Origin of the sequence: Elusimicrobium sp. An273 (assembly GCF_002159705.1) — a bacterium.
In the GTDB taxonomy this organism is placed as follows: domain Bacteria; phylum Elusimicrobiota; class Elusimicrobia; order Elusimicrobiales; family Elusimicrobiaceae; genus Avelusimicrobium; species Avelusimicrobium gallicola.
Map to the genome: position 1 here is coordinate 115,344 of NZ_NFJD01000003.1, position 113,514 is coordinate 228,857.

The 113,514-nt window shown below is 51.0% G+C and carries 108 protein-coding genes and 6 tRNA genes (2 of these 114 running past the window's edge); 45 read left to right on the plus strand and 69 right to left on the minus strand.

The features are described from left to right. The 3 genes in view from B5F75_RS04780 to B5F75_RS07720 are tightly spaced (at most 50 nt apart) and all read right to left on the minus strand, a layout consistent with a single transcriptional unit that may run on beyond the window. Positions 1-326: the 5' portion of an OsmC family protein gene (locus tag B5F75_RS04780; protein WP_087288503.1), read on the minus strand. 58 nt of this gene lie to the left of the window's left edge; only the first 326 of its 384 coding nucleotides appear in the window; its start codon is at positions 324-326; the stop codon falls past the left edge of the window. 43 nt (positions 327-369) lie between these two features. After that, positions 370-768 carry an OsmC family protein gene (locus tag B5F75_RS04785; RefSeq protein WP_087288505.1) on the minus strand — a complete coding sequence of 133 codons (399 nt, stop codon included), beginning with the start codon at positions 766-768 and terminating at the stop codon, positions 370-372. Positions 769-818: 50 nt separating this feature from the next. After that, complete coding sequence (locus tag B5F75_RS07720; RefSeq protein WP_087288507.1) at positions 819-1,799, minus strand: DnaJ C-terminal domain-containing protein; 981 nt, start codon at positions 1,797-1,799, stop codon at positions 819-821. A gap of 50 nt (positions 1,800-1,849) precedes the next feature. Here B5F75_RS07720 and B5F75_RS04795 point away from each other — a divergent pair, with 50 nt between their 5' ends. From B5F75_RS04795 to B5F75_RS04815, 5 genes are all read left to right on the plus strand, one after another. Further along, entirely contained in the window at positions 1,850-3,106 is a 1,257-nt protein-coding gene (locus tag B5F75_RS04795; RefSeq protein ID WP_087288511.1) for an MFS transporter, read from the plus strand. 40 nt (positions 3,107-3,146) lie between these two features. After that, positions 3,147-3,218, plus strand: a tRNA-Asn gene (locus tag B5F75_RS04800). 894 nt (positions 3,219-4,112) lie between these two features. Next, positions 4,113-5,501, plus strand: coding sequence for a TrkH family potassium uptake protein (locus tag B5F75_RS04805; RefSeq protein ID WP_158093779.1), 1,389 nt, complete (start codon positions 4,113-4,115; stop codon positions 5,499-5,501). An 18-nt stretch (positions 5,502-5,519) separates the two neighbouring features. After that, the gene (gene rimO, locus B5F75_RS04810) at positions 5,520-6,803 is read left to right on the plus strand and encodes a 30S ribosomal protein S12 methylthiotransferase RimO (protein ID WP_087288516.1); all 1,284 of its coding nucleotides are present in this window, start codon (positions 5,520-5,522) and stop codon (positions 6,801-6,803) included. Positions 6,804-6,983: 180 nt separating this feature from the next. Next, positions 6,984-7,337 (plus strand): hypothetical protein, encoded by a 354-nt coding sequence (locus tag B5F75_RS04815; protein ID WP_204201207.1) that lies wholly within the window; start codon positions 6,984-6,986, stop codon positions 7,335-7,337. A gap of 191 nt (positions 7,338-7,528) precedes the next feature. Here the strand turns inward: B5F75_RS04815 and B5F75_RS04820 are convergent, their stop codons facing one another. Beyond that, a complete protein-coding gene (locus B5F75_RS04820; protein ID WP_087288518.1) occupies positions 7,529-9,547 on the minus strand; it encodes a phospholipase D-like domain-containing protein in 2,019 nt (672 codons plus the stop codon). Between the two features lie 25 nt (positions 9,548-9,572). After that, positions 9,573-10,172 carry a GDSL-type esterase/lipase family protein gene (locus tag B5F75_RS04825; protein ID WP_087288521.1) on the minus strand — a complete coding sequence of 200 codons (600 nt, stop codon included), beginning with the start codon at positions 10,170-10,172 and terminating at the stop codon, positions 9,573-9,575. A gap of 98 nt (positions 10,173-10,270) precedes the next feature. Between B5F75_RS04825 and cdd the strand changes: the two genes are divergently transcribed. The 6 genes from cdd (at position 10,271) to B5F75_RS04855 (ending at position 16,258) form a co-directional block, all read left to right on the plus strand. Next, entirely contained in the window at positions 10,271-10,705 is a 435-nt protein-coding gene (gene cdd, locus B5F75_RS04830) for a cytidine deaminase (protein WP_087288523.1), read from the plus strand. Positions 10,706-10,741: 36 nt separating this feature from the next. Beyond that, positions 10,742-11,680 (plus strand): aldose epimerase family protein, encoded by a 939-nt coding sequence (locus tag B5F75_RS04835; RefSeq protein ID WP_087288525.1) that lies wholly within the window; start codon positions 10,742-10,744, stop codon positions 11,678-11,680. 44 nt (positions 11,681-11,724) lie between these two features. After that, positions 11,725-12,897 carry a galactokinase gene (locus B5F75_RS04840; RefSeq protein WP_087288527.1) on the plus strand — a complete coding sequence of 391 codons (1,173 nt, stop codon included), beginning with the start codon at positions 11,725-11,727 and terminating at the stop codon, positions 12,895-12,897. A gap of 24 nt (positions 12,898-12,921) precedes the next feature. Further along, positions 12,922-13,896: a UDP-glucose 4-epimerase GalE gene (gene galE, locus B5F75_RS04845; RefSeq protein WP_087288529.1), complete on the plus strand. Its 975-nt coding sequence runs from the start codon at positions 12,922-12,924 to the stop codon at positions 13,894-13,896. A gap of 8 nt (positions 13,897-13,904) precedes the next feature. Next, positions 13,905-15,410, plus strand: a complete 1,506-nt coding sequence (gene galT / locus B5F75_RS04850) for a UDP-glucose--hexose-1-phosphate uridylyltransferase (protein ID WP_087288531.1) — start codon at positions 13,905-13,907, stop codon at positions 15,408-15,410. Between the two features lie 239 nt (positions 15,411-15,649). After that, positions 15,650-16,258, plus strand: a complete 609-nt coding sequence (locus tag B5F75_RS04855; RefSeq protein ID WP_087288533.1) for a LexA family protein — start codon at positions 15,650-15,652, stop codon at positions 16,256-16,258. A gap of 211 nt (positions 16,259-16,469) precedes the next feature. Here B5F75_RS04855 and B5F75_RS04860 read toward each other — a convergent pair whose 3' ends face one another. The 9 genes from B5F75_RS04860 to B5F75_RS04900 all read right to left on the minus strand — a co-directional run bounded on the left by B5F75_RS04860 (position 16,470) and on the right by B5F75_RS04900 (position 25,448). Further along, the gene (locus tag B5F75_RS04860; RefSeq protein ID WP_087288534.1) at positions 16,470-17,093 is read right to left on the minus strand and encodes a hypothetical protein; all 624 of its coding nucleotides are present in this window, start codon (positions 17,091-17,093) and stop codon (positions 16,470-16,472) included. 19 nt (positions 17,094-17,112) lie between these two features. Further along, positions 17,113-17,183 (minus strand) — tRNA-Gly (locus B5F75_RS04865). Between the two features lie 66 nt (positions 17,184-17,249). Continuing rightward, positions 17,250-18,749 carry a tRNA nucleotidyltransferase/poly(A) polymerase-related protein gene (locus B5F75_RS04870; protein WP_087288536.1) on the minus strand — a complete coding sequence of 500 codons (1,500 nt, stop codon included), beginning with the start codon at positions 18,747-18,749 and terminating at the stop codon, positions 17,250-17,252. Then, positions 18,742-20,364, minus strand: coding sequence for a class I adenylate-forming enzyme family protein (locus B5F75_RS04875; protein WP_087288539.1), 1,623 nt, complete (start codon positions 20,362-20,364; stop codon positions 18,742-18,744). The genes B5F75_RS04870 and B5F75_RS04875 overlap by 8 nt, the downstream gene beginning before the upstream one ends. Before the next feature lie 45 nt (positions 20,365-20,409). Next, complete coding sequence (locus B5F75_RS04880) at positions 20,410-21,285, minus strand: ABC transporter permease (protein ID WP_087288542.1); 876 nt, start codon at positions 21,283-21,285, stop codon at positions 20,410-20,412. Between the two features lie 2 nt (positions 21,286-21,287). After that, positions 21,288-22,313 carry an ABC transporter permease gene (locus tag B5F75_RS04885; protein ID WP_087288545.1) on the minus strand — a complete coding sequence of 342 codons (1,026 nt, stop codon included), beginning with the start codon at positions 22,311-22,313 and terminating at the stop codon, positions 21,288-21,290. An 18-nt stretch (positions 22,314-22,331) separates the two neighbouring features. Then, complete coding sequence (locus tag B5F75_RS04890; protein ID WP_087288547.1) at positions 22,332-23,483, minus strand: M20/M25/M40 family metallo-hydrolase; 1,152 nt, start codon at positions 23,481-23,483, stop codon at positions 22,332-22,334. Between the two features lie 10 nt (positions 23,484-23,493). Further along, positions 23,494-24,471: an oligopeptide/dipeptide ABC transporter ATP-binding protein gene (locus B5F75_RS04895; RefSeq protein WP_087288550.1), complete on the minus strand. Its 978-nt coding sequence runs from the start codon at positions 24,469-24,471 to the stop codon at positions 23,494-23,496. Further along, on the minus strand, positions 24,468-25,448 hold the full coding sequence (locus B5F75_RS04900) for an ABC transporter ATP-binding protein (protein ID WP_087288551.1): 981 nt from the start codon (positions 25,446-25,448) through the stop codon (positions 24,468-24,470). Before B5F75_RS04900 ends, B5F75_RS04895 begins: the two co-directional genes overlap by 4 nt. 112 nt (positions 25,449-25,560) lie before the next feature. On the opposite strand from B5F75_RS04900, the gene B5F75_RS04905 reads away from it, so the two are divergent. Genes B5F75_RS04905 through B5F75_RS04915 form a run of 3 tightly spaced genes read left to right on the plus strand, consistent with a single transcriptional unit; the run spans position 25,561 to position 28,383 of the window. Continuing rightward, entirely contained in the window at positions 25,561-26,001 is a 441-nt protein-coding gene (locus tag B5F75_RS04905) for a DUF192 domain-containing protein (RefSeq protein WP_087288552.1), read from the plus strand. Beyond that, entirely contained in the window at positions 25,998-27,470 is a 1,473-nt protein-coding gene (locus B5F75_RS04910; protein WP_087288554.1) for a M20/M25/M40 family metallo-hydrolase, read from the plus strand. The genes B5F75_RS04905 and B5F75_RS04910 overlap by 4 nt, the downstream gene beginning before the upstream one ends. A gap of 46 nt (positions 27,471-27,516) precedes the next feature. Next, a complete protein-coding gene (locus B5F75_RS04915; RefSeq protein ID WP_087288556.1) occupies positions 27,517-28,383 on the plus strand; it encodes a VIT1/CCC1 transporter family protein in 867 nt (288 codons plus the stop codon). Positions 28,384-28,611: 228 nt separating this feature from the next. On the opposite strand, the gene B5F75_RS07725 is transcribed toward B5F75_RS04915, so the two are convergent. Together B5F75_RS07725 and B5F75_RS04925 are read right to left on the minus strand one after the other, a co-directional pair. After that, positions 28,612-29,214, minus strand: a complete 603-nt coding sequence (locus B5F75_RS07725) for a type IV pilin protein (RefSeq protein WP_087288557.1) — start codon at positions 29,212-29,214, stop codon at positions 28,612-28,614. Between the two features lie 145 nt (positions 29,215-29,359). Further along, positions 29,360-30,130 carry an exodeoxyribonuclease III gene (locus B5F75_RS04925; RefSeq protein WP_087288560.1) on the minus strand — a complete coding sequence of 257 codons (771 nt, stop codon included), beginning with the start codon at positions 30,128-30,130 and terminating at the stop codon, positions 29,360-29,362. Positions 30,131-30,213: 83 nt separating this feature from the next. Between B5F75_RS04925 and metK the strand changes: the two genes are divergently transcribed. The 3 genes from metK to B5F75_RS04940 are packed head-to-tail and all read left to right on the plus strand — an operon-like array spanning position 30,214 to position 32,414. Further along, the gene (gene metK, locus B5F75_RS04930; RefSeq protein ID WP_087288562.1) at positions 30,214-31,374 is read left to right on the plus strand and encodes a methionine adenosyltransferase; all 1,161 of its coding nucleotides are present in this window, start codon (positions 30,214-30,216) and stop codon (positions 31,372-31,374) included. A 39-nt stretch (positions 31,375-31,413) separates the two neighbouring features. Beyond that, positions 31,414-31,869 carry a C-GCAxxG-C-C family protein gene (locus tag B5F75_RS04935; RefSeq protein WP_087288564.1) on the plus strand — a complete coding sequence of 152 codons (456 nt, stop codon included), beginning with the start codon at positions 31,414-31,416 and terminating at the stop codon, positions 31,867-31,869. Continuing rightward, positions 31,869-32,414 (plus strand): DJ-1/PfpI family protein, encoded by a 546-nt coding sequence (locus tag B5F75_RS04940; RefSeq protein WP_087288566.1) that lies wholly within the window; start codon positions 31,869-31,871, stop codon positions 32,412-32,414. The genes B5F75_RS04935 and B5F75_RS04940 overlap by 1 nt, the downstream gene beginning before the upstream one ends. A gap of 250 nt (positions 32,415-32,664) precedes the next feature. Here B5F75_RS04940 and B5F75_RS04945 read toward each other — a convergent pair whose 3' ends face one another. From B5F75_RS04945 to B5F75_RS04970, 6 genes are read right to left on the minus strand one after another with little or no spacing between them, the layout of a single operon-like run. After that, positions 32,665-33,432, minus strand: a complete 768-nt coding sequence (locus B5F75_RS04945) for a hypothetical protein (RefSeq protein WP_087288568.1) — start codon at positions 33,430-33,432, stop codon at positions 32,665-32,667. 37 nt (positions 33,433-33,469) lie between these two features. Beyond that, the gene (locus B5F75_RS04950) at positions 33,470-33,808 is read right to left on the minus strand and encodes a DUF192 domain-containing protein (RefSeq protein WP_087288572.1); all 339 of its coding nucleotides are present in this window, start codon (positions 33,806-33,808) and stop codon (positions 33,470-33,472) included. After that, the gene (locus B5F75_RS04955; RefSeq protein ID WP_087288574.1) at positions 33,805-34,275 is read right to left on the minus strand and encodes a hypothetical protein; all 471 of its coding nucleotides are present in this window, start codon (positions 34,273-34,275) and stop codon (positions 33,805-33,807) included. The genes B5F75_RS04950 and B5F75_RS04955 overlap by 4 nt, the downstream gene beginning before the upstream one ends. Then, complete coding sequence (efp, locus tag B5F75_RS04960; RefSeq protein WP_087288576.1) at positions 34,275-34,841, minus strand: elongation factor P; 567 nt, start codon at positions 34,839-34,841, stop codon at positions 34,275-34,277. Before efp ends, B5F75_RS04955 begins: the two co-directional genes overlap by 1 nt. A gap of 31 nt (positions 34,842-34,872) precedes the next feature. Then, positions 34,873-35,937 (minus strand): M24 family metallopeptidase, encoded by a 1,065-nt coding sequence (locus tag B5F75_RS04965; protein WP_087288577.1) that lies wholly within the window; start codon positions 35,935-35,937, stop codon positions 34,873-34,875. 4 nt (positions 35,938-35,941) lie between these two features. Beyond that, positions 35,942-37,000, minus strand: coding sequence for a M24 family metallopeptidase (locus B5F75_RS04970; protein ID WP_087288581.1), 1,059 nt, complete (start codon positions 36,998-37,000; stop codon positions 35,942-35,944). 133 nt (positions 37,001-37,133) lie between these two features. Between B5F75_RS04970 and B5F75_RS04975 the strand changes: the two genes are divergently transcribed. Together B5F75_RS04975 and dacB are read left to right on the plus strand one after the other, a co-directional pair. Next, a complete protein-coding gene (locus B5F75_RS04975) occupies positions 37,134-38,732 on the plus strand; it encodes a hypothetical protein (RefSeq protein WP_143351257.1) in 1,599 nt (532 codons plus the stop codon). Positions 38,733-38,840: 108 nt separating this feature from the next. Beyond that, on the plus strand, positions 38,841-40,307 hold the full coding sequence (dacB, locus tag B5F75_RS04980; protein WP_158093780.1) for a D-alanyl-D-alanine carboxypeptidase/D-alanyl-D-alanine endopeptidase: 1,467 nt from the start codon (positions 38,841-38,843) through the stop codon (positions 40,305-40,307). Positions 40,308-40,333: 26 nt separating this feature from the next. Here dacB and B5F75_RS04985 read toward each other — a convergent pair whose 3' ends face one another. Together B5F75_RS04985 and B5F75_RS04990 are read right to left on the minus strand one after the other, a co-directional pair. Continuing rightward, positions 40,334-40,648: a hypothetical protein gene (locus B5F75_RS04985; RefSeq protein WP_087288586.1), complete on the minus strand. Its 315-nt coding sequence runs from the start codon at positions 40,646-40,648 to the stop codon at positions 40,334-40,336. A gap of 89 nt (positions 40,649-40,737) precedes the next feature. Beyond that, entirely contained in the window at positions 40,738-42,126 is a 1,389-nt protein-coding gene (locus tag B5F75_RS04990; RefSeq protein ID WP_087288588.1) for a YfcC family protein, read from the minus strand. Positions 42,127-42,644: 518 nt separating this feature from the next. On the opposite strand from B5F75_RS04990, the gene B5F75_RS05000 reads away from it, so the two are divergent. Then, on the plus strand, positions 42,645-43,337 hold the full coding sequence (locus B5F75_RS05000) for a helix-turn-helix transcriptional regulator (protein WP_087288592.1): 693 nt from the start codon (positions 42,645-42,647) through the stop codon (positions 43,335-43,337). A gap of 501 nt (positions 43,338-43,838) precedes the next feature. Here B5F75_RS05000 and B5F75_RS05005 read toward each other — a convergent pair. After that, complete coding sequence (locus B5F75_RS05005; protein ID WP_204201208.1) at positions 43,839-45,626, minus strand: ABC transporter ATP-binding protein; 1,788 nt, start codon at positions 45,624-45,626, stop codon at positions 43,839-43,841. A gap of 284 nt (positions 45,627-45,910) precedes the next feature. On the opposite strand from B5F75_RS05005, the gene B5F75_RS07365 reads away from it, so the two are divergent. Beyond that, the gene (locus B5F75_RS07365; protein WP_158093781.1) at positions 45,911-46,288 is read left to right on the plus strand and encodes a TraR/DksA family transcriptional regulator; all 378 of its coding nucleotides are present in this window, start codon (positions 45,911-45,913) and stop codon (positions 46,286-46,288) included. A gap of 143 nt (positions 46,289-46,431) precedes the next feature. Here the strand turns inward: B5F75_RS07365 and B5F75_RS05015 are convergent, their stop codons facing one another. The 10 genes from B5F75_RS05015 to B5F75_RS05060 form a co-directional block, all read right to left on the minus strand. Then, positions 46,432-47,625 (minus strand): S1 RNA-binding domain-containing protein, encoded by a 1,194-nt coding sequence (locus B5F75_RS05015; protein ID WP_087288597.1) that lies wholly within the window; start codon positions 47,623-47,625, stop codon positions 46,432-46,434. 48 nt (positions 47,626-47,673) lie between these two features. Next, on the minus strand, positions 47,674-48,267 hold the full coding sequence (locus B5F75_RS05020; RefSeq protein WP_087288599.1) for a lysophospholipid acyltransferase family protein: 594 nt from the start codon (positions 48,265-48,267) through the stop codon (positions 47,674-47,676). Then, entirely contained in the window at positions 48,257-48,937 is a 681-nt protein-coding gene (gene cmk, locus B5F75_RS05025; protein WP_087288601.1) for a (d)CMP kinase, read from the minus strand. The genes B5F75_RS05020 and cmk overlap by 11 nt, the downstream gene beginning before the upstream one ends. A gap of 1 nt (position 48,938) precedes the next feature. Then, positions 48,939-50,030, minus strand: coding sequence for a type IV pilus twitching motility protein PilT (locus B5F75_RS05030; protein WP_087288604.1), 1,092 nt, complete (start codon positions 50,028-50,030; stop codon positions 48,939-48,941). 12 nt (positions 50,031-50,042) lie between these two features. Next, the gene (ftsZ, locus tag B5F75_RS05035) at positions 50,043-51,197 is read right to left on the minus strand and encodes a cell division protein FtsZ (protein WP_087288606.1); all 1,155 of its coding nucleotides are present in this window, start codon (positions 51,195-51,197) and stop codon (positions 50,043-50,045) included. Between the two features lie 8 nt (positions 51,198-51,205). After that, a complete protein-coding gene (ftsA, locus tag B5F75_RS05040) occupies positions 51,206-52,456 on the minus strand; it encodes a cell division protein FtsA (RefSeq protein WP_087288607.1) in 1,251 nt (416 codons plus the stop codon). A gap of 41 nt (positions 52,457-52,497) precedes the next feature. Continuing rightward, positions 52,498-53,319 (minus strand): hypothetical protein, encoded by an 822-nt coding sequence (locus tag B5F75_RS05045; RefSeq protein WP_087288609.1) that lies wholly within the window; start codon positions 53,317-53,319, stop codon positions 52,498-52,500. Positions 53,320-53,341: 22 nt separating this feature from the next. Continuing rightward, a tRNA-Leu gene (locus B5F75_RS05050) sits at positions 53,342-53,425 on the minus strand. Between the two features lie 112 nt (positions 53,426-53,537). Continuing rightward, complete coding sequence (smpB, locus tag B5F75_RS05055; protein WP_087288612.1) at positions 53,538-54,008, minus strand: SsrA-binding protein SmpB; 471 nt, start codon at positions 54,006-54,008, stop codon at positions 53,538-53,540. A gap of 77 nt (positions 54,009-54,085) precedes the next feature. Continuing rightward, entirely contained in the window at positions 54,086-55,099 is a 1,014-nt protein-coding gene (locus tag B5F75_RS05060; RefSeq protein WP_087288614.1) for a hypothetical protein, read from the minus strand. A gap of 226 nt (positions 55,100-55,325) precedes the next feature. Between B5F75_RS05060 and hydG the strand changes: the two genes are divergently transcribed. Continuing rightward, positions 55,326-56,708 (plus strand): [FeFe] hydrogenase H-cluster radical SAM maturase HydG, encoded by a 1,383-nt coding sequence (gene hydG, locus B5F75_RS05065; RefSeq protein WP_087288616.1) that lies wholly within the window; start codon positions 55,326-55,328, stop codon positions 56,706-56,708. Between the two features lie 236 nt (positions 56,709-56,944). On the opposite strand, the gene B5F75_RS05070 is transcribed toward hydG, so the two are convergent. The 4 genes from B5F75_RS05070 to B5F75_RS05085 all read right to left on the minus strand — a co-directional run bounded on the left by B5F75_RS05070 (position 56,945) and on the right by B5F75_RS05085 (position 62,249). Beyond that, positions 56,945-58,102, minus strand: coding sequence for a hypothetical protein (locus B5F75_RS05070; RefSeq protein WP_087288617.1), 1,158 nt, complete (start codon positions 58,100-58,102; stop codon positions 56,945-56,947). 283 nt (positions 58,103-58,385) lie between these two features. Next, positions 58,386-58,814, minus strand: a complete 429-nt coding sequence (locus tag B5F75_RS05075) for a PPC domain-containing DNA-binding protein (RefSeq protein WP_087288619.1) — start codon at positions 58,812-58,814, stop codon at positions 58,386-58,388. Between the two features lie 18 nt (positions 58,815-58,832). Then, complete coding sequence (locus B5F75_RS05080) at positions 58,833-61,184, minus strand: transketolase family protein (protein ID WP_087288621.1); 2,352 nt, start codon at positions 61,182-61,184, stop codon at positions 58,833-58,835. A gap of 15 nt (positions 61,185-61,199) precedes the next feature. After that, complete coding sequence (locus B5F75_RS05085; protein WP_087288623.1) at positions 61,200-62,249, minus strand: M42 family metallopeptidase; 1,050 nt, start codon at positions 62,247-62,249, stop codon at positions 61,200-61,202. A gap of 252 nt (positions 62,250-62,501) precedes the next feature. Here B5F75_RS05085 and B5F75_RS05090 point away from each other — a divergent pair, with 252 nt between their 5' ends. Continuing rightward, on the plus strand, positions 62,502-63,479 hold the full coding sequence (locus B5F75_RS05090; protein WP_087288625.1) for a class II fructose-bisphosphate aldolase: 978 nt from the start codon (positions 62,502-62,504) through the stop codon (positions 63,477-63,479). Between the two features lie 135 nt (positions 63,480-63,614). On the opposite strand, the gene hydF is transcribed toward B5F75_RS05090, so the two are convergent. Then, complete coding sequence (gene hydF, locus B5F75_RS05095; protein ID WP_087288627.1) at positions 63,615-64,793, minus strand: [FeFe] hydrogenase H-cluster maturation GTPase HydF; 1,179 nt, start codon at positions 64,791-64,793, stop codon at positions 63,615-63,617. A gap of 119 nt (positions 64,794-64,912) precedes the next feature. Between hydF and B5F75_RS05100 the strand changes: the two genes are divergently transcribed. From B5F75_RS05100 to B5F75_RS05110, 3 genes are read left to right on the plus strand one after another with little or no spacing between them, the layout of a single operon-like run. Next, entirely contained in the window at positions 64,913-65,923 is a 1,011-nt protein-coding gene (locus B5F75_RS05100; RefSeq protein WP_087288629.1) for a polyprenyl synthetase family protein, read from the plus strand. Positions 65,924-65,935: 12 nt separating this feature from the next. Then, positions 65,936-67,792: a 1-deoxy-D-xylulose-5-phosphate synthase gene (gene dxs, locus B5F75_RS05105; protein ID WP_087288631.1), complete on the plus strand. Its 1,857-nt coding sequence runs from the start codon at positions 65,936-65,938 to the stop codon at positions 67,790-67,792. A 6-nt stretch (positions 67,793-67,798) separates the two neighbouring features. Further along, a complete protein-coding gene (locus tag B5F75_RS05110) occupies positions 67,799-68,614 on the plus strand; it encodes an LOG family protein (RefSeq protein ID WP_087288633.1) in 816 nt (271 codons plus the stop codon). Positions 68,615-68,705: 91 nt separating this feature from the next. On the opposite strand, the gene B5F75_RS05115 is transcribed toward B5F75_RS05110, so the two are convergent. From B5F75_RS05115 to B5F75_RS05125, 3 genes are all read right to left on the minus strand, one after another. Beyond that, a complete protein-coding gene (locus tag B5F75_RS05115) occupies positions 68,706-68,960 on the minus strand; it encodes a histone H1 (protein ID WP_087288634.1) in 255 nt (84 codons plus the stop codon). Between the two features lie 138 nt (positions 68,961-69,098). Beyond that, positions 69,099-69,515: a hypothetical protein gene (locus B5F75_RS05120; protein ID WP_087288636.1), complete on the minus strand. Its 417-nt coding sequence runs from the start codon at positions 69,513-69,515 to the stop codon at positions 69,099-69,101. Beyond that, positions 69,512-70,144, minus strand: a complete 633-nt coding sequence (locus B5F75_RS05125) for a CYTH domain-containing protein (protein ID WP_087288637.1) — start codon at positions 70,142-70,144, stop codon at positions 69,512-69,514. The genes B5F75_RS05120 and B5F75_RS05125 overlap by 4 nt, the downstream gene beginning before the upstream one ends. A gap of 44 nt (positions 70,145-70,188) precedes the next feature. Here B5F75_RS05125 and B5F75_RS05130 point away from each other — a divergent pair, with 44 nt between their 5' ends. The 3 genes from B5F75_RS05130 (at position 70,189) to B5F75_RS05140 (ending at position 72,311) form a co-directional block, all read left to right on the plus strand. Continuing rightward, a complete protein-coding gene (locus tag B5F75_RS05130) occupies positions 70,189-70,674 on the plus strand; it encodes a PaaI family thioesterase (RefSeq protein ID WP_087288640.1) in 486 nt (161 codons plus the stop codon). A gap of 61 nt (positions 70,675-70,735) precedes the next feature. After that, positions 70,736-70,811 (plus strand) — tRNA-Val (locus B5F75_RS05135). Positions 70,812-70,946: 135 nt separating this feature from the next. Next, positions 70,947-72,311: an aldehyde dehydrogenase gene (locus tag B5F75_RS05140; RefSeq protein WP_087288642.1), complete on the plus strand. Its 1,365-nt coding sequence runs from the start codon at positions 70,947-70,949 to the stop codon at positions 72,309-72,311. Between the two features lie 136 nt (positions 72,312-72,447). Here B5F75_RS05140 and B5F75_RS05145 read toward each other — a convergent pair whose 3' ends face one another. Then, positions 72,448-72,957: a methylated-DNA--[protein]-cysteine S-methyltransferase gene (locus B5F75_RS05145; RefSeq protein WP_087288643.1), complete on the minus strand. Its 510-nt coding sequence runs from the start codon at positions 72,955-72,957 to the stop codon at positions 72,448-72,450. Positions 72,958-73,059: 102 nt separating this feature from the next. On the opposite strand from B5F75_RS05145, the gene B5F75_RS05150 reads away from it, so the two are divergent. From B5F75_RS05150 to B5F75_RS05175, 6 genes are all read left to right on the plus strand, one after another. Continuing rightward, the gene (locus tag B5F75_RS05150; protein WP_087288645.1) at positions 73,060-74,001 is read left to right on the plus strand and encodes a hypothetical protein; all 942 of its coding nucleotides are present in this window, start codon (positions 73,060-73,062) and stop codon (positions 73,999-74,001) included. A 72-nt stretch (positions 74,002-74,073) separates the two neighbouring features. Next, positions 74,074-74,985 carry a hypothetical protein gene (locus B5F75_RS05155; protein ID WP_087288647.1) on the plus strand — a complete coding sequence of 304 codons (912 nt, stop codon included), beginning with the start codon at positions 74,074-74,076 and terminating at the stop codon, positions 74,983-74,985. 26 nt (positions 74,986-75,011) lie between these two features. Next, entirely contained in the window at positions 75,012-75,473 is a 462-nt protein-coding gene (locus B5F75_RS05160) for a C-GCAxxG-C-C family protein (protein WP_087288649.1), read from the plus strand. Positions 75,474-75,479: 6 nt separating this feature from the next. Then, complete coding sequence (locus B5F75_RS05165) at positions 75,480-75,992, plus strand: DNA-deoxyinosine glycosylase (RefSeq protein ID WP_087288651.1); 513 nt, start codon at positions 75,480-75,482, stop codon at positions 75,990-75,992. After that, positions 75,989-76,423, plus strand: a complete 435-nt coding sequence (locus tag B5F75_RS05170) for a YqaA family protein (RefSeq protein WP_087288653.1) — start codon at positions 75,989-75,991, stop codon at positions 76,421-76,423. Before B5F75_RS05165 ends, B5F75_RS05170 begins: the two co-directional genes overlap by 4 nt. A gap of 82 nt (positions 76,424-76,505) precedes the next feature. Then, positions 76,506-76,943, plus strand: coding sequence for a YqaA family protein (locus B5F75_RS05175; protein WP_087288654.1), 438 nt, complete (start codon positions 76,506-76,508; stop codon positions 76,941-76,943). A gap of 50 nt (positions 76,944-76,993) precedes the next feature. Here the strand turns inward: B5F75_RS05175 and B5F75_RS05180 are convergent, their stop codons facing one another. Genes B5F75_RS05180 through B5F75_RS07370 form a run of 3 tightly spaced genes read right to left on the minus strand, consistent with a single transcriptional unit; the run spans position 76,994 to position 79,015 of the window. Then, complete coding sequence (locus B5F75_RS05180; protein WP_087288656.1) at positions 76,994-78,157, minus strand: tetratricopeptide repeat protein; 1,164 nt, start codon at positions 78,155-78,157, stop codon at positions 76,994-76,996. A gap of 20 nt (positions 78,158-78,177) precedes the next feature. Next, entirely contained in the window at positions 78,178-78,879 is a 702-nt protein-coding gene (locus tag B5F75_RS05185; RefSeq protein ID WP_143351259.1) for a hypothetical protein, read from the minus strand. After that, the gene (locus B5F75_RS07370; RefSeq protein WP_158093782.1) at positions 78,869-79,015 is read right to left on the minus strand and encodes a hypothetical protein; all 147 of its coding nucleotides are present in this window, start codon (positions 79,013-79,015) and stop codon (positions 78,869-78,871) included. The genes B5F75_RS05185 and B5F75_RS07370 overlap by 11 nt, the downstream gene beginning before the upstream one ends. A gap of 164 nt (positions 79,016-79,179) precedes the next feature. Between B5F75_RS07370 and B5F75_RS05190 the strand changes: the two genes are divergently transcribed. Together B5F75_RS05190 and B5F75_RS05195 are read left to right on the plus strand one after the other, a co-directional pair. After that, a tRNA-Arg gene (locus tag B5F75_RS05190) sits at positions 79,180-79,254 on the plus strand. A 408-nt stretch (positions 79,255-79,662) separates the two neighbouring features. Then, complete coding sequence (locus B5F75_RS05195) at positions 79,663-81,168, plus strand: aryl-sulfate sulfotransferase (RefSeq protein ID WP_158093783.1); 1,506 nt, start codon at positions 79,663-79,665, stop codon at positions 81,166-81,168. 83 nt (positions 81,169-81,251) lie between these two features. Here B5F75_RS05195 and B5F75_RS05200 read toward each other — a convergent pair whose 3' ends face one another. From B5F75_RS05200 to B5F75_RS05295, 20 genes are all read right to left on the minus strand, one after another. Further along, positions 81,252-82,871, minus strand: a complete 1,620-nt coding sequence (locus tag B5F75_RS05200) for a glycosyltransferase family 39 protein (protein WP_143351260.1) — start codon at positions 82,869-82,871, stop codon at positions 81,252-81,254. 4 nt (positions 82,872-82,875) lie between these two features. After that, entirely contained in the window at positions 82,876-83,601 is a 726-nt protein-coding gene (locus B5F75_RS05205; RefSeq protein ID WP_087288663.1) for a glycosyltransferase family 2 protein, read from the minus strand. Between the two features lie 259 nt (positions 83,602-83,860). Next, positions 83,861-84,361, minus strand: a complete 501-nt coding sequence (locus tag B5F75_RS05210) for a type IV pilin protein (RefSeq protein ID WP_087288665.1) — start codon at positions 84,359-84,361, stop codon at positions 83,861-83,863. A gap of 161 nt (positions 84,362-84,522) precedes the next feature. After that, on the minus strand, positions 84,523-85,479 hold the full coding sequence (locus B5F75_RS05215) for a glycosyltransferase family 2 protein (protein ID WP_087288667.1): 957 nt from the start codon (positions 85,477-85,479) through the stop codon (positions 84,523-84,525). Between the two features lie 2 nt (positions 85,480-85,481). Beyond that, positions 85,482-87,266 (minus strand): ABC transporter ATP-binding protein, encoded by a 1,785-nt coding sequence (locus tag B5F75_RS05220; protein ID WP_204201209.1) that lies wholly within the window; start codon positions 87,264-87,266, stop codon positions 85,482-85,484. 168 nt (positions 87,267-87,434) lie between these two features. After that, on the minus strand, positions 87,435-88,742 hold the full coding sequence (locus tag B5F75_RS05225) for a UDP-glucose dehydrogenase family protein (protein WP_087288669.1): 1,308 nt from the start codon (positions 88,740-88,742) through the stop codon (positions 87,435-87,437). A 69-nt stretch (positions 88,743-88,811) separates the two neighbouring features. Then, positions 88,812-93,860: a glycosyltransferase gene (locus B5F75_RS05230; protein ID WP_087288671.1), complete on the minus strand. Its 5,049-nt coding sequence runs from the start codon at positions 93,858-93,860 to the stop codon at positions 88,812-88,814. Between the two features lie 5 nt (positions 93,861-93,865). Beyond that, entirely contained in the window at positions 93,866-94,990 is a 1,125-nt protein-coding gene (glf, locus tag B5F75_RS05235) for a UDP-galactopyranose mutase (protein ID WP_087288673.1), read from the minus strand. Then, positions 94,987-95,898, minus strand: coding sequence for an NAD-dependent epimerase/dehydratase family protein (locus B5F75_RS05240; protein ID WP_087288675.1), 912 nt, complete (start codon positions 95,896-95,898; stop codon positions 94,987-94,989). The genes glf and B5F75_RS05240 overlap by 4 nt, the downstream gene beginning before the upstream one ends. Further along, positions 95,895-96,806, minus strand: coding sequence for a glycosyltransferase family 2 protein (locus B5F75_RS05245; protein ID WP_087288677.1), 912 nt, complete (start codon positions 96,804-96,806; stop codon positions 95,895-95,897). Before B5F75_RS05245 ends, B5F75_RS05240 begins: the two co-directional genes overlap by 4 nt. A gap of 1 nt (position 96,807) precedes the next feature. Continuing rightward, positions 96,808-97,311 (minus strand): hypothetical protein, encoded by a 504-nt coding sequence (locus B5F75_RS05250; RefSeq protein ID WP_087288679.1) that lies wholly within the window; start codon positions 97,309-97,311, stop codon positions 96,808-96,810. Beyond that, positions 97,312-98,181 (minus strand): rhamnan synthesis F family protein, encoded by an 870-nt coding sequence (locus B5F75_RS05255; RefSeq protein ID WP_158093784.1) that lies wholly within the window; start codon positions 98,179-98,181, stop codon positions 97,312-97,314. Next, positions 98,178-99,191: a dTDP-glucose 4,6-dehydratase gene (rfbB, locus tag B5F75_RS05260; protein ID WP_087288683.1), complete on the minus strand. Its 1,014-nt coding sequence runs from the start codon at positions 99,189-99,191 to the stop codon at positions 98,178-98,180. Before rfbB ends, B5F75_RS05255 begins: the two co-directional genes overlap by 4 nt. Next, positions 99,167-100,012 carry a dTDP-4-dehydrorhamnose reductase gene (rfbD, locus tag B5F75_RS05265; protein WP_087288685.1) on the minus strand — a complete coding sequence of 282 codons (846 nt, stop codon included), beginning with the start codon at positions 100,010-100,012 and terminating at the stop codon, positions 99,167-99,169. The genes rfbB and rfbD overlap by 25 nt, the downstream gene beginning before the upstream one ends. Then, entirely contained in the window at positions 100,003-100,557 is a 555-nt protein-coding gene (rfbC, locus tag B5F75_RS05270; protein ID WP_087288687.1) for a dTDP-4-dehydrorhamnose 3,5-epimerase, read from the minus strand. Before rfbC ends, rfbD begins: the two co-directional genes overlap by 10 nt. Then, a complete protein-coding gene (gene rfbA / locus B5F75_RS05275; protein WP_087288689.1) occupies positions 100,544-101,428 on the minus strand; it encodes a glucose-1-phosphate thymidylyltransferase RfbA in 885 nt (294 codons plus the stop codon). The genes rfbC and rfbA overlap by 14 nt, the downstream gene beginning before the upstream one ends. A gap of 24 nt (positions 101,429-101,452) precedes the next feature. Further along, positions 101,453-102,445, minus strand: a complete 993-nt coding sequence (locus tag B5F75_RS05280; RefSeq protein WP_087288692.1) for a glycosyltransferase family 2 protein — start codon at positions 102,443-102,445, stop codon at positions 101,453-101,455. A 166-nt stretch (positions 102,446-102,611) separates the two neighbouring features. Beyond that, a complete protein-coding gene (locus B5F75_RS05285; RefSeq protein WP_087288694.1) occupies positions 102,612-103,415 on the minus strand; it encodes a hypothetical protein in 804 nt (267 codons plus the stop codon). 443 nt (positions 103,416-103,858) lie between these two features. Next, entirely contained in the window at positions 103,859-104,971 is a 1,113-nt protein-coding gene (locus tag B5F75_RS05290; protein ID WP_087288696.1) for a CCA tRNA nucleotidyltransferase, read from the minus strand. Continuing rightward, positions 104,968-105,609 carry a CpXC domain-containing protein gene (locus tag B5F75_RS05295; RefSeq protein ID WP_087288697.1) on the minus strand — a complete coding sequence of 214 codons (642 nt, stop codon included), beginning with the start codon at positions 105,607-105,609 and terminating at the stop codon, positions 104,968-104,970. The genes B5F75_RS05290 and B5F75_RS05295 overlap by 4 nt, the downstream gene beginning before the upstream one ends. A 64-nt stretch (positions 105,610-105,673) precedes the next feature. Here B5F75_RS05295 and B5F75_RS05300 point away from each other — a divergent pair, with 64 nt between their 5' ends. The 4 genes from B5F75_RS05300 (at position 105,674) to ruvC (ending at position 108,258) form a co-directional block, all read left to right on the plus strand. Further along, positions 105,674-106,582 carry a cation diffusion facilitator family transporter gene (locus tag B5F75_RS05300; protein WP_087288699.1) on the plus strand — a complete coding sequence of 303 codons (909 nt, stop codon included), beginning with the start codon at positions 105,674-105,676 and terminating at the stop codon, positions 106,580-106,582. Between the two features lie 23 nt (positions 106,583-106,605). Beyond that, positions 106,606-106,678 (plus strand) — tRNA-Arg (locus tag B5F75_RS05305). A 242-nt stretch (positions 106,679-106,920) separates the two neighbouring features. Further along, entirely contained in the window at positions 106,921-107,679 is a 759-nt protein-coding gene (locus B5F75_RS05310; RefSeq protein WP_087288701.1) for a YebC/PmpR family DNA-binding transcriptional regulator, read from the plus strand. Between the two features lie 12 nt (positions 107,680-107,691). Then, complete coding sequence (gene ruvC / locus B5F75_RS05315; RefSeq protein WP_087288706.1) at positions 107,692-108,258, plus strand: crossover junction endodeoxyribonuclease RuvC; 567 nt, start codon at positions 107,692-107,694, stop codon at positions 108,256-108,258. On the opposite strand, the gene B5F75_RS07730 is transcribed toward ruvC, so the two are convergent. Together B5F75_RS07730 and B5F75_RS07735 are read right to left on the minus strand one after the other, a co-directional pair. Further along, positions 108,255-108,785: a type IV pilin protein gene (locus tag B5F75_RS07730; protein ID WP_087288708.1), complete on the minus strand. Its 531-nt coding sequence runs from the start codon at positions 108,783-108,785 to the stop codon at positions 108,255-108,257. The genes ruvC and B5F75_RS07730 overlap by 4 nt on opposite strands. A 212-nt stretch (positions 108,786-108,997) precedes the next feature. Beyond that, entirely contained in the window at positions 108,998-109,543 is a 546-nt protein-coding gene (locus B5F75_RS07735) for a type IV pilin protein (RefSeq protein WP_275531908.1), read from the minus strand. A 253-nt stretch (positions 109,544-109,796) separates the two neighbouring features. Here B5F75_RS07735 and ruvA point away from each other — a divergent pair, with 253 nt between their 5' ends. The 4 genes in view from ruvA to queA are tightly spaced (at most 12 nt apart) and all read left to right on the plus strand, a layout consistent with a single transcriptional unit that may run on beyond the window. After that, positions 109,797-110,408 (plus strand): Holliday junction branch migration protein RuvA, encoded by a 612-nt coding sequence (gene ruvA / locus B5F75_RS05330; RefSeq protein WP_087288709.1) that lies wholly within the window; start codon positions 109,797-109,799, stop codon positions 110,406-110,408. Next, positions 110,405-111,427 carry a Holliday junction branch migration DNA helicase RuvB gene (ruvB, locus tag B5F75_RS05335; protein ID WP_087288711.1) on the plus strand — a complete coding sequence of 341 codons (1,023 nt, stop codon included), beginning with the start codon at positions 110,405-110,407 and terminating at the stop codon, positions 111,425-111,427. Before ruvA ends, ruvB begins: the two co-directional genes overlap by 4 nt. A gap of 12 nt (positions 111,428-111,439) precedes the next feature. Next, a complete protein-coding gene (locus tag B5F75_RS05340) occupies positions 111,440-112,693 on the plus strand; it encodes a SpoIID/LytB domain-containing protein (protein WP_087288712.1) in 1,254 nt (417 codons plus the stop codon). After that, positions 112,683-113,514: the 5' portion of a tRNA preQ1(34) S-adenosylmethionine ribosyltransferase-isomerase QueA gene (gene queA / locus B5F75_RS05345; RefSeq protein WP_087288713.1), read on the plus strand. It continues 206 nt past the right edge of the window; 832 of the gene's 1,038 nt are visible here — the first part of the coding sequence; it begins with the start codon at positions 112,683-112,685; the stop codon falls past the right edge of the window. Before B5F75_RS05340 ends, queA begins: the two co-directional genes overlap by 11 nt.

The following is a 113,514-nucleotide window of genomic DNA, read 5'->3' on the forward strand; positions in this document are numbered from 1 at the left end:
CTTTGGGCGGCGCGGGCATAGAACTTTTTCTGCTCGTCCGTTAACGAGGCCGGAAATACAAACGACAGCGCCATGCTGGTTACGCGGCTGTGTTTTTCGTCAAACCCCGGGGTTACATGCAGTTCCGTTCCGGTTACGTTTTCCCCCCGTTTGGACGCCATAAACCCCACCATCGTCAGCATGCAGGCGCCCAGCGCGGCCGCCAGCAATTCGCCGGGCTGCATATCTTCCCGCGGGTCTAAATAAGCGGAGCGAACTTCGCCCGTTTTTCCTTCCAATACGCTTTTGGTTTGTAAATTATCCCCCAATACTGTTTTAATTGCCATAATCTTCTCCTGTGTAATAATTTGCGGGAAATTCCCGCTTGAACTAACGCACTTCAACCGTTATTTTTACGTCTTCCCGCAGCGTTTGATGCACCGGGCAGGCGTTTACGGCCGTCTGGTAAAACTTCTTTTGTTCCGGCGTAAAATGCGCCGGGAACGTAATTTTCAGTACAAATTCTCCCACGCGGCGCGGATTTTGCGCCATTCTTTTTTCTATCTCCACGCGCGCGCCTTCAAATTGCTCCTTGCGGGTCGCGGCCATTTTGCCCATAATCGTCAGCACGCAGGACGCAAACGCCGCCGCCAGCAAATCCGTGGGCGAAAAACGGCGGCCTTTGCCCCCGTTGTCCGGCGGCAAATCCGTCTGAATGGTGCTCCCCGTCGGGCCGTGTACCAGCTCGGTTTCGCCGTCGCCGGTATAAGTGCAAGTAATTGCGGTCATACAAATCTCCTGTAAAAAACGCCCGCCGGACAGCGGCGGACGCTTTTATATTAACTAATCTGAGCCAGCTTCGTAAACAGATCTTTCTGTTCTTTGCTTAGCGTACGCGGCACGTCTATCGTCAGCGTGACATACAGGCTTCCTCTGGCGCTTAAACCTTTGCCGCTTAATTTCAATTTTTTGCCGTTATGCGTTCCGGCCGGCACTTTGACCTTTACCGGGCCGTCCAGCGTGGGCACGAAAATCGTTCCGCCCAAGGCGGCCGTCCACGGCATAATGATGACCGGCACGTGCAAATCTTCCCCTTCCAGGCGGAACATTGCATGCGGGCGGATTTTAACGATTAAATACAAATCGCCGTTTCCCCGCCGCGTGGGGTTGCCCATTCCTTTTAATTTGATTTTTTTGCCTTCGCTCACGCCCGCCGGCAATTTGACGGTAACCGTGCGGCCGTTGGGAAGCGTCATCTGCATATTGCCGCCGCGGTGAGCGTCTTCCATATTCAAGGCCAGTTCGGCTTCCACGTCGCCTGCGGCTTGGCCCGAAGCGGCCGTGCGGCCGAAATTTTGGCCGAATCCGCCAAAACCGCCGCCGCCCATTCCGCCAAAAATGCTTTGAAAGAAATCGCTGAAATCTCCGCCGGAAAAGGCTTCCGCGCCGCTGTTGCCGGCAAATCCGGAAAAACCGCCGCCGTTGCCTCCGTAGGAGTATTGTTGGTATTGCTGGTAGGGATTGCCCCCGCCGTACGAAGAAGAAGAACGCGCACGGGACGAAGCACCCCCGCCGCGGGTATAGTCTTGATAGCCTTGCTCGCCCACCTGGTCGTAAATGGTGCGTTTTTGTTTGTCGGACAAAACGGTGTAGGCCTCGTTGATATCTTTAAATTTTTCGGTCATTTTGGCCTTTTCCGATTCCGGATGCAAGTCCGGGTGATATTTGCGGGCCATGGTCTTAAACGCTTTTTTGATTTCAGCGTCCGTGGCGTTTTTGTTCACGCCGAGAATTTTGTAATAATCCTTATATTCAGCCATAACTCCCCCTTTCCAGTTACCATTTTATATAATTTTTATAGGTTCGTACTATGTTGCTTACATCCCAATCCCACAAAACGCCGCTTCAATTACTGCTCACGACGGAGGCCTTCTCGTCTCTGACGAATCAGTTTATGCAAATTTTACTGCCGTGGTATATTCTCTCCACCACCGGCAGCGTTTTGTGGACGGGTGTGGTGGGGTTCTGTGCGCTGCTGCCCAACATCTTTTCTTCCCTGTTTGGCGCACCGGTAATAGACAAACTCGGCCGCTCCAAAACCATGCTTTCCTGCGAAGTCATTCAATTGGTACTGCTGGGGATGATTCCCGTGTTAATCGCCTGCGGAAGGGACTGGCCATGGCTGATCGGGATGATCATTTTTTTAAGCTCGTTTTTTGACGCGCCCGGCCAGTTGGCGCGCACGGCGCTCTCGCCCACGTTTTCGCGCTATGCGGACGTGCCGTTATCCAAAACCTCCGGCATTATTGAAGCGTTTGACGGCATTATGTCCGTGGTGGGGCCGTTGCTGGGCGGCGCCATTATCGCCTTATACGGTCTGTTGGCGGCGTGGATAGTATGTGCGGCATTTTGTATGGTTATTGTAACGCTGTGCATCGTGGTTTTTACAAACCGCCGCCCGCGCCAGCTGCATCCCGTGGCTTCGTACCGGGAAGTAACGGCCCACCTGCGGGCAGACCGCAGCCTGTGGGAGCCCATTTTGTTTACCATTCCCACTTTTATTTTGGGCCAATCCTGGGAGCTGATTCTGCTGCCTACTTATATTTATGAACACGGGTTTAATTCCGTTTATTTGGGCTTTCTGGGGGCGGCGTTTGGCTTGGGTGCGTTTGCCGGCGCCCTGTGTTTTGCGGCTCTGTCTAAAAAATTTACGTTTTTTAAGTTACTAACGCTTAATTATTTGGGATATTTGGTTTCGGTGTTAGTGCTTTATTTTCATTTGCCCACCCCCATTGTGCTGGCGGCCACGGCCGCGTGCGGCATTCCGTTCGGCGCGTTTGGGGCGATGATTATCAGCATTATCCTGCTGCGCACCCCGCCGCCCTACCGCAGTAAAATGCTGGGCCTGTATGCCACGGCTACCTACACGGTGGAAAGTTTGTGCGTGCTGGGGCTGGCGGCCCTGATCCAAGCGGCTGGCTTGCAAAATACCTTGCTGTGCGTGAGCGGAGTATTTTTCGGCTTGGTAATAATTAGCATATGGGCCCGCAGAAAAGATGATTTTTGGACTGTTTTATCGTCGGTAAATAAAAAGTATTTACAAAACAAAACAGATTTACTACAATAATTAGGTAGTAAGAATAATCCGTTTTAAGAAAACAGATTTTTCCCCGATAGCTCAATGGTGGAGCGACCGGCTGTTAACCGGTAGGTTGTAGGTTCGAGCCCTACTCGGGGAGCATTTAGAAGAGCGCCTAACGGCGCTCTTTTTTTCGTCTAGAAGCCCTCTTTTTGTCATTTTCTCCATCGGAGAATTAAACACGCGGCTCGCGCGGAAAAAGCGGACACACGCAGAACGTGTGCCAGCAACATGTCAGCCGGGAGAACAAGTGCAATAATCTTTGCACTCCGGGGGTTATAATAAGAACAGGAGCCGCTTATGAAAAAAACAATTTTTATCGTTTTTTGTGTTGTACTCCCCTGTCTTGCGTTCTGCACGGAAAGCTATACAACGTCCTGCTCTTACAGAATGTCAAACCAAAACAACACCTGCCTCTCCTGGAAAACTGCTAAAAACGAGGAAGGTTCCTATACTACTTCTTGCATAGAGAGAACCTCCAACGAATATAAACCCTGCTTCTCATACAAAACCATCCAAAATACGGACGGTTCTTACACGACATCCTGTGTGTACAGGACTTCTAATGAATTTCTCCCGTGCTTTACCTGGAGCACCACTAAAAATAATGACGGGTCTTACACAACCACCTGTTCCTTCAGATCTTCTAGCGAATCGCGTACGTGTTTCGCCTGGAAAACCACCAAAAACGACGACGGTTCTTACAGAACCTCTTGCTCGTACAGGACTTCAAACGATTTCCAAATGTGCTCCTCTTGGGAAACGACTATTAACTAGCCGACATATTTGTTTCGTTTTTGCCCGGCCTTATACGCCCATTTTTACCCATGCCGGGGTCATGCAGCCGAAATGCCTGTAGTACGGGCCGGCAACTTCACCGTTTTTCACATTCATCTACTGCCTGTGGCGGCGGCAGATCTTTCCGTACGGGGCCCGCTTACAAAGGGCAGAAATGCTTTTTTATTTCCAAAAGCTTATTTACTATAATAAAAGTATGGAACCCATTAATTGGCGGGAAGTATACGCCCGCACAAAAGAGTTTATCAAAACCTCGCTCAAAAAATATTCCGTTTTCCTGCTGCGGCTTACGCCCCACCAAAACATTGCTCAAGCCGTGCTTTCCTACACTTTGCTGGGGTGGATTTTGCTTTCGCTGCCGTTTATGAATACGACGGACGTGTCGTTTATTGACAATTTATTCACTTCCGCCTCGGCGGTATCCACCACGGGGCTCAGCAGCGTCAATTTTGCAGAATCGTACACGTTCTTAGGTAAATTGGTGGTTTTACTGCTTATTCAAATCGGCGGGGTGGGGTATATGACTTTTTCGTCGTTTTTATTTTTATCCTTTTCTCAACACCACCGCCTGCGCAAAAGCCAGCAAGAAGCTTTAGCGGCCGAGGTTTCCCTGCCCAATACGTTAAAATTGTCCGACTTCCTTTGGGCGGCCATCGTTTTTACGGTTATTGCCGAAAGTATTGGCGCGGTGTTCTTATTTAACTACTTCCGCCACCACAGCTACGGCCTGTTTGACGCCGCTTGGTACAGCATTTTTCACAGTGTATCGGCTTTTTGTACGGCAGGGTTTTCCTTATGGAGCAACGGCCTGGAAAATTTTGCGGACAGCAAAACCGTCAATATCGTCATTTCCGCTCTCTCGCTGGCCGGCGCCATCGGGTTTATTGTAGTAACGGATGTGTTTAACTTTATCCGCCGCAAAACCAAAGAAATTACCTACACCACCAAAATTATTATCGTCATTACCGCTTGTTTAGTACTCTTTGGCACGGCAACTTTGTTTATTACTACCCCGGGCATTACCCTGTTGGAAGCGTTCTTCCAAGCCGTTACCGCCATGACCACCGCCGGGTACAATACGGTCAACATTGGCGGATTATCGGCCTGTTCCCTGTTAATTTTAATTTTTCTAATGAGCATCGGCGGTTCCCCTTCCGGCACGGCAGGCGGTATCAAAACCACCGCTTTTGCCAGCGTGCTGGCCATTACCTACAACCGCCTGCGCCTCAATACCCGCGTAGAATTTTTGGGCCGCCGCATTCCGCTGGTGCGCCTGTATGCGGCCACGTCTACTTTAATGATCTATATCGTATCGTTGTTTACCAGTATTTTCTTACTTACCTGGACGGAAGACCTGCCCTTTCTAAGCCTGGCTTTTGAATCGGCCTCCGCCTTGGGCACCGCCGGGCTTTCTACTGGCGTTACCATGGAGCTTTCCGTACTGGGCAAGCTGATTATCATCTTTACCATGCTGGTGGGCCGCATTGGCGTAGTAACCTTCGGCATGGCCCTGTTGGGAACGGATGAGGACGACAACGACGAACAAGACGAAAAACCGGCCGAACGGGAAGACGTGGCCATTTAACCCCAAGGAGAACCCTCTATGAAATTTTATTTAATCAGTTTAGGCTGCCCCAAAAATTTAACCAACAGCGAAGAATTTTCCGCCCGCCTGCTGGCCAAGGGGCATAAAATGGTCTTCTCGCCCGAAAAAGCGGACGAAATTATCATCAACACCTGCGGCTTTATTGCTTCCGCCGTCAAAGAAGCCAAAGAAGAAATCTGCTACGCACTGGATTTAAAGCAAAAAGGAATCGTCAAAAAAGTAGCGGTAACGGGCTGCTTGGTAGAGCGGTTTAAAGAGCAGGTGGAAAAAGAATTCCCGCAGCTGGACACGATTTTTTCCATTGCGGCCCAAGAAAAAGTGGAAGACGCCCTCAAACACCGGGGCACCCTGCTGGCGCCGCTGCCCAAAAAGCTTTGGCTTCCCGAATACAAAATGAGCCTTACAGCCCCCCATACGGCCTACTTAAAAGTGGCCGACGGCTGCAACAACCGCTGCGCCTACTGCACCATTCCGTTTATCCGCGGCAATTACCGCTCCAAACCGATGAACGAAGTACTGCAGGAAGCCAAACTGATGATTGAAAACGGCGTAAAAGAAATTTCGTTAATTGCGCAAGACACCACGTCCTACGGCATAGACCTCTACGGCAAGCCCCGCCTGCTGGAACTGCTGGAAAAATTATTGAAATTAAAAGGCTTAGGCCGCCTGCGCATTATGTACGGCTACCCGCACCGCGTAACCAAAGAAATTGCCAGGCTGATTGCGTCTACCGACAAAATTTTTCACTATATAGACATTCCCCTCCAGCACATTGCCGACCCGGTGCTTACCCGCATGAACCGCCATTGCGACGCGGCGCAAATCCGCCGCACGCTGGATATGCTAAAGACGGAAGTGCCCGATATTTCTCTGCGCACCAATTTTATTGTAGGCTTCCCCGGCGAAACGAAAAAAGACTTCAACGAACTTAAAAAATTCGTCAAAGAATACGAATTTGACAATATGGGCGTATTTGAATTTTTCCGCGAGAAAGGAACAGCCGCCTATGGGATGGAGCAAATTCCCGCCCGCGTCAAACACGAGCGCGCCCACGAACTGGAAGAAGTGCAAAGCCGCGTGATAGACAAAATCAATAAACGCTTGGTAGGCACGGTGCTGGAAGCCATTGCCGACGGGCCCGATTTTGGCCGCACGTATAAGGACGCCCCGGATATAGACGGCAAAGTAACTTTTACCCGTCCGGTGGAAACGGGCAGCATCTTTAAAGCGCGCGTGGTAGCCGCCCAAGGATACGAACGCGAGCTGGAACCGATTGAATAAACAAATCTAAAAACAAAACCCCGCTCCTAAGCGGGGTTTTGTTTTGCTATCTTGACTTAAAAATTCAGACTGTCGCTTGGAACATTCTCTTTTTGAAAAGTGTAACAACTCGCCGTTTCTAACCCATTATTCCCCGGATTAAACGCTGTTTTTTCAGTAAGATACAAGGAAGGAGCTTTTATGCCGCATACCTTAAAGTGGTTCCGTCCGGGGCGGATAATCGTCGTAAACGACAAAATGCAGCAAGAGTATTGCTACCGGCTGACGGCATTGCCGGGGCAAAGGACAGAGCCCCGCTTTACGCCGCAAGTATCGCCCGCGCAAATGCTGGCCTGGGGAGTGTTTGAAGGGCATTACCTAAACGATTGCCAAGAAGAATTTTCGGCGGAATGGTTTGCCCGGGCCCGCCAAAAGCTCTCTCCGCTCCGGCCCGATGAAACCAAAAACTGCTTTGGCGTAAAATCCCGCCTGCCGCGCGGGGAATGGCTAAAGCACGGCTGGATTTTGCCGTTTGACCCCGACCCAAGGGGCTAGTTTCAATGGTATTGCCGGTATTGGCTGGGAAGGCGTCTGGCCAACGTGGACGACAGGCAAATCAGGCGTTGGGCCGCCTTTGCCCGCCACTGCGCGCAAGTGGTAAAAAATTGCCGCCCCGGAGATTTAACCTGCCGCAAGCGCCAGCGGCAGGCTTTGTTGCAATGGGCGTATAATCCATTTATTGAACGTTACATCTGGTTGGTAAGCGCCGTTACAATAACGGAAGTCCAGGCGATATCCAGCGGTTCGGTCAGTTCTTTGGAATTTTGAAAATCTTTTTCAAACAGCCGTTCCGTCAACTCCGCCACAAAGGCAGGGTCGGAAATTCCGAGGCTCATTTCTTTATTGATGTAGAGGCTCATTTTGTCAAAATTCGCCGTTCCGATAACGGCCCATCCGTCGTACACCGCAGCTTTGACGTGGCTCATCCCGTTATAAAAATACACCCGCACGCCGTTTTTGAGCAGTTTGTTGGCCATGGCCCGGTTGTTCACGTCCATAATACCCACATCGTTTTCGCCGGGCAAAATTACGCGCACGTCCACCCCCCTTCCGCGGGCGTCAATTAGTTCCTTGATAATGCGGTCGTCGGAAAAATACGCGTTTTGAATATAGATGCGTTTTTTGGCGCGGCGGATGGCTTCGCGCTGGGCGTCAAAAATTTCGGAATCGTTGGGTTTGGTGTACATCAGCCGCACGTCTATCATTCCCGGCGCTTCGCGGTTTGCTTCCCGCTGGCGCTTGCTAAAGAGCTTGCGGTACGCCGCCGCATAATCGCCCCCCCAGCCCGTAAAAGACCAGTTTTCATAAAATGTTTTTACCAGCCTTCCCACCACCGGCCCCTGCAGGGCCACCATCATATCGTGCCACGTATAGCGGTATTCCTGCCCGATATTCATCCCACCCGTATAGGCCAGTTTGCGGTCTATAATATACACTTTGCTGTGGTCAAACGTTCCCCACGGGTTTAGGTGGGTGCGGGCCTTGGCTTTGGAATCTTTGCGCAGATACGACGTAATATACTTGGGCATAATAAATGTTTCCGAAGTTTTAAGCTCCGGATTCTTGCCCGAATTTAATACCGTATTCAGTTCGTCTACAATCACGCGCACGTCTATCCCTTCGTTGGCGCGGGCTTTCATCACGTCGGCAATGGAAAGGCCGTAGGGATCGGCCATAAAAATATATACGTTGGTAAAAATGCTTTCTTGTGCCCGCTGCATGGCCAGCATAAAATGCGGAAAGAATTCTTCCCCGTCTATCAACAGCGTTACAAACGCTTTATAATTTTGCCTGCTGATTTTTTTGTCCAGCCAGCGGTTAAAATCCGCCAAATCCATTTCTTCGCCGGAGGCGTTCAGCGGCGGCACTTCTTTTAAATCCCACGCATGCGGCGGCAAGGCCGCGTATACGGTGGATGTGCCAAACGCCGCCAGACGGTGCACAGTGGTAAAGGGCGCTTTTAAAGTGCTGAACAAATGGCTTTTTACAAAAAAGGAATATACAAACGCCGTGGAAAAGCCGAGGGAGGTCATTTCCTTTTTTACTTCGTAATAATCCGGCAGCTGGAGTTGGACATTAGCGTTTTTGGCAGTATCCAAATAAATAAACGGCGAGGCGGGCACCCCGTCCAACCGCAGCAGAAACCGGGTGTACGGCTCCCCGGTGGCCGCCACCATTTTTTTGAGCTGTTCGCTGACCAGCACGTCAAACTGGCGGGCCTCAATATGGCCTACAATTTCAATGTCGCCCGGAGCGTCTTTCAGCTGCACCAAGTCCGGCGTACCGTCCGCCCGGCGAAGCAGTACCGTTTCGTAATTTTGAATAAAAAGCAACACGCCCTGCCCCTGCTTGGGCGGAATGAGCGGCTCAATGGTGCGCCTAAGCACATCCGTCCATTCTCTTCCTACAATAACCACGCGGCGGCTGTGGTCTAACTTCTCCGGATTTCGAACCAGCCGCGGCAAAAGCGGCACAATGTCCACATTTCCTTCGGACTTGGCGGCCGTTAAATCGGCGGTAAAGAAAAAACTTTCCCCTTGGTAGTCGTATTGAATATACAGCGTATGCCCGCTTAAAAAAGCGTCCGCCGGCTCCACTTCGTGTGCCGCCACCCGGCGCAGGGCCTCCTGCTTGCGGGCATTGTGCACGCACGCACCTAAAGAAAAGCACAAAAAAACACACACCAACAAACGCAGCTTACGCATCCGGCGGCTCCTTACGAAAAAAAATTTATTTTAAATAGGGTTTAATTTCCTGATACACCCGCTCGGCCACAATTTCATAGCCGGCACCGTTGGGGTGCACCATGTCGGACTTATACTGCCGCTTATTAAAAATGCCTTTCAATATCTCCGGCACAAATACCGCTTCTTTCTGCCGGGCCATCTCTTTATACGCTTGGGTATAGCGGCCCATGCCCGGGCCGCCGGTGTCTATAATCACGGCAATGGCGCCCGCTTGCTGCACGGCGTCCACAATCTGCCCCACTGCCGCCACGGCCGTTTCCATACTGCGCCCCTGCATATAATCGTTGGCGCCGAACTCAATCAGCACCATATAGGGGTTTTGCTCCAGCACATGCGCCAGGCGGGAAGGCGCGTGGGCGGCCGTCTCGCCGGAGAGGCCCAAGTTCACCACTTCTCTTCCTATTTTTTTAGACAGAAAATCCGGATACGCCTCTCCCTTCGGCGCACCATAGCCGGCGGTCAGGCTGTCGCCAAACGCCACCACCGTACTTCCGGCATTATTTACATTTTTTACAGCAGGCGTATCTTTCATAAAATAATATACCGCCCCCGCCGCCAACAGCAGCACAATCCATTTTTTCATCAAAATCCCCCTCGTTTTATTATAACACACCCGCCGTTTTCCCGTACGCGCGTATGAAAAAGGGTTGACTTTTGTTCCCTTTATTATAGAATAAGAGTATGAGAAAACCACTAACCAAAGCCGAAGAAACCGCCTTATTGGATGCTGCCCAGGCAGCACGTGAAAATTCTTATTCCCCCTACTCCAAATTTAAAGTGGGGGCTGCCGTCTTGACGGAAGACGGACGGATTTTTACCGGCACCAACATTGAAAACGCTTCCTACGGGCTGACCGTCTGCGCGGAGCGCAATGCCATGTTTGCCGCGGTAGGCGCGGGCCAGCGCCGCATGCGGGCCTTGGCGCTGATTACCCAAAAACTGCCGGGCATGGCGTTCAACTCGCCCTGCGGGGCCTGCCGGCAGGTGATGAGCGAGTTTATGCCGCCCAACACGCCTATTTTGATTGCCGTGCTGGACAATAATAAACGCACGGTGTACCGCAAACAACTGCGGGAGTTGATGCCTTTTCCGTTTGACAAATTTTCAGCAAAATAACTGCGCGGCGTATGCCGCGTATTTTTTGGGGGATTTATGACACAAACCACCTACAAAGGTTTGCCCGCTTGGACGTTGGAAAACAACGCCCTGCGCGTAACGTTCCTGCCCGGCTACGCCTGCAAAATGGCTAGTTTGATCAGCCGCAAAACGGGCCGCGAGTTTTTATTTCAATCCGCGCAAGACACCCTGCGCGTGCCCGCATACGGCGCTTCGTTTGCCGACTACGACTCCAGCGGCTTTGACGAGGTTTTCCCTTCCATAGACGCCTGCCCCTACCCGGACGGTTCTTTCCGGGGCACGCCCATTCCCGACCACGGCGATATTTGGGCCCTGCCGTGGGAAAGCGTCTGCTCGCCGGACGGCAAGGCCGCCAAAGCCTTTGTAAAAGGCCCGAAACTGCCGTATATTTTCTCTAAAACCATTACGCTAAAAGACAATGCAGTTCAGTTGGAATACTGCGTGGAAAATACTGCCGAGGAAGATTTTAAATTTATCTGGACGCCCCACTGCCTGCTGGCCTGTTCGCCCGCGACGCGCCTTTTGGTGCCGGAAAATTTAAAACAAGTCATGTCGGTGGAACACTCCACCAAGCGCTTGGGCCCGTGGGGCACGCTGCACTCCTACCCGCTGACGGTAGACGTGCGCGGCCTGAAATTGGATCTGGCCGCCACGGAACCGCGCACCGTGCGCAACTGCGAAAAATTTTACTTTACCGAGAAAAACACCGCCGGCTGGTGCGGCATCGAACATACCGACACCGGCGAAAAACTCATCTACAACTACGACGCCGACAAAGTGCCGTATCTGGGCGTGTGGAAAACCCAGGGCGGCTACCGCGGCGATTACAACCTGGCGCTGGAGCCCTGCACCGGCGTGTACGACGATTTATACGTGGCCTCCAAAATCCGCCGTGCGGCCGTCATCGGCCCCAAAGGCCGCTATGAATGGACGTTTAAAATGACGGTAGAATAACATTTACTTCGGGCCGGTACATCCGCCCAAAAGGGGAGAAGGGTATGAATCAACAAGCATTAAGAAGCAAATTCAACGAAGTGTTTAAAAAAGAAAAACTATACTTTTTTGCACCGGGCCGCGTAAACTTAATCGGCGAGCATACCGATTATAACGGCGGGCATGTTTTCCCCTGTGCGCTTTCGTTCGGCACGCACTGCGTGTTCTGCAAGCGCGACGACCGGAAAATACGCCTCTACTCACTCAATTTTCCGCAACAAGGCATTATTGACGCGGATCTCGACAATCTTTCCTACGATAAAAAACAAGACTGGGCCAACTACCCGCTGGGCGTCATTAAAACCCTGCAAAACCACGGCTACAAAATAGACCAAGGATTTGAGCTGATGTACTGGGGCGATATTCCCAACGGGGCGGGGCTTTCTTCCTCGGCCTCTATTGAGCTGGCCACGGCCGTAGCGATGAACACCGTATTTAAACTGCTCATCCCGCCGGTGGAACTGGTGAAATTATGCCAAGAAGCCGAAAACAAATTTGTAGGCATGAACTGCGGCATTATGGATCAGTTCGCCATTGGCATGGGCAAAGAAGGGTGCGCCGTTTTGCTCGATTGCAATACGCTGGAATATGAATACGCCCCGCTGGATTTAAAAGGCATTTCCATCGTGATTATGAACACCAACAAACGCCGCGAACTGGCCGACTCCAAATACAACGAGCGCCGCGGCGAATGCGAACGCGCGTTAAAAGCGCTGCAAACCCAGCTGCCGATTAAATCGTTGGGCGAGCTGAGCATAGAAGAGTTTGAAAAGAACAAAGATTTAATCACCAACCCCGTTGAGCGCAAACGCGCCAAACACGCCGTGTATGAAAACCAACGCACGCTGCAGGCCGTGGAACGATTAAAAGCGGGCGACGTGGCAACCTTTGGCAAACTGATGAACGAGTCCCACATTTCCCTGCGCGACGACTACGAAGTAACCGGCAAAGAGCTAGACGCCTTGGCCGAAGCCGCCTGGCAGCAGAAAGGCGTGCTGGGCGCGCGGATGACGGGGGCCGGTTTCGGCGGCTGCGCCATTGCCCTAGTCAAAGACGAAAACCTGAAAGATTTTATTGATAACGTAGGCAAAATCTACCGGGAAAAAACCGGCCTGACGGCTGATTTTTACATTGCTTCTATCGGCGGCCCGGCCCGCCCGGAAGAAAAGATGTACTAATTTGTTATTTTACAGGAGATTTTTATGAAAAACATTTTGGTAATCGGCGGTGCGGGGTATATCGGCTCGCACACCGTAAAGATGCTGGCGCAAAAAGGATACAATCCCGTTGTTTTTGACAATTTGTCCAAAGGCCACCGCGAGGCCGTAGCCAACTACCCCTTTGAACTGGGAGACCTGGGCGACAAAGCCCGCCTGGCGGAAGTGTTTAAAAAACACCAAATAGACGCCGTGATGCATTTTGCCGCCTTTATTGAAGTGGGCGAAAGCGTCAAAGAGCCGTCCAAATACTACCACAACAACGTAGCCAAAGTGCTTAATTTGCTAGACGCTATGGTGGAACACGGCATTAAATACTTTGTGTTTTCCTCCACCGCCGCCACATTCGGCGAACCCGTCAAAGAAAAAATAGACGAAACCCACCCCCAAAACCCCATCAACCCCTACGGCAACACCAAGCTGATGGTGGAAAAAATGCTCGCCGATTTTGACACGGCCTACGGCCTTAAGGCCACGGCCCTGCGCTACTTTAACGCCAGCGGCGCCGACGATTCCGGCGACATCGGCGAATCCCACACCCCCGAAACGCACTTAATTCCCATCGTCCTGCAAGCCGCCGCGGGCAAACGCCCTTGCATTAAAATGTTCGGCAACGATTACCCCACCCCGGACGGCACCTGCATCCGCGATTATGTACACGTAAACGACTTGGCGCGCGCGCATATTTTGGCGCTTGAAAAAATGTTTAAAGACAACGTCAGCGAGCGCTTCAACCTGGGGAGCGGAAACGGATTTTCCGTAGCTGAGCTCGTCAAAGAGGCCAAACGCATTACCGGGGTGGATTTTAAAGTGGAAGTGGCCCCCCGCCGCGCCGGAGATCCCGCCGTGCTGGTGGCCGACAGCGCCAAAGCCCAAAAAGTATTGGGCTGGAAACCCGAATACAACCTTACGCGCATCATTGAAACGGCGTGGAATTGGGAACAACACCGCAAATTTTAGGAGCCCGTATGGATATTAACCTGCTGATAGATCAATTAATCGCTTTTGCCGTAAACGAAAAACTCCTGCCCGCGCGCGACCGCGCCTGGGCGGTAAACCAACTGTTGGATATTCTGCATTTATCCGACTATACCCCCAGCGGCTTTAGCGGCAAAACGCCGCCCTATCCGTGTGAAATTTTAAAAAATATCTGCGACTGGGCCGCCCAACAAGGCTTCATCTCGCCCGACACGGTAACCATGCGGGATTTGTTTGACACCAAGCTGATGGGCGTGTTTGCCCGCCAGCCTTCGGCGGTAACGGACGAATTTTTTGCGCTCTATAAAAAAAGCCCCAAAGCCGCTACCGATAAATTCTACCACGACGCCCGCGCGCTGGACTACATCCGCACCGAACGCGTGGCCAAAAACCTGGCCTGGAAAGCCCGCACGCCTTACGGCAGCTTGGATATTACCATCAATATGTCCAAACCGGAAAAAGACCCCAAGGACATCGCCGCCGCCCTTACGGTAAAAGCGTCTTCTTACCCGCCGTGCCTTTTGTGCAAGGAAAACGAGGGCTACGCCGGGCGCGTGAATCATCCGGCCCGCCAAAACCTGCGGCTGGTGCCGCTGGATTTGTTAAAAGACGGCAAACCGTGGTATCTGCAGTATTCGCCGTATGTGTATTATAACGAACACTGCATTTTCCTCTCCGACCGGCACGAACCGATGAAACTGACCCGCAAAAGTTTTGAGCGGCTGCTTAATTTTGTGGATTTTCTGCCGCATTATTTCATCGGCTCCAACGCCGATTTGCCCATCGTAGGCGGCTCTATTTTGACGCACGACCATTTCCAAGGCGGGCGGTATGTGTTTGCCATGGAAAAAGCGCCGGTGGAGCAAACCTTTAAACTTAAAAAATTCCCGCGCGTGAAGGCGGGCATCGTCAAATGGCCGATGAGCGTCATCCGCCTAAACGGCTCTAAAAAAGACCTTATCGAAGCCGGGGAATACATCCTTAAAAAATGGCGCACTTACAGCGACCCCAAGGCGGATATTTTAGCCAAAACAGGCGACACGCCGCACAACACCGTCACGCCCATCGCCCGCCGCCGCGGCAAGGCCTTTGAGCTCGACATCGTGCTTCGCAACAACCGCACCACGGAAGAATTTCCGATGGGCATTTTCCACCCCCACGCCGAAGTGCACCATATTAAAAAGGAAAATATCGGCCTGATTGAAGTTATGGGGCTGGCGGTGCTGCCGGCACGGCTTGCCAAAGAATTAAAAGCCTTGGAAGCGCCGCTTATCAAAAAAGATCTGGCCGCCATTTGGAAAGACGAAAGCCTTTCCAAACACGCGCCTTGGGCGGAAGAACTGCTTAAAAAATATGCGTTTACCGCCAGGAACACGGCCGAAATTCTGCGCACCGAAGTGGGCAAAGTGTTTGCCCGCGTGTTGGAATACGCCGGCGTATACAAACGGACGCCCGAAGGCAAAGCCGCCTTTGAGCGGTTTATTAAAAAACTCTAATCGGCCCGCTATCAAAAACCCCGTCTTTTTAGACGGGGTTTTTGTATGCAAATTTCTTTTGGCTATTTCTCCACAGTCATGATAAGGCCCCATTTTTTGTATTCCCCGCTGTTTGGTACGACTCTAACACCCCTTTTCATCTCCGCAAAAGCTGGCTAAACGTAAAATACAGTTGACATCCGTATCTAAAATTTATAGAACAAAATATAGAACAAAAAAAATCGTTAAAGGAGGCCGCGATGAAAGCCCTGCACCCCAAGCAAGCCGAACTGTTGGAAATTTTAAAGGCCAACATCTCCGATCCGTTGACGATGGAAGAATTGGCCGACCGCTTGAATTTAAGCGCCAAAAGCGTGGTGTTTCACCACATTAAGCAGTTGGAAAAGAAAGGCTACTTAAAACGCAACCCGGCCAACCCGCGCGACTATATTATTTTAAAAGACCCGGAGAAAAACGTCATTTATTTAAAAATGTACGGCATGGCCAAATGCGGCCCGGAAGGCACCCTTTTAGACGGTACCCCCACGCGCATTGTGCCGGTGGATCCCAGTATGATTTATTTTCCGGCCTGCAAAGGCTTTATGGTGGAGGCTAAAGGCGATTCCATGCAAACGCTGATTGCCCCGCACGATTGGCTGATTGTGGAGCAAAACCATAGCCCCAAAAACAAAGATGTGGTGGTGTGCGTAAACAACGGGGAAGTAATGGTCAAACGTTTTACCAAAGACGGCGAAAACGTGATTTTACAGTCCGAAAATCCGCAGTATAACCCCATTATTGCAGACCGGGATTCCTTCCACGTGGAAGGGATCGTGCGCAGCATTATCAAGCGCAGCGTCAGCTGTTAGTTTTCCTGCTTGTTCCGGGCGCCGAAACCCGGGGCAATTAGTCGTAACCTCACCGGGGCCGCTCGCAAAAAAGCGGCCCCGGTTTATTTGCTCAAAGGTCTCCCTCCTGCGGCATTTGTCAGGCCCTTTTAGCCGTTCACGCCAACATTGCGCCCAATTCCCGTGCATAAAAAAAGCCCCGCCAAAGCGGGGCTTTTTAAAAACATCAAATTTATTCTATGACTAGGAGCGAACGTCCGTCTTTCTCTTCCGAATAGGGATCCAGCTTGTTTTTGCCGTCCACCACATACAGGAACTTGTAGGTGCCCGGAGCGATAGACAAAGTGGTTTCCCAATAATCGCCGCGTTTTTTAAGCGGTTTGGGTTTGGCCATCGTAAACCCGCTGACGACGGAAACTTTGTTCCCTTCGCCAAACCAGCGGAAGGTAACCCGGCGGTATTTGCTCTTGGGGTTTACCTTAACAACAATGCTTTCCTTCTTTTCCTGCGCGGCCGCCGGCTGGGTTTGTTCGGCCGGTTTTACTTCCGGCTCTTTTACCGGGGCAGGCTTGGTTTCCAGTTCTTCGTTGGAAACAGGCGCCGCCGCCACCGATTCTACCACAATCGCTTCCGTGCCGGCTACCACATCCGTTTCCGAAATTTCAGGGACTTCCACCACTTCGGTTTGTTCAACCGTGGCCGCAGCGGCCGGCGCGTCAAACAAACGAGCAGAAAAGTGCTTGTAGAGAAAAAACCCGAACACGCACAAAAAAATGATATCTACGATAATCAAAAACAGCCACAAATCTTTGTTTCCGGCCGGTTTAATGTCCAAATCCAGGTTTTCGTTTTCCATAATTGTTCCTGATAAAAAAAGCGGGCGAAGGGAATCGAACCCTCGTCTAAAGCTTGGGAAGCTTCCATTCTACCATTGAACCACGCCCGCATAGCGGATACCGCACATTTATTTTAGCAAAGTTTTGTCCGTCTGTACATACCTTTTGCCAAAAAATTATTTTATAGGCAGCTGCCGGATAAACGCCAACGCATCTTCTTTGGAACGGACTTTCCCTTCCACCTGTGCCAGCGAAACGGCTTCTAAAATTGCGCCGATTTTGGGGCTGGGCGGCAGGGAGAGGGCGTCCATCACGTCCCGCCCGGTAATCAGGCGGGCGGGAGCGATTTTTTTAGGCGTATCAAAAAATTTTTTAAATAACAAAGACAGCACCTGCATATGCCGCAGGGTTTTGCCGATATTGGCCGTTTTTTGCGCTTGGGCGATTGTCATCATCGGCAGGGCGCTTTTGGGCATAATGCGCCGCAGCTGGGCGTCCGTTACATAGCTGGCGTAATCGGCCCAGCACAAAAGAAGCATCGGAAGGGCGGCCTCGCCCAAGTCGCGAAAAAAGTGATAGGCGCCCCGGTCGGTAATAACGTCGTTGCTGGCTAGGTTGGACGGGCGCAGATGCTCGCCAATCATCGCACAAATAAGCCGCATATCCGCCCGGCTGTAGTGCAGCCGCTCCAGCACGGTTTTGGCCATTTTGGCGCCTTGTTCTTCGTGATAAAAAAACCGCAGGCGGTCGCCCATTACTTTAGCCGTAGCCGGTTTGGCGATATCGTGCAAGAGCGCCGCCATTTTATAAAGCGGCTTATTGCGGGCGTACGGCGCCAGTTTTTTAGCGTATTTGGGGAACGCTTTTGCCAAGTGATCCAGCAGGTATTCCATCCGCTGAAACACGGCCAGTGTATGCTTTAATACGCCGCCTTTGCCGTAATACACTTCCGCACAGGTGCGCTGGGCTTCCAATTCCGGGAAAAGAGCCGTCAGCAACCCGCATTGATCCATTACCCGTAAATTTTCGTACGCTTTAGACGTGGCAAACAGGCGGTCTAATTCTTCATGCACGCGTTCGCCGGCGGAGCGGACAATCAGGGCATGGTCTTTTTTAATTTGCAATAAGGTGCGCTTGGAAATCGTAAACCCCAGTTCCGCCGCCGAGCGAAACGCCCGCAGCATGCGCAGGGGATCGTCTTTGAATACGTGCGGATGATTGCGGTCAATTACCTTGGCGGCCAAATCGTCCAGCCCGTGGGAAAAGTCCACAATTTCTTTTCGGCGGATTTTTTTAAGAAGGATATGCGCCGTCTCGTTTTTGCGCGGCGTGATGACAATCTGGGGAAGCGCCGCCACCGGATAAGCAAGCGCGTTAAACGTAAAATCCCGGCGCAGCAAATCGGCCTTTAAATCTTTTCCTTGGTAGGCGGTTAAATCAATTTGAATTTTTTCTTTGTGGGTAACTACCCGCCAAACGCCCAGTTCGGCGTCCATTTCAAACACGGCCGCTTTGAGACGGCGGCCCAAGGCTTTGGCGGCGGCGGGTACGTCGGCCGCCGGCAGCGTGATGTCTATATCCGAAGACGGCCGCCGCAGCAAACTGCTGCGTACAATGCCCCCCACATAATGGGCCTGCGGCATCACTTCTTTTAGAATCTGCGCCAGCTCAAGCAACGTGTTCCTCCGCCGCGGCCGCCCCGCGGGCAGCCAGTTTGGCTACGGCATCTTTGCGCAGTTCGCGTTTGAGTACTTTGCGAAGCGCATTTTTGGGCAGCGCGTCCACAAATTCAAAATCGCGCGGGCGTTTGTAATTGTCCAAATGCGTTTTCAAAAATTTTCTAAATTCGGCCTCGTCAATCTGGGCGCCTTCTTTTTTAACGGCATAGAGTTTTACAAACTCGCCGCCGCGCCCGTCCGGCACGCCGATGATGGCGCATTCTTCAATGCCCGGGTGCTCGCAGATGACGGCTTCCACCTGCGCCGAAAATACTTTCAGCCCTTTGATGATGATCATGTCTTTCTTGCGGTCTTTGATGAAAATAAACCCGTCATCATCCACTTCCACGATGTCGCCCGTTTTAAACCAACCGTCTTCGGTAAAAGCGTCGCGGGTGTCTTTTTCGTTGCCCCAATAACCGCGGAAGACGTTGGGCCCTTTGATGCACAGCTCGCCTTCTTTGTTGCGGGGCACTTCGTTGCCGTCGTCGTCCAGCACAATGGTGCTGACGGCCGGAATCGCCGGGCCGACGGATTTGATTTTTTGCAGTTCTTCGGTGTTGACGCTGACCACCGGGCTCGTTTCGGTCAGGCCGTATCCTTCCAAAATCGGCACGCCGATTTTTTCTTCAAACCGGTCTTTAATTTCCTGCGTCAGCGGCGCCGCGCCCGACACGGCAAAACGCACATTCTTAAACGGCCAGAACCGCAAATACAGCCGCTTGAGGCCCTTGGCTTCCTTGGAAAGCACCGCATAAATCTGCGGCACCGCCAAAATGACGGTTACTTTTTCCGCTCCCATCGCGCCCAGCCATTTGCTGGCGGGCATGACGTTGGCCACAATGACCACTTTTAAATTTAAATACATCGGGATGACGACGCACGTCGTCCACGCGAACGAGTGGAACATCGGCAGCAGGCACAAGAAGCAATCGTCGTCGGTAATTTTAAAAATTTGTGCGCAGGAAATCACGTTGGAAGCCAAATTGCCGTGCGTAAGCATGGCGCCTTTGGGCAGGCCCGTGGTGCCGGAAGTGTAGAGAATAAAAGCCAAGTCCTCCAGCCCCGCATTGGCCGAGGCCGTTTCTTCGTGTACGGTGGATTTTTCAATTTGCTCCCAAAAAAGCTGCAGTTTGGGGTTGCCCGCTGCGGAAGAGGGGATTTCGTCCGTGGAAAAGATATATTCCACCGTCGGTAGCTGGGGCAAACATTTTACATAGTGGCGGATAAACTCCGCCTGCGTGACCACCGCTTTTGCGCCGGCATTGTTTAAAATGTATTCAATTTCTTCCGGCTTGGTAACCATAAAATTCATGGGAATGCATACCGCCCCCAATTTATACAGCCCGAAATTGGCCACCACCGTATCAATGGCGTTGCGGTGCGCCACGGCCACGCGGTCGCCCTTGCGGATGCCGTGTTCAAAAAACATATCGGCGGCGCGGTCTACCTGCATTAATAATTCGTGATAAGAGACTTTTTTTTCGGTGCCGGCTTCCACCAACGCAATTTTGTCCGGAAAGCGGAAAGCACTGTCAGCTAAAGCGGTATACAAATCTTTACGGCGAATCATAAGCACCTCTTGATGATAGGGTTGTTTCCTTCATTTTAGTATATATTAGGCCTGTCTGGGGTCTAAAATATCCCGAAACGCATCTCCCAGCAAGTTCCAGCCCAGTACAAACATAAAAATCGCTCCGCCCGGCGCCGCCACCGTATACCAATAGGCAAACGGATGGCCCGGCGTACCCAGCACCCAGTTGCGCGCCATGGCAATCAGCTGTCCCCAGTCGGCCGTGCCGGGCTGGGCGCCCAAGCCTAAAAACGATAAAGAGGCCGCCGTCAGCACCACATAGCCGATATCCAAACTGGCCACCACGACCGACGGATAAATGGCGTTAGGCAAAATATGGCGCAGCAAAATCCGCGGGCCGCGCGCGCCCAAGGTGCGCGCCGCCGTTACGTAATCGCGCTGCTTGACCGACAGGATATCCCCCCGCACCAGCCTTGCATACGACGGCCACGCCACCGCCGTCAGCGCAATCATCATATTTTTGATGTCCGGCCCCAGCATCGCGGCAATTACCATCGCCAAGACCAAAGACGGCACCGCAAACACAATATCCGTAAGGCGCATTAAAATTTCGTCCGTTTTCCCGCCGAAATACGCCGCCACGCCGCCGACAAACAAGCCGATTAAAAACGCAAAAAAGGTAACCGTCAATCCGATTTTAAACGCAAGCCGCGTCCCCCACACCACGCCGTAGTACAAATCGTACTGCTGTTCGGTGGTGCCGAACCAGTTCTGCGCAGAGGGAGGCTGGGGCGCAATTTGGTAGCTTTTTTGCGGCAGCTGATAAGGATTGTTGGAATTTTGCACCGGCGCCAGCACCGGGGCAAACAACGCCACCAGCAAGAAAAACACCACGATAATCAACCCGAACAGCGAGGTTTTATTGGTATAGATGCGTTTTAAAATACGGTCGTTTAGCATATTTATTCCAGACGGATGCGCGGATCCACCGCCGTGTAGAGAATATCCGACAGCAAATTTCCCAGCACAAACAACACCGCCACCATTAACGAAAATCCCAAAATGCCTGCAATATCCAATTGCTGGGCGGCAATCACGCCAAAGCGCCCGATGCCGGGGTAATCAAAAATCGTTTCCACAATAACCGTCCCTCCCAAGAGGCGGATAAATTGAATGCTGGCCAGCGTAATGACGGGGATAATGGCGTTTTTGCCGGCGTGTTTGTATACCACCTGCCATTGGGTTAGGCCTTTGGCGCGGGCGGTGCGGACATAGTCTTTATTCAATTCTTCCAGCATGCTCGATCGCATGACCCGCACCATCAGGGCAAACGAGCCGATGCACAGCGTAACCGCCGGTAGTACCAGGTGAGAAAGGACATCGCCAAACACGCGCAAATTGCCGTTTAACAAAGAATCCACCAGCAAAAACCCGGTATAGGTTTTAAACGCGCCGCCGTGGATAATCATATCCGTCTGCACGGAATAGCCGCCGGGCGCAAACCAGCCGAGTTTGCCGTAAAAAATCATCAGCAAAATCAGCCCCAGCACGAAAATCGGAAGCGAGAACCCCCCCACCGACACCAGCCGCGCCACGATGTCCTGCCATTTGTCTTTATGCACGGCCGAGGCGCTGCCAAACCAGACGCCAAAAAAGACTACAAACAAAATGGTGATAAACGCCAGCTGAATGGTGGCGGGCAGATATTCTTTAATCGCTTGCGCAACCGGCATATTGGCGCTGGGGCTGTAGCCCAAGTCGCCTTGGGCCACGTTGGCCAGCCAGCGGCCGTATTGCTTAAACACATTGTCCCGCAGGCCGTATTGGCGGATGACTTCTTCCAGCGCGCCCATTTGGCGCGGATCTTTTACATACAGGGAAGCGCGCATTTCCGGGCTTAGGCGCTGAGTCAGAAAAAACAGCAGGAACGTTACCCCCAACACCACCAGGGGCAAAAGCAACAGTCTTCTGACAATGTAGTTCAACATACCTGCCGGACTCTCCTTTTATTTCCGGTACGCCAGCACCGCCGCGAGCGTAATTTCAAACGCCTGGAAGAATTCTTTTAAGATTAATTTTTCTTTCAGCGTATGGCAGTTGCGGCAGCCTACGCCCAAGTTTGGCAAGGTAAAGCCAAACCCGCTTAACACGTTGGCGTCGCAGCCGCCGCCGGACGCTGCGGCCCGCACCCGCACGCCCAACTTTTTGGCCGCGGACAAAATGTCTTTTACCATTTCGTTGTTGCGGGGCACATTAACGGCCGGATAGCGCTTGAAAGGCACAAATTTAACTTGCGGTTTATGCACTTTGCCGTCAATTTTCTTCGTAAAATGTTTGACGGCTTTTTCAAAACACGCTTTCATATGGGCGGTTTGTTTGGCCAGTTTGGCGTCGCTTAAACTGCGGGCCTCCCCTTTTAAATACACTTCATCCATCACCACATTGGTTACTTTTCCGCCTTGCACTACGCCAAAATTGGCCACGGTTTCTTTATCCACGCGGCCCAGTTTCATCTGCGACAAAGCATAGGCCGCCACTTCCAAGGCGGAAATGCCTTTTTCCGGGCAGACGCCCGCGTGCGACGCCAGCCCTTTTATCCAAACTTCAATGGTATTTACGGCCGGGCCCTGCACCAACAGTTCGGTGACTTCTTCATTATCCAAAATCAGCCCTTCCCGCCCTTTGATTTTTTTATAGTCCAAATTTTTGGCGCCCTGCATGCCGGTTTCTTCCGTCAGCGTAAAAACGGCTTCCACCGGCGGATAAGGCACTTGCGTTTGCTCTTTTAAGGTGCGCAGCACTTCCAAAATAATGGCCAGGCCGGCTTTGTCATCCGCGCCTAAAATAGTGGTTCCGTCCGAAGTGATGCAATCTTTCTTGACTACGGGTTTTACCCCTTTGCCCGGCACCACCGTGTCCATATGCGAGCACAGCACCACCGGCTTGCTTTTGGCCGTTCCGGGCAGAAAAGCGATAATGTTGCCCGGCGCGTCCGTGTTGTACGCGGAACCGGCTTTATCCACATACACGCGGCAGCCCAGTTCTTTTAAGCGGGACACCAAAAAACCGTGAATCTTTTTTTCATGAAAAGACTCGCTGTCTATCTGCACCAGCTCCAAAAAAGTATCAATCAAACGTTGTTGGTTTAGTTTCATCATACAGCTCCTATCAGGCGGATTTCTTTTTCTCCGTCGCAAACGGCAGCACGCCGCACGCACAGGCGTGACGCGGAAAAATTTCTTTCAATTCAAAACGGTTGCTTTTGCACGAAGCTTGGGCATAGGCGCAGCGGGCGGCAAACGGGCAGGCCCAATCTGTCCGGCCAGGCGCTTCCGCCAGCTCTTCCGGGTGCAGCCGGGGCCTCTGTACCGAAGGTACCGCCGCAAGAAGCGCCCGCGTATACGGGTGCTGCGGGTGGAGAAACAGTTCCTCGGCGGGGGCTTTCTCTACGATGCGGCCTTGGTACATCACGGCGATATCATCGCATAAAAAGCGGGCCACGGCAAAATCGTGCGTTACAAAAATCATAGACAAATGCCGCTGGGTTTTAATTTTTTTAAGTAAATTTAAAATTTGCGCCTGCACCGACACATCCAGCGCGGAGACGGGCTCGTCCGCCACTAAAATTTTGGGATCCAGCGCCAAGGCCCGTGCAATGCAAATGCGCTGGCGCTGCCCGCCGGAAAATTCATGCGGGTAACGCTCCAGCTGCGTGTCGGACAGGCCGACCGCCGCCAGCAAATCCTTCAAAAAAGCGTCCCGCTCCCGCGGCTCTTTTTTAAGGCCGTGTATCTCCAGCGGCTCGCTTAAAATCTGGCGCACCGTCATGCGCGGATCCAGGCTGGAGTAAGGGTCTTGATACACCACCTGCATCACCCGGCGCAATTTCTTAAATTCGCTTTTGGACAGCACAGCCACGTCTTTTCCGTCCGCCAGCACTTGGCCGGAAGTCGGTTTTTCAATGCCCAGAAGCACCTTGCAAAGCGTGCTTTTGCCGCAGCCGGATTCGCCCACCAGCCCCAACACATGGTTTTCTTCCAGCGTCAGGCTGATGTCTTTTAAAACGGGTTTTTCCCAATTTTTCCCTATCCAGCGGCGGCGCGTGTACGTTTTGTACAAATGGGTAATCTGCACGGGGACGCTCATGCGTGCACCTCCCGCAGCCAACAGCGTGTTTTCCGCCCGTTTTCTTCAAACAGCGGCGGGCAGCTTTTCCGGCATTTTTCCGACACAAACGGACAGCGCGGCGCAAACGGGCAGCCGGCTTGCGTTTTCCCCGGCACCGGCGGATGCCCGGCGATAACGGGCAGTTCGTCTACCTTTTGGTGCAGCGGCGCCAGCGAATTCAGCAGCCCCTGCGTATAGGGATGAAGCGGATTTTTAAAAAGTTGTTCGGCGGGCGCCTGTTCCATGCACCGCCCGGCATACAGCACGAGCACCTCATCGGCCACGGCGGCGGCCACCGCCAAGTTGTGCGTAATAAACACGGCCGACATGCCGCTTTCGGCCTGCAATTGTTTAATCAGCCGTAAAATTTGAGCCTGTACCGTTACGTCCAGCGCGGTGGTTGGTTCGTCGGCAATCAGAACGTCCGGCGAAAGGGCCAGAGCCATGGCAATCATCACGCGCTGGCACATCCCGCCCGAAAATTGAAACGGATATTCCTCCAGCCGTTTGGCGGCACCGACAATACCTACTTTTTCCAACAGCCGGGCCGCTTGGCGCCGGGCCTCTTCCTTGGAGATTTTGCGGTGCGCCAGCAGGGTTTCCGTCAGTTGTTGGCCAATTGTAAGCACCGGGTTTAAGCTGGCGGCGGGATCTTGGAAAATCATGGAAATTTTCCCGCCCCGTATCCGGCGCAGTTCCCCTTCCGAAAGCAAGGCCAGGTTTTGGCCTTTGTAGCAAATTTCCCCTTCGCTCACGTGCGCGTTGGGCGGCAAGAGGCGCAAGACAGACAGCGCATGCACCGTTTTTCCGCTGCCGGATTCCCCCACCACCGCCAGCACGCGCCCCTTGGGCAACGCGTACGACAGGCCGCAAAGCACCGGCAGGCGGCCTTCTTCGGTAGTGAAGTCTATGTGTAAATTGCGCACTTCCAAAATGGGTTCGGAGGAACAAGTCATCTTTTGTATTATACCAATTTAGAAGAAATTCCCTATAGAAAACCCGTCATTTCCCCCGTAAAAGCCCCGCCGCAGGTACCGCGGCGGCGGGGAATTTGCTACACTTATATATATGAGACATCTTGCGTGTTTGCTAAGCCTTCTTTTGCTGTGCGCCTGCGGCGGGTACGAAACCGTTACGGTTACCCTGCCGGACGGCTTTGCCGTGCGCGCCCGCGTGGCCGATACGCCCCAAAAGCAGGAAAAAGGGCTGATGTTTGTAAAAAAACTGCCCGAAAACGAGGGTATGCTTTTTGTGTTTGAACAAGACGAAGAACAAGCCTTCTGGATGAAAAACACGCTGATTGATTTGGATATGGTATTTATCGGCTCGGACAAGCGGGTTACGTCCGTAGCCCATCAGGTGCCCCATTCCTATACCTACACGCCCGACAGCCAAGTAGCCTATGCCCTGGGGTACGGGCAATACGTGCTGGAGCTGGCGGCCAAAACCGCCCAAAAGCACGGGGTGGAAGCCGGGGCGGAACTTCACTTTGAGCTGGCGGACAAATGATAAAACGCATACTGGCAATCGGGTTGGCATGTTGGGCGTTGTCGTTTTCGGCGCAGGCGCAGGAAAACGACGGCTGGGCCGCGCTGAACGCCGAAGCCAAACGCCACTTAATCAACCTCTTAAACATAGACACGTCCCTGCCGGAGCCGGACGAACTTTCCGCCGCGCGCTACATTTATAAAGAATTTAACAAACACGGCATAGACTGGGATATTTTTATCCCCAGCCAAGGCCGCGCCAACCTGATGGCGCGCATCAAAGGAAGCGACCCCTCCCAAAAACCGCTTTTGCTTATTTCCCATTTAGACACCGCCCCCGCCGCCGAGGGGTGGATTTATCCCCCTTTCAAAGCCACGGCCGAAAACGGCAACATCTACGGCCTGGGCGCCACGGACGCCAAAAATTATACCGCCGTCTATTTGGCGCTTTTTACGTGGCTAAAAGACCAAAAAATAACGCCCGCGCGCGACCTGATTTTTTTGGCCACCTCCGGCGAGGAATCCGGCAGTGAAACCGGCCTTCTGTGGCTGGGCGGCGCCCATTGGGACAAAATCAACCCCGGCTACGCCTTAAACGAAGGCGGCGGCATTATCAAAAACCGCGGCGGGGCGGACATTGTGTTTGCCGAAGCCTCCACCAAAATGTATATGGACATCAAAGTAACGGCCTACGGCACGGGGGTGCATTCTTCCATGCCGGTAAACGACAACGCCGTCTATCTGCTTTCGCAGGCGCTGGCCAAAATCGCCGCCTACAACCCGCCCGCCCGCCTGACGCCCACCGCGCGCACCTTTTTTAAGGCCATCGCCCCCCTGCAGGATGAAGACGGCCAAACCACCATTGATTTTTTGCTAAACGGCACCCCGCAAAACAGCCAATCCGCCGCCGAAGTAATGGCGTTAGACCCTTTCTTTAGAACCCAGCTTAAAGACACGCTAAACCCCACCGTCCTTTCCGCCAGCAAAGACACCGGCTCCGCCAGCGGCGAAGCCAGCGCCATTTTAAACGTGCGCCTGCTGCCGGGATCCGACCCGGATGAATTTTTTGACCGTTTAAAAAACCTGTTTACGGAAGAGGACAACATCACGCTGGAAATGCTGGAACGCCCGCAAACGCCCTTCCCGACCCCGATGGACGGAACGGACGAGCTGTTTGCCTCCATTTCCAAAACGGCCCAAAAGCTTTTCCCCGGCGCCATTACCGTGCCGGGCATGAGTCCGGCGTCGGGCGACAGTGAATTCTTGCGCAAGCTGGGCGTGATTACCTACGGCCTGGGGCCGGATATGGATCCGCTGGCGGAAAATTCCGCCCACGCGCCCGATGAATTTATCAGCGAAAAAGACCTGTACAACCAACTGCAGTTTATTGCGGGCATCGTGTTTGACTTTGCCTACGGCAAGGACTTATTGCCGCTGACGCCCCAGCAGCAAACGCCCGCACCCCCCACGGAAAACACCCCCCAAAACTAACCCGTTTTATTTTCCCGGCCCGGCCGGGTATTTGAATGAGGATACTATGCTAGCAGAAACCAAAAATAATTTAGAAGTATTTTCCCGCAACGAAATTACGGAATACCATATTTACAAGCAACTTGCCGCGCGCGAAAAAAACGAAAAAAACCGCCGCGTGCTGGAAACGCTTTCCACCGATGAGAAACGCCACTACGATTTAATTAAAAGCGAAACGGGCGTTGCCGCCGTGCCCGACCGTTTTAAAATCGTTTGGTATTCCTTTTTGGCCCGCACCCTGGGGCTTACGTTTGCCATTAAATTAATGGAATCGGGCGAGCACCACGCCTCGGGCACGTACCGCGCGTTTACGGAGTACCCCCGCATCGCCCAACTGGCCGAGGAAGAAGACGCGCACGAAGGAAAACTGATTGCGCTGATTAACGAAGAGCGCTTGGCGTATATGAGCTCGGTGATTTTGGGCCTGTCGGACGCGCTGGTGGAATTTACGGGCGCGCTGGCGGGGTTCACGCTGGCGCTTTCCAACAGCAAGCTCATCGCGCTGACGGGCGCAATTACGGGTATTGCGGCGGCGCTGTCTATGGCATCGTCGGAGTATTTGTCTTCCAAAACCGAGCAAGACGCCGGCAAACACCCCGTAAAAGCCGCCGTGTACACGGGCGGGGCGTACGTGATTACGGTGGCCCTCTTGGTGGCGCCGTTTGCATGCCTGAACAATGTGTTTGCGGCGCTGGGGCTGATGTTGTTTTTTGCGCTTCTGTTAATTGCCGGGTTTATGTTTTACTATTCCGTGGCGCGGGGCGAAAACTTTAAACACCGCTTTATTGAAATGACGTGTTTGAGTTTTGGCGTGGCGGCGGTAAGCTTTTTAATCGGATTTGCACTAAAAACGTTTACGGGGATAGAAGCCTGATTCCCCCTCTTTTCAAAAACCGCGCCCGTAAAACGGCGCGGTTTTTTGTTTGCTTAAAAGGGATCTTTCGCCCGGCGATGCAGAGACCCTGCAGGGGCGTGGGCACGGCCGCACCCTAAGGATTGCCGCCTTGCCGGTGCAAAGCGGCGCACGCGGCCCCTGCCTAAGAAGGCATAAAAAAACCGCTCCCGAAATTCGGGAGCGGGTAAAACTTGTGTAAGCAGAAGCTTAGTGGCCGCCGCCAGCAGCAGCGCCAGTGCCAGCCGGTTTTTTATAGCCGCTCGGCCACGCAGAAGCACCCTGTCCGGTACCCTGAGGATTTTTCGTATAAGGCAAGTCACCCGCCGTTTCTACACCGTGGTATTCCATGCAGAACGCCGCATCATCCGGAGCGGTGCCGGGTACGCAGTAAGGCGTATCGGTGGAATCATACAATTTTTCCAAGGTATACGTATATTGACCCGTACCTACGCGTTTGGCGATTACACCGGAAGTGTTCTGATCAGCAGCGGAAGTTCCGTACAAGGTGATTTCAAACGCATTCTGACCACCGCAGTTAGCCGCCTGCGTGCCTTTGGTGCAATACACGGCAGTAGCCGTGGCATTGGCCGGAGCAACGTCCAAGCTGGTCCAGTTCTGGGCATATTTACCGGTTTTCATTTTGTAGCGCTGTTGAGCGTTGACGACGGTACCAATCATGGTATCGGCTTCAGCCGCGCGGGCGCGTTCCACCGCTTTGAAGTAAGCGGGCATGGCCATGGCGGCCAAGATGCCGATAATCAAGACGACTACCAGCAATTCAATCAGGGTGAAACCCTTCTTATTATTCATAGCTTTATCTCCTTTTTTATAACGGCCTGAAAAGATTTTTATACACCCTTTTCAGCCCGTACCTTAAATGTAACAAAAATCGGAAAAAGAATCAAGACCCGTTTTGTTCCTATTTTTTAAACCGCTTGTTGCTCCGTTATGCTCCTTATATATTCATCCGCAGGCGGATGGGGCAATGGTCGGAACCCGTTACATCGGTTAAGATGTCCGCCCCCGTTACGTTAGGCAGCGATTTTTCGTCCACCATAAAATAATCAATCCGCCAGCCCACGTTGCGCTCGCGCGCGCGGGTTTTGTAATCCCACCAAGTGTAATGCCCGCCGGAGGTTTCAAACGCGCGGTACGCGTCTGTATAGCCTTCCGTAAAAAAGCGGTCTAACCAAGCGCGTTCTTCGGGCAGGAATCCCGTTACGCCCGCATTCTCTTTGGGGCGCGCCAAATCTATTTCCCGGTGGGCGGTGTTCACGTCCCCGCAGGCAATCACGGTTTTGCCCGTTTTAAAAAGTTCTTTGCTCTTTTCCAAAAACCGTTCGTAAAAGCGCAGTTTAAACGCAATGCGCGCTTCCCCCTGCCCGCCGTTGGGAAAATAGATGTTTAAAAAATAAAAATGCGGATACTCCAAAATAAGCGTGCGGCCTTCCTTATCAAACTCTTCCACGCCAAGCCCGCACGAAACCGCCAGCGGTTTCTCCTTGCAAAAGCACGCCACCCCGCTGTATCCCTTCCGCTCGGCACAGCAATAAAACGCGTGATAGCCCGGCGGATTTTGCAAAGCGGCGGAAAGCTGCTCGGGGCAGGCTTTCGTTTCCTGCACGGCCAAGATATCCGCCCCGCAGGAAGACAGAAAATCCAAAAACCCTTTCTTCTCCGCGGCGCGGATGCCGTTTACGTTCCACGAAATAAATGTTTTGCTCATTTGGCCCTCTTATTTGAAATGGTATAATATATTATAAATTAAATCTGCCGCTTCCCCTCAAAACGGCGTCAGGAGTCCGTACTATGATTAAACAAGGAAAATGCTTTTTTACCTCCGAGTCCGTCTCCAAAGGCCACCCGGACAAAGTCTGCGATCAAATTTCCGACGCTATTTTGGACGAAATTTTAAAGAAAGACAAAACCGCCCGCGTAGCCTGCGAAACGTATATCACGAGGGGGCTCGTCATCGTGGGCGGCGAAATTACCACCCGCACGTGGGTGGATGTGGAACAAATCGCGCGCGATGTGATTAAAAACATCGGCTACGACGACGCCAAATACGGCTTTAACTACAAAACCTGCGCGGTGATTAACGTCATCGGCAAGCAATCGCCCGACATCAGCCAAGGGGTGGATGTGGGCGGCGCGGGCGACCAAGGGCTGATGGTGGGATATGCCGTGGACGAAACACTGGAATATATGCCGCTGTCGCTGGTGCTGTCGCACGAAATTTTGAAAAATCTGGAAAAAGCCCGCCGCACCAAAATGCTGCCTTACCTGGGGCCCGACGCCAAAAGCCAGGTAACCGTGGAATACCAAGACGGCAAACCCGTGCGCGTGGACACAATCGTCGTTTCCACCCAGCACACCGAAGAAATTTTAGACCGCTCCGGCAGCAAAATTACCGAAAAATCCAAAAAAGAAATTGAAGCCGCGGCCATTATTCCCGCCGTTAAAAAATGGATTGATAAAGACACCAAAATCTACATCAACCCCACCGGCAAATTTGTAATCGGCGGCCCCCAGTCCGACACGGGGCTTACCGGCCGCAAAATTATCGTGGACACCTACGGCGGCCGCTGCCCGCACGGAGGCGGCGCCTTCTCCGGCAAAGACCCAACCAAGGTAGACCGCTCCGCCGCCTACATGGCGCGCTACATCGCCAAAAACATCGTGGCCGCCAAGCTGGCCCACGAATGCACGGTGCAAATCGCCTACGCCATCGGGCGGGAGGAACCGGTCGGCTTCTACGTGGATACCGACGGGACGGGCGTCATCCCCGATGAAAAACTGGCCCAAATTGCACGCAAGCTTTTCCCGCTTACGCCGCGGGGAATTATTGAGTATTTTAAACTCAGAAATCCCATTTATCTTGCCACCGCTTCTTTCGGGCATTTCGGACGCAAAGAATTCCCCTGGGAAGCGACCGACAAGGTAAGCGCGCTTCAAAAAGCCGCCAAATAATTTAAAAGCTCCGCCCGCGCGGCGGGGCTTTTTGCCATTATGATGAAATCACGAGTACAAGAAGCCAAAAACAAACACAAACAGGGTTACAACTGCGCCCAAGCCGTCGCGTGTACGTACTGCGACCTGTTGGGCATGGACGAAAAAACCGCCTTCCGCGCCGTGGAAGCCTACGGGCTGGGCATTGCCAAACGCTACGAAACGTGCGGCTCCGTCTGCGCGATGATGATGCTGGCCGGCCTTAAAAACAGCGACGCCAACCTACAGGCCCCCGCGTCCAAGTTTTCCACCTTTGAGTTGGGCAACAAAATGATTCAAAAATTTGAGGACTGGAACACCTCCTCCTGCTGCGCGCTCCTGCGCGGAACGGACGGAAAGACCGACCGCCTGCGATCCTGCCGCGGCTGCGTGGCCGATTGTGCACGCATCGTGGAGGATTTCCTGTTCCCCGGCCAATTTGAGCCGTATGAAGAAAGACATCCGGAGGAAGAATAATGAAAAAAATTTGCATGATTGTAACGGACGGATTTGAAGAAATAGAAGCCGTGGGCACCTTTGCCATTTTGCGCCGCGGCGGCGTGACGGTGGATATTTACTCGCTGTTGGATAAGGACGCCACCGGCCGCTTTGGTTTAACCTGCACGAAACTGCTGCCGTTTTCCAAGCTGGACGCCGCCCAATATGACCTGCTCGTCATCCCCGGCGGGGCGCAGTACAAGGCCCTGGAAGCCAGCCCGGAAGTGCACGCGCTGATTAAGCAGTTTATGGACGCCGGCAAAACCGTGGCCGCCATCTGCGCCGGGCCGACCATTCTGGGCCACGACGGCTATTTAAAAGGCCGCCGCTACACCTGCTTTACTTCCATGAATGAAGATTTTGGCGGCACCTACTGCGAAGATTACGCCGTAAAAGACGGCAACATTATTTCCGGCAAATCCGCCGCGGCGACGATTGACTTTGCTTTCCTCGTCTTGGAAGACGCCGCCGGCAAAACCGTGGCCGACCAAACCAAAAAAGCCATCTATTATAAAGGAAATTAATCTTCACACCACCCAAAACCACCCGAAGAAATACCCTTCGGGTGGTTTTCTTTTAAAAAACGCCTTCTATCCGCTTCTCGCCTTCTCCCCCTCCCCGCGAAAACGGCGCGCCCCAACCGGGCCCCAACGGGAAATCCGTATTGTTGCCTCCCGGGCAGGGAAACAATCCCCCCTTTTGTCAGCAGATACATTTTTCCCAATAAAAAAGGCCGGGAAAAATTCCCGGCCTGATTGTTCTAAACTTTCGCTTTTAAAACCGCAGCGTCAGCGAGGCTTCCGCCCCCAACCCGTAATAGGCATAGTTGGCGGCCAAACTTAAATCCATATACGAAGGCAGTTTGAAGTTGAACCCCACCGTGGCACGCGCCGTGGCGGCGTGTTCGCTTTCGCCTTCCAGCGTAGCGTCCAGCTGGGCTTGGTTAATGTTCAGCGTGGTATAATCCACCCCGCCGCCGATGTACGGCACAAAGTATTTAAACTTCATCGACAATACCAAGCTGGCGTTATAATGCGTGGCCGAAAAATCCCGCGCGCTGGCGCTGTGCGCGGCCACCACCAGCATCGGCTGGAAGGAGCCCAACACTTCACTGGGGCGCGTAATCCCCCAGCGCAGGCCGCCGCCTGCAATCGTCAGCCCTTGGTAGCTGCTGGCGCGGATAAACCCGTCAATGCGAAACGGCATCCCGATATCGGCCTGCAACCACGGATAAAAAACTTCCCCCACTTCATCGCGGTCGCCCAACGCGGTGTGCTGTTTGGTAGCATAATCCGCGCCGTTGCCTTGGCTCATCCGAAAAACCATACTGCCGCGCGGCCCGATTTGAAAGCCGCCCCAGCCCAAAATGCGCCCCGTGGTATACGTGCCCGAGCCGATCAGCCCGCCCAAGTCTTTGGTAAACGCGCGGACGTTATCGCGCGTTACGTTGGCGCTGAAATCGTCCCAAATGTTCCGGGCCGACGCGCCGGAAACGCCCAACAACACAACGGCAAGCGCCGCCCATATTCCTTTTATATTCATTTGTTTTCCTCAAATTAAATTGTGACCGTACGCCCTTTTACGACAAAAGGACTTCGTCGCCTTTTTTTACCCGCCCGGCTAATGTACCGCCTGGCAGTTCCAGCGTATAGCGCGAGCCGCGCACAAACCGGCCAAAACGCCACGGTTTCATTTGCTCGGCTACATATAATACCAACCCGTCTTTATTAAAAAAAACGGCATCAATGTTAAAACGCATAAAACACGTGTGAATTTGCGGGCAGGGATCCAGCAACAACCCTTTCCCGGGCTCCAGCCCGCGGCGAAACATCAACCCTTTGAGTCGGGTAAAATAGGTGTTGGCTATTTCTACCTCCTTAGCCAGCACTTCGCCGGTGCGTTTTAACGTACACTTCATTTTTGTTCCTTAGGGGCCGCTTCCTGCGCGGCACGGGCGAAGAGCATTTGCCGTACGCGCTGTTGAAGCGAGTCATTTAAAAAAGAAAAATGTTCCGGCTCAATCACACGGTAACCGGTCGGATTTTTAAAAATTAAAAACGTAATCAGCCACTGCCCGCCGAAGGAAACGTCCGCAATCCACATATCCGCGCGCGTCTGTGCGGCGCGCATTTCAACAATCCGGGCATCCGCCGAAACGGCGGGCTGGCGGCAGTTGCCGGAGCAATTTTTCACAAAGAAAAAAGTTTCCTCATCCAGCATACGCACGTTGGCGTATTTTCCGCGGGCCAGCGGCAAAACGGGCCGTCCGTCTTCTACGGATACATCGTGAACGGCAAAGAAAGAACCATACTGCACATCAAATGCGCACAGCCCGCCCGAAACGAACAAAGCCGCTATCGTTAAGGCCGTGCGCCGAAAAAACATTACGCGGCCACGCGTTCTACATAGTTGCCGGTGCGGGTGTCCACCAGCACGGTGTCACCCTCGTTGATGAAAAGCGGCACTTTAATCACCGCGCCGGTTTCCAGCGTGGCTTCTTTGGTGGTGTTGGCCACGGTGTCGCCTTTTACGCCGGGAACGGTGGAGGCGATTTTGAGCGGAACTTTAATCGGCAATTCCACGTTGAAGAGTTTGTCGTTGATGTAAATGCCGATGGCGTCCATATTGTCTTTTAAGTATTTGGTCAAATCGCCCAGTTTTTTTACTTCCACTTCCACCTGGTCGTAGGTTTCGGTATTCATGAAGGTGGCCATATCGCCGTTGGTATAGAGATACTGGAACGGGCGTTTTTCCACTTCCACTTCTTTAAATTTGTCTTCGGGGCGGTAGGCGGTTTCAATCACGGCGCCGGTATTGATGTTGCGCAGTTTCACGCGCACCACGGCGCGGGCTTGGCTTTTGCGGTGATGCTGGAATTCGATGATTTCCACCAACTGACCGTTTTCGTCTTCAAAAATAAGTCCTTCGCGAAATTCAGTAGTACTTAACATGTTATACCTCTTTGTGGGCAGCAGCCCGAAATTATTTCTGCGTTAATTTTTTGGAACCGTTCTTGGTAACTAAAAAGCTGTCTTCCAAGCGTATTCCCCAGCGCCCGTCAAAGTAAATACCGGGCTCTATGGTAACCACAAAATTTTCTTCCAGTACGTCCGGCGCGCCCGCACGCAAAATCGGGCGGTCGTGTTCCTGAAGTCCAATTCCGTGACCGGTGGTGTGGAAAAATTCTTTTCCGTACCCGGCTCTTTCTATCACGGTGCGCGCCGCGGCATCCACCGCGCCCGCGCTTACGCCCGCACGCAAGGCTTTAATGCCTGCCTGGCGGGCCTGGTCTACAATGTTCCAAATCTTGGTATATTCGGCCGGCTCTTTCTTGCCGTGCCACCAGCTGCGCGTCATATCCGACGTATAGCCTTCATAATAGCAGCCGAAATCCATCAGCACCGCATCTTCGGCTTTGAGCTTACGGGTTTTGGAAGGCGTATGATGCGCGTCGGCCGTGTTTTCGCCGAAGCAAACGATGTTAAACGGAATGGAATCCGCCCCGCGCTTGTGCATGGCCAAAGCCATTAAAATGCGCACGTCTTCTTCCGTCATGCCCGTTTTGATTTGCGGTTTTACTTCTTCAAACGAGTTCCAGGCAATTTGGCAGGCTTTGCGCAATTTGGCCACTTCATCGGCATACTTGGCCATGCGCATTTCGCCAATCAAACTGGAGGTTTTGCAAAGGCCGGCTTTCAGCAAGCCTGCCCCGCGTTCCAAATCAATTAAGGCCGGGTCAAAAGCCACCCGCTTAAGCCCCAATTTTTGGATTTTGGCCAGGGCGCCTTCCAACATGCCGCCATACGGAACCACTTCCGTTTTCAAAAACGAAGCGGCCGGCGTCATCTTGCTGGCAATGAGGCGTTTGGTAATGCAATAGCCTTTGCGCGGCGTAATGAGGAAAACGGCTTCCCCGTCATACAAATCAATGCCGGAGAGGTAACGCTGTTCCAAATGCGCTGCCGTTAAATAGCCGTCCAAACCGGCTTGTTTTAACACCCGGCGGAAATCCGCCATTCTTTGAGAAGCTAAACTTTTAATTGCCATACGCTTATTTCTTCGTTAAAATTTTGGCGCCGGACTTGGCTACTGCCACCGTGTCTTCCAAGCGCACGCCGTATTTGCCGGGCAAGTAAATGCCGGGTTCTACGGTTACGATGTTTCCTTCCGACAAAATCGCCGCAGACTGCTGGCTGTTGTAGGGATCTTCGTGAATTTCAATACCTACGCCATGGCCGGTGCCGTGCGTAAAGTACTGGCCGTAGCCGGCCGCGCTGATAATGCCGCGGGAGGTAGCGTCCACTTTCTTGGTCGGCACGCCGATGCCCACCGCTTTAATCCCCTGTTTGCGGGCTTTGTCTACAATGTGCCAAATCTTGGTATATTCGGCCGGCTCTTTTTTGCCGTGCCACCAGCTGCGCGTAATATCGGAGCAATACCCTTTGTACACGCAGCCGAAATCCATCAGCACCGCATCTTCGGCTTTGAGCTTGCGGGCGCTGGTTTCGTGGTGCGGGTTGGCGGTGTTTTCGCCAAAAGCCACAATGGTGTAAAAGGAGGTCGTCGTCGCTCCGTGGGCGCGCATAAAGCGTTCCATTTCGGCGGCTACTTCAAATTCGGTCATGCCGGTTTTGACGCGGGGTTTAATATATTCGTACGTCAAATAGGCAATGCGGTTGGATTCGCGCAGCAGTTTAAGTTCCGCCGCGTCTTTATTTTCGCGCAGGGTGGTAATTAAACTGCCCGCTTCCACAAATCCGCTGGCGCGCAGCAGACCGCCGGAAACATAGGTTTCTTTGGCGGCGTCAAACCCCGGGCGGGCCAGCCCCAGTTTGCGGGCTTTGTCGATGGCGGACACGATGCGGTTTTCATCCCCGATTACTTCTATCTGCGGGGCAAACTTTCCAAAGGATTCCACATACAGTTCCCGCGTAAAGCAGGTAACGCCTTTTTTGTGAATCAAAAACACCGCTTCATTCGGGTAAAAGAAAAAATTGGTCAAATAGAACTGATCCAGGTTGTTGGTTACGATAAACCCGTCCAGTTTGTTTTTGCGCAGCAATTTTTTGAGTTTTGCAAATCTTTCGTTCATGTAATTTTTTTCAGCCATGTGTTCACCCCTTGGAAAACAACTATACAGGTATATGATACAATTTTAACTCCCTGCGTACAATATAAGTTTTCGCGCGCGTAGGGGCGAATTCCGCTCAAAACCCGTTGGAATATAATATAATAATGGAAGTATGGCACACAGTCCGATACGAAAAACCGCTTTGCTGCTGTTGCTCTTAGCGTCCGCCCCGCTGGCGGGAGCGAGTGTTTTTACGTCGCAGGACGGCGCATTTACGCTGGATATGCCGGCCGGCTGGGTGCAGCTGAAAAACCCGCCGCAAGACAGCGTGCTTTCCATTCAAAAAGGCTCTTCGCGCATTGACATCAAAACGGTGGACTGCTCCACCGAAACGTGTATCGAGCAAAAAGTAACCAACGATTTAGCCGACGTAAAAAGCAAAAAAATGCAAGTCATCGGCAATTCCTATACCGGCGAAGAAATCAAACGCATTGAATTTTCCACCGGGGATCCTTTTTTCTATATCAGTTTTTTTACGCCGAAAAACGACTTTGGCGCCGGGTACTTTTTGATTGATAAAAAAGGCTATTCCATTTTGGCCAAAGATTTAACTTACGCGGAAACGGATTTGGTGTTTTCGTTTATTTCCCCGGTCAAGAAAGAGACGCCCCAGCCGCTGGAAATGGATTTAGACTCTCCCCGCGCCTATGACATTGCGGCGCTACCCGCCGTGCAGGAAGAAGCCCTTTCCATGCCGCTTGCGGCCCCGGCAGAAGCCCAATCCGCTCCCGCCGCCGCCCCCCAAGCACAGCCAACGGCCGGAACGCTTAAAAAAATCATTTCAAAACTGCGCGTCCGCACGCTTCTTTCCAAAAATATGCCGCCCTACATCCGCAACATGGGCCGCGGGTTTGACGGACTGATCGGATTACTCGTTTTATTTATCTTGCTCTTGGCCGGGGCCGGATGCCTCCGCCTGCTGATTCGCCGCCCGCACACGCTCCCGCCGGCCAACCCCAACTCGCTTTACCCCATTAAATTTAAACGCCTCTACGGCACGCCTTCGCTCATCTTCCGCGCCAAGGACAACCAAGGAAACGTGTTAACGTCGCTTTCGGCACGGTGGGACAGCCTGTTTTTATTCTGCGGGCTGGCGCTTATCGTGCTGACGCTGCTGGTGCTGGCCGGAGCGGGGCTTGGCGAAAATTCCGGCTTGCTGCCGCTTTCTTCTTTTGCCTACAGCACGATTTATTCCGCCTGTTCCCTGCTTATTCCGCTGGGAGCGGTCATCTTCTTCTGCGGGGTGGTTTGGTCGCAGTTAGTACTGCGGGAAATTACCCTGTTTGACCGAAAAGGCAAAAAAGCGGCCATCGTCTTGCAAAAAGGATTTGGCCTGTCGCACGAGCGTTATGAAATTTATTTTGCCCGCTCCAAAGACGTATTGGTCGTTACCCGCAAACGCTTTGCCCTGCGCCGCACGTGGCGGATGTTTACGCGGGAAGGAAACGCCTTGGCCACCCTTACGGAAACAAGCGCGTGGAAAGCGGTGCTGCGCAAAATTTGCGGGCACTTATGGGGCTTTTTGCGGGCGGACTACACCATTGAGGGGCAAATGGACAGCAAGGGCGTCATCCAAAATGCGCATGCGCCGTTTGACCGATTTATCTGCAATATAGACAAACCCCAAGCCCTCAACGCCCGCGATTTGCTGGTCATCTCTCTGCTGATTAACATCCGCGATAAAGACAAATGGTACCCGTGGTTTAACTAACTGTCTCATTTTCTTTCTTTACGGCCCCGCTTCGTGCGGGGCTTTTTAAGGCCTTGCTTTTGGGCCCGTCCCCCGCACGGGAGGGCCTTTTTTTGATATCCTATGTATATGAAACGATTTTCCTTTTTTGCGCTTCTGTTTTTTTGCTCTCTGTCCGCCACCGCACAGCCGCTGCAGGCGGTGGTTGAAAAACAGCTTCAACACCCCGTTTTAAACGGTGCTTGGTGGGGCGGGCTGGCCGTCTATACCGATCATCCGGAACAAACGCTTTTTGCCCTGCAGGCCGACCAGCGCCTTACCCCGGCTTCCACCCTCAAACTGCTTACGACGGCCGCCGCCTTGGAAACCTTGGGCCCGCACTACCGTTTTCAAACCCGCCTGTACGCGTCCGCCCAACCGGATGAAAAAGGCATTTTAAAAGGAGACCTGTATTTGCAAGGCGGGGGCGACCCCACCCTGGGCTCCACCCGCGTGCCCGGCGCGCAAGACTGGCGGCAGGTAGCCTCACAATGGGCCAAGGCCGTTAAAAAAGTGGGCATCCGCCGGGTGGAGGGCAGCCTGTATGCCGACGTTTCCGCCTTTGAAGGCCCATCTATCGCCCCCAAGGTAAACTGGGAAAACATCGGCAATTATTATGCCGCGCCCGTCAGCCCGGTTTGTTTTCACGACAATTTGTTTAAAATCTTCTTCTCTCCCCAACCCTTTGACGCCAAACGCGCAGAAGTGACCCGCACCGAGCCGAAAATTCCCCAGCTGCACCTCAGCAGTTTTGTAACGACCGACGCCAAAAACAAACGCGATAACGCCTACGTATACGGCGCCCCCAAACAATACGAAATGGAAATTTACGGCACCATTCCCACCAACCTGACGGGTTTTTCTATTCAGGCCGCCATGCCGGATCCGGCCCTGTTTGCCATGCAGGCCCTGCACAATGCCCTGCGCGAAGAAGGCATTGCCGTAGGCGGCCGCCCGCAGACGACGGATCAGGCGCCGGATTACGCGCAGATGAAACTGCTGCACACCTACTCGTCACCGGAGCTCAAAGACATTATTCTAATTGTAAACAAACGGAGTTTTAACCTGTATGCCGAAATGCTGCTGCGGCAGCTGGCCCTGCACGCCGGCAAAAAAGGAAGCGTACAAAACGGGCTGACCGAACTGGAAAAATTTTTACGTCAAAACAAATTAGCCGCCCCCCAAGACGCCGTACTCTACGACGGGAGCGGCCTCTCGCGCGATAATATGCTCACCCCGCGCGTGCTGGTAAACACCTTGGCGTTTATGACTAAAAGCCCGAATTTTTCCTACTACTACCAATCCCTGGCCACCCCCGATGACCGCGGGGACTTGCTGCTTTTGCGTTATTTTTTAAAACCCAAACACCAAGTGCAGGATGTGCGCGTAAAAGGCGGCACGATTGACGGCGTGAAAACCGTGGCCGGCTACGTGTACGACGAAAGCGGCCGCCCGATTGCCTTTGCCCTAATGGCGAATAATTTGGCCTCTAAAGACGAAACTATTTTGCGTATCCACGAAAACATCATCAAACAGCTGCTTCAAGTAAAGCCTTAATAAAACGCCCTCATCCGAGGGCGTTTTTAATGGCGGGCCAAAAACAGTTCCAACGCTTCGTCCTTGGCAAAAAACGGCACCCGGTAGGCACGGTAAAGCGGGTAGGGCGGATACGCTTGCTGAAGTTTAAAAAAATGCCACCACTCACCCTGCGCAGTGCCTTCCGACTCCGCCCAAAAGCGGTAATTTTCTTCTTCAAATAATTGATTATAAATCCGCACCAATTGCCGCAGGCACGCATCGGCCCCGGCATACACCCATTTTCCCTGCACGCCGTACACGTCCTCCCCCCTTTGGGCGGCGCGGAAAAAGACGGCATTCTCCAAATCTGTTTTATCCATCGGCTTGTGATTACGAAAAGAAGGTGAGTTTATAAGAAAAGAAAAAGGGCCCGCTAAGGGCCCTTTGCTCAGGCAGTTTTAGCAGTCTGTTACCACTTCATTAAATAAGGCGGGATTAATAACAACATGGAAAGCACCGCCAGTACAATTTGCAGCGGCACATTCCACCGGGCCCACTTAAGCCACGGAATGCCGGCCATGCCCAAAGCGGCCATGGTTACCGGGGCGGTGGGGATAATGGCGTTTGTCCAGCCCTCGCCAAATTGATAGGCTAAAATGGAAAGCTGCGGGCTAATGCCCATTAAGTCCGACAGCGGAATCATCACCGGCATCGTAAGCACCGCCTGCCCGGAGCCAGACGCCACAAAGAAATTGATAAAGCTGTGCGCCCAAAACATCCCTTCCACCGCAGCCAACGGGTGCAGCTGTCCAATCGCCTGCGCAATGGAGTGAAGCACCGTATCCAAAATGCGCCCGTCCGAGGCAATCACCACAATCGCCCGCGCCAAGGCCAACATAATAGACACGCTTACCATACTGCGCGCTCCGTCAATAATGGCGTCCGTCGTCTGGTTCAGGCTCAGCCGTCCAATGACGGCCGACACCAGCCCCACCCCCAAAAATAAACCGGAAATTTCAATAATGTACCAGTGGTACACCGCCACCCCATACACCAGCCCCGCCATGCCCAAGGCAAAAACGATGGAAATCAAAATGTGCGAGCGTTTGAACTCCGGCTTTTCCAATACATTTAAGTGCAGCTGTTTGCGCTTTTCGCGGTCGGCCTCGTACGTAAGGCTTTTTTGCGGATGCTTGCGCACGCGCTCCCCGTACAGCGTAACAAATAAAATGACTACCGCCGTACACACCGCCCACACCGCCAGCCGATACCCGAGCCCGGAATAAAGCGGCAGCTGGGCGATTCCTTGCGAAATGCCCACGGTAAACGGATTCATAAACGCCGAGCCGAAGCCCACCCAGGCCCCCAAAAAGGGAATGCTTACGCCTACTACCGTATCGTACCCCAGCGAAAGCGCAAGCGGAATAAAAAGAGGAATAAAAATTAAAGTTTCCTCTTCCATTCCAAACACCGCTCCCCCCAGGGAAAACAAAACCATACTGGCGGGAATAAAAAATTTTTTCAGCCGTTCGCGGCGGGAAAACAGATAGCTGGTGCCCAAGATAACGGCATTGACCGTTCCGGTGCGCTCCAAAATGGTAAAAATGGCCCCGGTAATAAAAATAAAGACGATGATATCGGCACAGTCGCCAAACGCCTTGGCGGGTGCCGTCAGCACCGAAGCCAGCCCTTGCGGATTAGACGCTACCGCGTGATAAGACCCCGCCACCGTGTAGGAGCGGCCGTCTTTTTGAACGGTGTCATATTGACCGGCGGGAAGCAGATACGTAAGTGCGGCCACTACCAGCATGATGGCAAAAATGAGGCCGTAGATGTTGATGGAAAATCCGGATTTCATTATTATATTATAATTTATTTCCTCTTTTCCCCGCCCTAAAAATCCTCACTCCCGCAAAAAATCAATCACATCCGCTATAAATCCCATCACCCCCGCCCAGACGATTACTCCCAGTAAAATTTTCAGCAGCAATATGCCCATTTTTTCACTCCGGCCGACGGGCAGCAAAGTTAAGTTGGCGGCCGGACAGCCCTTTATAAGATGGGACGGCGAGCCAAAAATCTTAACTTTGCTAACCCAAACGGCTTTTTATTTGCTACAATACAGTTGCGCCTTCCTGGCAGAATTGCGCAACCTGGACGTAACGGAGCCTGCACGCCGCGTGCGCGGCGCCGGTTTATAGGCTAAACCGCTCCGTGTTTGGATTTCTTCAAGTAAGTGGAAGATAAAACCAAGTACGTCCGTAAGATAAGAGACGCAGGCAGCGCCCTTACAAAAGCTAGTATAGTAAGTATTGTTAGCATTTGTCAAGCTTTTTTTGGGCCCATCAGGGCCTATTTTTTTATAAGGAGGAGCCGATGATAAATAAATTTGAAAAGCAATTGGAAAAATGGAACGGCGGCGTATTGCGCGGCGCGCAAGCGAAGTTAGCAAGATACCTGCATGTTTCCACTGCTACCGTCGCCTTATGGGCTACCGGGAAAAGACGCCCCTCCAAAGGCTATGCCGCACAAATGGCGCAACTATTTGGCCTGGATTCCTACGATGTAATGCGCCTGTTCCCGGCTACTACCACCTATCCGGATTTAGCCTCCGAACGGGCCACCCAGTCTCTGCGCGACGCCCAAGCCCCCGAAAACACTTACAGCGCTGACAATTTACACCTCAAAACACCGCCTGCTGCAGCCCGAAGCAACAGCGTGTCGCTGCCGGTTTTAATGGGAGTGCCCGAAAACTATCCGCTTTATAAAGAAGAAGATGTGGCCGAATGGTGGACGCTGCCGCTGCGCTATGCAAAAGGAGCCAAATACTTGGTACAACTTGGGCACGAAGTGCCGCATCATCTCTATTTTATCCGCCCGGAAACCAATTTGATAGAAGGAAAATGGATGTTGTTTAAAACGCCAAAAGGCTATACGGTAAAAAAAGGATTTCAAAAGGAAGGAAGCATTTGCCTTTGCAGCGCGGAAAGAAAGGAAGAGGAAACTTATTCTCCGGGGCAAATTACGCCTTTGGGATGCGTGGTATGCAAAGTAACGGATACCGAATAAACACTTGAATTCGACTCAAATTCCATTATACTAATAGTATCCCCGGTGGGAGCGGCTGTACAGAAAACTTCCCCGGCGCGTCAGTCTTTCCTGTTGATGTTGGGCGGCGCGAACGGATGACAACTGCTGCAAGTTACCAGGTACGCGGGCGCGAAGAGCGTGGCGGCCAGAAGACCAGACAAGCAGAAAACAAGAGTTCTTTGAGGAGTAAGCCGTGCGGGACAGGACTGTCCGGGTGCAAGGGCCGTTTCACAAGCCTTGGCCCTGCCGCTTGAGGGCGGCGGGAACACGCCAGAGATATGGGACGGAGCAACCGGCTTCAGGCGTCGTGCGGTGCCGCAAAATTCTTGACTGTCAGCTAACCTGCTAATGTGGGATAAGTGAGTAATCATGGAAGAGTCGACTAGATGAGTCCTCTGCGTTTTGTAAATGCAGAGGGCTCTTTTTTATAAAAAAATATCCCGAGCATTGGCCCGGGATATTAAGAATAGAAAGAAACGGCTATTTTGCCTTCTTTTTAAACTGCGCATTGTACAAAGAAGCATACGCCCCGTTGGGAATGGCTAACAGTTCTTCGTGCGTACCTTCTTCCACAATTTGCCCTTCGTTTAAAACCACGATTTTATCGGCATTGATTACCGTGGAAAGCCGGTGGGCAATTACAAACACCGTGCGGTTTTTCATCAAGTTATCCAATGCCTTTTGTACAATCGCTTCGGATTTGTTATCCAGCGCGCTGGTGGCTTCGTCCAAAATCACGATCGGCGCCTGGCGGATAAACGCCCGCGCAATGGCCACCCGCTGGCGCTGACCGCCCGAAAGCGTCAGGCCCCGTTCGCCCAGTTCCGTATCCAATCCGTTTTTAAGCGTGCGCAGGAAATCATCCAAGTGGGCATTTTTTACGGCTTCCTGCAAATCTTTTTCGGTGGCGCCGGGGCGGCCGATTAAGATATTGTCGCGGATGGTGCCCGTAAATAAAAAGTTATCCTGAAAAACCACCGCAATATGATCCCGCAGCGATTTAAGCGTAAAATCTTCTATATTCACGCCGTCAATGGTAATAGATCCTTTGGAGACGCTGTAAAAGCGGGGAATCAAATTGACAATGGTGGATTTTCCCCCGCCCGAATTGCCCACTAACGCAATCGTTTTGCCCACGGGAACGGTCAGGTTGATGTCCTTTAACACATAGGTGCCGGGTTTGTAGGCAAACGAAACGTGATTAAAGCGAATATCCTGCCGCAGTCCCGTCAGAGTCACCGCACCCGGTTTATCGGAAATTTCCGTTTTTAAAGCAAAGATTTCAAAAATACGGTCAATGGCTAAAAAGGCTTTTTTAATGTCCACATAATTGTCGCCCATGGTTTTTACCGGCGTATAGAGCATCAAAAGCGCCGCCACAAACGACGTAAAGTTACCGCTGGTAATCGTTCCGTTTACAATCATCGAACTGCTCTGCCAGAAGACCAACGCCAACCCCAGCGACACGATAAAATGCATCACCGGCGACAGCCAGCCCGTATGTTTGACCATCCCCATATTCAGGCTAAACACGTCATCCATCAGCCGGTCAAAGCGTTTTTCCTGGTCGTCCTGCAAGTTATACGCCGCCACCGTCCGGTTGCCGTTAAACATCTCATTGTAGGCCCGCATGGCAATGGAGTTAATGACCACCGTATTTCTCACCAGTTCTTCCAGCTTGCGCCGCACAATAAAAATCAGTGCGCCCGCCGCGGAAAAAGCCCCCACGGCAATCAGCGTCAGCTGCCAGGAGTTATAGAACAGCACAAAGATAAGCGTAATGGTGGAAAAGACCCGCGTCACAATCATACGCAGGTTGTTAATCAGGCCGTTGCAGGCGGTGTCCGCGTCGCCGTTATAGCGCATCATAATATAGCCGGAGTCCGTGGTGTCAAAATACCCGCTGTGCATACTTAACAGCTTGCGAAACAGTTTTTTGCGCACATCCAGCGTAATTTTATTGCCCACCCACGAATTTAAATACTTGACCACATACGTCAGCACGCTTTGCACCAGCACAAACACAATAATTAAAAGCGGAATAAACGCGGCAAAGGCCGCATCCTTGGCCACCAGTACATCATCGGTGTAATACTTCATAAACATAGCCACCGTGGCATCCAACGCACCTACCGGCAGCGCCAAGGCCAGCCCCAGCAGGGCACGAAACCAATAGGGCTTCACAAAAGGCCACATCTTCTTATAATTATCTACAAAAGGGTTTTTGGTAAGCAGTTCCCCTACCGGGCGAGTTAAAAAACTGGTCATATGTATTCTCCGTGGACGATGCTATTTTTTATTATAACAATTCAAAACGAGCTTGTCCTCGTTCCTGTACCGGCAATATGCAAGGTTTGGGAACATTTGAAAAACGTATTTTATGCAGCCGGCCCCGGCCGGGCAGACGCGTTCTCCTATACGAAAGCGGTTGGGAAAAAGCGTTTTTTAAACGGGGGTTGAAAAAGAAATTTTTCTTTGCTAAACTAATCAAACAGTGCCCGGAAAACCCATCTCTTCCGCCGCATCAATTTTTCCCAACAGGGGTATTTTTTATGGTAACAAAAAAGACGAATAAAGAAGCACTTACGGCAGCTGAACTAAAAGAAATTAAAAAACATCTTTTGGAATTAAAAGAGGACGCCGCCGCCCGCTTGAAAGAAAAGAAAAATATGGATATGCCCGAAGCCGAAGTGGGCGACCCGATTGACGACGCCAGCAAAAGCCTAGACAAAGAAATTTTGTTTGAACTTTCCGGCAATGCCCACAGCACGATTGAACAGATTGAAGCGGCCCTGCGCAAAATTGACAAAGGCATTTACGGCACTTGCGAGTATTGCCGCCAGCCTATTTCCAAAAAACGGATTAAAGCCCTGCCGTTTGCCCGCTATTGCATTAATTGCCAACACTCCACGGAGAAACACCACGAGTAACCTTTAAAACTGCTGTAAAAAGCCCGTTCTTTGGAACGGGCTTTTTTTGTAGCCGAATTGTTTTGCAACTTACTGTTTAGCCAAGAAACGCAAACAAAAACCCCGCCTCTACAGGCGGGGTTGTACTTTCTATAATATCTAACTTATTTGGATTCTTCTTCGTCGTTTTCCGTCTTAAAGGAATCCTGCAGCAACTGGCCCAACGTCGGGCGCGGTGCTTGCTTGAGGTACTGGGCAACCACCTTGCGGTTTTGCACCTGATCATACTTCTTGACGGAGAGGTTGACCGTGAAGGTTTCCGGATCCACGCCCACTACCAAAGCGGTAATCGTATCGCCTTCTTTGGCGGTAAAGTCGCGGCCCATTTCAAAAGGATTGATAAATCCTTTGGTGTTGTTCTTGCCAATCGTGCATTCCACCCCGTTTTCCGGATCCACTTTGGTTACGGTCGCTTTGACGGAGCTCTTGTACGGATAGCGGCGTTTTAGCGCATCGGCCGGGTTGAGGAACAATTGCTTTAAACCAAATTCCAAGCGCGGCGTTTCTTTGTCCAGCGCCAAGAGTTTGGCTTTCAAGCGCTGCCCGCGGCGGTAATTGGCAATGGCGGTTTCGGGGTCTTTCCAGGCGATGTTTTCCAAGTTTACAATGCCTTCAATCCCGTGGAAGCGGAGAAACAATTTGTCTTTATCCACTTTGGATACGACCACGCGCAACACGTCGCCTTCTTTAATTTCGCCAAGCACCTGTTCGCGGCGGACGGCTTCATCTTCTTCCAACACTTGTTTGCGGGAAATGATGAGTTTTTGTTTTTCTTTGGCAAATTCTACAATTTGGGCTTTAATTTTGGCGCCTACCGGCAGGTAATGTTTATAAGCGGTATGCAGTTCCGACAGGGAAAGCGGCATAAATCCGTTTACGCCGAACACTTCCACAATATAACCGCCTTTTACGCATTGCACAATCGTGCCTTTCACGCGTTCTTTGGCTTCATACGCTTTCTTGCATACGTCCCAGCCCAAGGCTTCCAACGCTTTTTTGTGGGACAAAATGGCAGGTCTTTCATCCGAACCGCGTTTTACGAGCACCGCGGAAATCGTGTCGCCCACGGCCGGAAGCGTTTTGCCGGCAAATTCGGACACGGCGATAGCCCCCTCTTTTTTGGCGCCGGTATCCACTAAAATATAATCTTGATTAATCTGTACGACCGGTACTTCTACAATTTCTTTTTTGTACAGCTTCTCCGATAAAGACTCTTGCTGCGCAATTAACTGATCCATCGTCATTTCTTGTTCGTTAATTGTGTCTTCGGTGTTTTTAATTTCTTCGTTTGTCGTCATAAGTCCTTATTACAGTCTTTCCCAAGCGGGTGGACTGCGTAACCTCCGTTAGATATTTATAGAATTTATTGCATCCATGATTTGATTTGCAAATTGTTTATATTGGGCTTTGGGTTCCAAGGCCGGATCCTTTTCCAAATGCATCACTTGCCCAAATTTTACCCGTATCCGGCGCACCCACGGCCAGCCAAAAGTTCCTTCTATCTTGACCGGCAGGACGGGAGCCCCCGTCTTATACACCAAAAATCCGATACCGCTTTTTGGCTTTTGCGGTTTTCCGGTGCGGCTGCGCGTGCCTTCGGGAAACATCACCACGCTTTCCCCTTGTTCCAAATAGTGCACCACTTCTTTTAAGGCACCAAAATCGCCAATCGTGCGTTTGCGGTCTACCGGGATATAACCGCTTCGGCGGAAGAACCAGCCCAGCACCGGTACGGAAAAGAGTTCTTTTTTGGCTACAAACCGCGAATCCCGCACCAGCCCGGCAAAACTGCCGATAGCCGGCGGATCGGCGTTGGAAAGGTGGTTGCCCGCTATAATAAGAGCGCCTGTTTTGGGGATGTTTTCCAATCCCTCTACTTTAAAATCGTAACAGACTCTGAAATAGATCCGTGCTATTAATTTTATCAAATTAAGAAGCATAGTGCTGGATTTTCTCCCACACGGCGTCCACCACCTGCTGCAAATTCAGCGACGACGTGTCAATTACAATCGCATCTTCGGCCGGTTTTAAAGGCGCTACCGCCCGGTGGGAATCGCGGTAGTCGCGTTCCTCAATCAGTTTTAAAATTTTCTGATAATCGGGATGTTCCCCCGCTTCCTGCAGCTGCTTGACGCGCCGCTTGGCGCGTTCCTGGGCCGAAGCGTCTAAATAAAATTTCATTTCCGCGTCGGGAAATACAACCGTTCCCACATCGCGCCCTTCCATCACTACGCCGCCGTCATCCCCCACATCGCGCATTTTTTCCGTCAGCACGCGGCGGGCTTCGCCGTTGGTGGAAACGCGGCTGGCCACATTGCCCACTTCTTCCAAGTGCAATTTGGCGCCCAAGTATTCGCCGTCTACATACATTTTAAGCGCGGCATCCGGCTGGCGGACAAACGTAAAATGCAGCTGTCTGGCGGCTTCCAACACGGCGTCGTGGTCTTCGGGCACAATGTGTTTTTCAAACACTTTATACGCCAAAGCGCGGTACATTTCCCCCGTGCTTAAAAAGCCATAGCCCAACTTGGCGGCAATCGCTTTTCCGACGGTGGATTTTCCCGTTCCGGCGGTTCCGTCAATGGCAATTAACATTCCGTTTGTGCGCATATTATTCGTTCACCGCGTCCAAGCTATTGGTTACGCCGCGGATGGCCAGCATAATGGCATCCGGGCTGGTGGCGGCGGACTGAGCCGTTTCCAAATCAATAAAGCCTTCTTTGTACAGGCGGGCCAAGGATTGGTCAAACGTATTCATCCCGTAGAATTCGCCGCCTTGCATCATCTTATACAAATCGCTGGGCTTGTTTTCCAAAATCAGTTTCCGCACCTGCGGCGTAGAAACCAAAATTTCCAAGGCCGGGCGCATGCCGGGCTTAATGGTGGGCAACAAACGCTGGCACACGATCCCGCGCACCAATTCCGAAAGCTGCAGCCGCACCTGTTCGTGCTGTTCTACCGGGAAGGCGTCCACCAGGCGGGCCAACGTCTGTGTAACGTTTACCGTATGCATCGTGCCCAACACCAACTGCCCCGTTTCCGCCGCGCCGATAGCGGCTTTCATCACTTCGCCGTCACGCAGCTCGCCGATTAAAATGACATCCGGATCCTGGCGCATGGCCGCGCGCAGCGCCCCCGTATAAGAAGGCGTATCCACCCCCAGCTCCAATTGGCTGACGATGCAGCGATTGTCCGTGTGCATAAATTCGATGGGGTCTTCGATTGTTAAAATGTGCCCCGGGCGGGTTTTGTTAATGTAATCAATCATGGCCGCTAGCGTGGACGTTTTACCCGATCCGGTCATCCCGGTAACCAAAATCAGCCCGCGGCGGTTGTCGGCAATTTTGCGCAAAATATCGCCGGGCAAATGCAAATCTTCAAACGAAGGGATTTTAAGCGGAATGTGGCGGATGGCCATACAAATTTTGGACATTTGGCGAAATACGTTGAAACGAAACCGCCCGTAGGACTTGGCATCCAACGAAAAATCCACCGTACTGTATTGTTCAAAAATTCTCCGTTCCCGTTCGCCCATGCAGGCGTAAGCCATTTTTTTGGCTTCGTCGTTGGAAACAAAACTGTCGTCAATGGGTTTAATCTGCCCGTTCAAACGCACGTATGCGTTGGAATTGCCGCGGATGTGCAGCCCGCTGGCTTTGTTGTCTACTACGGTTCGTAACAAACTTTGCAGTCCTACCGCCATATTCTTCTCCTCTTATGACCGGTTTTTTTTGCGGCGCAAATACGCCGGGATCAGCATTGCGTCTTCGGCATCCGTTTGTTTGGGCTCGTGGAACGACGCAAATACTTCTTGTACGGACGGTTTTTTGATAGATGTACTGCCCGCCATTTCCGCCGGCAGCGGCCGGCGCGCGCTGAACATATTGGCTTTCTCGGCGCTGAATCCGGTGGCAATGACCGTCACCTTAAACATTCCGTTTAAAGACGAATCATACGAATAGCCGAACATAATAATGGAATCGTTGCTGGCATATTGGCGGATCAGGTTCATCACTTCGCCCTGTTCCAAAAGCGTCAGGTTTTCTTCCGCCGAGAAATGCACAATAAATCCTTTTGCGCCGCGGATATCGGCATTTTCCAAAAGCGGCGAAGAAATGGCCTTTTTGACCGCCTGCAAGTGGCGGCCCGGCCCGCTGGCCTCCCCAATGCCGATAAGCGACTTGTGCGAATGGCACATCACTTTGCGCACATCGTTAAAATCGATATTCACTTCCCCCGGCTGGGTAATGACTTCGGAAATACCTTTCACGGCCTGCAGCAACACCTCATCCACCATTTTAAACGCGTCTTTGGAAGAGGTTTCCGGGTCTATGTTGGCAAACAGTTTTTCGTTGGGCACGATAATCATGGAATCTACATACTTTTGCATTTCCTTGATGCCTTCGTCGGCCTGCTTTTCGCGCACGTATCCTTCAAAGTTAAACGGACGGGTGACTACGCCGATTACCAGCAAATCGTCGCCGTACAAATCTTTCGCCAGTTTGGCCAAATACGGGGCCACCCCCGTACCCGTGCCGCCGCCCATCCCGGCCGTGATAAACAATAAATCGCACTGGCCGATAATCAGCTTTAACTTCTCGGCCGATTCTTCCGCCGCTTTTTTGCCTTTTTCGGGGTCTCCGCCGACGCCCAGCCCTTTGGTAATTTTCTCGCCCACCTGCACCAAATACGGCGCCCGGTTGCGGCGCAAGTCCTGCGCGTCGGTATTGACGGCAATAAAATCCACATCTTTCAGGCCGGAGCTGACCATGTGGTTGATGGCGTTTCCGCCGCCGCCGCCCACACCGATTACTTTAATTTTGGCTTTCTTGGTTTCAAACAAGTCCGCCGGCATAAATAAATCTTTCATACGTTTCCTCAGCCGCCAAAAATATCTACGCCTTTAAACAATTTTCCCAGCTTGCCGAAAAAGGAGCTTCCTTTTTCGTAAGAGCCGCCGGAATAATCGTCGTAACCGGAATTATCCGAAGCGTAAATAGCCAGCGCCATAGCGGTGCTGTAGAGCGGATCAAAAAATTCATCGTCGCTGGTAATCAAGTCGCGCTGTACTACCCCGCGGCGCGCTTCTTTTAAACCCAGGATGTTTACACAGTGTTCCGTAATGCCCGGCATCAGCGAGCCGCCGCCGGTTACCACACCCACCACCGGCAATTTTTTATAGCCGGAATTTTCCACGCACAAGGCCACCTGTTCAATTAGTTCTTCCACGCGGGGCTGGATAATGTCCAGCACAAAGCTTTTTTTGATGTTGTGCGTGCTGCGCCCGTCCAAAGACGGAACGGGGATTTCCCCTTCTTCGTCTAAAAAGGTAGGAAAGGATACGCCGTATTTTTCTTTAATTTCTTTGGCGTTTTGGCGGCTGGTGTGCAACAGGCGGGAAAGGTCGCTCGTAATCAAATCGCAGCCGTAGGGGATATCGCGGGAGAACTTTAAAATGCCGTCAATGTAAATACCGACGGACATCGTTTCTCCGCCCAAATCCAAAATCAGTGCGCCGATTTCTTTTTCTTCCTGCGTCAGCACGGTATCGGCCAGCGGCACCAGGCTGTAGAACGTACCGTCAATCTTATACCCCGGGCGCTGGATGGCTTTTGCCAAATTGTTCAGGTGCGTGGAAGAACCGGTGGTAATGTGTACGTCTACCTCTAACAAAGACCCTTCCATCCCTTCCGGATTGGTAATGCCTTTTTGTTTATCAATGGCATAGCCCTGCGGAATGACATTGATGATTTCGTTGTCGTTTTTAATCGGCATGGCTTTGGCGTTTTCAATCGCCAAATCCATATCCGCCTGGGTAATTTCTTTATCCATGCGGGAAATGTTATACGTGCCGTGGTTGGAAAAAGATTCCAAATGCGCCCCGCGCACGCCCACAAACAGGTTTCCGATTTCCTGGTTGCATTCGCGTTCAATACTGCCCAAAATATGCGTTACGGCGGCGGAGGTTTCGCGAATATCCGACACCATCCCCCCCCGCAGCCCTTTGCACGGAACGCTGCGCCCCGCCAAGACTTTCAGTGTATTTGTTTCAAAATCGTGTGCCGCGGCAATACAGGTCAGCTTGCCGCTGCCGACATCCAAGCCGGCAATGATGTTTGTTTTAGCCATAAGAACCACCTAAAAAATATACCTATCTTCTATTATAAAACTTAATGGGACGTCTGTGTTAAAAAAACTTTTCCGTATTTAAAAAAGTGGAAATCCAAGCTTTTCAGTTCGCCGTAATGCTCCCGGGAATAGGCTAAAATCCGGGCTGCCACATCGGCCTTGCGCTTAAGCTGTACGGCCGGGCCAAAATCAATCACGCAGCCGTCGGGCATATGCATTTTGACGGTATTGTTTTTTAAATCCATTTGCAAAAAAGCAAAATCCAGTTCGTTGTTTAACTTTAAAGTGCTTTCCACCAAATCAATAAACTCGGGGCTTAACTTTTCGGGCACCGGGCCGGAAAGCTCCACAAACGGCACCGGCTCCAACAAATTGGGGTTGGGGTCGGCATACACGGTGCTGTCTTCGTCGATATAGCGGATGGTATCGTCCGGCAGGACGAACTTGGCAATCGGCTTGCGGTGAACGGCCGAAACGCTCAGCTTGCCGCTTAAAAGCCCGCGGCTGACCGATACCCCTTTGAGCATAGGGTAGCGTTTGACAATTGCCTCGCGCAAGGCGGCGGCATCTTTTACGGAAAAAGCCTTCCCCTCGTAGGGAGCGGCCAAAGCGGAAATTTCTTTATTGATTTGCCCCGTAACGCCCGTTACGGAAATGGTTTTGGCGTGCCAGTCGGTAATTTGGGAATTGACCAGCATTCGGTAGCCTTTTGAGAGCGCCAGCCAGCCGCCGCAGCCGACGACCAGCAAGAGCACCACTACCAAAAAAAATCTAAAAAAAAAGGATGACCCCTGCCGGCGAACCACGCGTTTCTTTCTTCCTAAAGACGACGCCGAAGGCCGGTAATAGTCATACTTTTTCATAGTCACCAACACAAATTAAAAATGGGCGGAAAGGGAGTTGAACCCTTAAGGACTTTCGTCCATACGGTCCTGAGCCGTACGCGTCTGCCAATTCCGCCACCCGCCCAAGTAAATATATTTTAGAAAATTGTAATAAAAAAATCCAGTTTTTTATTTTTGTATAGGGAAAAATGCCGTCTAAACCTTTGTATTTTCCTACAAAAACAAGCCAAACCCGTTTAAAAACGGATGTTATTTTTAAAATGTTGTTCCATTTCGCGGTTCAAGTCGCGCTTTTTTAAAGATTCCCGCTTGTCAAAGAGGTGTTTCCCTTTGGCCACGCCCAGTTTCAGTTTCGCCCAGCCGTTTTTAAAATATACTTCCACAGGAACCAGCGAATACCCTTTCAGCTCCGCCTTGGCGCCCAGTTTGCGGATTTCTTTTTTGTTCAGCAGCAGCCGCCTCACGCGTGTAGGGTCGGGCTCGGTCAGGGAATTAAACTTATACGGTTTTACGTGCATATTATACACGCGCGCCTGCCCGTTTTCCACCCGCACGAAACTGCCGTCCAGACTCAGCTCTTTTTGGCGGATGGATTTCACTTCCGCTCCCAGCAGTTCCAGGCCGGCTTCATACGTATCTTCTATAAAATAATCGTGGTACGCTTTGCGGTTTGTGCAAACGACTAAAACGGACTCTTTCTTCGGCATATTTATATGATAGCAAATTACTCCCACAAAAAACCCTGCCGCTTAGGGCAGGGTTTTTGAAAAAAAAGGCAAGCATTTTATTCGCAAAGGAAAATGGGCGTTTCCGCATAGACGCCGACACTGGCTATACCGGACAGATGACACCCGCTCGGATTAAAGCAGTATCTGCCTTTTTGCGAGCAGGGGCCGCCTTCCGTCGCCTGCCCGCTGCTGCCGGTAATAGAATAGCACGATTCCACATAAGCCGTCGGCACATCGGACGAGCGGACAGACAGCGTATTCGGACACGCACACCAAGCCGTACCGTCACTGCAGGAGTTATTTACTCTCAAATAAGAGCGCACTTGTCTAAACTTGTATTTGGTAGCGTCATCATCGTCATCACCAGATCCGCCGCCAGGAGAATCCGGAATACAATTTTTCAGTGCCAGCAGCCATACCTCTTGGGTAGGTTTGGAGTTCGTTCTGCGTTTTTCCCAAGCCAATTGGCACGAATTTAACGTGCTGCCGGTATTGGTATGCGCCCCCGTCGGCTCCGGGATATCATTTCCGGACAAATAAAAACCATTGGTGGACTCCTCGCCGTACAAATCTACGGAGGAGCCATTGTTTCCTTCCACTGTCAAGGTGTTGCCTTTTACTGTACCGGCTTTTTGTCTAAGGATATTGACGGCATTTAACGTTTGAATATAGGAGTCCTGATTATAGGTTTGCGTGCCGCCCATGGCATTTACTTTAGAAAGCAGTCCAGCCGGAGTGGAAGTACTGACCGATTCATAGCCGCTGTAAGCATTCATGGTATTTCCGTGAAAAGCGGTTCTCGGCATATCAATAGACGACCCACTTTCCCCCGCCACCGACAGCAAGTCATAAATCCGGCTTGTTGTATCTGTAGAAACCGTTATGGTACCGCTGGTAGCAATGTCCATGCGCGGTGTGCTTAATCCGCCGCGCAGCGTGGCGGAATCGGCTACTTTCAAGTAGTCATATTCCCCCATGCGGGAAGGGTTGTAGCTGATGGAAGAAACCACTTCCCCAAATCCAAGAGCGGGAAGCAGCAACAAACATCCCAATAAAATGTTCTTTTTCATAATACATCCTTGAGATTTGTTTATCATCTCTTTATAAATTAAATTTTGCTAAAAATTTCTGTAAAATCCAACTCACTATATCAAAAAACAAAATGTAAAGTCAATCTGCCCCCAACTGCCGTAAGCAGACTTCTTCTTTTCATTTTACGGTTGAATTTCGTTTTTTCAAGGCCTACCCACCTTCCTCTTCAAACGCACCTGCGGTCAAAAGTGCTATGATATAAGTATGATTATTGATGACGAAAAACTGCAACGAACTTTGGAAAAAGCCAAGTCCCACTCGGACTCCGAAGTGACGGAAATTTTAAAAAAAGCCCGTGAGTTAAAAGGCATTTCGCTGGAAGAAGCGGCTGTCTTGTTAAACCTCACCGATAAAAAACTGTTAAACGACCTTTTTAATACGGCCAAATACGTTAAAGAAGCCATTTACGGCAACCGCATCGTGCTGTTTGCGCCGCTGTATATTTCCAACATTTGCACCAACGAATGCATTTATTGTGCGTTCCGCCGCTCCAACACCCATTTAAAACGCCACGCCAGCACGCAGGACGAAATCCGCCAGGAAGTAACCGCCCTCTTGCAGCAAGGGCATAAACGCATTTTGATGGTAGCCGGCGAGGCGTACCCCGGCGGCGGCCTGCAATACGTGTACGACAGCATCAAAACCATTTACGACACCCGCTGGAACGGGCAGAACATCCGCCGCGTCAACGTCAACATCGCCCCGCTGACGGAACCCGAATTTGAGCAACTTAAAAAATGCAACATCGGCACCTATCAGCTGTTCCAGGAAACCTATCATAAGGAAACCTACGCCAAGCTGCATATTGCCGGCGCCAAGAAAGACTATCAGTTCCGCCTGGACGCGATGGACCGCGCCCTGCAGGCCGGCATTAACGATGTAGGCATCGGGCCGCTGTTAGGCCTGTACGACCACAAATACGAAATTTTGGCCACCTTGGAACATTCCTGGTATCTGGATAAAACCTACGGCGTAGGCCCGCACACCATTTCCATTCCGCGCATTGAACCGGCGGAAGGGTCGGACTTCAGCCAACACCCCAATGACGTGCTGACGGATGACGATTTTAAAAAATGTGTGGCCGTCCTGCGTTTGGCGGTGCCGTACACGGGCATTATTTTAAGTACGCGCGAATCGCCCGCCATGAGAAACGCCTGCTTGGAGTTGGGCGTCTCGCAAATTTCGGCCGCGTCCCGCGTCAATCCGGGCGGCTACTCGTACGACAAGCAAAACGGCAGCCAGTTTACGCTGACCGACGACCGCTCCCTGGCCGAAGTGATAGACGCCGTGGTGGACGCCAAACATATGCCGTCCTTCTGCACGGGCTGCTACCGCTTGGGCCGCGTAGGCAAGGATTTTATGGATATGGCAAAACCGGGCCTTATCAAAACCCACTGCCTGCCCAACGCCATGTTTACGTTTGCCGAATACTTGGAAGACTTTGCCCCCGCGCCTTTAAAAGCCAAGGGCTACGCGCTGATTGACAGCACCGCCAAAGACGCCTTCCCGCAGGATTCGCCTATCCATAAAATGATAGAGGACAATCTCAAAGCCATTAAAGAAGGCAAACGGGACTTGTACTTTTAAGCAAACGCTTTTGCTTGCGCCCGGCGCCTAAACGCGCCGGGTTTTTTATGTTAAAGCGCTCTTATATGCACAAGCCCGCGGCGGATTGGCGGGGATACTCTGGGGAGAGCCGGGGTATTTTCCGTTCGGCCGTTTTCGACAGGGTATCTTCCCCGTCCAAGATCCGCCTAGTTGCCAAATGTTTCCCCATAAAAAAACCCCGCCCGAAGGCGGGGTTTTATCTGCGTTAAAACAGATTAGAACTTCACGTTCACGCCAGCTTGATAGACGGTAGCGTCGGATCTGTCAAAGTCCGCTCTGGACAGTTTGGCATAACCGATACCGGCAAACAAGCCCACGTTTTCGTTGTGCTGATAGGTGGCGGTCAAGTCCGCTTCCAGCGTGGCCGCGTGTTGAGCCGTTCTATCCTGGAAGGCAAAGCCGTCCAAGGCGAGCGTCCATTTTTCCCAGTTGTAGTCCAAACCGACGTTGAAAATGCGAGATTCGGACAATACATCCGTCAGGTCATTTCCAAAGAAGGTTTTCCCATAGACTAAACCCGGAGCATAAGCGCCGTATTCAGATACCGTACCTTTCTGGTAGATGAAGGCGGCTCTGGGGGTAAAGGCATCCATGTTCAACGAACCGTCTACTTTTACCAAGTAGGGGTTGTCATGAGATTCTTTTACCAAGCGGTCGCCGCTGTGAGAGCGGGCATATTCCACGCTCAAGGCACCGGCTTCCGGCATCATGGACAATTTGGCCCCGTAGAACCCTTGGAATTCGTCATTCCAAACATTGTTCTTGTACGTATAGCCATACACTTGAGCTTTGACCGTATCCGTCAGGTTCATGCGGAAATCAATACCGTAGAAGTCGGCATTGGATTTGGTTTGCGGGTCAAAGGTTAAGACTTTGGTGGTTTTACCGGCAATCAAGGTCAAGGCCTTAACATCGTCGGCATAGGTCAGTTTGGCGGCGTCCAACGAGGTGACCGGGCTGGACAACGCAGCCATATAACCATGGCGCGGGCCAAAATACAACAAGGCACTGTCTTCATCGCCGTAGAATTGGCGGCCCAGCGTCAATTCAAAGCGATCCATCAAGTTGGACAAAACCATATTGGCTTCCGCCAAATAAATCTGGTTTTGATAGGTGTTCAGGTCTTTACCTTTTTCAGCCCCGTCCCAAGCCGTATTATACACGAATTGGACGTTGGCTCTCACGTCTTCGGTCAGTTCGGCAGACAAGCCGGCCATCACGCGGGAAGCCGCACCGTTAGCCTCGCTCTTTTGCGCATTGTTATTGGCGCCAATTACTTCAATTTCGCCAATGGCATCTACATTATCTACGATAGCGGCGTTAATAGGCCAGGCCATCGTCATGGCTAAAAGTAAGCCCAGTAGTTTTTTCATCTAGTTACATCCTCCTGTGTAATTTTTAAACTACCCTACCTTTGTATTGAAACTTTTTAACTTCCGCTTGGCAAGAGCAAAATAAATTTAGGCTTGACAGTTTGTTTTAGAACTGGTATCCTATTTCTCCCTTTTAATTAAACGATTTTAAAAAAATGATTTTTTTGAGTTTTTACCGTCTGAGAATGAGTTTTCGCTTTGCCTAACTGTCCGCCCGTTTTTTTTGCTGACCGACAAAAAAAATCCCGCGTTTTACACGCGGGATTTTTTAATTAGTTTCGCGTTAAGCCCAAAGCGAAAGCTTGGTTACTTTATCGGATCTTCTTACTTTCGGCTCGCCCACCAGCTCCTGGATATACGCCTCGCACACATAGATTTTGGTACCCGGGAACAAGTGCCCGCCAATGGCTTGGTTGTCTTTGCCGGCCATCACCACATGGGCATGCACCTGCGGGCGGTTGTCCTGAATGCTGATGTTGCCGCAGAGGCTGATGAGTTCCATCTCCTGGTTGATGACGGTTTTCTCGTATTTCTTTTTGTTCTGGTCGTAGCAGCCAATGGTGGCGTTAGACACGGAGCCAATCACATTGACGATGCCGCATTTCACTTGGTTGTCGTGGCAAAAATCAGCGAGCGACTCCAACAAATCCTTGCCTTTAGGAAGCCTGAAAAGATATGTCCGTCCGGTCAAGTAAGGTTTTTCTTCTGCCATTTTATTCTCCTATGGGGCCTACAGCCAAGCCGCCGCCCCTTTTAAATCCTGTACATAAGCGCATACGGCGGCGAACAGGTGTTCCCCGTCCAGCCCGGCTTCGGCATATACTTTTTCCGCCGAGGCGCTTGCCAAGAATCTGCCGTCCCGATGCGGGTACAGCGTATGCCTGCGCCCCGCCAGGCTGTTTATCCAACAGTCCAGCGTGGGCAGGGTAAAATCGGTAATTCCCATCGCCGTTTGGAACAACTGCGGCGGCAGGATTTTGTTTTGCTCTTCCTGCGGCAGGGCTTCAAACAGTTCCCGGCTGGTGATATACAACACATTTACGTCCGGGCCTTCTTTGTTCAGCCTGGGCAGCAATTTTTCCACCACAATGCGTCCCACGCCGGCCCCCTGCACCAATACCGTGCCTTCGGCTGTGCCTTTTGCACGGCGCAAATAATAGACGCCGTTTACGGCCTTTGCCGCCGGCTCAGCCCCTAAAGCCGCACGATCCATAAACTTATATGACGGACGCACCACAAACGGGGCAAACACCGCCGGGCGCATGGACAAGGCTTTCACCGTAAGCGGCCAAATTTCGTCCACCTCCAAAGGCGTAATGGTAATGCACGATCCTTTGGGGAAGTTGTCCTGCAGCAGCTGCAGCGCCTGCGGGTCGGCATGCGTCGGGCCGTCCTCGCCGGTGGGCAGGCTGGCGTGCCCGTTAAACATAATAAACGTGTTCGGGTCGGCCCCGGCCTCGCGCGCGGCCTGAACGCCAATGGCGTGCAAGCGGGCGGCCACGTGTTCAAACGCCAAAAACGCCCCGTAAGAGGACGCCACGCCCACGTGTTTGCCAAAGGCGGAAATCCCCGTGCACAGGGCGGCCATGCCGTCTTCGCAAATGCCGCCGGCCGAAAGACGGCGGGAAAGCGGGTTGGAGAGCGTATTAAAATTTCCCGCCGGGAAATCTTTGGAAATTTCCGCCGCGCCGGTAGAGCCGTACAAATCGGCCGAAGCGGTTAAAATCGTGCCGTTGGTCTGTTTGTTTAAATAGGCCAGCACCTTGCCCAGCACGCCGCGGGTGGTGTAGGACGCGCCGACTTCAAACACAAACTCGGCAGGCACCTGCTCGGGCGAAAAGCGGCGGTACAGGTCTTTGCTGTTGCCCAGCCCCGCGCGCACGGTGCGGGCGTGAGCCGCCAGACGGGCGGACGCTTCCTGCAGGCACGCAGCGGCATAAGCGGCGGTTTGTTTGTCCGCCTCCAGCGCTTGGCGCACCGTCAGCAACGAGTTCCAATAGTATTTTTCAATGTTTTCGGCCGTCTTGTCTCCTTCAAAACGCGGGAAAGACACGCCAAACGTTTTTTCAAATTCCGCGAGGGATTGGTAAAATCCTTCCGAGGCAAATTTATGCCCCGAACCGTGGGAGGCTTTTCCTTCAATGCCGTAATGCCACCCTTTCACCGTGCGGTACACGATAGCCGTCGGCTGGTGGTTGGAAAGTTCCGCCGCCAGCTGGTGGGCGATATGAATTTGGTTAAAATCGTGCCCGTTGGGAACGCGGATGACGTTGAAATCGTGCATATAGAAAAATTCCATCGGGTTCCACTGCACGTAATCGCCCGGGTGTTCCCCGTCCGCCGTGACGCGTTCGCTTTCAATGGAAGCTTCGTTCCAATCAATATGGAACACGGCATTTTTAAGCTGGGCCGTAGCCGCCATGGCGGCCGCTTCGCTTACGCGGCCGGCGGTCATTCCGCCTTCGCCCTCTACAATATGCACTTGGGGGCAATTTTCGCCATAGGCGTCCGCCGCCGCCAACGCCAGCCCCACGGCCGAACCGTCCCCGACGCCGCTGGCGCCGGTGCTGGTGCGCACAAAAGGCACCAAGGGCTCCGGATGGCCGCCCAAAGCTTTTACATGGAATTTTTTAAATAAAGGAGTGCCTTGCACGGTGTTGTGGCGGAACCCCAGCAGGTCTTCCAGCCGGAGCTGGTGTTTTTCGTCCTGCGCCAAAAGCTGCGGCGCGGCAATGCGCGCGCATTCGTTGCGAAGCGCCCACAGCGCATACAGGCCCAACGCTTTATGCCCGGCCGCATAGGAAATGATATCGGCCTCGTCCTGCAGCGGATGGGCTAAGTCGTAAGCCATATCCTTATATAACAAATGCTCCACAAACCGCCCGCTGGAAATGCTTCCGCCCGGGTGGCCCGAAGTGGGCACATAGTTATACAATAGCGATACCAACGCCCGGTATACGGTGTCCAGCCGTTCCAAGCCGGCGGCATCTTCTTTGGAAATCTGATACTTGGGATTATCTAAATAATCGGTAACGTCTACAAAAACGCCTCTTTTCTTGCCCCATTCAAATGTTCGGCTCATAATTTTTTCCTATGGTTATAAAGTAACTTCTTTGATTCCGTTTTGCGCCGCAAGATACGCCAAACGGAAAGTATTTCCGACATCAAATTTGCTGACGATTTCCACATTGGAGTGGATGTTGCGCGTGGGAATAGAAAGCCCGCAGGTGGGAATACCGGTTTTAGACTGGTGCACGGCTCCGGCGTCGTTGCCGCCGCGCGGCGCAATGCGGATTTGGCGGCGGATGGTGTATTCGTCGCACAACGCTTTAAGCGCGTTAAACAAGCGCTCCGGCGTAATGGTGCGCGCATCCAACGCCGTAATTCCTACCCCCTGCCCCAAGGCGCAAATATAATCCTGCGGCGCGCATCCGGGAATATCGGCCGCGCCCGTGGTGTCTATACACAGGGCCACATCCGCCTCAATTCCAAACGCCGCCGTAGCCGCCCCGCGCAGGCCTACTTCTTCCTGCACCGTAAACACGGCATACACATTGTAAAAAGGGTTCTTCAGCGCCTTCAGCACTTCCGCCAACACAAATACGCCGGCGCGGTTATCCAAAGCTTTGGCGCAAATTAAGCCGTTTCCAAATTCTTCATACGTTCTGTCCAATACGGCAAAATCTCCGATTTCCACCCGTTTTTTAACCTCTTCGCCGCTCAACCCCATATCTATGCAGAGGTCTTTCACGCCCACCGCTTTGGCACGATCCGCCTCGGTGGTAATATGGGCGGGTTTTGTGCCGATGACCCCTAAAAAAGAGCCCTTTTTGGTATGCACGCGCACCCGCTGCGCAAGCAGCGTGCGGGGGTCAATGCCCCCCACGGTTACAAAGCGCAAAAAGCCGCGTTCGTCAATATGGTGAATCATGAGTCCCACTTCATCCATATGGGCGCATAAAAGCAGATTTTTATCGGAAGTGCCTTTTTTAAAAAAGATGAGGTTTCCCATTACGTCCGTGCGTACATCATCGGCGTAGGGGGATAAAAGGTCTTTTAAGTAGCTGCGGACTGCGCTTTCGCGGCCGGATATACCCGGCAGTTCGGTTAACGTTTTAAGAATAGAAAAATCTAATTTTTGCTCCATTTTGCTCACTTTCTGACAGTTAAGGTATTTACATTATACTCACAAAGGCCTTTTTTTGCAAGCAATTTCCGTCGTATGTTCGGACGCGCGCGCGGGCGCGCTCTTTAACATACGGCACCGGTGGCCGGCCGCAGAGCAAACACCGGCTGGTGTTCCCCCCTCTCAGCCCTCCGCGCGCCTGGCGCCCGCGCCACAGAGCGGAAAAAAATTGTAGAATATCTAGGACAGAAATTTTTTTTAGGAGGCAGTTCAATGACCGTTTCTTATAAAGATCTGGGCTTGGTTAACACCCGCCAGATGTTCAAAGACGCTATGGCCGGCGGTTACGCCATTCCGGCTTACAACTTTAACAATATGGAACAGCTGCAAGCTATCGTTACCGCCTGCGTACAAACCGGTTCCCCGGTAATCTTGCAAGTTTCCAAAGGCGCCCGGCAATATGCCAACGCCACGCTCTTGCGCTGGATGGCCCGCGGTGCGGTGGAAATGATGAAAGAAATCGGCAAGCCGGTACCGCTGTGCTTGCACTTGGATCACGGCGATTCCTTTGAACTGTGCAAAGACTGCATTGACAACGGTTTCTCTTCCGTAATGATTGACGGCTCCCACCTGCCGTATGAAGAAAACGTGGCCTTGACCAAAAAAGTAGTGGACTATGCCCACCAGCACGACGTAACCGTAGAAGGCGAACTGGGCGTTTTGGCCGGGATTGAAGATGAAGTCTCCGCCGAACACCACACCTACACCGATCCGGCCCAAGTGGAAGATTTCGTAAAACGCACGGGCGTGGATTCTTTGGCCATTTCCATCGGCACTTCTCACGGCGCGTACAAATTCAAAGTAAAACCCGGCGAAAAACTGCCCGAACTGCGCTTTGATATTTTGGAAGAAGTTTCCAAACGTCTGCCCGGTTTCCCGATTGTATTGCACGGTTCTTCCAGCGTTCCGCAATGGGCCGTCAAACAAATCAACGAATACGGCGGCAAATTGGAAGATACGGCCGGCATTCCGGAAGAACAGCTGCGCAAAGCTGCCAAATCCGCCGTGTGCAAAATCAATGTGGACTCGGACGGCCGCCTTGTGATGACCGCCACCATCCGCAAAATTTTCGCCACCAAACCCAGCGAATTTGACCCGCGCAAATACCTGGGCCCGGCCCGCGAAGAACTTATTAAGATGTATGCCGAAAAGAACGAAAACGTATTCGGTTCCGCCGGCAGAGTCAAATAAGTAAATTCATTCGGCTTTACATACCCCGCTTGCACAAGCGGGGTATTTTTTATCCTTTTTTCGTTTGCTTTTGGGTTGGAAAACAAAAAAGCCGCGGGATATACAACACCCGCGGCTTTAGAACGGTTGGAAAAGTTAAATTCCTTTTTTGCGGAAGATTTCCGTTACCCGCTCAAAAATGCCGTTGCAATAGGCAATCGTCAGCCCATAGTTGGAAAGAGGGACTTTCTTCTCTTTCAAAATTTCCAGCCGCCGCATAATCTGCGTGCGCGTTACCATACATCCGCCGCATTGAACGGCCAGTTTGTATTTTTCGGCATCGGCGGGAATGGGATCTAAATTGGCTACCACGTCAAATTCCAATTTTTTGCCGGTATACTTGCGAAGCAGGTTGGGGATTTTTACCCGTCCGATATCGTCGCATTTATTAACGCTGTGGGAGCAGGACTCCAAAATCAGCACCCGGTCGCCGTCTTGCAGGCGGTCGATGGCGTGCGTGCCGCGCAGGAAAGCGTCAAAATCGCCTTTTAAGCGTGAGAACAGAATGCTAAAGCTCGTCAGCGCAATCGTGGGCGGAACCACCGTTTTGACGTAACCAAACGCCTGCGAATCCGTAACCACCAGTTTGGGCGTATGGGTTTGCAGGTATTTCCGCAGTTCCGTGTCCTTTAAACACACCGCCACGGCCCCGATATCCAACAGGTTGCGAATGGTTTGCACCTGCGGCAAAATCAGGCGGCCTTCGGGGGCGGAAGCGTCAATCGGAATCACCAGCACCACTTCTTCCCCCGCCTTTACAAAATCGTCCAAAATGACATCTTGCGAATAAGAACTTTTGGGCAGATGTTTTTTAATCATCTCCAACAGCCGCGGCAAGAGGGCCGGGCTTTTGCAGGAGAAATCCACCACATCCGCACCTTTGATTTCCACATTCAGCTTTTGCAAATCGCTTTTATTGTGCACAAAGAAGAACGGCACTTTGCGCGCCACGCAGGTTTCCATCAACGTTTGGTCGTAAGAATCAAATTGGTCTGCAAACACCAAAATGGCCAAATCCACCTGATCCAACGCTTCGTTGGTGCGTTCCACCCGCTGGGTGCCCAGGGCGGAAGTATCGTCTATTCCGGGGGTATCCAATACAGTTACGGGGCCGACGCCTAAAATTTCAATAATTTTTTTCACGGGATCGGTAGTCGTACCCGGATGATCCGCCACGACGGAAACTTGCTGCCCGGTCAAGGCGTTGATGAGCGAGCTCTTGCCCACGTTCATTTTTCCAAAAATGCCGATATGCGGCCGATTGAGTTTTACCATACCCTAATTATATATAATAAAAAGCTGCTCCCCAACCGACCGGTGCCTTGGCACCCGCACAGAGCATAGCAATAAGGTATAATAAAGAAAAGTCCGTATCATAAAGAGGATTCTCCCATATGAACAAATTTGACGCTTATTTAAAAGAACGTGCCAAATTAGTAGAAAAGAATTTATCCAAGTATATTTCCAAAATAGACAATTCGCCCAAAATTTTAACCGACGCCATGGATTACTCGCTCCAAGCCGGCGGCAAACGCGTGCGCCCCATTTTGCTGATGGCCACCGCGGAAGCCTTCGGCAAAAAAGCGGCCGACGTCATGCCCGCCGCCTGCGCCGTGGAAATGCTGCACACCTATTCTTTAATTCACGACGATTTGCCCTCTATGGACAACGACTCCCTGCGCCGCGGCAAACCCACCAACCACAAAGTCTTTGGCGAGGATTTGGCCCTGCTGGCGGGCGATGCGCTGTTAACCTACGTGTTTGAAGTGTTTGCCCAGAACGGCAAAGTAAAAGCGATCGGGGCCGAAAACACCCTTAACGCGCTCTTGCATTTTGCCAACTGCGCCGGCGCCAGCGGCATGGTGGGCGGCCAAGTGGCCGACGTATACGCCGAAGGCATGGGCCGCAGCGACGCCCACAGCTTCCGCGCCGACAAGCTGCGCCAAAACTCCAAACCTCTGGCCGACAAAACCCTCCACTATTTTATGCTGCCGGCCCGCATCAAAGAAACCACCCCGGAAACCATTTTAAATTACATTCACGCCAATAAAACCGGTGCACTCATCCGCGGCAGCGTGGAATCGGGCGCGCTGTTGGCGGGCGCCAGCGGGAAAGATTTGACGTTAATTAAAAAATACGCCAACTGCATTGGCCTGGTCTTCCAAATTGTAGACGACATTTTAGACGTTACCGCCAGCGCCAAACAATTGGGCAAATCCAACAGCGACGCCGAAAACGGCAAACTGACCTTCGTCAGCCTCTACGGGCTGGAAGGCAGCCGCAAACACGCCCAACTGCTGATTGCCAACGCCCAAAAAGCGTTGGACGCGCTGAAAAACGTCAAAAAGAAAAATCTCTGGCCCCTGTATGAAATGGCCGAATTTTTTAAAACCAGAACTTATTAAGAAGGATTGCCTATGAAAGTACTCCCCAGTATCCAGAGCCCGAAAGATCTTCGCCTCATCAAAAAAGAACTGTTGCCCACGTTATGCGAAGAGCTGCGCTCCGTGATTATTGACACCGCCAGCAAAAACGGCGGCCATTTGGGCTCCAGCTTGGGCGCCGTAGAAATTATTACGGCTTTGCACTACGTGTTTAACACGCCCGAAGATAAAATCGTGTTTGATACGGGGCACCAAGCTTACGCTCACAAGCTCTTAACCGGGCGGCAAAAAGAATTTCACACCATTCGCACCCAAAAGGGTCTCAGCGGGTTTCCAAAACGCTGTGAAAGCCCGTACGATACCTTTGGGGTAGGGCACGCCTCCACCGCTATTTCCGCCGCGCTGGGCATGGCCATTGCGCGCGACCAGAAAAAAGAAAAAAACAAAGTCATCGCCGTCGTGGGGGACGGCTGCCTTACCGGCGGCATGGCCTATGAAGCCATGCAAAACGCCGGGCTGTTGCGCTCGGACTTGCTGGTTATTTTAAACGACAACCAGATGTTTATTTCCAAACGCGTCGGCGCCTTGGGCAAGGCCTTAACCAAACTGCTGACCACCAAATACGTCCAACTGGCGGAAGAAAAAGCTTCCAACTTTTTAAAACGCTTTGACGAACTGGGCAACAACGCCGCCAAACTGGCCAAGCGGGCGCGCTCCATTTTGTTCCCGGGCACCTTGTTTGAAGAAATGGGCTTCCGCTATTTCGGCCCGGTAAACGGAAACGATATTAACGAAATGATTGAAGTGCTGGAAAGCGTCAAAGACGTAAAAGGCCCGGTGATGCTGCACGTCGTCACCAAAAAAGGCAAAGGCTATAAACCGGCCGAAGAAAAACCCACCAAGTTTCACGGCGTGGGCGTGTTTGACGTAGACACCGGAGACACGATCGGCAAATCCAACTGCATTACGTTTACGCAGGCCTTTTCCAACACGCTGGTAAAGCTGGCGGAAAAAGACCCGTCCATCACTGCCATCACGGCAGCCATGCCGGAAGGAACGGGGTTGGACGCGTTCCGCGACAAATTCCCCTCCCGCTATTTTGACGTGGGTATCGCCGAAGAACACGCCGCCACGTTTGCGGCCGGGCTGGCCGCCGGCGGGATGAAACCGGTGGTGGCGATTTATTCCACTTTTATCCAGCGCTGCTACGACCAGATTATTCACGACGTGGCCCTGCAGAAACTGCCCGTCGTATTTGCGCTGGATCGGGCAGGCCTAGTGGGAGAAGACGGCCCCACCCACCACGGCGTATTTGATTTAAGCTTTCTGCGCGAGGTGCCGAACTTAATTGTGGCCGCCCCCGCAGATGAAAACGAACTGCAGCACCTGCTGAAAACCGCACTGGACGCTAAGGCGCCTTTCGTATTGCGCTACCCGCGCGGATCGGGCTTTGGCGTGGAGATGGACGCCGCCCCCAAACGGCTGGAAATCGGAAAAGGCGTGTGGCTTAAGAAAGGAAAAGATCTAAATATCTTGGCGATCGGAAACCGCGTTCATCCCGCCATGCAAGCGGCCGCACTGCTGGCCGAAAAAGACATAGACTGCGGCGTAGCCAATATGCGTTTTGTGCACCCGCTGGATACGCACTTGATTGACGAAGCGCTGAAGCTTTCCCGCCGCATCGTAACGGTGGAGGACAATATGCTGGCGGGCGGTTTCGGCTCGGCCGTGGCCGAATACGTAAGCGACAAGCAGGCCGATTTTAAATTGCTTCGCTTAGGCATCGGAGACGAATTTGTAGAACACGGCAAAGTAGCCCAACTCTATGACCAGCTGGGTCTGAACGCCGAAGAAATGACAAAACATATTTTGAAGTGGAAAAACAAGTGAGGGCTTATGACCAAAGAACAAGACGCCGTAGAACATGAAGAGTCTTACATCAAAGCGTACGAAGATATTCAGCTGTTAAAGAAAGACGTCATGCGTCCGGTTCGTATGGAGCTGGAAGTAATGAAGCCGGAAATTTACTTGCAGCACTTCAACGTAACCGACACGATCGTCTGCTTTGGCAGTGCGCGCGTGCGGGAAGAAAAAGAATCCCAAGAAAAAGTAAAACGCGCCAAAGAAGCCTTGGCTAAAAATCCGACGGACAAAAACCTTCAAAACCGTTTGTACGAAGCCGAGGGCCTGGCGAAACTGGCCAAGTATTACGAAGAAGCACGCCGCTTTGCCAAGCTGGTGGTGCAGCACGCGGGCGACCGCTTTGCCGTCGTTACCGGCGGCGGGCCGGGACTAATGGAAGCCGCCAACCGCGGAGCCTTTGAAAACGGCGGGCGCAGCATCGGCATGAACATTACGCTCCCGCACGAACAGCGCCCCAACCCGTATATCACCAAAAATTTGGCTTTCTTGTTTCATTATTTTGCCATCCGCAAGCTGCATTTGGTCATGCGCTCGCGGGCGTTTGTGGTGTTCCCGGGCGGATTTGGAACGTTTGACGAATTGTTTGAAATTCTAACCCTGGTCAAAACCGGCAAAAAAGAAGATATTCCGATTGTGCTGGTGGGCAAAGAATTTTGGAATACCGTCGTCAATATTCCGGGTCTTGCTTCCTACGGCGTCATCTCGCCGGAAGAAGCCGAGTCCTGCGAAGTGGTGGAAACCGCCGAAGAAGCGTGGGACGTGTTGGCAAAGTTCTATAAAATTAAATAATCATACAAATCCCCGGCGCTGGGTGCCGGGGAACTTTTAGAACATAAAAAAACCGCCGGAATAAATCCGGCGGTTTTTGGTTGGAACTAAATTATTTTTTCTTTGCTACTTTTTTTACGGCTTTTTTTACGGTTTTTTTGGCAGCCGGTTTTTTAGCGGCGGTTTTTTTAACGGCAGCTTTTTTCACGGCTACTTTTTTCACGGTTTTTTTAGCGCAGGCTTTTTTGGCGCACGCTTTTTTAGCACAGGCTTTTTTAGCCGGTTTTTTCACGGCGGCTTTCTTCACGGTTACTTTTTTAGCCGGCTTTTTGGCAGCGGCTTTTTTCACGGTTTTTTTAACGGCCATTTTATTCTCCTAGGACAATTAGTTTTAACCTCATAAAAATAATAGCACAAATTATTTTAAAATGCAAACTTTTTCCCGTCATAGAATAATTTTTTAAAAAAAATCAAGCCCCGTTTTTACCGTCTGAAAATTCTTTTTTTATTTTTTCTCCGTCGTATTTTTTCGTTTCGCGCGCACCAGCGGATAAATTTCCGTGCGGCCGCAAAGCGCCGTAAAAATAAATGCGTTTAATGTTTTTTTGTAGCTTAACGTAACGGCAATTGCAAACAAAAGCGCATACCAAAAATGCATTTGCGTGGCTGAAAAACCGCGCCAAAAACTGGACAGCGCGGCATACAAAATAAGCAAAATATATCCCCAGTTAAACAGGTACAAAAGCTGCAGCGTCCGCTTTAACGTAGTAACGCGAAAAACCCGAAGAACTAGCGGCAGCAGTACGCTTTTGCCAAATCCAAACAGCACCCCGATTATGATTCCTTCGGCGTAATACCCTTGCAAAATATGCCCCGCGCCGGGAGCAATTAAACTAAACACCAAGGAGGCCAGCGCAATCATTTCTCCCCCCACAATTTCAATAATCCACACGCGGTTTTTACTTTGGAAACCCGCATATACGAAAGCCCGCTTTGCTGGGTTAACTGCCGGGCTAACGTTTCCAACGCACTTGCTTTCCCTTTTTTTAATTCCAGTTCAATTTCTTTCATTTGCACTTTCCGCCCGGCCACATACAGCGTGCATTGGTCAAATGCCAATTCCGCCTCCAAAGAAGGAAAAGAAAGCAACTGCACGGTACGGCGATTGGTCAGCTTAAACAACGGACGCAGCTGTTGCAAGGGCAAATTTTTCCAGCGTTTTTTTTGGTTTAAAAAAGAAAGAGCTTCCTTTAAATTTTTTACGCCCGGCAACTCCAGGGTTTCCTCCCGGCGGACGGCTTTTCCGTTTTTCACTTCCGTGCGCGTCTTAAATGTGGCTTGCCATTGGCCCGCACAACAGCGGACGCGAAAAGCAATTTGTTGTTTTTCAAAAGCCGAATCGGGCGTATCTAAATACACATCGCAAATCGCCAGCTGCACCGCGCCTCTCGGCGAGGCCTGCCCCGCCGCTTGCTCAACCGCGCGGCGCATCCGCGCAAACGCACGCGGCACATTGGCATCCCACTTAAATTCCGTTTCCATATTCTTCATAGTTTTAGTTTACCAAAAAAGTATAATAGCGTTAGGAGGCTTTTATGAAAAAATTGCGTCAACCCACTTCTTTACAATGTTTTGCCTGCGGGCGGAACAACCCTTTTGGCTTAAAATTGGAATGGTACAACGATTATGACAAACGCCAGGTAGAGGCCAGTTTTTCGCTGGACGACAATTATTGTTCCTACCCCGGCACGGTGCACGGCGGCATTTTGGCCACCATTTTGGATGAAACCTCCGGACGCGCCATTTTGCTTAACAATGATTTTAACCGCTTAATGGTTACCCTTAAAATGGAAGTGGTCTACAAGCACAACACCCCCACGCACACGCCGCTAAAAGCCATCGGCCGCGTGATAAAAGACAGCGGCTCCCGCGCCATGGTGGAAGGGGAAATCGTCCTGCCGGACGGAACGGTTTCTGCCAAGTGCAGCAGTATTTTGTACAAAATTCCCCAAGCCGTGAAAGACAAATGGGGCCCCGAAGAAGAAGAGTGGAAACGCACGACTCCGTCGGTAGAAGAATAACGATGCGGCATACGCCCGTTGAGTTCCGGCTCGGATTTTGCTAAAATATAGTATCGCTTTAGGATCGGTAGCTTAGCTGGTAGAGCGCCTGCTTTACACGCAGGAGGTCACAGGTTCGAGTCCTGTCCGGTCCACCATTTTAAAAGGCACTTCGTACGAAGTGCCTTTTTTGTTAGGGCGCAGCAGAGAATCCCGCTTTTCCTTTAAGCAACAGTTCCTACTTTTTATGTCATAATATAGGGGTAAGCGTTTGTACATATCTGGGGGTAAATATGGAGGAGATATTAAAACAACAGCGGGCTTTTTTTGAAAGCGGCGCCACGCTGCCCGTAAAAAACCGTTTGAATTTTTTAAAAAAATTGCGCCATGCCATTCAAACGCACCGGGACGATATTTGCCAAGCCTTATACCAAGACCTAGGCAAAAGCGAAACCGAAGCTTATATGTGCGAAATCGGAATGGCGCTGGAAGAAATTGCGTATTTTCTAAAACATCTTCCTTCTCTTGCCAAAGACAGAACCGTCCGCACCCCGCTTTCCAATTTTCACGCCAAAAGCATTATCAAATTTGTTCCGCGGGGCAACGTTTTAATTTTAAGTCCGTGGAACTATCCGTTTTTGCTTTCTATGGAACCGTTGGTGGACGCGCTGGCCGCGGGCAATACGGCGGTATTAAAACCCAGCGCCTATTCCCCCCATACCAGCGCGCTGATTCAAAAGATAATACAGGAAACATTTCCGCCCCATTATGTCGAGACGGTAACGGGCGGCAGGCAGGAAAACCAAACGCTCCTGACGCAAAAATTTGATTACATCTTTTTTACCGGAAGCACGGCCGTAGGCAAAGAAGTGCTGCGCCGCGCCGCCGAAAATTTAACGCCCGTTACCTTAGAACTGGGCGGGAAAAGCCCGTGCTTGGTAGACGAAACGGCGGATATCGCTTTGGCCGCCCGCCGCATTGTATTTGGCAAATTTTTAAACTGCGGGCAAACCTGCGTGGCGCCGGATTACATTTTATGTCCGGAAAATTTACAACAGCCCCTGCTGGCCGCTTTGCAACGGGAAATTACCCGCCAGTTTGGCCCGCAGCCTTTGGCCAACCCACACTACGGAAAAATTATCAACGAAAAACATTTCCAACGCTTAAGCGCTCTTTTGACGTGCGGCAAAATTGCGGCCGGCGGAAAAACCTCTCCCGCCACCCTGCAAATAGAGCCCACCGTTTTAACAGACGTCTCGTGGGAGGACTCCGCCATGCAGGAAGAAATTTTCGGCCCCATTCTGCCCATTATCACCTATTCTTCTTTGCAGGAAGCGCTGAAAAAAATAGAAAGCCGCCCGCACCCGCTGGCCCTCTATCTTTTTTCTACGGACAAAAAGCGCATTTCGCAAATTACCCAGCAAATTCGCTACGGCGGCGGCTGCATTAACGACACGATTATGCACCTGAGCACGCCCTATCTGCCTTTTGGCGGAATAGGCGAGAGCGGAATGGGGTGCTACCACGGAAAATTCGGGTTTGAAACGTTTTCGCATAAAAAAAGCATTTTATGCAAACGCAACTGGATTGATGTGCCCTTGCGCTACCAGCCGTACTCGCGTTGGAAGCAATGGCTTTTAAAACATTTTTTGCGCTAACAACTTGTGACAAAACAATCACATCGGTCGAGAAAAGGATTCTGCCTGGCCCAGGGAAGATGCAATAAAAATACGCCGGTTCGGGTTGGATAAGAAGAACATCCTTCTTGTCCTCCTCCGGTTTGAAACCGGAGCCCTACACAGATCCCGGCCCTTCGGCCGGGTTTTTAATGCGCGGCAAAAAAGATTTTTCCAACTGTAACAAAAATTCTTTCCGCCACAGCCCTCCGCCATATCCCGTCAGCGTTCCGTCCGCCCCGATTACCCGGTGGCAGGGGATTAAAATGGCAATGGGGTTTACGTGCACCGCCCCGCCCACGGCCCGCGCCGCACGCGGGTTTCCGGCCCACGCGGCCAGCTGGCCATAGCTGCAGGTTTTTCCATAAGGAACCTTTTCAAGCGCTTTCCAAACCCGCATTTGAAACGGCGTTCCTGCCGCTCGCAGCGGAAGATCAAATACGAAACGACGCCCTGCAAAGTATTCATCCAGCTGCCGGCACGCTTCTTGCAACAGCGGGCTGTTCTGGCGGGGAAGCGAGGAGCCGCGCCGGATGCCGGGGAAAACTACCCGGGTAATATATTTCCCGTCACCGGCGACGGTCAGTTCTCCCAGCGGGCTTGGGTAAGAAATATAGGTTTCGGTCATAAATCTGGGTACATCCTATCATTTTTTAGGGCCAGTCCCAAAAAAAATTAGGTCTTTTGACTCTGTTTTTTTAAATAGATATTTACATATAATATAAAAGTTATGAAAAGAGGGAAAAAATTATACATTGTATTGTTCTGTGCTGCACTGTTCTTTGTTTCTTTGCCGCTTTCCGCACAAACTAATAAGAAAGTGGTAAAAAGCATTGTCAACAATGCGGGAAAGACCGCTTCGGAGCAAATTGCCAAAACGGCGGCCTCGGCCCAAGCGCAAAAACTGGCGCAAATTCCGCAAGCCGGCTCTTCGGCCGCTGTGCAATCGGCCGCCAATTCGCTGCAAAAGGACAAACCTACCCTTTCGGTACAGGTCAACCCGACGGTAGCCCGCTTTGTAAACAGAAATAAAAAACTTTTATACGGCCTGCAAAAATCCGTGGGCATTTCTTCCCACAAGGCCGTAGAAAACTTATACCGCTGGGGCGCCAAACCGCTCAAAAAACCCCAACGCCCGGGCCTCCTGAAGGAGCAAACGTTTACCGTACAGGATTTTGCCGAACTGAAATATACCCGCGGCGTAGTGCCGGTTCTCCCGTTCGGGTATCATGCAAAATACATGTACCGCGGCTTAGGGCTTGCTTTAAACGGAAAAGCCGTACGCAATATATTGGAAAACGGGTTATTAATTAAAGACGTCAGCCCGCGTAATAACGACCGCCGTATGGCCTATGCCAGCGCCGGCGGATTAGGCGCAATGAAGGCCATTTTGCGCGAGAGCGTGATCAACTTAACCGATTCTCCCGTGATGGCGTTGCATTACGCCTGGAGAAATAAAGACAAAGGAATGGTGGTGCTGGTTGCCGTAAAAGAAGAACTCAACCGCGGCGGCGTGATTACCGTTCCGAACGATATCCCGGCCGACAAAATAGGCGAAATGGTGGCCTTGCTGCAAGTCCACGGCAAACCGACTTGGTGCCGCATTGAGCTGGCGCCGGAAGGCTTTCGGGTAACACCCTACTCTTCCCCTAAACAAACGAAAGAACCATAGGTCTTAAGACCTATGGTTTTTTTAACGGGGTTACCCTATACTATTCATATAGACTAAACACAGGGGCTGATTATGCATAACAAAAAACTTTTTGCAACCGTACTGGGATTCTTCCTGCTGGCCGGATTCATGCCGCTGCAAGCGCAGCTTGCCAAGCAAGGCCTCCAGCAAATTCCGCGCGCCTTGGGAAAAAATGTGATTGAAGAATCCGCCACGGCGGCCGCATGGAAAAATTTTGGCGGCGTGCTGCCTTCGGCCTCTGCGGCTGCGGCGGCTGCTAAGGTGGAAGTTGCGCCAGCTTCTTTCAAGTCGCAAGTTGCCAAAAAATATCCGGGTGCGGTAGCGGCTTACGAACAAAAAGTTAAAAACCTTTCCTTGCAGCAATCGCTGCGAAGAGTCGTAGAACTGCGCGGATTAACCCCGCCCAAAGGGTGGCCTCAAAAATCGGAACATTCCTTGACCGTTTCCAGCCTCTCCGGCCTTACGCTGGACGGTTACACCGGGGACTGCCCCACCCTGCCGATTCCTACCAGCAAAATTTATCTCTACCGCGGGATGGGCCTTCACGAATCGGCGTTGCGCAACGTGCTTAAAAACGGCCTTCGCGTGCAAGACAGCGGCAAACATTCCAACGATTTAGACATCAATATGCGCCTGGCCAGCATGGGCACCATGCCGGTGTCCCGCCAAATGATGAAAGATATGGATATCCGGCAAACCTATTTAACGCCTAACGCGCAGGAAACCTTGCATTATGCCTATATGTACAGCTTTGAAGAAGGCAAAATCCCGGTGGTAGTTACCGTGCGCGGCTGGCGCAAAGGCAATTCTCACCACGTCATTCGGGAAGATATTCCGGCTTCGGACTTTGTAGAAGTATCGGCGCTGATTCAAGGCCCGAAAGGAGAGCCCGTCTGGTGCCGTGTAGACCTGGCCGACGACGGATACTCTTTCGTCTTTACCCCTTATGTACCCAAACCTTAATTTACAGGGAGAAGATTTCTTTACTTATGAATGAACCTGCTGTGAAAGGAGAAGAAGCCAAGCGGCTTTTTCTTAACGGATATAATTGTGCCCAAGCCGTTTTTTTGGCTTTTAGCAAAGAACTCGGATTAGACGATAAAACGGCTCTTAAACTAAGCTCCGGTTTCGGCGGCGGAATGGGCCGCCTGCGCGAAGTATGCGGGGCCGTCAGCGCGATGTTTATGGTGTTGGGGCTCAAATACGGTTCGGACAATCCTTCCGACCATGCCGCCAAAGCCCAACTCTATGCGCGCGTGCAGGAACTGGCGCGCCGGTTTAAAGAGGAAAACGGTTCCATCATCTGCCGGGAACTGCTTTCCCTGCCGCCCGGCCCGCAGGATCCTACGCCGCAGCCGCGTACGCAGGCCTATTATAAACTGCGCCCCTGCCCGGATAAAGTGGCCAGCGCCGCCGCGATTTTGGAGCAATACCTGCGCGAAAATCCTTAATTTCGTATGCCAAAACCGCTGCATAGTTTTCCCCCGTTGGCCGATGCTCATACCCGCATATTGATTATAGGCAGTATGCCCGGGGCGGCTTCGCTGTCGGCCCACGAGTATTACGCCTATCCGCACAATCAGTTTTGGCGGCTGATGTTTGACCTGTTGGAATCCGGCCGCACACCCGCCAATTATGCAGATAAACAAAACACGCTTCTTGCTCACCGCATCGGGTTGTGGGACTCGCTGGCCTGCTGCGAACGAACCGGCAGTTTAGATTCTGCCATTTCGCGCCCCGTTCCAAACGATTTTCCAACGCTTTTTGCGCGCTTTCCCCATATTCAGACCTTGCTGTTTAACGGGCAGGCTGCACACCGCTACTTTAAACGGGCGTTTAACGGATTTTTAGGAAAAGAAGTTTTTCTTCTCCCCTCCACCAGCCCCGCCCACGCCGCACGCTCCTATCAAGAAAAAAGAGCCTGCTGGCAAAATGCCCTTCGGGCCGCCCTGCAGGAACCTGCCCGATGAATGTATTTTCCGCCTGCACGCTTCTCTTTGCCGCCGCTTTTTTGGCCGCCACATTGCTGCCGGCCCAATCGGAAGGCATCCTGTTTTGGCTGGTCTATACTCAAAAATATCCGACGGCCCTCCTGCTTGCCTTCGCCACGGCAGGCAATGTGCTGGGCGCTTGCGTCAACGCGTGGCTGGGGCGGTATTTGGCGCGGTTTCAGCATAAAAAATGGTTTCCGTTTTCGCCCCGCCAGTTTGAACAGGCCAAGCGGTTTTTCCAAAAATACGGCGTTTGGGCGCTTCTTCTGTCCTGGGTGCCCGTGATAGGCGATCCCATTACCCTGGCCGCCGGGGCGCTGGGCGTGCGCTGGCCTGTTTTTTTGCTGTTGGTAACCCTGGCCAAGCTGGGCCGCTACCTAGTAGTGTGCCACGCGGCGGGCTGGCTGTAAAAACGCGGCAAACGCCCCGATATAACCCTTCTTTTCCCTTTCCAAACACCGTCCAATCCGCTAGGCTTATACAGGGGGTATTATGCCAGAACTGCATATTCTTATTTTTCAATTCGTTATGTCTGTCATTTCGGCCAGCATTATTCCGGCCCAGGGAGAACTGATTATGTTTGCCCTGTTGGCTTCCGGAAAATATACCGACTGGCTGTTACTAACGGTGGCTTGCGGCGGCACTTTTTTGGGCGTGAGCATAAACTGGGTACTGGGCAGATATTTAAGCAAATTTCAAAACGAAAAGTGGTTCCCCGTAAAGGGAGCTTATATTGAAAAGGCCAAAGCCTTGTTTGACAAGCACGGCCGCGCGGCCCTGCTTCTGGCGGGGATTCCCCTCATCGGTGATCCTATTACCATTGTGGCAGGCGCGTTGAAAGTAAATTTCGGGTTTTATCTCGTTACGGCGGGCCTCTCCAAATGTGCCCGCTACGGGCTGGTGTTTTTAATCTATATGGGCATTGTATAGCAAAAAGCCCTTCCCAAAACGGGAAGGGCTTTTTAATAAATCAGGTTGCTCTACTTATACAGCACAGCGCGGAATTCGGCCGTTTTATTAATATTTTTAAACATCCAGCCTTTTTGATCATCATCGTAGAGCGATTCAAAATTTTTAAAATTGCGCCGCACCGCTTTATCCAAATTGTCATACGTATTTTTGCGGTCTTTGCGGCTGAGCCAATAAACACCCGCCAAATTGACATACGGCGTAGGGCTCGTTCCGTCCAGCTTAATAGCCGTTTCCAAATCTTCCTTGGCGCCTTTCCAATCTTTCAAATTCATTTTGGCAAACCCGCGGTTATTATACGGGATGGCCCATTTGGGCATTAATTCAATTGCGCGGGTATAATCGGCGGCGGCTTCTTTAAATTGTTTCATTTCTTCATACACCAACCCGCGCCGGTTGTAAAAAATGGCTTCCGGCTGCAATTTAAGCAACACGGTATAGTCCTCCAGCGCCGCCGGCTTGTCGCCCATATCTTTAAAGGCGCTGGCGCGATAGCGGTAGGCTTGCGCGTAAGACGCCTCGCGGTTAATGGCCTTGCTGTAGGCCGAAACAGCCTCATCCAGGCGGTTTTGCCCCGAATAGATACGTCCCATCCAAAAATACAAATCGGCCGAATCATCCCCCGCTGCGCGCAATTGTTTGAGGCGTTTTATCGCTTCCTCATAGCGGTACGCCCCCAAATAAACCGGAATCATTTCCTTTGATAATTCCAAAGAGGGTTTTCTCTTGCCCAAATACTTTTGGTAATCCCGCAAGGAATCCTCGTACTTTTCCAGCGATGCATTGGCCCGCGCCCGGGCCAAGTAAAAATTCCGGTACGAAGGTTTTAGCGAAATCGCTTTGGAAAAATCGGCCTGCGCCAAGGAATAGCGTCCCATTTTTTGATAGGCAAGCCCCCGTGCATAATAGCGGAACGGATCCCGCGGGCGCAGAGACACGGTGCGGGAATAGTCCGCCAGCGCCTGTTTGTTGCGGCCCAAGCTTAGGTACGCATCCGCCCGGTAGTGGTATGCATCCGCCATCCGGGGCGACTTGGCAATGACTTTGGTAAGCAGTTTAATCTGTGTATTGGGGTTATTTTCCGCCTTGGCCTTGGCAAACAACTGCGAGGCCGTTTGGGCAAACGCACCCATAGCTATACACAGACAAAAAATAATTCCTAAAACTTTGCGCATATCGTGCCTATATTAAACTATTATTTGAGCCAAAATACAAAAAGAAAATTCATCAAAACGATAAATACGCCCCCCGCATACAAAACCCACAAAAGAAGCGTGGAAAACAGCCGCAAATTCAAAAATACCGCCCCTACCAATGTAGCTCTTCCGGCAAACAGTTTTCCTAACTGTACCGTCTTGCCGGAAATTTGCACAATCTTCGCCAACAGTACCGAGCGCAGTGCAAACGTCAGCACCCCCAACAGCACCGCGGCCAGCCACCGCAGCCAAGAGGCGTAATTATATTGCCGAAACAGCCCCGCCACTTCCTGCACGCTGCCCGCCACCACCACTTTGGCTTGCTCCTTGGCAATGCCTTCGTTCATATTATCTATTTTGGAAGCGACTTTTTGCTTAACTAACCCCAACAAATCATCAATAAAGCCCTCCCACGTCGTGCATGCGGCGCGCAAGGCAAAAACGCAGGCGGTTACCAGCGAATAGGAAAACGCAACCAAACCATACAGGCCAAAACAGCACGCCACCAATACCGCCTCTAAAACAGGCGGCCACTGCAACGGCTTAAGCAGAAAAATATAGGTTACATAAGCCGTCATCAAAAAAAGCCCAATTCCGGCGGCCAAATGCGGTAAAAATGCTTTTTGCAACACCGCCAGCAGGCCGGCCAGGGCCTGCATAAATAAGGCCGTGGGGGTGGCGGAGGGTGGGTTAGTCTTCATGGCATCCGCAATGGCCGCAGCAGCCGCCGCAGCAATGACCGCCGGATTTTGTTACCGACGGGATCCGGTCGGAAATTTTTACCATTTTGCCGGATTTTTTGTCGTACACATAGGTACCGGTTTTTTCTTCTTTCATATTTTCATTATAGCAGTTTAACAAACGGGAAAAGCAATAAAAATAGTATAATAAATAGGCGTTTTTACGACGGGAATAAGAAAAGCATAAATTTAATTGAAATGTAAAAACAAAAATGTTAGAATAATAAGGTAGTAAAAAAGAGCAGCAACCATCCGATTTAAGCGCCCATAGCTCAATGGATAGAGTGTCAGCCTGCGGAGCTGAAGATACAAGTTCGATTCCTGTTGGGCGCACCATTTAAAACCACGCGAAAGCGTGGTTTTTTGTTGGCGTGAAAAATCTTGTTCGGACGAAGCTTCCTTGCCTACGCCAATTGGACGAACTTGTCCGCCGTTTCCCTACACTACGGCCTGGGCGCACCATTAAAAACCACGCGAAAGCGTGGTTTTTTTGTTGGCTTTTACAGCCAACAAACTGGCCCACCGTTGCCCTACCATACGGCCCCGGGCGCAAATTAATAACTACGCAAAAACGTAATTTTTGTTGAGGTAAAAAGCTGTCCCGTGCAAAGTTTTCCGCCCCACCCGCTCAAGCGCACTTGGTCGGAGCACTCCTTGGGGAAATGCGCCCTTCTTTTTTCTTTTCCAATCCGCTTCCGCTTTTACGTTTCCTTTCAAAGTTCGGGGTTATGTTATAATAATAAAGTGAAAAAAAGAACAAAACTCTTTTTGGGCGTCCTAATCCTTGCCGCCTTAGCGGCGTGGGTTGTTTGTCACTCCTCCCCGCGGTTTATCTTAAACCCCAGCGGGAGAACCCCTCTCTCGGGCGTATACAAGCTGCCTTTTACCAACCAGTCGCCCCTTACCGTTACCGTTGCCGGACAACGGAACGATGCAGACATTACCCACACTTTCCCCGCCGGCTATGGCAGGGCATTTCCGATACACGGCCTATACCCGCAGGCGCAAAATAAAATTACGGTTCGCTACCAAGGAAAGACGCAAGAATTTACCGTCCCCCTTCCGGAAATACGGGTAAACGGCGGTTTTGTTCCGCCCGCACAAGTGGTTACTATTGAAAAAGACCCTTCTCAGAAAAAGACGGACGACATTTATTTTATCAGCGCCAGCATCGGCGAGAAACACCCCAATTTAAGTTGGGTAATCCTGGGATACAGCCGCAACGGCAACCTGCGCTATTTGAATATAGACGACAAACCCCGCTTAAACGAACTTCAGCGCATCGTGCCCGAAGGAAAAGAAATGATGTTAATAACCGATATCGGCTCCGAAACGCTGCTGGGGCAAAGGCGTTTGGATTTAAGCGGTAAAAACAAAATCGGGCACCACGACCGTGTTAAAAAGGGAGACCATTTTATTTCCTTGGCCAATTCCAAGTGGGGCGTAGAAGACCGCGTCTTGGAACTGGACGCAAAAGGCCATATCGTGCGGGACTTATCCGCCGGAGAACTGGTACGCAAAGCTGTCGGGGCCAATCCGTCCCCCGCCGAACGGGAAATGTTAAACCGCGTCGTCTTTGATGAGCATAATATCTACATCACGAAAAAAAACACCCCGCAGGCCATAGACTGGGCGCATATCAATTCCATCGTATATGACGAAAAAACCGATATGCTGTACTGTTCTTTCCGCAATTTAGGCGTTCTGGCGGTTAAATATACGCCGTGGGAGCTGGTGTGGTGGATGGTAACGGACAAACTGGATTTTCTCCCCCCAGACGACCCCACCGCCAAGCACCGCCGTTTTTTGGATGCGCTTGCTTCTTTGCAAGCGTACCGCGTACGCGGCGACGGGCTGACGGACGGCCCCAAACACCACCACGCCCTTTTTCTGTGGCCGGACGGCACGCTGGGCCTGTTTGATAACCGCGGTTATGCGGGTAACAAAAGCCGTTACGTGGAGTACAAAATTTCGGGCGGACACGGAAAATGGACGGCTAAAAAAACGTATGAGTATTTTGATCCTACGCTTACAAATAATGATTACACGTCGGACATAGACGTCCTGCCAAACGGCAATTTGCTTATTTTGTACGGGATGGAACAAGTGGTTGTGGAAGTAGACAAAAACACGAAAGAAAAGCGCTACCAGCTTAATTTCGCCCTGCCTACCGAAATGATATACCGCGTAGACAAGATGCCCTTCTATCCTACCCCGGGGCGAGAATATCCCAAGGAACATAAATTTTAGCTTAGCCGCCCCCGGCGGTTAACTGAGCGCCCGCCCGCGGCATCACATTCCCGCCGCCGCTTCAACCGGCTAAGCGCGAGGAACTACTCATCTATTTTTTGTACGCGGCAAATGGCCAAATCTTTGGAATAAACGGTAAAATTGGTAACGAAGCGTTGGCAATCTTCCCGTTTCCCTTTAAGCCCAAAGCGGGCCAAAGTGGCCGGATTGACAATCATCGGCCAGTCCACAGAAACAATATAGATGGGGCCTTGGTGGCGGGCAATTTTGTCCCGCTGCAGCTCTTCAAAACGAAAACGGTAATACTGCGCCGAGATATTATTGCGCTGGGCAGCCTGCCGGCGGAACTGTTCCGGGTATTCTTCCGGCTTGGAGAGAAATCCGCCCATATAGACGGCCTTCGGGTTTAAAAGCGGGGCCAAATATGAAGAGGGCAAATGCATGAAAAACACCAGGCTGTTGTCTTCAATTTTGGGCTTCTTGTCAAAAATGACCGCTTGCTCCAAAAACATTTCGTGGTGCCAGTCCGGCGCTTGATAGCCCCACATGCTGATTCCGACACAAAGCAAGGCCGCATATCCCCCCCACCGCGTTTTATGTATTGCGGCGCACACTCCCACCACTACCAACCCGCACAAAGCCTCCAAAACCGCCGCATAGCGCAAAATGGAAAACTGCACCAACCACACCACATACCCGACCCCGCTGTAGACCGCCACCGAAACAGCCGCTTCTTTTTTTACACCGCCCAATTTATTTTTAGCAATCAGTATCCCCCACCCCGCCAAGGCCGCCAAAAACAGCGCCAAGCGGCTGTCCTGCACGGGCGCCTCCGAAACATACGTCCCGGGGGCAAACGCCCAAAAGAAGGGATAAAACAACCATTGCGCCCACGTGGTCGGGAAGAAACGCGTTTCGGTTACGTTAACATTGTCAAAATAAGGAGAATGAAACACGGTGTTGTAATACGGGAATACCGGATTGCCGTACAACGTAAAATTCTGCCACATAAAGTAGCCGTTTGTCAGCAAAAATCCAAGAATGCCGCACAGAGCGTATAGCATGAAAACCTTCCCGGGTTTTTTAAAGCGTGTCAGATAGACCAACAGCACCGCCGTAAGCGCCACACAGCAAGAGGCCCCCGTCAGTTTAAGCCCGGCCGTGGCTCCGCTCAGCAGGGCGGCCATGTATACGCCATACGTTTTTTGGGGCTGTTGCACCGCCCGCAAGAGAAGCCAAAACGCCAAAATATGAAAAACCGCCAACGGAATTTCGTTGGTGCTGGTGCCGACTTGAGACATAATCCCCGCCGCACTGCACCCTATAAAAGCGGCCACGGCCGCATACGTTTTGGGATATTGCGTGCGGCTGAAAACATCGCGCGCCAGCCGATACACCAGCCAAATCAATACCCCGTAGGGAAGGCCCATAAAAAAGCCGATCCACTTGGGAGAATTAAAAAACGCAGAAAAAAGCCCGTACAAATATACATCCGGAAGCGGATTTAAAGCCGAGTGGACGCCGGCGGCAAACACGTCCTGCCCTATTTTGCCGTTAAGGAGGGCATAGGGATTATACAGGTGATAGTTTAACAAATCAAAATTTACATCTATGCCCAGCCACACGCTGTAGAGCCCGCCTAGCAGCATCAGCAGCAGCAAAAGCAAAACAGAAGGAAGATGCAAAGAAAGATATTTTTTCACGGTTTTATCGGGCAAATAAACTTTTTAAGATAATATACAAATGCCGCATTCCGTCCCGCCAGGGGCGCAAGTACGGCGTGTGGGAAGGGTGCGCCCGGCGCAGCGCAATCGGCACTTCCAAATAGCGCAGGTTCTGTTTGGCTGCGGCAATCAGCATTTCGCTGGCGTATTCCATCCCCGGCTGTTTTAAGCCAAGCGGCGCATAAATCTTCCGCAAAAATGCCCGCATGCCGCCATTGCAGTCATACACCGCGATTCCGTAAAACCAGCGAATCAGGGCCGAGAGCACGGGCGTTCCAAAATAGCGATTCATCCAAGGCATGGAGCCTTTTTCCTGCGTGTTATTTAAGCGGTTTCCCAAGACAAAATCCTGCTTGCCCTGTAAAATGGGAGTTACGAGTTTGGGAATATCGTAAAACGGGTAAGAACAGTCCGCATCTCCAAAAAGCACCACCTCGCCGCGGGCGGCCAAAATGCCGCCGTTTACGGCGGCGCCGTATCCGCGCCGAGCTACCGGCACCACGCGGGCCCCAAAAGAGCGGGCCACTTGCGCACTGCCGTCTGTAGACCGGTTATCCGCAACGATAATTTCATAAGGAATATGCATCTTATCAGCGGTTTGCTTAATTTCCCGCAAGCACACGGCAAGAGACTGCTCTTCGTTTAGACAAGGCAGCACCACGCTTAAAATAGGGTTAGAAGATGTAAGAGGCATCGTTAAGTTAAGCATATAAAAAGAGAGGGTAGGACGTAAATTTTCTTTTGGAAACGAAATAAAGATAACATCTTTACCCCGTTTTAATTTTCGCTCCCAACTAAACGGGGCTAAGCTATTTTCCCCGATGCAAAATAGGAAAAACGGCCTTGTGACAGGCGCGCCCGGTGACACGACTCTTTCTAAAAAACCGCACGGAAAAAGCCGCAAATTGCGAAAAAAAGAACTTGCCTTGGAGCAGACAAGTTCTTGAAAGGGGTATTTAACCTATCGTCTACTCCATGTAACAGGTCGTTCCGCTGACGCACATGGCAGAAGACACCGTATTGCTTCCCACAATGGTGCGGCACAGCGACACGGCATCGGCATTGGAAGGATCCACCACTCCGCACGCCCGGCGCCCATTGTTAATGCTTAAATAGATGCTGGTTCCCGCTAATACGGCCGTTGCGGGTTCGCGTTTGTTCTGTTCGCGGGTTCCCTGAATGAAAAATGTGTAATCTTTGGCCATAAAAGAATATCCCGTGGCGGTGTTTCCGTTTTTATCCGTAAACGCTACCGACAGTTCTTCAAACGGATAGCGCTGCCCTTTGGTACCATTGTCCATATTGGCCAACTGTTCAGCAGTATTAATCGATTTAAGAATTTGGTAGGCATTGGCCGCGCGGGCTTTGACTACCGCTTTTTCGTACTGAGGCAATGCTACGCTGGACAAAATACCGATAATCAACACCACAACCAACAGCTCAATTAACGTAAAACCTTTATTTTGCATTCGTTTCTCCTTATACCAACGTATGATTTAGTATAGAAATTTTAGCATTGAACCGCAAGAGCTTCTATGCTTGCAAACAAATTTTACCTCTTCCGCAGCCCAAAATAGCACCCAAACGTATGGCAAACAACCCCTGTCGGTATCCAAACGGACGCCACTCTTTATTTCAGCTCCAAGCGCACAAAGGAACATAATTTTTCCAAACAGGCCTTTCGCACTCCGCCGCGTAACAAAACGCCGAACAAGCGCCTTTTAGCATCCAAAGCACCCATTTGGCGGGCCAAATTCAGGTATTGTTTAAATGTCATTTTATCGTGTTCGCACACGCACCAGTCGCGCCAGCCGGTTTTTAAACGGTGAAAAGCGTTTAAAATATAGGCCCACCTCAGCTTTCGGCCCCCTTGGGACATTTCTCTTTTATGGCACAAATCCAGTTCAATCCACTCCCGGGCGCGGGGACCGGTAGCAAAAGTTAAACTGTCCTGTTGGGGATGAATGCGGCATTTTACAAAGGGAAACTGCAATACGGCCGCCTCGCCGCCGTGGCACACACCCAGCATAAACGGCACATCGTTTACTTTGCCGTAGCGGGCAAAATCAGGCGCGGGGGCCGTTTTAAAAAATTCCGTCTTATAACTGCTGGAACTAAACGCAAAAGGCTCCCCGGTAAAAATATAGGCCGAAAATTCAGCCCGCTTTAATAATACCAGCTGCGTATGATAGTCCGCCGTAAAAGGGCGGGCGTCCCATTCTCCGGCCGCACTTACAGCCACCTGCAGCTTAGTAAACCGGTTATAGCACTTAAGCAATGTTTCCAAATAGGCGGGATGCACCCAATCGTCATCGTGGGCTAGTACGGTAATGGATCGCGAGGCCAATTCCTGGCAGCGGCGCACACAGCCGTATACATTTAAACTTTGCGGTTCTAAAATAAGCTCTACCCCGCGGCCCGCATATTCTTTGGCCACCTGCAGTACCTCCGGAGTAGGGGCGTTGGCCAATAGTGCCAGCCGAAAGCCGCCAACCGTTTGCCGCAGGTAACTATCCAACGCCTCCCGCAAAAAGGCGGGGCGGTCGTGGGCGAAAAGGAAAACTTCCACATCCCGGGGGGTATACATATTTACTTTCCTTGCTGGGCTTCTTGTTTTTTAAACTGCATGGAATACAGGGCGTAGTAGGCGCCATGCAGTTTTAAAAGCTCTTCGTGCGTGCCTTCTTCCGCGATTTTTCCGTCGTTAATCACCACGATTTTATCTGCATTTTGAATGGTGCTTAAGCGGTGGGCAATGACAATCACGGTGCGGTTTTTCATCAAATTGTCCAACGCTTCCTGCACCACCCGCTCCGACTTATTGTCCAAAGCGCTGGTGGCTTCGTCCAAAATAACGATGGGCGCGTTTTTGACAAACGCGCGGGCAATGGCCAAGCGCTGTTTCTGCCCGCCGGAAAGCAAAATGCCCCGTTCCCCGATCTGCGTGTCTAATTTTTGAGGAAGGCCCTTTACGAAATCGTCCAAGCACGAACTTTTAAGCGCCTGCCAAATGGTTTCTTCGGACGCTTGCCCGTTGCCAAGCAGGATATTTTCCCGCACGGTGCCGGAGAACAAAAAGTTATCTTGGAACACCATGGCGATATTCTTGCGAAGGGATTTTTGGGAAATATCCCGAATATCGGAACCGTCAATTTTAATGGCGCCTTTTTTAATATCATACAACCGGGGCAACAAGGCGGAAATCGTCGTTTTTCCCCCGCCGGAATTGCCCACCAAGGCCAGCGTATGCCCCACGGGAATTTCCAAGTTAATGTCATGCAGCACTTCCCGTCCCGGGACGTACTCAAAATACACGTGCTCAAAGGTAATGTTTTTGGATACGGTCTTTAATTCTTTTGGCTCGGCATGGTCTTTTATTTTGGGCTGCAAATCCAAAATGTTAAAAATACGGTCTATCGCCAGGAACGACTGCTGCATGGAAATATAATTGTTCCCCACCGACTTAAGCGGCGTGTAGAGCATCATTAGCGCCGCAATAAACGCCACAAAGTTGCCGCTGGTAATCGCCCCGCTGACGATTAAATAGCTGCCAAACCCGATCACCAACGCAATCCCGATAGACATAATCACATGCATCAGCGGCGACAGCCAGTTCGTTCCCTTGATCAGTTTCATCGCCAGCGAAAAGCGCATATCGGTCAAATCGCGAAAGCGGCCGCGGAATTCGTCTTCCAGCGTAAAGGAACGGATGGTTTTGTTCCCGGCGAAAGTTTCGTTGTAAATCGTCATCACGTAAGACAAATTTCCGACGGTTTTTGTCATAATTTCTTTCATTTTTTTACGTACGACAGACATCGGGTAGAGGAAAAAAATCAGCACCGCAATGGCGATAATAGCCAACTGCCAGGAGTTATAAATTAACACAAATACCAAGGAAATGGAGGAAAAACTTTTGGATAAAAACTGTTTTAAATTGTCTATAAGGCCGTTGGAGGCGGTTTCGGCATCGTTGGAGTAGCGCATGAGAATGGTGCCCGAGTTATTGCGGTCAAAATAGGACGTATCCATGGAAAGCAGCTTGTCGTACAATTTGCGCTTTACGCCAATGGTAATTTTATTGGCCACCCACGTGTTGAGGTAATTGGAAGCATAAATCAGCGTGCCCTGCACAATGGTAAACCCCACAATTAAGAAGGGAATCATCGCCGAGAAATGTGGCTGTTTATCCACCATGACCTTATCCATAAACGGCTTTAAAAACATCGCCACTACGCCGTCCAGCGCGCCTACGGGAATGGTCAGCAAGACCCCCAATACGGCCCGGCCCCAATACGGCTTTACATACGGCCACATCCGCATAAAGTTTTTAACGAGTGCATTTTGTTTAACTAACTGTTTCGTGTCTATTTTCATACCGGCAAATCAAATTTTCTTTATCTAAACCTCTACACTAAGACGCCTTTCGGCCGTCCGTGCGGCCTAGTTGGCCGCTTTTCAAACTGTAGCAATTTTAAGGCTCTCTTTGGCGCTTTTCGCTTGCACGGAAAAGGCCAAAGAGAGCGAAAACGTTTTTCCCCGCTGCTAGTCGCACTTGCGGCCAATGCAGTGATATTCAAAATCCGCCTCTTGGGCATCCTCGCACGAAAGCATATTGCGCAAGTCAAATATCACCTTTCGGTTCATCCGTTTGGCAAGCTCGTCAAAGTCCGGTGCCGAAAATTCCGGCCATTCCGTTAAAATCACCAGCACGTCCGCCCCTTTTACTGCCTCATACATTCCGGAAGCATAGCTGATTTTGTCTCCCAAAATAGCTTTGGCCGTATCCATGGCTTTGGGGTCATACGCCGTAATAGAAAGTGCTTTTTGAAGCAATTCCCGGATAATATCCATTGCCGGGCTTTGGCGGCAATCGTCAGTGCCGTTTTTAAACGCCAGGCCCCAAACGGCTACTTTGGGATTTTTCAAATCTTTCAGCGATTGGTACACCCGATCGGCCATTTCTTTCTTCCGTTTTTGGTTGCCGGCGATGGTCGTTTCAATTAACTCCATCCGCACGCCCACCTTATTGGCCATATGCGCCATGGCCATCGTATCCTTCGGGAAACAGCTTCCGCCAAATCCGATTCCGGCATTTAAAAAGCGGTTGCCGATCCGTTTATCCATCCCCATCCCTTTGGCGACTTCCGCCACATTGGCGCCGGATTTCTCGCAGAAATTGGCGATTTCGTTGATATAATGAATTTTCATCGCCAAGAAGGCATTGGACGCGTATTTGATGGTCTCGCTGGATTTGCGGGAGACAACCAAAAGCGGCGTTTTTTCTTTAAACGGCTCGTATAATTTGCTGATTAGGCTAATGGCTCTTTCGGAATGGGTGCCCAAGATAATACGGTCGGGATTAAAAAAATCCTGCAAGGCAAATCCCTCCCGCAAAAATTCCGGCAGGGATACCACGTCAAAATCGGCGGCGGGATTTTTGGAGGCGATAATTTTTTCCACCGCGTCTCCCGTGCCTACCGGAACGGTAGATTTGTTGGCAATCACGGTATATCCCGTTAAATAATCTGCCAGTTCGGTGGCGGCCGCATAAATATACTGCAAATCGGCTTCGTGGGTAATCGGATCCGGCGGCGTGCCTACGGCGATAATGACCAAATCCGCTTCCTGCACGGCCTCTTTCATAGAGGTGGTAAAGCGCAGGCGGCCCTGTTCCGTATTGGCTTTAAACAAATCGGCAAGTCCATTTTCATAAAGGGTCAGTTTACCTTTGTTTAACGCTTCAATTTTGGCTTTGTTATTATCTACACACACTACCGTATGCCCCAGTTCGGCAAACCCCACTCCGCTGGGCAACCCCACATATCCCGTACCAATAATTCCTATTTTCATATTGTTTTCCTTGGATTAATAACCTTTTATAAGTTTTTGCCAACAGCCCCGCAGGGCCGCTTATCTCCATTACAAATACTGTACAAATTCCATCGATTGGCTGAAAATTAAAAATTGGGATTTGGCTCCGTTGCGCTGTTGCGTGGCGAACACAATTCCGTTCTCCGCCAAACGCGCTTTCGTCTGCTCAATGGTTTTTTGCTCTCCGGCCCGTTCGGCATCGTCAAAGATAATAATAAAATCTTCAGCCAAGTTTTGCGGAACCAAATCCACGATGTTTGAACGCGGGAAATTCTTTCCCCCGCCTACGGGGCCGTCTACAATAATTAAATTATATTTGGTATTCCCCGTAACTTTCGCTATATCTTTGTATTTATCATTCGGTTTTCCTTCAAAGTCAAAATACTCCAATTCCAAATGATGCACATGAATATGCTCAGAATGCGGAAGTTCCGGCGTATAGAGATCAATCCAATTTTGGTTATGCTCGCACACGTCCAGCGTGGCGGCCGGATTTTTATACGCCACATACTGCGAGGTTAGGCGCGTAGTCTGCCCCAAGCCCATTTCTAAAATATATCGGGGCGAGACTTTGTCCAAGATGCGGAACAGCGTATAGATAAAGCTATAATTGGCCGCCCAGCCGTACAAAGAAAAGTTTTTGTCTTTTAACCACAGGCTATGCCGGGTGCTGTCGTGCAGCAAATCCGCAAAGTTCAGCTCGTGGTATTGCCGGAGCGATTTATCCTGCAGCGTGCGAAGTTGCTTTTGCAATTCCGCCTGCGTTTTTTGCTCCGCTTTATTGAGTGCCTCCAGCGAGAGGTAGAGATTTCCCGTTTTTTGCAGGCCTTCCTCCTGCTGTTTGCGCAGCGCCGCCGAAACGGACGACAAAAGCTCCGACTGGGCACCAGCCGCCTCCGCAATCCGCTGCGTAAGTTCTTCCTCGGTCTGTTTTAAGTGTTGGGCTTCGGCCACGTCAATGCCTTTTAAATGCTGCAAGGTGTTCTCGCCGGAAGCCAGCAGCGTTTGCATATCCGCCAATTGCTCGTCTTGCTTTTGAAATAATTCCCGCATTTGCTGGGACAATTGTTTAGACGCCTGCTGCAGGCGTTCGTTTTTGGCTACGTCCATATTGCGCAAATAACGCAAATCCACTTGCGTATCGGCCACAAATTTGGAAAGCATCTGCTTCATCTCTTGGTTATGCTTCCGCTGTTTTTTAAGTTCTACCGACGTAATAGCCGCCAAGCGGTTTACTTTTTTCTCCGTTACCAACTGCGAAAGCAGCGCATCCTGCGCATTGGACAACTGTTTATTTACGGTAGGGAACGCTTCGTAGGTTTGCTTAATCCAGAGTTTAGCCTGCTGCACTTCGTGCTGAACGACCGTTAACTGCGAAGCCAAGGCCGCATAACGCTGTTCCAAGGCGTTATTTTTGCCGGAAGCCGCCTGCACGGCCTGCAAAAGCGCTTGCTGTTGCTGCAAAAGCTGGCGCAAGGCGGCCTGTTTATTTTGTACGGTCAGTTTAAGGCCCAGAATATAAACAGTCTTTTGAACCCCTGTGTTTGTAACGCTAAACCACCGGGCGGGCCGCTTGTCCTCCGGCCGGATAAAAGCGGAACAGTCCTTAAGGATAGCTTCTACATGCGCCTTGACGTAATCATTCTTCGCAAACAATTTAAGCACCAAGTCTTTTAATTCAGCCCGGGAGTATTTATGCGGATGCTGCCAGAGCTCTATCTGTACCGTCTGTCCGTCTTTAACAGGCATTTCGTAACGGAAGGGTTTGTCGTGCCACACGGGAACCGGCCGGGGAAGGAGCTCTTTCCCATTTATTTTAATGGAAGTATAATCCACCCACGCGGCTATCCGCTCTTTTCCAAAGCGTCTGTCCTTACCACGAAAGACTAAACTAAGCTTTCCGGGATGCACCGCCTTTATGTTAAAGCGCAAGTGCGGGCGGCAAGACTCCAGCACCTGTCCTTGCCCTTGTGCATTAGAAAACCAAGCCGGCTGAGAGAGTTTTTCCGTAGTGTAAATCTCCACCGCATTTTGGGCCTGCCCCACATTTTTGATATCCAGCCGGATGCCCGACAGCTCGGCCCGTACTTGTTGTTTGGTATATTTTTCTTTCTGCTTGTTCAAAAAGAATTTTTTGCACAAATAATACGGGAAGAATACATAGGGTTTAATCCGGCTCTTTTTGGGCAATTTGTAATATTCCCCCGTTTCTAGGTTATATGCCAATGCCGGCAATTTAATCATATTGCCCAATTTTAAATCTTCTTTTTCGGGATTAAACTGGCCAATGCCGCTCATGGAGGTAAACGTCATCTCGCCAAAGTAGATATGATTTCCGATTAAATAGAAATCCACCCGCACCAGCGAGAATTCTTTAGACAAAATTTCCGCAAAACGAATCATATCCGCCAATTTTTGCGGTTTTTCAACCGGGGTTTCCAAGCGCGGCCACTTAACGGTGATATTGAGTTCATTCCAATTGCGGTCATAAATTTTTCTTTTATGATTGGGCGTTCCGCTGTAAACGTCCAGCCAAATTTGTTTCACGTCCCCGTAACTGCAGAAAAAGCGATAATCATACAAGGCCGTGGCCACTTCTTCCATATATTTTTCAATAATAATTTTAGGAACAATGTTTCTATAATGCAGTTCAAACCCCCACCGAGTGGAATAATCCGTCGCCATCCAAGTATCAATCTTTTGTTTGGCTTCTGCCAAGTTCAGTTTGCTCTTGTCTTTGACAATAATGTTCCAGCCGGAACCGTGGTTGCATTTCATGACGAACTGGTTGGGCAACTTGTCAAAATCAATATCGTCAAATTTATCATAGACCCCGATTAGCGGAATCAGATATTGTTCGCCGATTTTTTCTTTGATCCACTCCCGCACGAGGTATTTGTCCGCCAAGCGCGTTTTAAGTGGGGTAGAATCATACAGTTTCAGCCACTGGGTTTTTTCGTTAAACGTACGGGGATTATCCAAGTTCAGATATTTTCCGGTTACTTTTTGGTACCAATCGGACAATTTTTTCCGAATATCCGATGTTAATTGTCCGTTGATTAATTTATTAATATATTCCCAATCCGGTTTGGAGAAAAATTTTTGATTCAGTTCCCCGTCTTCTTTGGCTTGTTTAAAATCCTGTCTGAAGCGGGAAAGAAACATTTGTTTAAATTCCGGCGCAATGCGATTCATCGTCCACAAGTAATTTCCGAACATTCTGTTCCAAAAAATACCCATGAATTTCTTTTCAAGTGAAGGATCCCGTTTTAAAAACTTATGAATGAACATTGCTTCATCACACATACAAAACACTTTGCCTTTGCTTTTTACGGAAGAGTTGGGATTATCCCTTCGGATCATATAAAAACTGCCTTTGATAAAACAGATTCTGCGGGCTAGGGAAAAGGTTTGAAACCAAAAGCCGTTGTCCTGAAAAGACGCCCCCGGCGTTTCATTCAAGCGAATATGATTTTCGTTGATAAAAGACCGTTTATACAACCCGTTGCAATTGATATTGCTGATTTTAAACAAGTCTGTATTTTCCGAGGCATTTGTGATGTGATTATATACGGCCGCATTATTAGACAACACCCGCGGCGTAAATGTTCGGTGTTCTTTTTCGCCGGTGAAAATGGCATAATCGGATTTGATAATATCCAAATCCATCTCTTTGGCCTTAGTATACAGGGTTTCGTACATTTCCGGCTCAATGAAGTCATCCGGCTCCACAATTCCGATATATTCCCCCGTTGCCGCATTTAGGCCGCAGTTAATCGTCTGCCCATAGCCGGCATTGGGTTTATCGATATATCTAATCCGAACATCTTTTGCCGCATATTGTTTGATAATATCCAGTGAATTATCTGTAGATCCGTCATTAATACAAATAATCTCTATATTCTTTAAAGTTTGATTGATAACGCTGTCCAAGCACTCTTTTAAGTATTGGGAAACGTTGTAGATGGGCATAAGAATGGACACCGCCGGCTGAGAAGTCAGATGGCTAAACAGCTCACATTTGCGTTTGTGTTCCGTAAAATAGAGAAGTCCAATCGTTTGTTTGCAGAGGCCCACCCGGGCAAACCCTTCGGTAATAAATAAGTTTCTCAACAAATCTTTGCTGGCATTATTTACTTTATTAAAATTATACAGATAACAACTCACGCTGGCATTTAAAAAACTCTGGAAGAAGGCTTTCAGTTTTTTTCGTTGTTCCAAACGTTTTTGAAGTTCTTGTATGGCTTCATAGAAGCAAAAAACATTCCCGTCCTTTTTATCCGTAAGTGATTTGCACGTATTCGTTCTATAATAATACAGCGCTTCCGGTACCAACGCAATCAATTTTGCACAGCACAAGGCAGTGCAAGTAAAAGCCAAATCATTGGTAGAAATAATGGATTGAAACTGAATGTGGTGATGATTCAAAAATTGTTTGCTGTAAATTTTATTCCAAGGCGCCGGATTGGTTAGCTGCAAGACGGGTGTTTGCGGGGCAATCAGCAGGGCTCCGTTGGAGTTTACTTGAAATTTGTCCAAAAAGCTGTGGCTGATTCCGCTTTTGCTTACAATTTGTTGCGTTTTGGTATTTAGGATATTAAACTCACATATGCATATGTCCGTCGCGGTGCGAAGCGCTTTGTCATACAACTTTTGATACATATCCGGCGCGAGGTAATCGTCGCTGTCTACAAACCCGACATAAGGGGCTTTTGCCACGGCCAACCCTTCATTGCGGGCTTTGCCCGCGTTGCAATTGGGCTGGGCCAGCACGGTGATACGAGAATCTTTGGCCGCATATTCCTTTAAAATTTCCAAGGAATGGTCGGTGGAGCCGTCATCTACGCAGATAATTTCTATTTCTTTCAGTGTCTGGTTTACCACGCTGTCCAAGCATTCCCGCAAATACGTCTCCACATTATAAACCGGAATAATCACGCTTACTTTAGGCGTGTAACCGATATGATTTTGCACCACTACCCGCGCCGCCGGGCCCGTCGTTTGGGCCGGCTGGGATGAAAAAGCAGGTTTGGCTTTTTTGGTTCTGTTTACAACGGTTTTATTGCTTTTTATTCCGGATTTATTTTTCTTTTTCATAAAACTTATCTCTTATTTTTGATTAATTTGAAGGTTTCCAGGGCATTGGCGATGGTGCGGTTCATATCATAGTAGCGGTAAGCGCCCAACCGCCCAATAAAATACGTATTGGGCATTGTTTTTGCATCAGCGGCGTAGCGGTCATAAACGGCCTGATTGGCCTCATTTAAAATGGGGTAGATTCTGTCATTTTTTCCTTCTTCAAAATTTTCCGGATATTCAAAAGACAAGGTGGTTTTGGGAGATTTTTCATTTAGAAAATACTTATATTCCGCAATCCGAGTAAAATCATAATTCTCCGGATAATTGACCACCGGTGCATTTTGGAATTTTTCCGTATCAAACGTTTCTATTTTAATATCCAAGCTTCTATACGGAAGTTTGCCGTACTTATAGTTAAAAAATTCTTCAATGGCCCCGGTGTATATCAACCGTTCGTAAGACACCTCTTTTTGTATATCTGCAAAATCCGTTTCCAGCCGCACCTCTATATTGGGGTGATGAAGCATATTTTCAAACATTTTGGTATATCCCTGGCGGGGAATGGCTTGGTATTTCTCTTGGAAATAGCGGTCGTCGCGGCTGATGTAGACCGGAACCGAACCCGTAACGGAGGGATCCAGCTGTTCCGGCGTGTAATCCCATTGTTTTAAGGTGTAGCCCAAAAAGACTTTGGTATAGATGTATTCCGCCAAAAAATGAAGGTCTTTATCTTGGGTGCCGCGCAATTGCAAAATCGGAATTTTTTTATTAAATCCAAATGCGGCAATGAGTTTTGCTTCCAAACCGGCCGCCATTTGGGGCGGGAACACCTTGTACAACGAGTTTAAGTTAAAGGGAATCGGCACTTCTATCCCGTCAATAAGCCCCAGCACCTTGTGCATAAAGGGGTACCACTGGGTATACTGGGAAAGGAAGTCCCATATTTCTTTGGAATTCGTTCTAAAAATATGCGGCCCGTATTGGTGTACCGTAATGCCATACTCATTTTTATAGTCATAGCAAGTGCCGGCGATATGTTTCTTCCGATCTATCACCAACACCGTTTCCCCCAGCTCATTGGCCAGTTTATTGGCCATCACCGCTCCGGAGAGGCCACATCCCACTACTAAATTCTTATATTTTTTCATAGGCTTCGCTCTTGTTTTTCAAAAAATGTTACCGTTTCTTTGATCCCTTGTGCAAAGGAATAGGTGTTTTTAAAACCCAGCAGTTCTTTTGCTTTTTGGTTGGATAGAACGCTGCGGTAAATATCCCCTTCCCGGCGGGCAATATGCTGAATTTTCCCTTGATACGCAGGCACCGAGGAAGTAAGCATTTGGGCCAACTCGTTTACAGACACTTCCGTCTGAGAAGAGAGGTTAATTGTTTCCCCCGCCACGTCCGACAGCACCGCCTGGCAATTGGCCCGGGCCACGTCTTTTACATACACGAAATCCCGCGTTTGGTTGCCGTCCCCATGCACAAAAATAGGCTCTTGGCGGGTAACCGCATCCGTAAAAATTGCCACCACGCCGGCTTCCCCTTGGCTGTCCTGCCGGGGGCCGTACACATTGGCATAGCGGAAAATCACGTACGGAATGCCCGACCATTTTACATATTCTTCCATCGTGTGCTTGGAAATGGCATAAGGCGACAGATACGCCGTGGGATGTTTTTCGTCTATCGGGAAGTACTGCGGCCGTGCGTATAAAGCCGCCGAGGAAGAAACCACCAATTTCTGCACTTGATTTTTTTTCGCTTCTTCAATTACCCGGATAGAGGCGATGATGTTGTTTTGGGCATCTTCCAGCGGGTTTTTGGTGGAGAAAGAAACCGAAGGCTGCGCCGCCAAGTGGATAATGCCGTCTATTTTGTGGGCTTTAAAAACGGAGGCAAACCCGTCGGAATTAATATCCATTTGATAATAAAGCGCTTTTGCGTTGGGAAACGACGGTTTTTTCTTGTCCACCACCACCGTTTCCACACCTCTTTCAATCAATCCGTCCACCGTATGGGAGCCGATAAATCCGCTCCCGCCTGTTACCAATACTTTCATTTATTTTCTCCCGTGGCGCCTTTTCCCGCCCACAATTTGGCCCAAAAGTATGCCCCTGCGTATTTGCCGTCCCACCCGAACGAAGGAATCGTTTGCAGTGCGCTTCTAAATAAAACGATCCGCCGGCTAAAAGAAACTTGTCTTAGATAGGCCTGCATGTTGGTTTTTAGCCGGGCCATGACCAAACGGCGCTGGGGCTCGGCCAGCGGCAGGGCCAGCATGGCCGCATAAATACGGGGCAGTTCCTCGCAGTCCTGCCGGGTAATCGGTTTGCGGCAGGCGGAAGCGCTTTGTATGCGGTAATTATAATACGCGCCCGCCACCCAGCTGATCCGCCGCGCCAATAAAACGGCCGGAATGGAAAAAGCAATTTCCTGCTCCCGCCGGCTGACGGCGTTTTGCAGCGGATATTGCTGCACAAATGCACGCAAAAACAATTTAGACCATACCTGCGCCGCCGTAAACACCAACTGTTTTTTAAATTTGTCTGCCTCGGCAAAAACCGGGGTAGACACTTCTTGTACCTGAATGCCGTTTATTTCCCGCCGGTCTAGCGCACAGCAGACGTCCGCCCGGTCTTCTTTTGCTTTTTGATACAGTTTTTCAAAATAATCGGCGTCTACAAAATCATCTCCGTCCATAAACCCCACGTATTCCCCGCGGGCCCGCGCCAAGGCCGCGTTGCGGGCGCGGCCGGTGCCTTGGTTGGGCTGGTTGAGGAGTACAAACCGGCTGTCCCGCGCGGCAAACTCCTGCATCAGGCTCCAACTTTCATCGGTGGAACCGTCATTTACGCACAGGATTTCTATCTCCCGCAAGGTCTGGTTTTGCAAACTTTCCAGACATTGGGTAAGATACGCCTGTTGGTTATACACCGGTACAATTACCGAAACTTTTACGGACGGCATGCTATTTTCCTTGCTGGCGCAACATTTTTACTTCCGCTTGCAGCTGTTCTACTTCGTTCTGCAGTTCAATGGGGTATCGCCACAGCTCCTTAATCTTTTCTCTTATGCTGATTTTCCGTTTGTTCCGTCCCGCCTTTTTATTGCCTTTAATTTCGGCATAGCGGTCTTCAAACTGGCCGTAACGTTCCCAATGCAACAAGGGGTTCATATGGGCCTGCGCCACGTCCGGATACATTTCCAAGTATTGTTTGCCGTCAAAATAAGGGGTGCAGGGGCGGCCTTCCTGCCAACCGACCGTCAAATAATGCTGCACCGGGTCTGCCCCGGCGGCTTTTACGTCCGGGTTATGCGCCAAATACCAATCGGCGTCAAACAGGGGCGAACGGGCGATTGTTTTATAATCTTTGCTGTATTTAAACCCGTATTTTTGGGCCTTTTTTTCGTATGTTTCTTGGGAAATAAGGCGCAGCCCGCGCAGCAATTTATAAGCGTAATACTTAAGCATTTAAGAACCTCTCGGATGATGATTTAAATTTTTGTAATAAACCGGAATTTTACATATTTTTATAAGCTGGTGGTTGGAGCGGGTAATGTCGTTGCTGTAAAAAAAACGCGATACCCGATACAGCTTGGCCTGCATTTCAAACCAGCGGCGTTTATCAAACCCTTTCACCGCATACCCCTGCGCCTCCACCACACAGCCGAAAACGCGCTCAAAAACGTGGGCCAAGGTGCCGTCCTGCACGGAAGCGTCCGTAGGCGGAAAATCGGCCGCCGTAAAGGATTGTTTGATTTTCTCCAACAGCCGGGCCCGCACCAAAAACATCGTCCCAGCGGCAAACGTAATTTTGTCCGGCACGCAAAGCCCCATTTGTTTTAACACCCGCTCTATTTCCGGGCGCAAATAGTCCGAGCATTCCGGCTCTTGGGTAATCAGATAACGCGAAGAAATCATCCCCAGCCGGGGATCCGCGGCAAACGCTTCTAGGTTGCGCCGCCAAATATCGGCCGACCCCAACAGCGCGTTCATCAACAAATCCACCCACCGCTTTTTGGTAATGCACCTTCCGTTAATCCACGTTTTCTGAAGGCCGGATTTATTTTTGGTATGTATTTTTAAAATTAAATCATACCGGGATAAATCCACCTTCTGTAAAAAATCCACAAACGGCCCCACGTCGTAGCCCCGGTTGGGCGTCTGCCAAACGGTGCTTTGCGGGTGAAACGCTTTAATGGCCTGCGCCAGCGGGGCGTTTTCTTGGCTTAAGGTTACATACAAATGATATTCCCCCGCATCCAAGTGCTCCAAATACTTGCGTATTTCGGGCCACCGCTGCATATAATATAAGTGCAAATGCACGGCTGTCGGTTTCATTTCTGTAAATACCATTCTACGGTTTTGCGCAGTCCCGTTGCAAAATTTTCTTCGGGCTTCCAGCCCAGCTGCGTCTCTATTTTAGAGGCGTCAATGGCATAGCGGCGGTCGTGCCCGGCGCGGTCTTTCACAAACGTAATTTGCGCTTGATAGGATTTCCCGCCGGCAGACGGCTTTAACTGATCAAGCAGTCCGCACACGGCCGCCGCAATTTGCAAATTGTTGCGTTCGTTATGCCCACCTATGTTATAAGTTTCCCCGGCGCGGCCTTTTTGCCACACCCGCACAATCGCCTTGCAGTGATCCAGCACATACAGCCAATCCCGCACGTTTTTTCCGTCGCCGTAAATTGGGATAGGCTGCCCGCCCAGCGCACGGCGGATGATGGTGGGGATTAATTTTTCGGCGTGTTGTTTGGGGCCGTAGTTATTGGAACAGTTGCTGGTCGTTACGTTAAGCCCATACGTATGATAGTAAGCGCGCACCAAAAAATCGCTGGAGGCTTTGGACGCGGAATAAGGCGAATTGGGTGCGTAAGGCGTCTGCTCCGTAAAATACCCCGTTTCCCCCAGCGATCCGTACACCTCATCGGTGGAAATATGGTGGAAGCGGCACCCTTCATAGCCGGGTTTTACCTGCCCGGGCGCCTGCATCCAATGGAGGCGGGCCGCCTCCAGCAGGGTAAAAGTGCCTTCTATATTCGTTTTGACAAACGGCAAAGGGCCGGAAATGGAATTATCCACATGCGATTCCGCCGCCAAATGAAATACGCCGCGGATGTCGTATTGTTCAAACAATTTATTTACGAGCTCCGCCTCGCAAATATCCCCCTGCACAAACGTATAGCGCGCCCGGTTTTGGCATTCTTTTAGGTTTTCCAGACTGCCGGCATACGTCAGCTTATCCAAATTGACCACCCGATACGGCGGAAAATGTTCCAAAAAATACGGAATAAAGTTGGAGCCGATAAAGCCCGCTCCGCCCGTTACCAAGACAGTTTTTTCAGACATGCGTCCACTCCTTTCGTCCAATGGTCAATGGCAATCCCCGTTTCTTTTTTAATTCGGCTTTTGTCCAACACCGAAAAAGCCGGCCGCCGCGCCCGGGTGGGATATTCGCGCGTGGCAATGGGCAGCACCTGTGCGTTTAATCCGGCCTGGCGGACGGCATAATACGCCAGATCATACCACGAAGCCACCCCTTCATCCGTAAAATGATACAGTTTCTTTTCCCCTTTTTGTAAGCATTCCAGCACCCGCACGACGGCCGCCGCCAAATGCGGGGCATAGGTGGGCGAGCCTATTTGGTCGGACACGACCCGGATTTCCGCCCGGGTGCGCCCCAGCTCCAATATGGTTTTTACAAAATTTTTGCCATACGGGCTGTACAGCCACGCCGTGCGGATCACCGCCGCCGTGTGCGCCAAGCCGAGCACGGCTTCTTCCCCCTGCCGTTTGGTCTTTCCGTATACGCCCAACGGGCACGCTTTGTCCGTTTCTGTTAGCGGCGTATGGGCGGTGCCGTCAAATACATAATCCGTGGAAATATGCACCAGCGGAATTTGCAGCCGGGCGCAGAGGCGGGCCAAGTGTGCAGGCCCCAACGCATTTACTTGATAGGCCCGTTCGGGCTCTTCTTCGGCTTTATCCACATCCGTATACGCGGCACAATTTACAACGCCTTGCAGCAAATGGCTTTTTGTAAAGGCTTCCAACGCGGCCGGATCGGTAATGTCCAACTGGGCCGCATCGGTGTAGAGGGCTTTTTGTTCCCCCATGACCTCTTGCAAACACCGCCCCAGCTGGCCGTTGGCTCCGGTAATTAAAAGCATGGGTGCTCCTTATAGCAGGCAAACGAGGGGTTTTGGGCATCTTTTTCAGACAAAACCGCCTCTTCGGGGCGCAGTTTCCAATCAATGTTCAGTTCCGCATCGGCAAAGTAAATGGCGCCTTCGGCCTCGGGATGGTAAAGCTGATCGCACTTATAGGCAAACCGCGCAGACGGGCTGAGTACGGAAAACCCGTGGGCAAACCCGCGCGGAATAAAAAGCTGTTTTTTGTTTGCGGCAGAGAGTTCCACCCCAAACCAACGCCCGAAAGTAGGGCTGGTGCGGCGCAAATCCACGGCAACGTCCCACACCACGCCGTCTAATACGCGCACCAGTTTTGCCTGGGCATAAGGCGGTTTTTGAAAATGAAGCCCGCGCAGCGTGCCGTGCTTGGAAAAACTTTCATTATCCTGCACAAACACCGCTCCGCCGCAGGCTTCGCGCCATTTTTCCGCTTGGTACGATTCAAAAAAATAGCCCCGTTCGTCCTCAAACACCTGCGGAACGATAACGGCCAACCCTGCGATGTCGGGTTTAAAAAAATCCATTTTTCATATCCTCCGGGATATGGGCCAGGTACTGGCCGTATTCGGTATTTTTCATCAGCTCTGCGCGGCGGGCCAGCTGTTTGGCGTCAATCCACCCGTTTTTAAAAGCAATGCCTTCCAAGCAGGCAATTTTGAGCCCCTGCCGGCTTTCCAGCGCTTCCACAAACATAGACGCTTTAATTAAGTCCGTCGGGATGCCTGTGTCCAGCCACGCCATGCCGCGCCCCATCAGTTCCACCTGCAGTTCCCCCGCTTGCAAATACCACTCGTTAATATCCGTAATCTCCAACTCGCCGCGGGCGGAAGGTTTTAGCTGTTTGGCAATGTTCACAACGCGGTTGTCGTAAAAATAAAGGCCGGTTACCGCCCAGTTGGATTTGGGATGCCGCGGCTTTTCTTCAATAGAAACGGCCTGCAACTGTGCGTTTACTTCCACCACGCCATAGGCTTGGGGATTTTTTACGTGATAGGCAAATACCGTGGCTCCGCGGGGGCGGGCGGCGGCTTTTTGCACCAGTTGTTTTAAGTCCCGTCCGTAAAAAATGTTATCCCCCAACGTCAAACAGACGCTCTCGTTTCCGATAAAATCTTCCCCCAGCAAAAATGCCTGCGCCAAACCTTCCGGGCGGGGCTGCTCGGCATAGGAAATATGGATTCCAAACGCATCGCCCGTGCCAAACAGGTGCCGGTAGAGCGGCAAATCCTTGGGGGTGGAAATAAGTAAAATGTCGCGTATTCCGGCCAGCATCAGCACGGAAAGCGGATAAAAAATCATCGGTTTGTCGTAAATCGGAAGGAGCTGCTTGGAAACAGCAAAAGTAGCAGGATATAAACGGCTGCCCGTTCCGCCGGCTAAAACAATTCCTTTCATATACCTTTCTCCTGGGCTTGACGGTTACCTCACTATACAGGCCAAATACGACAGGTGGCTATCTTTTAAATGACGGGCAATTTGGCACATAAATTGATATTTATACTTTTTTACCGGCCCGCAATACCGGGCAAATTTTTCGATTTGATTGAAAGCTTCCCGGCAAATTTTTGAAACGGCATATTCGGGTGCAAAAGAGTATTTGCGTATGCGGCGCACAGCGTGCAGCGTAAGCCCGATAATTTTTTCATAAAAGGCTTTTTCCACCAAATGCCGCTGTACCAAATCCCCGCACAAAAACACCATGGCTTCCAGCGTGCCGTAGGCGCACAAACTGCGGTTGCTGGAAACCGAATTGGCATTTCCCACCCGGTAAACATACAAGTGCTCCGGCAAAAAAACGATTTTTTTACTGTACTGATAAAGCAAAATTTCAAACGAAATGTCCTCCGGCAGTACATGGGGAATAAACCCAATTTTGTGTTCCTTCAAAAGCGAGGTTTTAATTAATTTCAGCCATACTTGGGAATCATCCAGCGCCGCCTGCAAACGTTCCAAAGAAGTACTCGGCGGAAGCAAATGGGAAAATTCCTTGTATTTCTTTTCGCACGGCACCAAAGTGTTTTTGCGGATATCTTGCAATTGGTACAAACAGCGCACCACATCGGCCCCGGTATTTTGAGCCGCTTGGTACAAGTGGGCCAAATACTCCGGATGTACCGAATCGTCCGCGTCTATAAAAGCAATGTATTCTCCCGCCGCTTCCTGCAACAATAAATTGCGCACCACCGCCACACTTTGGTGGGCAGGCAATTTAAGAAGCTTCATCCGGGGGTGCTTTCGGGCGTATTGCTCCAATATGTCGGCACTTTTATCGGCAGACGCGTCATCAATGCAAACCACTTCAAAATTGGGATAAGTTTGTGCAAAAATGCTGTCCAAGCACATCACCAAAAAAGGTTCTGCGTTATACACCGGCACCAACACGCTAATAAGCGGGAACTTGAAATCTGTCATATTTTGTACGCTGCGTTTTTTAGTTAATTTGCCGTTTACTAATTAAATTTAATTATTCCCAAATAAAATGAAAGGAGAACTGCATAGCCGGTCTACGCAGTCTCCCCAGCTCTCTTTATTATGGCAAATTAACCGTTGTTAAGCAACCCAGATATGGGCTATCGTCCTATTCCCATTTTAAATGAAAAGTCTCGCTCCATAATTTTGCTTCCAACAGTGTATTTTGTCTTACGTGCGGCGGAATAAAAGGCGCTTCGTTTGGATACATTTTATGGAAAGCATCCAGCGCGTCAAAGTAATCGATAATAATGGCCCGGATACCGCCTTGCTGATAAAGTGCCAGTTGGCGGTCTATATTATGAAACAAAACGCTGAATTCCGGCCGGCCGTGAAAGGGATGCAAAGAACCCGGCGCATTGCGCTGCAGTTCGTCTAACCGGATCGTCCACGGTTGGCCTTTTTCCATGGCTTCACGTTTCATGGTGGCGTAAATTTCTTTGAGGGTGCTTTTGTTTACAATGTGGTGTACGCCGTTGTATCCCCCCACATAAAAGATGCTTTTCCAAAGCGGTATATACTTGGGATGCACGGCACCGCGTTCCCGGGATAAGGAGGTAAGCACACGCAAATAATGATAGCTGCCCCATAACGTGGAAGGGCTGCGAAGAATAGGCGCCGGGAAAGAGAGCTCAATATGAATTTCCGGAACGGTTACGGTGCCTAATTTGTTTGCAAATGTTCTATTTTGAGTATAGGTGCGCAGGGAGGTTGGTTTGCGCAGGCTGGAGATATACTGCGCCAAAGAAGCACTGGCCAGCGGCGCTTGCACATGGCCGGTAATTTTTCCGGTGGAGACAGGTTTAAATTTAGCCCGTTTGGCAACTCGTACCAACTGATAGGCGCTCTGTCCAAAAACAACGCTTTGACTTTCCAGCAACAAAACAACAAGTAAGACAAGGATTTTCTTCATAAGCGGCTCTCACTGTTTCGGTCAATCCTTGCTGAATCCCGTACGCCACGAGTGCAACTTGTTTCAGCGTAAATGTTCCCCGATCCGGCCGGGGGGCGTTTTTCATATTCTACTTTATTATTACGATTTGTCCAGCCTTTTATATAAATAAAGGCTGTTTTATCCGAACGGACTTTTCTTTGTTTTCAAGCGGCCAACGGAAAATTTAATAAACGCTTGAACTAATAATTTAAATTAGTTATACTAAAAATAGCCTTAATTAATGATTAATTGGGGTTATACAACTAAAGCAAACCAAAACGGAGCTGGCAAAAAGAAAGGCAATTCCCTTTCTTTTTGCCTGAGGAACCGACGGCCGGCTGTTTTTCCAGCCGGCCGGATTTTTATCCCCTATAAAAACACCCCGGTTGAGCCGGGGTGTTTTAAATTCTGCTGCGGCAGCTTTAACGGGTAAGAAAGGCGATTGCTTCTTCCCGGGATTTAATTTCACCGTTCCATTGCGCTTTGCGCACGCGCCCCAGCGCGCCGGAAATTTTCCGCCCGGAAAGGCCCAAATTTTTAAGCTCCCCCCCACGCACGAAACACGGCTCCAACGCCTGTAAAGGCAATTTTGGGAAAACCGTTTTTAAAACGGTTTTCTGCATTTCGGACAGCGGGCCGAGCGGGCACATTTGCTCCTGCGCAATCTTCCACGCCGAAACAATCTCCTGCGCCTTGTCTTTGGGCAAGTGGAGCGTACGGACAAAATCTTCTCCGCTGGGCCCCAGCGAACACGCCAGTACCCCCATCCGCTCCGCCGGAGTAGAAACGCTATCTAACGCGTCATTCCAACGAAGCCCCGGCCAGGCGAATTTGAGCATATCGTATTTTTCCATTAAGCCAAAAATTTCTTTCACGCGTTTTTCTTTCAAGACTTTTAAAAATTCCTGACAAAAGCGTTCCCGCGTCAGCAAAAGCGGATATTCTTCCTTAACCGCCGCTTGCAGCAGCCGCTCCGTTTTGGGCGCCAGCCGCCAGCCGAAACGCCCGGCAAAACGCACCGCACGGTACATGCGGGTGGGATCGTCCAAAAAGCTTTTATCGTGCAAAATCCGCACGACGCCGGCGTCAATGTCTTTTTGGGCGCCGAACGGGTCGTACGATTGACCGAAATTTTTAGGCAAAATGGAAAGGCACCAGGCGTTGGTGGTAAAATCCCGGCGGAACAAATCGTCTTTCATTTCTTTTGAAAACGCCACCACCGGCAAGGCTCCCGGGTGCGGGTAGCTTTCCTTGCGTGCGCGCACCATGTCCAACTTGAGGCCGTTATCCAACTGCACGCGAAACGTGCCGAACTGGGAAAACTTCCGCTTGGCGCCTCCCCAGCGTTTTACGCAAAACCCCGCTACGGATTCCTGGTTTCCGTCAAAGGCTAGATCAATATCCAATGTATTTTTTTTAAGGTAAAAATCCCGCACGGCGCCGCCCACCACCCAAGCTTTCAGGCCCAGTTTCTGGGCATATTCTCCAATGGTATAGAGCGGCTCCCGGTAAGATTTCGGTATGGTAACAGTCATAGCACCTGCGGCGGCAAAGCCCCCTCTTGGCTCATACGGTCTTCAAAATTGCGCAGCAACAAGCTTTTAAGACCGCTTTTCAACACTTTGCTGGCGGCCACGGCGTAATCGTTGGCAGTTTTGGAGGGAGCCGGTGCCGGCACGTAGAGAGGAAAATGATTGGCTCTTGCGTATGAAGGTTTCAGCCGCGCTACTTGCATTCCCATAGCGGCGGCGGCTGCCGCAACCGCTTCGGACTCGTACGACTCCACTTCTTCGTGCTGCAACAGCGTTTTCAGCGCGTCCAGCCCGAACACGCAAATGGGAGGATAGTCCATATGCAGCGGTTTAAGCAGCGTATTTTTAATTAATTCGTAATCTTTCTGCATCCGTTCCCGCAGTTGCGCTTCGCGCGGGCGGTCTTTCTCCGAAAATACAAAGACCAATAGCTCGGCGGGAGCGTCAAAATAAATCAAATCGCCGTCGTGGTGGAAAAACGTGCCGCATTCCGGGCACTGTACTAAATTGAGTTCTCCGCCCATAATGGCGGATTTTAAATCGGGGTCTTGGTCGGCGCTGACCAAAGACCAGTACTCCACATCAAAAGGTTCACAATGGTTGGGGCAGTGAGCGGCCGCTTCATTTTTGATAGATTTCATATGTATTATTTATAGCAAAAAAACATTAGTTTTGCTACTTTTCTTAAAATGATAAAATTTAAATATGAACTTACAAGCCCGTTCTGCTTTTGCCCGCGAGATTACCGTCAAAGGCATGATTATCAACACCGTCCTGTGCGCGGCCAAATTTGCGGCCGGCGTATTCGGGCGCAGCTCCGCCATGGTGGCGGATGCCGTCCATTCGCTTTCCGACTCGCTGACGGATATCGTCGTGCTGGCCAGCCTCAAATTTTCAACCCGCCCCGCCGACCAAGACCACGCCTACGGCCACGGCCGGTTTGAAACGATGGCCACGCTGGTGATCTCGGTGGCGCTGTTTGCGGTCGGGGCCAAAATTCTCTATAACGGAATTTTGGATATCGTCCGCCTGGCCGAAGGCGGCACCATTGCCCGCCCGCACGCCATTGCCTTGTGGATGGCGGTGCTTTCCATTGCCGTCAAAGAATGGCTGTACCGCTACACGCTGAAAGCGGCCAAGCAAATCGGCTCTTCCGCGCTGGAGGCCAACGCCTGGCACCACCGCTCGGACGCCATGAGCTCCATCGGCACGCTGTTGGGTATCGGCGGGGCATATTTCTTGGGAAACAAGTGGACGGTGCTGGATCCCTTGGCGGCGGTGGTGGTAAGTTTCTTTATTTTTGAAGTGGCGTGGAATATCCTTAAAAGCGCCTCGGACGAACTGCTGGACAAATCCCTGGGCGCCCAAGCGGAAACCAAAATTACGCAAGTTTGCCGCCAGGCGGAACCGCAAGCCTGCGCGCACAGCATTAAAACCCGCAAAATCGGCGGTTATGCCTGCTTGGAATTTCACGTATACCTGCCGGACGAATGGAATTTAAAGCGGGTGCACGACGCAACGGATAAAATGGAACAAGCCCTGCAACAGGCCTTCGGTCAGCAGACCTTGGTTACCATCCACCCGGAGCCCCGCTCGCTGGATAACAACCATTAAAAAGTTTGCTACAATAGCCGTACGCCCCGTTAGCTCAATTGGATAGAGTCCCGGTCTTCGGAACCGGTGGTACAGGTTCAAGTCCTGTACGGGGCATACTTCTTCCGAGTTTTATTTTTACAGCACACCACTTATTTTTCCGTCGGAAAATTAAAAACGCAAAGAACGCTAAAAAACGGCCGGCCGCAGCATGCTTGCCGCTCAAATGCCGGCAAGCGGGCCCGCACGCATTCGTTTGCCGCTTGTCGCTTTATTTGATGAAATCTGCAGAGTCTCTCCTCTATGGCTTAAAATTTGCTAAAATAGAAATATCTAAATTTGCAGTAAGGAGCGTACCTATGGGTGGACATTCGCACTGGGCCGGTATTAAACACAAAAAGGCCCTCGTAGACGCCAAAAAAGGTAAAGTATTTACCAAAATTTTAAGAGAAATTACCATCGCCGCCAAAATGAGCGGCGGCAACCCCGACCAAAACCCGCGCTTGCGCAAAGCCATGGACGATGCCCGCGCGGCCAATATGCCGTCGGACAACGTAAAACGCGCCATTATGAAAGGTACCGGCCAGCTGCCGGGTGTGTCGTACGAAGAAATCACGTACGAAGGCTACGGCCCCGGTTCGGTAGCCGTCATTGTGGAATGCACGACAGACAACAAGAACCGCACGTTCTCGGAAATCCGCAAAATTTTCACCAGCCACGGCGGCTCTATCGGCACGGCGGGCTGCGTGTCCTATATGTTTAAAGGCAAAGGGCTGATTGTCGTCAAGAAAGAAGACATTTCCGAAGACGACCTGATGAACCTGGCCTTGGAAGCCGGAGCGGAAGATGTGCGCACCGCGGGCGATGTGTACGAAGTAATCACTAGCCCGGACATGGCGGAATTGGACGCCGTGAAAAAAGCGATTGAAGCCAAAGGCATTACGCCGGTTTCCGCGGATTTGACGATGCTGCCCGATACGGAAGTAAACATTACCGACGAGCATACCGCCGAAACGCTGATGAATATGCTTGAAGCGCTCGATGACCACGACGACACCAAAAACGTCTATGACAACTCGAATATAGACGAAGCCGTGGCCGCCAAACTCAACGCCTAGTACAGAGGCCGCTTGAACAAAACAACAACCACCGTTTTAGGTATAGACCCTGGTTTAGACAGAACGGGATGGGCCATCCTCACAAGGGACGCCCGTTCCGTTTTGTCTTTACGGGCGTGCGGGCTGATTCATACGGACGCCCACCAGGAACTGCCTAATCGGTTGGAATATATTTTTGCCGAACTGCAAAAACTCATCGCCGCCTACGGGCCCGATCAGGTGGCCATGGAACAAAACTTTTTCTTAAAACGCGCCGTAACCATGGCCAACACGGTCATGACGCGCGGCGTGATTATCCTGGCCTGCCAGCTGGCGGGCAAGCCGATTTCGTTTTATCCCCCCAAACGAGTTAAAATGATGCTCTGCGGCACCGGAACGGCCGACAAAAAGCAAGTCCAGCGGATGGTGCAGCTGACGCTAAACTTGGACAAAGCCCCCTCCCCAGATGACGTAGCCGACGCCGCAGCCATTGCCGTCTGCCACGCCAAAACAGCCCCGCTAAACGCAATGATAAACGTAAAAGCGGCCTTCCTGGAAAAACTGAAGGCCGCCAAACAACTTCAACTCAAAAAACGTTAATTCATCAACCCGTTCTTCTTTCCGCTGATTCCTTGGCAAATGGGAGAGGCCGTTGCACTTGCGTCAAAATTTTTCCAATTACCAAACCCATAATTGGGATCATAGTCACTTGTACACCAAATAGTTAACTCTCCATTAGGCGGAACAAGTTTCATATAGATGGCAAACTGTTTATTATTGTATGTTGCCTTTATTGGGTAAGCCTTTCCTATCATTGTTTCCGTCTGAGAATTTCCTCCTTCAAAATAAAATTGCATGTGGTTCCCTTTAAAATTGTTCACTCCATAGCCAAAATCCACCCCGATATTGGGAACCTCTATATCCAGCGAATCCAGCTCGCGCGTGTATTTGCCATTGGATAAATAATACAACTGTTTGGCTTTTGCTATGCTTCTAAATAACGTAACGGCTTCCGTAGCTTTGGCTTTGGCAACGGATTTCTCATACTGCGGCAAAGCCACCGCCGCCAAAATGCCAATAATCAACACCACTACCAATAGCTCTATTAAAGTAAAACCTTTTTTCATAAAAACTCCTTAGCGCGTTGATTGAAAGGCTTATTTATAGTCTAATAATTAACTGCCTTCCAATTAATGCCCAAACCAGTGTATCAAAAAAAAAAAACAAAACAAGACCAAAGTTGCTTGATTGGCACAGAAACAAAAAAAGTCGGTTATTGTGCAAATAAAAAAATAAAACCGGCAAAAAGCCGGTTTATTAAGTTAGAAGAACACAATCTTTATAATTTCATCAACCCGTCGGATGCCGCCCCTAGTTTGCGGCAAATGTCAGGAAGCTGGCCCGCGGGGACGGGAATTGTCGGCCCAGAAGAAGGAGCGTACTCCGTACAATAAATTTTCTTTTCCCCTTGGTTCAAATCCATTACCAAGGTATATTTCTTACTTTTTTTCGAAGAAGCTTTTATTCTAAACACACGGTTTGCCCAACCATAGCTTTCTGCTTCGGCCCAAAAATAATAATTATCAGTCTCCCAGTTGTTTTGCCCATACCCGATATCGCGCCCAATTCCTGGCATTTCAATATCTAATAAATCCAGTTGCCGCGTATAGCGTCCGTTGCTCATTTCAAACATTTTTTCAGCTTTCTCTAGATTGCTAAAAGCCGTAAGAACTTCAGCTATTCGGCTCTTTTCAACGGCTATTTCATATTGTGGAACGGCGACCGCCGCCAATATGCCGATGATTAAAACAACAACCAACAGTTCTATTAGCGTAAATCCGGCGTTTTTAACACCGAGGAAGGGTTTTTGATAAATTTTGTTCATAGCAAAAATTTATCAAAAAAAAAAACGAGTCAAGGCCAAAGCTGGGGCACCCCACCCTATACCCGTTAACACGATGGGTGGAGCCACACGGCTCAAGCCTCACCACGCGCTTTTAACGCAATCTCTGCCAAAACCAGGGCAGACGCTTTTGGCACTTTTTGTTTCATCGTTTACAAAAAAAAGGTATAAGCCCCCATTATAGGAGTGATTTTTAGTTATCGGAGAGTGTAAGGGAATATGGTAAAATGAAAGTATGATAGCGTATTTAAAAGGCGAGATTTTGGAAGTCAAAGAAGACGGGGCCGTCATCGTGTGCGGCGGCGTGGGCTACGAAGTAAACCTGGCCCACAGCTCGGCTTTGGAACTGACGGCCGGCACCGAACGGGCGCTGTACGTGGCGGAATCCATTTCCCCTTATGACGGCACCGTCTTGTACGGTTTTTTAAATAAAGAAGACAAAGAACTCTGGCTTCTGTTCAAAACCGCCATTCCCAACACCGGGCCCAAAAAAGCAATGGAATTTTTAAACAAAGCCCTTCGCTCGGTGGCGGATTTCCATAACGCCATTTTAAAACGCGACCCCAAAATTTTAACGGGCATTTTCGGCTTTACCGCCAAAACGGCGGAAAAGCTGATTACTTCCTTAAAAGATAAAATGGACGCCGTAACCGTACAGGGCGAAAGCAAAATAAAGGTAATGGACGAAGCCCCCTACATGAGCGGGGTGATGGAAGCGTTAACCGCCTTGGGCTATTCCGCCGCGGAATCGCGCCGCGCCATGGAAAAGCTGTATGCCGAAGGCATTAATCCCAACGACAAAATTGAAAACCTTATTAAAGAGGCCCTGCGGGTGTTGAAAAAATGAGCAACCAAAACGAAATTTTAGATGTTTCCCAACTGCCCGAAGAGTCCGCCGGGCTGGAAGCCGCCCTGCGCCCTACCACGCTGGACGAGTTTGTGGGGCAGGATAAATTAAAAGAAAACCTGCGCATTTTTATTGCGGCGGCCAAATCGCGCAAAGAAGCGCTGGATCACTGCCTTTTTTATGCGCCGCCGGGTCTGGGCAAAACCACGCTGGCTAACATCTTGGCCAAAGAAATGGGCGTTAACATCAAAGTTACTTCCGGCCCGGTGCTAGCGCGCCCTGGCGATTTGGCCGCCATGCTGACGACGGAACTTTCCGACGGAGACATCCTTTTTATTGACGAAATCCACCGCCTCAATCCGGCTGTGGAAGAAGCTCTGTACCCGGCCATGGAAGATTTTACTTTCTTTATCAACACCGGAAAAGGCGCCGGATCCACCACCTTAAAACTGGCGGTGCCGCGCTTTACGCTGGTGGGAGCCACCACGCGCTCGGGCCTGTTGACCGGCCCCCTGCGCGACCGCTTTGGCATTGTGTTTAACTTAGGTTTTTACGAAGTGCCGGAAATTACCGACATTTTGGAACGCTCCGCGCGACTGCTCGCCATCCAGGCCGACCGCGAAGGGCTGACGGAGCTTGCCAAGCGCTCCCGCGGCACGCCGCGTATTGCCAACCGCCTCTTGCGCCGCGCGCGCGACTTTGCGCAGGTAAAGGGCAACGGCGTCATTACGCGCGAAATTGCCAAAACGGCTATGGACTCGCTGGATATAGACGAAGAAGGATTGGACAGCGTGGACAAGCGGATTTTGGAAGCGCTGATTGACCGTTTTTCAGGCGGCCCGGTAGGCGTGGACAATTTGGCCATTGCCGTCTCGGAAGCCGTAGATACGCTGACGGACGTGATTGAGCCGTTTTTAATCAAAGCCGGCTTTATTGCGCGCACCCCGCGCGGGCGCGTGGCCACCCGCAAAGCCTACGACCACTTAGGCCGCAAACAACATACGGATTTACTTTTCTAACCCGGAGACCCGATGAAACACTTATTGCGTTTTCAGCTGTTGTTCCTAGCCACCCTGTTTATCAGCGCGTGCGCCGTGCCTTCCCAGCGTGCCGCCGTCGGCGCGCAAGCCGCCAAAGAAAGCCAAATCAACTCTTCCGCGCTGACGCGCGCCCCCGAACCGAAATCCCAAGATCCGCAGGCTAAACGCCGCCCGAAAGATTTAACCGTCCGCATTCTGCTGGCGGAAAAACAAAAATCCGCCCTCATCAAACATACGGGCAAAGTATATATCTATACGTTAAATTTGGATAAAAAATACAAAATTTCCGCCCCCGGCACGTTATCGGTCAAAGCCTTAGGCAGCGGCAAAATCCAAGTGGGCACTCTGCAGGCCAACAAAACCATTGTACTGGAGCCTGCTTTAAACACCTTGCTGGTGTGGAACAAAAATTCTTACTCCGGCAAAATTTTTATCATTCCCGCCGGCAATACGTTTCACTTGGTGGAGCACGCCCCGCTGGAAACGTATCTCTACGGCGTTCTTCCCTACGAGATGAGCCATTCCTGGCCCTTGGAAGCGCTTAAAGCGCAGGCCGTAGCGGCGCGCACCTACACGCTAAAGACGCTGGAAAACGTAAAAAACCAAAATTTTGACGTGTTTTCCGACGTTCGCAGCCAAATGTATAAAGGCGGCGGCAAGCAATATGATTCCGTCAAAAAAGCGGTGGACGGCACCCGCGGCGAAGTGCTGACCTATCAGGACAAACTGTTTTTTACCTACTACCACGCCAACTGTGGCGGCGGTACGGACGACGTACGCAGCTGGAACCCCGGCGCGGCTTCCATTAAGCCGCTTTCCGGCGCCTCCTGCAAGACCGATTCCCACTCCAAAAGCTACAAATGGCAGATGAACATCCCCCGTTCCAAGGTGGAAAATTACGCCAAGCGGGTGGGGCTTTCCGGTACGCTAAAAAGCCTGAAAATCGCCCGCAAAACCGACACGGGCCGCGCCACCAATATAACGATCCGCACCTCCAAAGGCTCCAAAACCGTTCCGTGCGGAAATTTCCGCCTGGCCGTCGGCATCCGCAGCTGCAAAATCACCAAGCTTTCCGTGCGCAAAAATGACGTACATTTTGAAGGCAAAGGCTACGGCCACGGCATTGGCATGTGCCAAGACGGCGCCAACGGCATGGCAAAAGACGGAAAAAATTACAAAAAGATTTTAAAAAATTACTATCCGGGATCGGAAATAAAAAACATCTCCAATTACTATGGCATTTGAACGTTTTAAAAAACTAAACCTAGACCCGCTGATTGCCAAGCAACCAGCCACCCCGCGCGACAGCGCCCGCCAAATGGTGCTCCACCGCGACACGCATACCATTGAACACCGCATTTTCCGCGATATTCACGAGTATTTTAACCCCGGCGACGCCTTGGTAATCAACAACACCAAGGTTTTCCCCGCCAAGCTTTTTGCCCATAAACCCACGGGCGGAAAGGTAGAAGTGCTGCTCGTGCGGCCGATGCAAAAACCGAATGTCTGGGCCGTGCTCACGCGGGATTATAAAGAAGGCATTACCCTGGATTTCGGGGACGGCCTGCGCGCGAAAGCAACCGGCAAAACCGAAAACAACGAAGCCGTTTTGGAATTTAACCAAGAGGATATTTTACCGTTCTGCAACACTCACGGGCTGATGCCCTTGCCGCAATATATTGAAAAAGCCCGCAAGCACGACGGCATGACCCCCAGCATTGCTACCGACAAAGACCGCTACCAAACGGTTTACGCCAAGTATACCGGTTCCATTGCCGCGCCGACGGCCGGGTTTCACTTTACGCCGGAACTCTTGCAGAAGTTAAAAGACAAGGGCGTGCACATCTGCTACATTACCCTGCACGTGGGCTGGGGCACGTTTAAGCCCTTGCGCGGCGAGCCGGAACAGCACCATATGCTGGCGGAATTGGGCGAGGTTTCCCCCGAAACGGCAGATACGCTAAACGCCGTACGCGCAAACGGAAAACGCGTATTTTCCTGCGGCACCACCAGCACCCGCACCCTGGAAACCTTTACGGATGAAAACCACATTACCCACCCCGGGA

What these genes read in the sequence shown, in the direction of transcription:
- B5F75_RS04785 (WP_087288505.1), bottom strand. Translation starts at nt 768, where the DNA reads ATGACCGCAATTACTTGCACTTATACCGGCGACGGCGAAACCGAGCTG.
- B5F75_RS07720 (WP_087288507.1), bottom strand. Translation starts at nt 1,799, where the DNA reads ATGGCTGAATATAAGGATTATTACAAAATTCTCGGCGTGAACAAAAAC.
- B5F75_RS04795 (WP_087288511.1), top strand. Translation starts at nt 1,850, where the DNA reads ATGTTGCTTACATCCCAATCCCACAAAACGCCGCTTCAATTACTGCTC.
- B5F75_RS04805 (WP_158093779.1), top strand. Translation starts at nt 4,113, where the DNA reads ATGGAACCCATTAATTGGCGGGAAGTATACGCCCGCACAAAAGAGTTT.
- rimO (WP_087288516.1), top strand. Translation starts at nt 5,520, where the DNA reads ATGAAATTTTATTTAATCAGTTTAGGCTGCCCCAAAAATTTAACCAAC.
- B5F75_RS04815 (WP_204201207.1), top strand. Translation starts at nt 6,984, where the DNA reads ATGCCGCATACCTTAAAGTGGTTCCGTCCGGGGCGGATAATCGTCGTA.
- B5F75_RS04820 (WP_087288518.1), bottom strand. Translation starts at nt 9,547, where the DNA reads ATGCGTAAGCTGCGTTTGTTGGTGTGTGTTTTTTTGTGCTTTTCTTTA.
- B5F75_RS04825 (WP_087288521.1), bottom strand. Translation starts at nt 10,172, where the DNA reads ATGAAAAAATGGATTGTGCTGCTGTTGGCGGCGGGGGCGGTATATTAT.
- cdd (WP_087288523.1), top strand. Translation starts at nt 10,271, where the DNA reads ATGAGAAAACCACTAACCAAAGCCGAAGAAACCGCCTTATTGGATGCT.
- B5F75_RS04835 (WP_087288525.1), top strand. Translation starts at nt 10,742, where the DNA reads ATGACACAAACCACCTACAAAGGTTTGCCCGCTTGGACGTTGGAAAAC.
- B5F75_RS04840 (WP_087288527.1), top strand. Translation starts at nt 11,725, where the DNA reads ATGAATCAACAAGCATTAAGAAGCAAATTCAACGAAGTGTTTAAAAAA.
- galE (WP_087288529.1), top strand. Translation starts at nt 12,922, where the DNA reads ATGAAAAACATTTTGGTAATCGGCGGTGCGGGGTATATCGGCTCGCAC.
- galT (WP_087288531.1), top strand. Translation starts at nt 13,905, where the DNA reads ATGGATATTAACCTGCTGATAGATCAATTAATCGCTTTTGCCGTAAAC.
- B5F75_RS04855 (WP_087288533.1), top strand. Translation starts at nt 15,650, where the DNA reads ATGAAAGCCCTGCACCCCAAGCAAGCCGAACTGTTGGAAATTTTAAAG.
- B5F75_RS04860 (WP_087288534.1), bottom strand. Translation starts at nt 17,093, where the DNA reads ATGGAAAACGAAAACCTGGATTTGGACATTAAACCGGCCGGAAACAAA.
- B5F75_RS04875 (WP_087288539.1), bottom strand. Translation starts at nt 20,364, where the DNA reads ATGATTCGCCGTAAAGATTTGTATACCGCTTTAGCTGACAGTGCTTTC.
- B5F75_RS04880 (WP_087288542.1), bottom strand. Translation starts at nt 21,285, where the DNA reads ATGCTAAACGACCGTATTTTAAAACGCATCTATACCAATAAAACCTCG.
- B5F75_RS04885 (WP_087288545.1), bottom strand. Translation starts at nt 22,313, where the DNA reads ATGTTGAACTACATTGTCAGAAGACTGTTGCTTTTGCCCCTGGTGGTG.
- B5F75_RS04890 (WP_087288547.1), bottom strand. Translation starts at nt 23,483, where the DNA reads ATGATGAAACTAAACCAACAACGTTTGATTGATACTTTTTTGGAGCTG.
- B5F75_RS04895 (WP_087288550.1), bottom strand. Translation starts at nt 24,471, where the DNA reads ATGAGCGTCCCCGTGCAGATTACCCATTTGTACAAAACGTACACGCGC.
- B5F75_RS04900 (WP_087288551.1), bottom strand. Translation starts at nt 25,448, where the DNA reads ATGACTTGTTCCTCCGAACCCATTTTGGAAGTGCGCAATTTACACATA.
- B5F75_RS04905 (WP_087288552.1), top strand. Translation starts at nt 25,561, where the DNA reads ATGAGACATCTTGCGTGTTTGCTAAGCCTTCTTTTGCTGTGCGCCTGC.
- B5F75_RS04910 (WP_087288554.1), top strand. Translation starts at nt 25,998, where the DNA reads ATGATAAAACGCATACTGGCAATCGGGTTGGCATGTTGGGCGTTGTCG.
- B5F75_RS04915 (WP_087288556.1), top strand. Translation starts at nt 27,517, where the DNA reads ATGCTAGCAGAAACCAAAAATAATTTAGAAGTATTTTCCCGCAACGAA.
- B5F75_RS07725 (WP_087288557.1), bottom strand. Translation starts at nt 29,214, where the DNA reads ATGAATAATAAGAAGGGTTTCACCCTGATTGAATTGCTGGTAGTCGTC.
- B5F75_RS04925 (WP_087288560.1), bottom strand. Translation starts at nt 30,130, where the DNA reads ATGAGCAAAACATTTATTTCGTGGAACGTAAACGGCATCCGCGCCGCG.
- metK (WP_087288562.1), top strand. Translation starts at nt 30,214, where the DNA reads ATGATTAAACAAGGAAAATGCTTTTTTACCTCCGAGTCCGTCTCCAAA.
- B5F75_RS04935 (WP_087288564.1), top strand. Translation starts at nt 31,414, where the DNA reads ATGATGAAATCACGAGTACAAGAAGCCAAAAACAAACACAAACAGGGT.
- B5F75_RS04940 (WP_087288566.1), top strand. Translation starts at nt 31,869, where the DNA reads ATGAAAAAAATTTGCATGATTGTAACGGACGGATTTGAAGAAATAGAA.
- B5F75_RS04945 (WP_087288568.1), bottom strand. Translation starts at nt 33,432, where the DNA reads ATGAATATAAAAGGAATATGGGCGGCGCTTGCCGTTGTGTTGTTGGGC.
- B5F75_RS04950 (WP_087288572.1), bottom strand. Translation starts at nt 33,808, where the DNA reads ATGAAGTGTACGTTAAAACGCACCGGCGAAGTGCTGGCTAAGGAGGTA.
- B5F75_RS04955 (WP_087288574.1), bottom strand. Translation starts at nt 34,275, where the DNA reads ATGTTTTTTCGGCGCACGGCCTTAACGATAGCGGCTTTGTTCGTTTCG.
- efp (WP_087288576.1), bottom strand. Translation starts at nt 34,841, where the DNA reads ATGTTAAGTACTACTGAATTTCGCGAAGGACTTATTTTTGAAGACGAA.
- B5F75_RS04965 (WP_087288577.1), bottom strand. Translation starts at nt 35,937, where the DNA reads ATGGCAATTAAAAGTTTAGCTTCTCAAAGAATGGCGGATTTCCGCCGG.
- B5F75_RS04970 (WP_087288581.1), bottom strand. Translation starts at nt 37,000, where the DNA reads ATGGCTGAAAAAAATTACATGAACGAAAGATTTGCAAAACTCAAAAAA.
- B5F75_RS04975 (WP_143351257.1), top strand. Translation starts at nt 37,134, where the DNA reads ATGGCACACAGTCCGATACGAAAAACCGCTTTGCTGCTGTTGCTCTTA.
- dacB (WP_158093780.1), top strand. Translation starts at nt 38,841, where the DNA reads ATGAAACGATTTTCCTTTTTTGCGCTTCTGTTTTTTTGCTCTCTGTCC.
- B5F75_RS04985 (WP_087288586.1), bottom strand. Translation starts at nt 40,648, where the DNA reads ATGGATAAAACAGATTTGGAGAATGCCGTCTTTTTCCGCGCCGCCCAA.
- B5F75_RS04990 (WP_087288588.1), bottom strand. Translation starts at nt 42,126, where the DNA reads ATGAAATCCGGATTTTCCATCAACATCTACGGCCTCATTTTTGCCATC.
- B5F75_RS05000 (WP_087288592.1), top strand. Translation starts at nt 42,645, where the DNA reads ATGATAAATAAATTTGAAAAGCAATTGGAAAAATGGAACGGCGGCGTA.
- B5F75_RS05005 (WP_204201208.1), bottom strand. Translation starts at nt 45,626, where the DNA reads ATGACCAGTTTTTTAACTCGCCCGGTAGGGGAACTGCTTACCAAAAAC.
- B5F75_RS07365 (WP_158093781.1), top strand. Translation starts at nt 45,911, where the DNA reads ATGGTAACAAAAAAGACGAATAAAGAAGCACTTACGGCAGCTGAACTA.
- B5F75_RS05015 (WP_087288597.1), bottom strand. Translation starts at nt 47,625, where the DNA reads ATGACGACAAACGAAGAAATTAAAAACACCGAAGACACAATTAACGAA.
- B5F75_RS05020 (WP_087288599.1), bottom strand. Translation starts at nt 48,267, where the DNA reads ATGCTTCTTAATTTGATAAAATTAATAGCACGGATCTATTTCAGAGTC.
- cmk (WP_087288601.1), bottom strand. Translation starts at nt 48,937, where the DNA reads ATGCGCACAAACGGAATGTTAATTGCCATTGACGGAACCGCCGGAACG.
- B5F75_RS05030 (WP_087288604.1), bottom strand. Translation starts at nt 50,030, where the DNA reads ATGGCGGTAGGACTGCAAAGTTTGTTACGAACCGTAGTAGACAACAAA.
- ftsZ (WP_087288606.1), bottom strand. Translation starts at nt 51,197, where the DNA reads ATGAAAGATTTATTTATGCCGGCGGACTTGTTTGAAACCAAGAAAGCC.
- ftsA (WP_087288607.1), bottom strand. Translation starts at nt 52,456, where the DNA reads ATGGCTAAAACAAACATCATTGCCGGCTTGGATGTCGGCAGCGGCAAG.
- B5F75_RS05045 (WP_087288609.1), bottom strand. Translation starts at nt 53,319, where the DNA reads ATGAAAAAGTATGACTATTACCGGCCTTCGGCGTCGTCTTTAGGAAGA.
- smpB (WP_087288612.1), bottom strand. Translation starts at nt 54,008, where the DNA reads ATGCCGAAGAAAGAGTCCGTTTTAGTCGTTTGCACAAACCGCAAAGCG.
- B5F75_RS05060 (WP_087288614.1), bottom strand. Translation starts at nt 55,099, where the DNA reads ATGAAAAAGAACATTTTATTGGGATGTTTGTTGCTGCTTCCCGCTCTT.
- hydG (WP_087288616.1), top strand. Translation starts at nt 55,326, where the DNA reads ATGATTATTGATGACGAAAAACTGCAACGAACTTTGGAAAAAGCCAAG.
- B5F75_RS05070 (WP_087288617.1), bottom strand. Translation starts at nt 58,102, where the DNA reads ATGAAAAAACTACTGGGCTTACTTTTAGCCATGACGATGGCCTGGCCT.
- B5F75_RS05075 (WP_087288619.1), bottom strand. Translation starts at nt 58,814, where the DNA reads ATGGCAGAAGAAAAACCTTACTTGACCGGACGGACATATCTTTTCAGG.
- B5F75_RS05080 (WP_087288621.1), bottom strand. Translation starts at nt 61,184, where the DNA reads ATGAGCCGAACATTTGAATGGGGCAAGAAAAGAGGCGTTTTTGTAGAC.
- B5F75_RS05085 (WP_087288623.1), bottom strand. Translation starts at nt 62,249, where the DNA reads ATGGAGCAAAAATTAGATTTTTCTATTCTTAAAACGTTAACCGAACTG.
- B5F75_RS05090 (WP_087288625.1), top strand. Translation starts at nt 62,502, where the DNA reads ATGACCGTTTCTTATAAAGATCTGGGCTTGGTTAACACCCGCCAGATG.
- hydF (WP_087288627.1), bottom strand. Translation starts at nt 64,793, where the DNA reads ATGGTAAAACTCAATCGGCCGCATATCGGCATTTTTGGAAAAATGAAC.
- B5F75_RS05100 (WP_087288629.1), top strand. Translation starts at nt 64,913, where the DNA reads ATGAACAAATTTGACGCTTATTTAAAAGAACGTGCCAAATTAGTAGAA.
- dxs (WP_087288631.1), top strand. Translation starts at nt 65,936, where the DNA reads ATGAAAGTACTCCCCAGTATCCAGAGCCCGAAAGATCTTCGCCTCATC.
- B5F75_RS05110 (WP_087288633.1), top strand. Translation starts at nt 67,799, where the DNA reads ATGACCAAAGAACAAGACGCCGTAGAACATGAAGAGTCTTACATCAAA.
- B5F75_RS05115 (WP_087288634.1), bottom strand. Translation starts at nt 68,960, where the DNA reads ATGGCCGTTAAAAAAACCGTGAAAAAAGCCGCTGCCAAAAAGCCGGCT.
- B5F75_RS05120 (WP_087288636.1), bottom strand. Translation starts at nt 69,515, where the DNA reads ATGATTGCGCTGGCCTCCTTGGTGTTTAGTTTAATTGCTCCCGGCGCG.
- B5F75_RS05125 (WP_087288637.1), bottom strand. Translation starts at nt 70,144, where the DNA reads ATGAAGAATATGGAAACGGAATTTAAGTGGGATGCCAATGTGCCGCGT.
- B5F75_RS05130 (WP_087288640.1), top strand. Translation starts at nt 70,189, where the DNA reads ATGAAAAAATTGCGTCAACCCACTTCTTTACAATGTTTTGCCTGCGGG.
- B5F75_RS05140 (WP_087288642.1), top strand. Translation starts at nt 70,947, where the DNA reads ATGGAGGAGATATTAAAACAACAGCGGGCTTTTTTTGAAAGCGGCGCC.
- B5F75_RS05145 (WP_087288643.1), bottom strand. Translation starts at nt 72,957, where the DNA reads ATGACCGAAACCTATATTTCTTACCCAAGCCCGCTGGGAGAACTGACC.
- B5F75_RS05150 (WP_087288645.1), top strand. Translation starts at nt 73,060, where the DNA reads ATGAAAAGAGGGAAAAAATTATACATTGTATTGTTCTGTGCTGCACTG.
- B5F75_RS05155 (WP_087288647.1), top strand. Translation starts at nt 74,074, where the DNA reads ATGCATAACAAAAAACTTTTTGCAACCGTACTGGGATTCTTCCTGCTG.
- B5F75_RS05160 (WP_087288649.1), top strand. Translation starts at nt 75,012, where the DNA reads ATGAATGAACCTGCTGTGAAAGGAGAAGAAGCCAAGCGGCTTTTTCTT.
- B5F75_RS05165 (WP_087288651.1), top strand. Translation starts at nt 75,480, where the DNA reads ATGCCAAAACCGCTGCATAGTTTTCCCCCGTTGGCCGATGCTCATACC.
- B5F75_RS05170 (WP_087288653.1), top strand. Translation starts at nt 75,989, where the DNA reads ATGAATGTATTTTCCGCCTGCACGCTTCTCTTTGCCGCCGCTTTTTTG.
- B5F75_RS05175 (WP_087288654.1), top strand. Translation starts at nt 76,506, where the DNA reads ATGCCAGAACTGCATATTCTTATTTTTCAATTCGTTATGTCTGTCATT.
- B5F75_RS05180 (WP_087288656.1), bottom strand. Translation starts at nt 78,157, where the DNA reads ATGCGCAAAGTTTTAGGAATTATTTTTTGTCTGTGTATAGCTATGGGT.
- B5F75_RS05185 (WP_143351259.1), bottom strand. Translation starts at nt 78,879, where the DNA reads ATGAAGACTAACCCACCCTCCGCCACCCCCACGGCCTTATTTATGCAG.
- B5F75_RS07370 (WP_158093782.1), bottom strand. Translation starts at nt 79,015, where the DNA reads ATGAAAGAAGAAAAAACCGGTACCTATGTGTACGACAAAAAATCCGGC.
- B5F75_RS05205 (WP_087288663.1), bottom strand. Translation starts at nt 83,601, where the DNA reads ATGCTTAACTTAACGATGCCTCTTACATCTTCTAACCCTATTTTAAGC.
- B5F75_RS05210 (WP_087288665.1), bottom strand. Translation starts at nt 84,361, where the DNA reads ATGCAAAATAAAGGTTTTACGTTAATTGAGCTGTTGGTTGTGGTGTTG.
- B5F75_RS05215 (WP_087288667.1), bottom strand. Translation starts at nt 85,479, where the DNA reads ATGTATACCCCCCGGGATGTGGAAGTTTTCCTTTTCGCCCACGACCGC.
- B5F75_RS05220 (WP_204201209.1), bottom strand. Translation starts at nt 87,266, where the DNA reads ATGAAAATAGACACGAAACAGTTAGTTAAACAAAATGCACTCGTTAAA.
- B5F75_RS05225 (WP_087288669.1), bottom strand. Translation starts at nt 88,742, where the DNA reads ATGAAAATAGGAATTATTGGTACGGGATATGTGGGGTTGCCCAGCGGA.
- B5F75_RS05230 (WP_087288671.1), bottom strand. Translation starts at nt 93,860, where the DNA reads ATGAAAAAGAAAAATAAATCCGGAATAAAAAGCAATAAAACCGTTGTA.
- glf (WP_087288673.1), bottom strand. Translation starts at nt 94,990, where the DNA reads ATGAAAAAATATAAGAATTTAGTAGTGGGATGTGGCCTCTCCGGAGCG.
- B5F75_RS05240 (WP_087288675.1), bottom strand. Translation starts at nt 95,898, where the DNA reads ATGAAAGTATTGGTAACAGGCGGGAGCGGATTTATCGGCTCCCATACG.
- B5F75_RS05245 (WP_087288677.1), bottom strand. Translation starts at nt 96,806, where the DNA reads ATGCCGTCCGTAAAAGTTTCGGTAATTGTACCGGTGTATAACCAACAG.
- B5F75_RS05250 (WP_087288679.1), bottom strand. Translation starts at nt 97,311, where the DNA reads ATGCTTAAGTATTACGCTTATAAATTGCTGCGCGGGCTGCGCCTTATT.
- B5F75_RS05255 (WP_158093784.1), bottom strand. Translation starts at nt 98,181, where the DNA reads ATGAAACCGACAGCCGTGCATTTGCACTTATATTATATGCAGCGGTGG.
- rfbB (WP_087288683.1), bottom strand. Translation starts at nt 99,191, where the DNA reads ATGTCTGAAAAAACTGTCTTGGTAACGGGCGGAGCGGGCTTTATCGGC.
- rfbD (WP_087288685.1), bottom strand. Translation starts at nt 100,012, where the DNA reads ATGCTTTTAATTACCGGAGCCAACGGCCAGCTGGGGCGGTGTTTGCAA.
- rfbC (WP_087288687.1), bottom strand. Translation starts at nt 100,557, where the DNA reads ATGGATTTTTTTAAACCCGACATCGCAGGGTTGGCCGTTATCGTTCCG.
- rfbA (WP_087288689.1), bottom strand. Translation starts at nt 101,428, where the DNA reads ATGAAAGGAATTGTTTTAGCCGGCGGAACGGGCAGCCGTTTATATCCT.
- B5F75_RS05280 (WP_087288692.1), bottom strand. Translation starts at nt 102,445, where the DNA reads ATGACAGATTTCAAGTTCCCGCTTATTAGCGTGTTGGTGCCGGTGTAT.
- B5F75_RS05285 (WP_087288694.1), bottom strand. Translation starts at nt 103,415, where the DNA reads ATGAAGAAAATCCTTGTCTTACTTGTTGTTTTGTTGCTGGAAAGTCAA.
- B5F75_RS05290 (WP_087288696.1), bottom strand. Translation starts at nt 104,971, where the DNA reads ATGACTGTTACCATACCGAAATCTTACCGGGAGCCGCTCTATACCATT.
- B5F75_RS05295 (WP_087288697.1), bottom strand. Translation starts at nt 105,609, where the DNA reads ATGAAATCTATCAAAAATGAAGCGGCCGCTCACTGCCCCAACCATTGT.
- B5F75_RS05300 (WP_087288699.1), top strand. Translation starts at nt 105,674, where the DNA reads ATGAACTTACAAGCCCGTTCTGCTTTTGCCCGCGAGATTACCGTCAAA.
- B5F75_RS05310 (WP_087288701.1), top strand. Translation starts at nt 106,921, where the DNA reads ATGGGTGGACATTCGCACTGGGCCGGTATTAAACACAAAAAGGCCCTC.
- B5F75_RS07730 (WP_087288708.1), bottom strand. Translation starts at nt 108,785, where the DNA reads ATGAAAAAAGGTTTTACTTTAATAGAGCTATTGGTAGTGGTGTTGATT.
- B5F75_RS07735 (WP_275531908.1), bottom strand. Translation starts at nt 109,543, where the DNA reads ATGAACAAAATTTATCAAAAACCCTTCCTCGGTGTTAAAAACGCCGGA.
- ruvA (WP_087288709.1), top strand. Translation starts at nt 109,797, where the DNA reads ATGATAGCGTATTTAAAAGGCGAGATTTTGGAAGTCAAAGAAGACGGG.
- ruvB (WP_087288711.1), top strand. Translation starts at nt 110,405, where the DNA reads ATGAGCAACCAAAACGAAATTTTAGATGTTTCCCAACTGCCCGAAGAG.
- B5F75_RS05340 (WP_087288712.1), top strand. Translation starts at nt 111,440, where the DNA reads ATGAAACACTTATTGCGTTTTCAGCTGTTGTTCCTAGCCACCCTGTTT.